Source organism: Streptomyces echinatus (assembly GCF_014203595.1).
In the GTDB taxonomy this organism is placed as follows: Bacteria; Actinomycetota; Actinomycetes; order Streptomycetales; family Streptomycetaceae; genus Streptomyces; species Streptomyces echinatus.
Genome location: NZ_JACHJK010000020.1, coordinates 1 through 115,343 on the forward strand (window position 1 = coordinate 1; position 115,343 = coordinate 115,343).

Genomic DNA, 115,343 nt, shown 5'->3' on the forward strand with positions numbered 1-115,343 from the left:
AGCCCGTGGGGCTTGCTTGAGCCGGATGCCGGGATGACTGGCACGTCCGGTTCTGAGGGGGCCGGGTCACGGCGACGTGACCCGGCTACCCGACTGCGCATTTCCCGATCCCAGCTGTGCAGGAAAGAGGTCAGGGCCTTGGCCACTGAACTCTTTTCTCTCCTCCGACAGCAGGCGAGTGATCGTGTCGCCGATGTCGTCGACGGTGAAGATGACCCGGTGCGGGCCCAGAGTGTTCGGTGGCGGGCCGAGTGGTCCGGCAGTGATCGCCGCGGGCCACTTGAGCCGCGCTGAGTCGGACGACGGAGACCTGCTGCCCGAGCGGACAACGGTCTCTGTGCCGGGCACCGCCTACGAGCCTCGGTGAGCCGTGTCCCTGGGCGTGGCCGAGCAGGTGAGGGGGGCCGCTGTGCGTAGGGCTCAGGGCTTGGCCGCTGTGCGTACGGCAGCATGCACGGCCCGTGCCAGTCGGGCGCCCCACAGGGAGCGGGGCCCGGCGAACTCCTGGACCTCCTCGCCGGGACACGGGATACGCGCGGCTACGCAGACGGCGTCGGTGGGGGTGCCGGAGCAGTCGTAGCCCTCGTCGAGGAGGGCTTGCACCTTGGCTTCGGTGGCCGTGGCGACCGCGTTGACCAGCGCTGCGTCGGACAGCGCCACCGGGAGCGCGGCAATGATGTTGATCGTCCCCGGCGCTGCCGGCGAGGTCGTGCCCCTGGCCGGGGAGGCGGCCCAACCGCGCACGCCGAGTCCGACAGTGGCGACCGCTTCGGCGCCGCCATCGTGCGCGCGGCCGTGCGCCTGGACGTCGGCCGCGGTCATCAGGCCGACTCCCGCGCCGTGCGCGCCGGCGTCATGGGCGAGGGCGGCCAGGTGGCGAGCGGGGTCGGTGCGGCGGTAGCCGTGGGAGACCTGGGCGTTGAGGACCCAGGCCCGCTTCCCGATTCCGCCGCCGAGGACGGCGCTGCTGATCATCTGCCAGCCGGTACCCGCCCGCCACAGCAGGGCGTGCAGTTGCTCGCCGTCCTCGACACGGGTCACCAGCTGGAGCGGCAGCACGCCGGTCATGGTGCGCGGCGGCGGGATCACGGTCACAGGACGGGACTCCTCAAAGGGCTTGGGGGACCCGGTGATCGTACGCAAAGCCGCCACGGCCGCTACCGTGGCCGTGCCACGTGAAGGAGACCCAGCATGACGCTCCAGCGGATGGACAACGTCCTCATCGTCGTCGACGACCTTGATGCCGTCATCGCGTTCTTCGTCGAACTCGGCATGGAGCTGGAGGGTAGGGGGCCACTCGAATGGCGCGGGGCGGAGCGTGTCATCGGGCTCGACGACGTCCGGCAGGACGTCGCCATGCTGCGGGTCCCGGACGGCCACGGGAGAGTGGAGCTGGCGAAGTTCCACCGGCCGAAGGCCCTCACTCCCGAACCGGAGGACGCGTCGGCGAACACGCTCGGCCTGCGCCGCATCATGTTCGCCGTCGACGACATCGAGGATGTCGTCGCCCGCCTGCGGGACCAGGGTGCCGAACTCGTCGGCGAGATCGTCCAGTACGAGAACATCTACCGACTCTGCTACGTCCGCGGCCCCGAGGGCATCGTCGTCGGACTCGCCGAGCAGCTCAGCTGAAGGCCACCGCAGGCGGCCCGCGTCCTGATTCGTGCACGGCCCTCTGTGCGGGGGCGGCCAGAGGCATGGAGCACCGGGCGTCACGCCGGTCGTGTGGCCTCCCGAAGGCGAGGGAAGAGCGGCTCTGCCGCGGGCAGACGCCCCTCGACCGCTGTCAGCCGTTCGGTGATCCGCGTCGCGGCATCCGGGACAAAGGGAAGAAGTTCATCGGCCAGCACCAGACATGCGGTGACCAGGGTGACGAAGACGGCGTCGAGCCGCTTCGCCGCTTCCTTGTCGCCCTTCCGCTCATCCCGGGCCAGTTCCCATGGCCTGGTCAATGCATCGGTTGGCTTCCTCCACGATGTCCCAGACGGCGCGGATGGCACGCCGGAAGACGTCCAGCAGTGCCGGCCCACTGGACTCGTCAGGTGCGGAAGTGGGGACGATGCCGCCGCGAAAGCGGTGAATCATGGTCACGATGCGGTGGACGAGGTTACCCAGTCCTCCGGCGAAATCCGCGTCCGTGCCATGGCTCGCGGCCAGCGCGACCGGGTCGACGGTGGTTCCCCCCGACTTGCTGATCTTGCGGCCGTCGACGGTGACGCAGTCGTGGACCAGGATGTCGGTGGGCAGCGGGAGCCCGGCCGACAGCAGCATGGCCGGCCAGTACACGGCGTGGAAGCGCACCACTCCCTTGCCGACCAGGTGGACGCGGCGCTCGCTGGTGGTCCACCACTGGTCGTAGGCGGTGTCATCGGTGCCGAAAACGAGGCTGGTGACGTAGTTGCCGAGTGCGTCCCACCACACGTAGACGGTTCACCGGTCGAGACCAGCTGATGGAGGCGGTCGGCGTATCGGGACAGCCGGAAGAACCAGTTCTCTTCCGCGACGAGCTGAGGTTCGGTGCCGTGCTCGCCACACCGTCCGTCGGCCAGTTCGTCAGGGGTGTAGAACTGTTCTGCGGCGAACGCGTCGGCGTTGCGGTCGACGAACGACTGCACGTCGACGCCGGCCGCTTCGGCGGCCAGGACGTTCTTCAGCGAGTTGTCGTCGGTTCCGCTCAGCAGCCGGACCCGCTCGCCCCGCAGGCGATGGTGACGGGCCAAGGTGTCCGCTTGGACGAGCTTTTCGCCCCCCTCACGGCAGCCACGGCAGGGGGCGCCGAGGACAGAGCAGTTGCCGGGCTGGAGCAGGATCAGAACTACGGCGCCCACGCAGTGGGTTGGCCGGGCCGGGCACCGCGGTCCCTTAGGTGGCCGCGGAAGGAGCCGGCGCCATGAGCGCCGGCTCCCTGTTCGTACGAGGGGAAGGTCAGGCGCTGCCGTACTTCGGCAGCGTGCACTTCTTCTCGGAACCCTTCACCAGGCACACCCGGAGGGCCACGGGGGTGTCTTCCTTGAGGTTGCCCGACTCCTTGTCGCAGTACGGGGAGTCGTGGCCGCGCGTGCTGGCGATGCGGTCCGCGCTGAAGTCGTAGGGGCTGAGGGGGTTGGGGTTGATGTCGAGCTCGGCCTGGACACCCCAGCCGTCCTTGTTGCTGTCGCAGGCCATGACGGTGTCACCGGTCAGGTTGCGGTACGGGTCTGCGGTCCAGTAGCCCTCGCTGCCCGCGCCGTAGCTGACGAAGATGTCAGAGGACGCAGAAGCCTGGCCCTGTCCGCCGATCACCAGCACCGCGGCCCCCGCCACGGTCACCAGCGCCTTCTTCATCCGAGGTGTAGGAAAACCCATAGTTCCCCCCAATGTTCAGGGCAGGGCGGAATCAGACCGCCCGCCAGGTCGAATTGATGGCCCGAAAGGCGGCTCGGGCCGCCGGGGCAGCAAGACAGTACGGCACGCGATCACATTCGGACAACTGGCCAGTAACTTACGGGCGGTGAAGCCACCTCTTCACCCTTCCTCCACGCAGGTCATTTTGCATTCCCTTTTGCAACCTTCGATGAGCTGGCTCACGACCTGGGCAAACCCCGTTGGCGCAGGGGACGTTGAGAGTGGTTCAATCCCTGCGACACACACAAGATGCACACAAGGGGCGCACATCGGTGCCCGTGTCATCCCGAGGCAAGGTGCCGGAAGACAGATGAAGCGTGAGACCCCCAGCCACCTGAGTTGACGCCAGATCCTGCAGCGCGTCGGCGGTTTGGCGGCGGCTGCCGTAACCGGGTCCGTGGCCCTCGCCCAGACGGGTACGGCGTCGGCGGCCGTGGCCGCGTCGAAGCGCTTCGACCTCACCGACTCCTCCGACGAATGGTTCCGGGAGATCCTGCTCAACGAGAGGCGGATCCTTCAGTCGTTCGCGTTCGACAACACCAACAAGCACCTGTACACCGCCCAGTTGGTGCAGGGTGGCCGCATGCTGGCCGGCGAGTCACAGGCCTACACCGATGGGGAGCGATCCAAGAACGGCGATCTGTGCGTCACCCGCCTGGACTGGCAGGGCAGCATCATCGGCCGGATGTACCTGAAGGGCTTCGGGCACGGCGTGTCCATCGGCGTGGAGCCCTCCGGCAGCAGCGCCTATCTGTGGAGTGAGAGCGACTCCGTGCCCGACAGCCAGAACAACGGCTACGGCACGAAGATCGCCCGCTTCAAGTTCGCCAACGGCACCGTCATCCGGCCCGACTCGCCCCAGGTCACCCGCTACACCCCGGTAGCCGACTCCGACCACAACAGCGTGGCCATCGACCCCGTCACCAACCGGATCGTCCACCGCTACCGCGCCAACGGCAGCACCTGGAAGTTCAGCCTGTACGACCTGGCCTCGTTCAAGGCCGGCACCTTCACTCCGCTGGCCACCATCACCCAGCCCTCGGTGCTCACCGGCCCGACCTTCCAGGGCTACACGTCCATGGGCCAGTACCTGTACACCCTCGACGGCGACGCCTACAGCTACGACGAGAACGGTGTGCAGACCAGCACCAGCAACACCTATGTCACCTCCATCGACTGGAACGGCACGGTCTACGAGCGGCGGCTGAGCAATGCCGGCAAGAGCCTCTTCTACCGCGAGCCCGAGGGGCTGGCCATCCAGATCCCCGACACCAGCCACCCCACCGCGGCCCGCCTCCACCTGGGCTTCGGATCCGAGGAATCCCTCAGCCTGACCGACAAGAAGGCCAGCTTCTACTACAAGGACCTCCTCGTCTGACCGGCCGGGCGAGTCGGGACGGACCACACGGTGCCACGCGTCCGGCTGGACGTTCCTCCTGTGACCGGATCGGTCCGTACCCGGACTCGATGAGGCCTGTCGCCGCTCCGGCCCCGTCGGTCAGGCTTCGGGGCATGACCCGAGCACTGATCGTCATCGATGTCCAGGAATCCTTCCGCGCCCGCCCGCTGTGGGAGACCATCTCCAACCCGAAGATCGCCGACCAGGTGGACCGACTGGTCCGGCTCGCCCGCGGGGCCGGGGACCTGGTGGTGTGGGTGCTGCATGCCGAGCCCGGCAGCGGCGATGTCTTCGACCCCGCCCTCGGCCATGTCCGGCTGATGGACGAGCTGCGGCGCGAGGACGGGGAACCGCTGATCCACAAGACGTCGCACAACGCCTTCACCACCACCAACCTGCAGCAGCTCCTCACCGAGCGCGGCATCCGCGAGCTCACTGTCTGCGGCATCCGAACCGAGCAGTGCGTCGAGACCACCACCCGTGTCGCGAGCGACCTCGGCTACCTGGTCACCTTCGTCGTCGACGCCACCGCGACCAACCCCATCCCGCACCGTGACGCTCCCGCCGGCCAAAGCGTCGCCGAACTCCTGTCGGACCCCCGCACACTGGGCGCCGACGAGATCATCAGGCGCACCGAGTACGCCCTGGCCGGACGCTTCGCCACCATCACCACCGTCGGACAACTGGAGGACTCGGCCGGTCCTCGGGCATGATGACCGGATCGTGAGCCACATCGTCTTCCTCCTGGTGCCCGGAGTCCATCTGCTGGACCTGGCGGGCCCCGCGCAGGCCTTCTCCACGGCCGCCGACTTCGGGCACCCCTACACACTGGGCTACGTCGCCGAGCAGGCGCTGCTCCCCACCGCTCAGGGCCTGCCCCTGGTGGCCCGGCTCGACTGGCCCGAGCTCGGCCCCGAGGACCTGATCGTGGTGCCCGGCTGGCGGGCGCGCACCCTGGCCGGGAGTCCCGCCATCGGCGCGGCCTTCCTGCGGTCGCTCCGGGACCACCACGACAGGGGCGGGACCGTCGCGAGCGTCTGTGCCGGAGCCGAGGCGCTCGGCCGTGCCGGCCTGCTCGACGGCCGCCGCTGCACCACTCACCACGATGTGCAGGACGAGCTCGCACGCCGCTACCCCAGGGCGACGGTCGTTCGCGATGTCCTGTACACCGCCGACGACCGGGTGGTCACCTCGGCCGGTATCGCCAGCGGCATCGACCTGGCCCTGCATCTGATCGCCACCCGGCACGGGCCCGCGGTCGCCGCCCAGGTGGCCCGCGACATGGTCGTCTACGCGCGGCGCAACGGCCATGAACCGCAGGCCAGCGCGATGCTCCGGTACCGGTCCCACCTCGACGACACCGTGCACCACGCCCAGGACCTGCTCGACGCCCGTTTCGACCAGCCGTTGCCCCTGTCCGCACTGGCCGCGGCCGTGGGGGTGAGCGACCGTACCCTCACCCGCCTCTTCACCCGCGCCACGGGCCTCACCCCACTGCGCTACCAGCAAACTCTCCGTCTCGAACGCGCCGAGCACCTCATCAGTCACGGCACCACGGTCGATGCCGCCGCCGGCGCGGTCGGCTTCGCGGACGCCCGTATGCTGCGCCGCCTGCGAGCACGCGAGCACTGAGCAGGAGCGGCGCACGCCAGGACGGTGCCCGGGCCGGCGGCACAGCCGAGCAGTGGGATCTTCCCCCGGCGGCCGGGGGCCGGCCGCTGTGGCTTGAGCGCCCCGGTCGTCCCGGCGTGGTCGACCGGAGCGGTCGCCGGAGAGGCCGCGGCGCCCCGGCGTCCGGTCAGCTGGTCGCGAGGAGCTGGAGCGTGTCGATCACGCGGTTCGAGAAGCCCCACTCGTTGTCGTACCAGGCGACCACCTTGACGTGGCGGCCGTCGACGCGGGTGAGGGCCGAGTCGAAGATGGAAGAGGCGGGGTTGCCCGTGATGTCGGACGACACGAGCGGGTCGTCCGAGTACTCCAGGACGCCGGCGAGCGGCCCCTCCGCCGCGGCGCGGTACGCCGCCAGCACGTCGTCGCGCGTCACGTCGCGGGCGACGACGGTGTTGAGTTCGACGATCGAGCCCACCGGCACCGGTACGCGGATCGAGTCGCCCGACAGCTTGCCGTCGAGGTTCGGCAGCACCAGGCCGATCGCCTTGGCGGCACCGGTCGTGGTCGGCACGATGTTGACGCCGGCGGCCCGGGCGCGACGGGCGTCGCGGTGCGGACCGTCCTGCAGGTTCTGCTCCTGCGTGTAGGCGTGCACCGTCGTCATGAACCCGTGCTCGATGCCGGCGAGTTCGTCGAGGACGGCGGCCAGCGGCGCGAGCGCGTTGGTGGTGCAGGAGGCGTTCGAGACGATCGTGTGCACGGCCGGGTCGTAGGCATCGGTGTTGACGCCGAACGCGAGCGTGACGTCGGCGCCGTCCGACGGCGCGCTGACGAGCACCTTCTTCGCGCCCGCGTCGAGGTGGGCGCGGGCAGCCTTGGCCGAGGTGAAGCGGCCGGTGGCTTCCAGGACGATGTCGACGCCGAGTTCGGCCCACGGCAGCTGCGCCGGTTCACGCTCGGCCAGCACCCTGATCCGACGGCCGTCGACCACGAGGACGTCCCCGTCGACGGTCACCGGGCGCCCGAGCCGGCCCGCCGTGCTGTCGTAGGCGAGCAGCCGGGCGAGCGTGGCGGGCTCCGTCAGATCGTTGACGGCGACGATCTCGAGGTCGCTGTCGCGCTCGAGCAGTGCGCGCAGCACATTGCGTCCGATGCGGCCGAATCCGTTGATGGCGATGCGAGTCATGAGTGAGGTCCCTTCCCTTCGCCACCAGGCTCGCGCGCGGCTCGCGCCACGGACAGTGGCGGGATCGCCATGGTTCAAAAGGATCCCGCCAAGTGCTACTCGCCCCGGGTGAAAGTGCGCCGGTACTCGCTCGGTGTGGTGCCGAGGATGCGCTGGAAGTGCAGGCGCAGGTTCGCGCCGGTGCCGAGGCCCACGTCGGCGGCGATCTGTTCGACGCTGCGCTGCGAGCGTTCGAGCAGTTCGCGGGCCAGGTCGATGCGCGCGCGCATCACCCACTGCATCGGCGTGTAGCCGGTCTCCTCGACGAAGCGCCGGGAGAAGGTGCGCGGCGAGACCCCGGCCTGCCGCGCCAGTGTGTCGAGGGTGAGGGGCTCGCCGAGCCGGTGCAGCGCCCACTCGCGTGTGGTGCCGAAGCGCTCGCCGTGCGGCTCGGGGACGCTGTGCGGCACGTACTGGGCCTGGCCGCCGCTGCGGTAGGGGGCCGCGACCAGGCGCCGGGCCGCGTGGTTGGACGCGGCCACCCCGAGGTCGCCGCGCAGGATGTGGAGGCACAGGTCGATGCCGGAGGCGGCGCCGGCCGAGGTGAGCACGCTGCCCTCGTCGACGAACAGCACGTTCTCGTCGACCTGGATGAGCGGGTGTCTGGTCACGAGTGCCCGCGTGTAGTGCCAGTGCGTCGTGGCGCGTCTGCCGTCGAGCAGGCCCGTGGCGGCGAGCGCGAAGGCGCCCGTCGAGATGGCGGCGAGCCGGGCGCCCCGTGCGTGGGCGGCGATCAGTGCGTCGAGGACGGTCTGCGGCGGGTCGTCGCGGTCCGGGAAGCGGTAGCCGGGGACGAAGACGAGGTCGGCCCATGCGAGTGCGTCGAGACCGTGGGCGACGTAGTACGACAGGCCGTCGCCACCGGTCACGAGACCGGGTGTCGCCCCGCACACCCTCACCTCGTACGGCATGCTCGCGCGGGTCGTGAAGACCTGCGCGGGAATTCCGACGTCGAGCGGCTTCGCGCCTTCGAGCACGAGGACGGCGACGCGATGCAGGCGAGTGGCTGGCACAAGACGAGGTTACGTGGGGCGTGACTCCGATACGCCCGCTGTGTGGACCGGGCGAGGAGGCCGCACGCGCGGCGTGGCTCTCGCGATGGCCTGACGCCCCGTTCCGCAACGCGTTCTGCGGCGGGGAACACACCCGACAAAGGCGGTGCGGAAACTGTCGGGTGATCGGGACCGGTGCCGCTGCACGCTGGGGGCATGGATGAAACGACCTGGTGTCCCTCTTCCTCCGCGACGGCTTCGTGAAGTTGGAAGGGGCCGTGGCGCCGCGGACTGCGCGCGGCTGCTGTGGCGGGAGACGGGCTGCGACCCGGACGATCCGGCGACGTGGACGCGGCCCGTGCACTGGGTGGCCGGTATGGCCGAGGGGCCGTTCGCCGCCGCACCCAACTCCCGGCCGGGCGTTGCTGATGCTGTTTCCTGTTCAGCGAGGTCGGCCAGGAGGAACGCCCCGAGCCGGATCCGGGTCGGTTCACACCTAGACGTGCCGAAGGTGCTGGAGAAGTACCGGGGGGGACGGGGCGAGCGGGCTGACCCTCGCCCCCGATCTGGTGGCGGCGTCCGACCACGAACTGGAGCGGGCCGACGGCGCGTACTCACCCGTGGAGATCGCGATCCGTCGGGGCCCGGGAGAGGACACGCGGTCACCGGCCTGCGCCGAGAAGCGCTCGGTCGTCACTGCGAGAGGTCATGACCGGCCGGACGGGCCCCGGGCTGACCCTGTGGCACGGCCTGAAGGTGCTGGGCGGCCTCGGCGGCGGTGTAGGAGGAGGCGAAGGTGAACGCGCGGGGGGACGGCCCGTTGGCCCGCAGGTCCGCCAGCCGTTCCAGGGCCTCGTCGACGGTCGGGAGGTGACCCGCGGGGACCCACCAGAGCACCAGGTGTGCCTCGACGTGCCGTTCGAACCATTCGCGGCGCCGCCGCATCACCTCCAGGTGCCCGCTGCGGTACGTGAAGTCCCACAGCGCCTCCGACGTCTCCCACACCGTCAGGTTGACGATGACGTTCTCGCCCGCCGGCCGCAGGGCGGTGGCGTCGCCCGTGCCTTCCTCCACGAGACGCCACACGAAGCCGGGCGTGCCGTCGGCGGCGGTGTTGACCGGGTCGAGCATCTCGACGAACGGCGCTGTGCGCGGGTCGTCGAGGGGGTGCAGCAGCGTGGCGACGTTGAGTTGGGCGAGGTGGGCGTCATGCACGGATGCGGTCATGGCCACATCTCAGCACCCGGCCACTTTCTATGTCAATCAATATTGTTTTTAGAGCTCTCGACCACCACACAGCACTCCCCCGGCCGGGCGTCCATCCGGGCGCGGACGGCACCGTCCGCGCCGAACAGCCCTTCCAGGAGCGCGAGGTTCATGCCGCAGACGAGCGGCGGGAAGCGTTCGGCGACGGCATGGAAGGGGCAGTTGCGCATACGCACGACGGCCGCGGCCTCTCCGGTCGTCGCCTCGGCGCCCTCGGCGCCCTCGGCGTCCTGAACACCCGCGGCGCGTTCCAGGTGTGGTTCGTAGCCGCGGGCGGCCAGCATCGCCATGGCGTCTTCGAGGCCGCCGCAGGGCGCCGCCGAGCCACGCAGGGCCTCGCCCCGACGATGTGCGGCCGCGCAGAGCCCGGCGTCGAGCCCGGCCTGCTCCGCGGCCTCGGCGAGCAGTTCGGCGGCGGTGCGGTAGTCGCGGGCGGGCAACGACACCGCCCGTTCACCCCGCGCCCGTGTGTACACCTTGGCGGGACGGCCCGCACCCGGCCCCGAGCGACCCGTCAGGCGGCGACTGCCGCTCTCCAGCAGCCCGACCTCGGTCAGCCTGTCCAGGTGGTGCGCGGCGAGTGTACGCGCCACCCCGGCCCCCTCGGCAGCCTCGTTGCGGCCGACTTCACGGCCCTGTGCCACCACGTACTCGTACAGACGGCGCCGGACCGGATCCTGCAACGCCGCGATCGCCTCGATGTCCTCCATCCGGCCATTCTAGGAACAACGCAGGTTCGCGATAGAAGGACGAGACGCGGCCTCGCCTGACGGTACTCGCCTTCGGGTCCGTCCCTTCGGTGCCTGGTACGAGAAGGGGGAACCCGCAGGAGGGCGGGTGAGGGTACGGGGCAGAATCGGAGTCGCCGGGAGCGCTTCGATCCGCAACGCCGTCGTCGTGACCGCTTCCGCCCGCAATGAGTTCCACGGCGCCCGTGCCACCAGCGAGTTCGGAGTTCCGGCAGTGCTTTTCGACGTCACCCGCAGCGAACTCGCCGACATCTTCGGCGAGGACCGGCTCGCGACCATCCCCGCGACCGCCTTCCCGTCCTCCACCGCGGACACCGAGGGCGCCCGCCTCCTCCAGACCGTCGGCGTCCCCGATGGGACGCTGCTGCTGCGTCAGCCCGACGGGGACGACGGCTCCCTGCCCCGCGTCCAGGACGTCGTCCACATCGAGGACTTCGAGGACGCCGCCGAAGGCGCGGGGGACTGGCCCGTCATCGGCTGGCTGCTCAACGCGCACCTCGCCCTCGACCCCGGTAGCGGCAAGGTGCACGCCTTCGACGCCGACGGGGAGACCGTGCAGGAACTCCACACGGACGTCTCATCCCTGGTCCAGGTCACCCTCCGGTTCCAGCGCCTGCTCGAGGAGTTCACCTTCGGCGACGACGGCGACGAGGAAGCCGGCTTCGAACGCCTGGAGCGCGAGGTGGAGCGTATCCGGGAGGCGACGAGCAGCATGGATCCGCTCCCCTTCCAGGACGACGAGACCGCCTGGTCGGTGGTCGGCGAGGAGATCGCCGCGGGCCAGCGCTTCAAGGGCGACAGCCCGGGAGCCCGCTCGCTCTACGGGTGAGCGGGCCGGCCGAACCGCGCGGTGCACGCGGTGCGCAGGGGGTGTGAGGCGAGGGGGTGTGAGGCGCGCGAACGCGTCCGGAAGGCCTTCCCCTGCCGCGGCCCAGGGGGCGGGCCGGCCTGGGCGGCCATGCCCGGCAGCGGCCGGCAGCGGGGGCGAACATCCGCTACCGGCCCGGGGCCGGCGCGTTCCGCTCGGGTTCGCCGGTGCTCCAGTCCCAGCCGGTGATGGTGGTGCGCATCAGCCGGGCGGCGGCCGACAGGTGGCCGCCGGCACCCCAGCACAGGGTTACCGTGCGACGGCAGTCGGGGCTGTCGACGGGGATCCAGGCGACGGGGACGGCCGCGGCCTTGCGCCGGGCGAAGGAAGGGACGAGACCGATGCCGAGCCCGGCGCTGATCAGGTCCGCGATAGCGCTGTGCTCGTCGCTTTCGCAGACGATTTTCGGGGTGAGACCTCGCGCGGCGAAGAGCCGGTCGAGCAGCCGGCGCAGCCAGTGCCCCTCGCGGGCGGTGATGAGGGGCTGGTCGGCGAGTTCGCGGATGCTCACGGACGTACGGCTCGCGAGCGGATGGTCAAGTGGCATGCCCACTCCGACCGCCTCGTCGAACAGGTGCGCTGTCGTCAGGCCCTCGCCGTGGACCGGCTGCGAAGCGACGCACAGGTCGACTTGCCGGGCCCGCAGGAGGCGGGCCATGTCCTCGGCCGGCGACCAGTGGAGTTCGAGCTCGACGCCGGGATGGGCGCGCTTGAAGGCGGCCAGCGGGCCGGTGAGGGTGAGGAAGGTCTCCGACGCCAGTCTCACGGTGCCAAGGCCCTCGGCCGTGGCCTCGGCGACGGCGCGTTGTCCGGCCTGGAGCTCCCCGAGGGCTCGTTCGACGTGATCACGGAAGAGCCTGCCCGCGTCGTTCAGCCGAAGTCGGCTGCTCCGGTCGAACAGGGGCGCGCCGAGTTCGTTCTCCAGGCGGGCGATGGTCCGGCTCAGCGACGGCTGTGCGACGTGCAGTTCGTCGGCCGCTCGGCTGAGGTGCTCCAGTCGCGCCACGACCAGGAACTGCCTGAGCGAGTTCAGCTCCATCATGCCTCCACGAACATGACTCCATAGCGATATTGATCTTAGACAGCATGACGTTCTGGTCATAGCGTCGAGGTGTTCGCACAGGGAGATCACAGTCAGGAGGATCCGCCATGGCCACCGACAGTCCGGGATCTGCTGCCGGGCAGCGCAAGGTCCGGGGAAACAGCACCACCCGAGCGACACTCAAGAGGCTCCTCGCCGTATCGCTGGTCGCCGCCGTGGCCGGCGTGGGCGCCGTCGGCAGCGCGGATGCCGACACCGCGGAGCGAGGGCACGTCGAGGTCCTCGAACTCAGCATCCACAACGATCAGTACGCGGCCAACGATCTCGGCCCGGCAGGACCGAGCCTGGGCGACATGGACGTCTACTCGGGCACCGCGATGAAGGACGGCCGCAGGGCCGGGCGTGGGGGCGGGTCGTGCCAGGTCGTCCACATCGACGGCGAAGAACGGACGACGCAGTGCCTGATCACCATAGAACTCGAGCGTGGTTCGCTGACGATGCAGTCGCTCTGGGCGAGCGGAACGGACGTGCTCGACATGGCCATCACCGGCGGTACCGGCATCTACGGCGACGCGCGGGGCACTGCCCGCTACTGGGACATCGCGACGCCGAACGAGCGGATGCGGGCCGAGATCCTGCACTGACGGGTGACGTGAACCCGAATCCTGGTGTCAGGGCGCCCGGCGTCAGTCGGCGCCCGTCAGACGGCGGCGAGCAGCCGGTTGCCGACCGGGCGGAAACCGACCCCGTCAGGGGCGGGTAGGGGCCGCCGGTGCGGGTGGGGTGGGGGCCGTTGGCGCGGGTGGGAGTGGACCGTCGGCGCGGGCGCGGGTGGGTGCGGGCCTTTTCCAGGCTCGCGCCGTCGTCATTTCGGTGGCGCTGGTCAGGGTGGGGGCGCGGTGGGTGATCCGGGGGCCGCCCGCGGAGGGGTGCGTGTCTCGCCGAGGACGGCGGCGATCGCGGCGAGGAGTTCGATCACGGGGCCGTCCTCGCGGATCGCGGCACGCGACCGGGTCTCGCCCGTGCACCCGGCGGCCAGTTCCCGGTGGCGGCGGGTGTGGAGGTCGTCGAGGTAGAGGGACATCTCGTCCAGGTCGTCGGTGAGGGCGTCGAGGTGGCGGGCCGTCTGTCCGGCGTGCCTGCCGGACAGGGCCGCTGTCGCGTGGCCGGTGTAGGAAGCGAGCGCGGGGATGCGAGCCGTGCGCGGGGTGACGTGCGTGGTCAGGGCGGCGGTCAGCACGACGAGTCTGTCCAGCGTCCACAGGAGCCGGGCTGCGTCGTCGAGCGCGGTCGGGTCGTGGCCGGGTTCGCGGTGCGCGTTCTGGCATGTGGTGTGGGCCTGGGCGAGTGCCTTCTCCGCGGCGCCGCGCGTCGTTGCCGCGTCCGGCCGGCGGGTGGGGCGGCCCAGGGAGCCGAGGACGGTGTCCAGGTAGGCGGCGGTGGCCGTGGCCGCGTGGGCGGTGTGCGCGGCAAGGCGTGGGTGTTCCCAACTGGGCCACAGCAAGCGGCTGCCGAGCAGGGCCGCACTCGTTCCCAGGAGGGTCATGGCGATCCGCACGGCCGCGTCCAGCCAGTCCCCGGGGTGGGACACATCGCCGATCAGCAGCACCAACGGGGTGCCGAAGACGACCCAGAAGGCGTAGTTGACCGGCCGCAGCGTGAATCCCGCGCTGATCAGCACGAACAGGATCAGACACAGAGCGGCCGGCTCGTGCACCACGGCGATCAGCACCGCGGCGCACCCACCGCCGACGACGTTGCCGATCACCCGTTGGGCTACACGTTCGCGGGTGACGGCGTACTGGGGACGCAGCACCCGCAGTACGGCCAGGGTCGCCCACTCCCCGTGCGACAGCGCGGCCGCCTGGGTCAGGAGGAACACCACACCGGCGACCGTGGTGGTGCGCAAGGCGTGCCGCGAGGTGCTCGCGGGAAGGGCCGGCGCACCGCGCATCCAGCGGAGGCCACGCAAGCGGGCCGACCGGCGGAACGCCGACGCGGCGGCGGGGACGGAGGCGGGCGTGACGGTGTGAGCGGGGGCCTGTGTGGAGGGTGGCGCGGCCGGTGTGGACGGTGGCGCGGCCTCCGTGGTGGGCGGCACGGCGGAGGGTGCGGAGGCCTCCGCGGCGGGCGGCGCTGCGGGTGTGACGGGGAGTGCGGTGGCCCGGGTGGTGGGCGGTGCGGCCTCCACGGTGGGCGGGCGGTGGGGGGTGGGGGAAGCCGGGTCGTCGCCAGGGCGAGCAGGGCGCGGGCGTCCTGTTGGGCGGCGGTGATGGCGGTGGTGATACGGATCAGCAGGTGGCGCTGCCGGCCGGCGCGGGCCGAGTCGGCGTACGGCAGGGCGCCGGCGGCGACCTGGGCACGCATGCGGTCGCAAGCGGCCTCGAGCGCGGCCAGAGCGGCCCGGGTGCTCTGCGCGGTCTGGGCCGTGTCCGGGTCGTTCTCCGCACCCGTCGAGGGGCGACGGGTAAGGGTGTCCACCAGGCGCTGGAGTTGCTGCTCTGCGCCACGGATGACCGCGGTGCAAGGCATGCGGACGGCGGCGGGGGGCGGACCGGTCGCGGCCAGCGCGACCGTCAGGTCTGCCAGAGCGGCGGCACGGCCCACGAGCGGGTCGGCCAGATCCGCGAGGCGCTCACTGCCACGCGGGCCGCGAAGTTCGCGCGCCGCCCCCTCCGCCCTGCGCAGCGCGGCAGCGGGATGCGGGCGGGCCGTATCCGCCGGAAACACAGCCGACGGACAGGCGGCAAGACTGCCCAAGGACCGGCCGATGAGACGGTAGGGCTGAGCGAGCGGGCCGAGCACGTCCCGCATCCGGGCGGGCGGCGTCAGTACCGCGGTCGCCGCCGCGTACCACAGGCCTCCGAGCAGGACCAGCACACTCGCTCCGGACATGGGCGCCCCGGTGGCGGCGCTGCCCGCGGCGACGAGCAGCGCGGTGGCCGGCATCGTACCCAGCCGCTCCAGCACCGGATGTATGCGCGAGCCCGCCGCGGCGAGGAAGACCAGCACGGCGAGCAGAACCAGCGTGACGGGGAACCACGCGGCGGTGGCCGCACCCGCGGCGAACACGGCACCGTCCACGACGGCAGCGACCAGCAGACCCCAGGTACGCGGCCGGCGGGCACCGCCCTTGTTGGTGAACGCCGCCAGATACGCTCCCATCGCCGCCCACGCCCCTGCCGCCGCGTCCCCCGCAGCGACCCCGGCCAGCAGCAGCACACCGATCGCGACCCCATTGGCCAGCCCCGCCACCACAGCCGGCCGGCTGCCCGACACAGGGGCGAACAACGCCGGCAACCCCGCCCCGCGCCCACGCCCGAACCGCCCGGTCACACGCCCTCAAGGCGGCCCCTACCCACCGCCCGCCCCTTCACCACGGCCCACCGCCGGGGGTCCCGTCCCCGGGGCCTCAATGACCCGACCTCCCGCCGCGCGGACGGAATCCCGGTTCCCATACCGTCATCGTCCCGCACACCGGCCGAACAGGCCGACCTCGCCGGAACCGATTTCACCGGGTGACTCCGCCAGGACCGGATTACTCCGCAGGCACCGCCACTCGGCCTCTCCCTCCCCCGTGCCACCTACGTCGTAATCCCCCACGCACTCCCCCGGTCGGCCGATCAGCCCGGCCCGGGGGTCGTGTCCAGACTGTGAGCAGGTCCACCGGCGGACTCCTCTCCGCCCCTCCCCCCACGGCACGGAACACAGGGATCACCATCATGACCACTCAGTACGCTCCCGCCCCCGGCCGAGACGGCTTCAGGATTCAGCAGATAGCCGACCGTTTCGAGGTCTACAGCCCCCGTGGTGAGTTCCTCGGGGAGTACCTGGTGCGGGCCGCGGCAGAGAACCGGGTAGCCCTCCTCGTCGAGCATGCCCGGCAGAGCAGCCGAACCGTCCGCTGAGCGAGCCCCGCGTCCCTGCCTGAAGAATCCGTGGATCACCGGGATCACCGGGGGGGCGCTCCGACGCACGGAGAACGACGTATCGGTCATCGTGCATCACAGGACGCACCCCGCCTAGCTTCCTGATCAGCCCTGGTGCGGCCCCTAGCAGCCAGGCAAGCCGTCGCCGAGCGGCTTCCGGGCATCCTGCCCTGCCACCTCACCGAAGCACAGCCCGGTTTCCCCCTCGCCCTGTCGGGCCAACGTGCGTGATGACGTGGGCTGTTCTAGCGTCAGAGACAGGAGGGGCCGCCCTGCCGAGCCGATGAACGCCCAGGGCCTTGGCCCTCGGTGGTGCACCGGCCGCCTCTACAGCCCGGCGCGCGAATCCCGCGACAACCCACCCCCGCAGAGCAGGTGCTTTCCATGCGCATGCCAGCCTGTATCCCCGCTGTCCTCACCGGTGTCACCCTCGCGATCGGCGGCATCGGCCTTACCGCCCCCGTAGCCCAAGCAGACATCCCCGCCTGCACGAACATGGTTCAGCAGACGGGTGTGTCCGTATCCGACGCCGTCACGGCCGCGTGCACCAGAGGTGTCCACAATGACCTCCAGGCCTGCGTGAGCGCCCTGACCACAGCCGGCGTTCCGGGCGGCGCCGCCACCGGTGCCTGCCGCATGGCGGCCAACCCCCCGTGACCAGCCTCAGCTCGACCGAAATGCTGGTCAGCCACGCCTGAAGCGTGACAAAGCCGGTACCCCGCACAGGCTGCCCTGTGCGGGGTACCGGCTCTCCTTCGCCCCTTAGCCCTGGGTACCGCCCTGGGTGTTCCCGCTCCCGCCACCCTGAGTGCCGCCCTGGGTGTTCCCGCTCCCGCCACCCTGGGTACCGCCCTGGGTGTTCCCGCTCCCGCCACCCTGAGTACCGCCCTGGGTGTTCCCACTCCCGCCACCCTGAGTGCCACCCTGGGTGTTCCCACTCCCGCCACCCTGAGTACCGCCCTGGGTGTTCCCACTCCCGCCACCCTGAGTGCCACCCTGGGTGTTCCCACTCCCGCCACCCTGAGTGCCACCCTGGGTGTTCCCACTCCCGCCACCCTGGGTACCGCCCTGGGTGTTCCCGCCCTTCACCGGGTTCTTCGACCAGTTGCTGTTCTTGTACTGTCGTGCCGCGAGTTGCTGTGCTCTGAGCTGTCGTACCTGCCGGAACCGCTGCGGTGCGAGCTGTCGTACCGCGAGCCGTGCTGGTGGTGGCTGGTGTAATGCGTCGCCCCGTGGTGGTGCACCATCGGCGCCGCCTCGGCACTGGCCACACCGAAGCCTCCGGCGGCCAGAGCAGCGATGCAGGAAATACCAGCGATACGGGCGGCGTGACGTCGGGCGTTGAACATGAGAAACCTCGTGATTTTCCGAGCTTCAGGGGAATTGCAGTTCCGGTTGAACGAACCTGCGTAATTCATTTCAGCCTCCGCGCCAGCCCCCGGGTGTCCCCCAGCCGGGGGACCAGCTGGTGGACACTCCCCCTCACCTTCCCGACCGAGGCACAAGACCGACCGGCCCCCCGGAAGACCGACGGGGGCCGAGAGGGCCCGGCTCCCATCCCCGATGCCGTCACCTTGCCGGCGCCCGGATACGGGCACCTGCACGCACGCCCCGTCATCCGTTCGGACCGCCCGGCACGGCACACGAGTGCCTGCGCGTGCGGGCACACAAGAGCACGCGAACGCTGGAACTCGCGAACTTCGGGACGAACGGCGAGGGCGATGATCGTAACGGTGGTGTCGATGCCAGAGGTGATTGTCACCCGGACGGATGCCGCGGAAGCACGCACCCGGCTGGACAGAGACCCCTTCGTACTCGTCGACATCGAACTGCCCGAGGAAACGCCCGCAGAAGCACCAGAGCAGCCACAGCCACCAGCACATGGGCAGGCCCAGCAGCAAGGAGAGCCGGAAGCGGAGTCACTCGCCGAGCAGCTCGGCCTGGACGCCGAGAGACTGGACTGGTTCGGCAGGGCAGGTGAGCCCGCGCGGGCCGAATACCGCAAAGAAGGCACAGGCCTCGTCGTACCCGTGGTCCACGAGGAACAGATCATCCACATCCACGCAGTGGTCACCGAACGCTTCCTGGTCACCGCACACAGAGGCCAGGCCGACCTGGCCAGGACCATCACCGACGCGCTGCAGCACGAACGGCCCCCTGACCCCGTGGCCGTGCTCTTCCTCCTGCTCGGAGAGGCTCTGGGCACCTTCCGCCAAGCCGCCGTACAGGCTCTGCTGGAGACCGAGGAACTCGAAGACGAAATGTTTGAGCAACGCAATCCCGCACAGGTTTTCCGCCTGGCCCAGCTACGACGTCATTCCGCCCTCCTGCATCATTCCCTGCGCCCCTTCCTCGAAGTCACCGACCAGATCCTCACCCGGCGGATGACAAGCCCCAACTTCCCCGAAGAACGACAGCGCTATGCCAGAGAATTCCAGACCAGCGGGCGACTGGTGCTGGCAGACATCGAGTCCCTTCAGGAAGCCACTCGCCGCGCCTTCGCCAGTTACTCCTCACTTGTCGCCGACGAACAGAACGGCGTGATCAACCGCCTGGCCATCGTCTCGGTTGTCTTCCTCCCCCTGTCATTCCTCACCGGCTTTTTCGGCATGAACTTCACCTTCCTCACCGACAGACTGGAAAGCAGGGACGAATTCTGGCTGCTCGCCGTAGGTCTGCAGGTACTGGTACTTTTCGTCTCCCTCTACATGCTCCATCGCACCCGAATCTGGCGCAGACTCCGCGAAAACGACTAGCAAGACGGCTGGTTCTTCCTGTTCAGCCGCTTACCAGCCGCCTTGGCCACTGCCGGCGCCTAAAATGGTCATTCCGACCAGCGCAGCCACCTCGGCGGCCATCACCCCGGCGATGCCCGGCACACACGCCCGCTCGCACACCCCTGGCCCTCGCGAACTTCGGCAGACCGCAGCGGACCCTGGCGGACCCGTTTTCCCCACGCAGCCACGGCCGGGAAGAGGACGACATGACACCTCCGGACGCGTTTCCACCCGCCGATGCCCCCGCGCCCACCCCGGGGAACGCCCCCGACATGCCGGCGTTGCACCTGCAGCGGTCCTTCAAGTGGCAGGCCCTGCTCCGCCTCGCCATCGTCCTCGCGTGCGTCACCGACCTCGCGGTGTTCCCGCCCGACGAACAGCTCCCCCTCTCCATCGCACTGGCCGCCGCCTACACCCTGTGGACCCTGGCAACCCTGTACACGGCCTTCACCGCACACCGCCCACTACCCAGCTGGGTCTACCCACTGACCGACCTGACCCTGCTCACCGCGCTGATGGCAGTCTCCGGGAACTTCTCCGACCCGAACTGGAGCTCACCGCTGTCAGCCGACATCTTCCTTTTCATCCCCGTTCTCGCCTCCTTCCAGATGCGCCCGGCCCTCACAGCCGCCTCGGGAATCCTCGCCGCCGCCAGCTACGCCCTGGGGACGGGCATCGGCCACCTTGCACAGCCCTACTGGCACTACACCATCATCCACACTCTTTTCATCCTGGTCGTCTGTGCAGGCTGCGTTCTTCTTTCCGACGTCCAGCAACACCGCGTGCAATCCATACGCGAACTCGCCGAACACCGCCTCCGTCTCCTCGACCGCATCATGGCGGCAGAAGAAACAGAACAGCGAAAGATCGCCGAAACCCTCCACGACGGAGCCCTGCAAAACGTCCTCGCCGCCCGTCATTTCATCGACGAAGCCGCCACCAACCCCGAGACAACCGACACCGCCCTCGACCGAGCCGACGAAGCCCTCACCGAAGCCAGCAGACAACTCCGCTCCTCGGTCCACACCCTCCACCCGGAGGTCCTCGTCACCGGAGGACTGGTGCCCGCCCTCACCCACCTCACCCGGCAGGCATCCGAACGAGGAAAGTTTCATATGGAAATCCACACCACCATCACCACCGCCGGCACCGCCGACCGGCCCCTTTTCTGGCTCGCCCGAGAACTCCTCGAGAACGTCGTCAAACACGCCCACGCGAGAAACGTCACCCTGACCCTCACCGAAAATGATCACGACCCCGCAAGCGTGCGACTGACCATCACCGACGACGGCATCGGAATAACGCAGGACGCCCTTACCAAAAGCCTTTCCCAAGGGCACATCGGCATCGCTTCCCACCGCGCACGTATCGAAAGCATCGGCGGCACCCTCACCATAAGGAACAATGCCACCGGCGGCACGACCACCGAAGCCGTCATACCCCGTACATAAGCGGGCCGGCGATGCACGATCGGCCACTCCGGCGGCACCTTGCCCTGCCCAGTCGCCGGTCCCCGACCCGCCGTCACGCCCCACGCCCCGCACACGGCAGGAAAAGCTCACCTACGCTGAAGCCAGAGCCAGCCAAAGCCGCCGACGACCACACACAGCAGCACTCCGCAGACGAAAGGCCGGACTGCCGTGGCAACGCCGAACCCCCGCATCACCGTGGTCATCGCCGACGACCACCCCCTCTTCCGGGAAGGCATCTCACGCGCACTGCAACTCAGCGGAACCATCGACGTCATCGCCGAGGCGGAAAACGGCCGCGACGCCCTCGACATCATCCGCAGGGAACAGCCTGACATCGCCATTCTCGATCTCCGCATGCCCGAACTCGACGGCATCGCCGTTCTCCACGCCGTCACCAGAGATGACATCCCCACTCGCGTCCTCCTCCTCTCCGCCTTCACCGACAGCACCTCCGTCTACCACGCCATCGAAGAGGGAGCCGCCGGCTACCTCACCAAGGACAGCAAACGCACCGACATCATCGATGCGGTCCGAGCCATCCACCACGGCCAGACCATCGTCCCACCCGAACTCACCACCAGCCTGGCCAAGGAGATCCGCACCAGGCGCGCCCAGAACGCCCCCACCCTCACCCAACGCGAACAACAAGTTCTCAGTGCGATGGCCCGCGGCCTCACCACCCCCCAAATTGCCCAGGAACTCTTCCTCGGGGCCAGCACCGTCAAGACCCACACCCAACACCTCTACGAAAAGCTCAACGTCAACGACCGTGCCCAGGCCGTCGCCGAAGCAATGCGACGCGGACTGCTCGAATAAGTAGCTTTGATTTCAGGACATAAATCCCGGCGATCCCAGCAAACGCAGAGCATCGGGGGAACCCCGCATGGGCAAGACCGCACTGATCATCATCGACATGATCAATACCTACGATCATCCGGACGCCGAGCTGCTGCTTCCGTCAGCGCGGAGGGTCGTGCCGGTACTGACAGATCTGCTGCGGCGTGCGCGGCGCCACGGGGCCCCCGTGATCTACGTCAACGACAACTTCGGCCAGTGGCGCTCACATCATGGCGAGCTACTGGACCATGCCCTGAGCAGTCCCCATGCGGCCCTCGTCGAGCCGCTGCGACCCGACCCCGACTCCCTTTTCGTGCTCAAGGCCCGGCACTCCATCTTCTACGAGACGCCCCTGAGGTATCTGCTGCACCAGGAGGGAATCGGGCAGCTGGTGCTCTGCGGACAGGTGACCGAGCAGTGCGTCCTCTACTCCGCCCTCGACGCCCACATCCGCCACCTCGAGGTGATCATCCCCCGGGACGCAGTGGCACACATCCACGAAGACCTCGCGGATGCGGCACTGCGTATGACGGAGAGGAACATGGGCGCACGCGTGTGCACGAGCCAGGAACTCTGGACGTGACTCGGGCACCTGGTGTTCACCGGTGACGGTGCGAGGCGCCGGTGCCCGGTGATCCGCAGGGTCAGGCGCCGGTCAGCGCTGCTGGTGCGCCGTCCGTCTCCCGGAGGGAGGCCGACAGCGCGCGGGCCTCATGCTCGGTCATCCGGGAGGTGTCGTACGGAACGGCGTTGACCCAACGCTGCGTCAACCCGGCGATCCGCTCGCCGTACCGCCGCGCGGTGATCCGGTCACCGCGCGAGCCGGCGTGCTCCGGCCCCTGATCGGCGTGGCTCTGGCTCATCAGCCCCAGCCACGAGCCCAGCCGGTTCACATCGTCCCGGGAGCCGCCGCTCCAGTTGTTGCCCGGCATGTCGCCCACACCGATCCACTGCATGCCCATCTGCGCGCCGAAGACCGCCAACTGCTCCAGAACCGCCAGCTTGTCGCCGCTCTGCGAGGCGGACATCGTGAACCCGCCGGCCAGCTTGTCCTTCCACGCCTGCGTCGTGAACGGCGTGAACGCCGCTTCCATGAAGGCCTTGAACACGGCCGACACGCTGCCCATCAGTGTCGGGCAGCCGAAGACGATCGCGTCGGAGCGTTCGAGCAGCGCCAGCACCTCGGCGTCGTGCCAGCGGCCCGCGGTGACGTCCTCGGCCCGGATCTCGGCGAGGTGCACCCGGGCGCCCGGCACCAGCCGCGCCCCATCGGCGAGGTGTTCGGCCAGAATCCGGGTGTGCCCGTGCACCGAGTGGTAGACCACGGTCACTGTGATCATCGGTGCCTCGTGCTCACGGTCAACGTCATTGACTGTCATGTGCTCTTCTCTGCTTACGGTCGTAGGAAGGCCCTGCTCGCCCCTCCATCACAACCTGCGCACGGCACGGCATCAACGCCGGACTCCGGCGCGCAGCGATCGGTCACGCCGATCGATCGGGTTAGCCTGGGCGGCGTGGACAGGATGGAACTGGAAGCATTCGTCACGGTCGCGGAAGAGCTCCACTTCGGCCGCGCCGCCGCCCGACTGCACCGGGGGCAGCCCACCGTCAGCGACGCCATCAGGCGGCTGGAAAGCAGCCTGGGCGGGCGGCTGTTCCACCGCACCAGCCGCCGGGTGTCACTGACCGGCCTCGGTGAAGCGCTGCTGCCCGACGCCCGCGCCACCCTCGCCCAGCTGCGCCGCTTCCAGCAGCGCGGGCGATCCCTGGCCGCCGGTGAGCAGGCCCGCACCACCCTCGTCGTCGCCCACGCCGAATACACCGGCCAGCAGTTGCTGTTGCGTTGCCTGCCTCAACTGCGCGACCTCTTCCCCGACATGACGATCGTGCCGGAGAGCATGCCGACCACAGCCCAGCTCACCGCCTTGCGGGCGGAGACCATCGGGCTCGGCATCGGCTGGGCGACCGGGGACGTCACCGGCGTACGCGCGCGGGTGCTCTCCACCGAGAGGTTCATGGCGCTCGTGCCCGCGGCCCACCCCCTCGCCGGTCACGCCGAGTTGAGCGCGTCCGAACTGTCCACCAGCGACCTGCTGACCTGGCCCCACCAGATCAACAGCGGCCTCTGCGACCGCCTCCTCGCCGCCTTCCACATCGGCGGAGCCGACCTGCGCATCATCAGAACCGCCGACAGTGTGAACGCCATCGCCGCTCATGTCGCCGCGGGAACGGGCATCGGCATCGCCGTCGAGTCCGCACTCGACCACCAGCCTCCTGGCCTGCGAATCATCCCCCTCACCGGCCCCTCGACCAGCGTCGACCAGGTCGTCCTCACCCCCGCCGAGCCGTCGGACGCCGCCACTGCACTGCGCGACCTGCTGCTGCACGCCTCGGCAGGGCCGTCCTCTTTCGGTTCACCGTCGCCGGCCGAGGAGACCCTGCCGATCCGCCGATGAGTGTCCGGCACCGGCTGATCGTAGGCGGCATGGAGTGAGGAGGCACGCGCTCAGCCACCCGTCCCCCCGACCACCCGCGAAAAACTCCGATGAATGGCAAGCACATTCATGAGAGTGTCGGTCTTCGCGTGACAGGAGAGGCGGAGATGGCGACGTTCATTCTGGTTCCCGGTGGCTGGCATGGCGGTTGGCACTACTCGGGCTTGGCCGACAGGCTCAGGGCCGCGGGACACCGGGCTCTGCCCGTCACGCTCACCGGCCTCGGGGACCGCGCGCATCTCAGTGGTCCGGCGGTGAACCTGGAGACCCACATAGAGGACGTGCTTGCCGTACTGGCGTCCGAGCAGGTCTCCGATGCCGTCCTCGTCGGGCACAGCTACGCGGGCATGGTGATCACCGGCGTCGCCGACCGCGCCGCTCCCGGCCTCGTCCGCCGCCTCGTGTACAGCGATGCCTACGTCCCCGAGAACGGCCAGTCCTGCTGGGAGCTCACCACGGAGGCGTTCCGGCAGATCTTCCTCAGCGGCGCCGCCGCCGACGGTTTCTCGGTTCAGCCCCCACCCGGCCTGGACCCTCGCACGACAGCACACCCCCTTGCGTCCTTCCTCCAGCGTCTGCGCCTCACCGGTGACGGGCTGGGGCGGATCGCGACGCGCGACTACGTCTACTTGTCCGGTTGGACCGGCACTCCGTTCACCGAGCTCCACGAGCGTCTCGCCAAGGATCCCGAGTGGCGCACACACGTCCTGGACTGCAGCCACAACGTCGTCCGCGACGCCCTGGACGACTTCCAGCGGATCCTCCTGCTCGACGAGTGAGCCTCGTCCGGGTGCCCCCGGCTCATCGGCGAACCGTATCCAGCCGTAGCCTGGGATCATGACTGACGCCGCCCCTGCCACCCCGCGCGAAGCCTTCGATCTGCTCCTGGCGGGCAACCACCGCTTCGCCGACGGCACACCCCGACACCCGAACCAGGACGCCGCCCGCCGCGCCGGCCTGGCCTCCGCCCAGCGTCCGTTCGCCGTGCTGTTCGGATGCTCCGACTCCCGGCTCGCCGCCGAGATCATCTTCGACCAGGGGCTGGGAGACCTGTTCGTCGTGCGTACCGCGGGGCACGTGGCGGGGCCGGAGGTGCTGGGCAGCATCGAGTACGGAGTGAGCGTGCTGGGCTGTCCGCTGGTCGTGGTCCTCGGCCACGACTCCTGCGGTGCTGTCGCGGCGACCCGTTCCGCCGTGCAGGACGGTACGACCGCCCCCGGGTACCTCCGCGACGTGATAGAGCGGGTGACGCCCAGCGTGCTGGCCACTCAGGCCGCGGGGCTGAGTCAGGACGACGACTTCATCGCCACGCATGTCCGGCACACCGTCGACTTCATCTCGGAGCGCTCCCGGGTACTGGCGGACCAGGTCGCCTCCGGACGTACGGCAGTCGTGGGCCTGTCCTATCGTCTGACCGAGGGCAGCGCTCGGGTGGTCGCTTCCCGGGGTCTGGATCTGCCCTCTGAGCAGGGCCTCCGCTCCGACGCCACGCCGGCCCCGAACAGCTGATGGGTCAGTCGCACCCGTCTGAAGAGCACCCGCCCCCGTCCACCGCGGCCGACCTGACCGTCGATGGCACAGGCCTGCTCTGCGTCACCCTCCTGCTCCGCCTGCGCAAGCGGATCGACGGTGCGCCGCCGGGCACTCTCGTCCACGTCATGGCCACAGACCCCGCCGCCCCGCTCGACCTCCCCGCCTGGTGCCACATGACCGGCCACACCTACCTCGGTCCCGTCCCCGGCGAGCAGCCGGTCTACGCCCTCCGCCTCGCCGCCGGCGCCCGCTCCACCCGCTCCGACGCGCCGTGGCATCCGGTGGACGAGCACAGTGAGATCTACGCCGGGCATGGTGAGTAATCGAACAAACCAGTGGGAGAGGGCGGTGGTCCTCTGCGATTCTGCTCCCATGTCCGCACGAGATCGAAAACTGCCCCGGCACCGTGCCTGGCCCCTGACCACCACCGACATCACCGAGTGCCTGGGCCCTTACATGAGCCGTGTCACGGACCTGCGGTTCCTCACGGGGCATGACAGCGGATCCATCGCCCTGGGAGCGGCATGGGTCGCCCCGAACGCCCGTAACTACGGTCGCGGCATCCATCCGGACACGGTCGGCTTCCGCATAGACGTTCACCCGGTCGATGCCAGTGAGCGTGCTACCACCCGCGCTGTTCTACGAGCGCATGCTCTCCCTCAACTCCACGAGTGGATCACGGAGGCGATCACGGCTGACGAAACCTGGCGATTGACCGGGCACCAGCGCTACTGGCGGCTCACCGAGGGCCGCCTCATCCACCACGACGAAGCGTGACACCGCGTTCGGACGGTACGCACGCCCCACATCAGCGGGATCACCCGCGCGGGCACAGCGACCGGATCGGATGTAAGAGATGATCTGTCGAGACGGCGTCAGTCGGTCCGTTCACGCGTCGCCTCGTGCAGGATCGCGGCCAGTTCGACCGGGGCGGACAGCATCGGCCAGTGCCCGGTAGCCAGGTCGAACCGGCGCCACGGCGACATGTTCAGGCTGGCAAGCAGCGGCTGGCCGGCGTCCAGCATCGCGGTGAAGTCATGGCAGGCGACGACCACTCGGTCCACCTCGGGGCCGGGCGTGACCGCGCTGATCAACGGCTGTTCGAAGGTGCGGAAGGGTTGCGGCGCTCCCTGGGCCCGCAGCAGCCGGCGCTGTGTGGCGCCGAGCCCGTCGAGGGTGCGCTCGGATCCCAGTTCCTCGAACGGAGGCAACGGCAGCCGCCAGCCGTCCCCGTCCTCCGCGACCTGTCGGCGGATCCTCGCCACCCGCTCCGGCGGCATCAGCCCGAGCATGCTCATGCCCTCGCCGAACGGTGCGCTGTCGACGTAGACCAGCCGCCGCAGCCGTCGGCCGAGCCGGCCGGCGGCGCCGCTCACCGGCGCTGCCGCGTAGCTGTGCGCCACGAGCGTCACATCGGACAGGTTCCGCGTCTCGACAAAGTCAGTGATGTCTTGGACATGGGTGTCCAGGTCGGTGTCGGGCGCGCCGAGCTGCGCTCGTTCGCCCAGCCCGGTCAGGCTGAGCGGCAGTGCCCGGTGACCCAGCTTCGTCAGTGCGTGGGCTGTGTCCTGCCAGACCCAGGCGCCCAGCCAAGCGCCGGGAACCAGAACGTACGTCGCCATGTCGTTCACCTTCCAGTCGGGTGTTGCACGGACAGCGCCGCCCAACAAGGTCGAACGAAAGGTAGGCCCGATCTAGGACAAGCGTCGTCCTAAACAGGGGCCCCGGGAGGGACGGCAGGGAGTTGGATGCCGTCGAGCGGCTACATCGCGAAGTAGCTCTTGTTCGCGGCGAAGGTGCCGCTTGCCGCCTGGATGAGCGTCGGGTCCGAGGCTCTCTCCCTCTCGCACCAGTGCTTGACCTTCGCCTCGAACTCCGTGATTCTCTCGGCGGATGCGGCCTTGGCCTCCATCTCGCCGCTGGAGTCCTGGTAGTTGTTGCGCTCTACCTGTAGCAGGGAGCGCACCGCCTCTCGGCGCATCGGTTCGTCGTCACTGGCCAACCACTCGGAGCACGGCATCGATCCGTAGTAAGGGGCTTCGGTGGCGGTGTCGTTGCCCTTGGAATTGAGGCGGATGGCGAGGCCCACTGCTAACGCAACCACCACTGCGGTCGCGGCGGTGGCTAGGAGCCTGGCTCTGGTCACTGGGTTCCCTCCCCCGAAGGCGCCAGTCCCCAGATGGCGCCGTGTTGTTTCATCGTAGGCTGTCCTGCCGCGTTGTCGCCCTTCGGTCCTTCTCCGGTCGCCGAGCCACGCTGGGAGAGGTCGAGGGGGTCCGCGGCCGGAAGATCGACGGCCGTGTCCGAGCGGGGTGGAGCGATCAGGCCCACCAGTCGTCGCCGGTGTGCCAGTGCCGCACCCACTCCTCGAAGCCCCATGCCTGATCGCCGGGCGCCGGGACGGCGCCGACGTCGGCGACCCATTCCGGTGCGGAACCGGGGCTCAGCCTTGCCGAACTTCGCCTGGCACGCCCGGACATCCCTGGTGACGACGGCCCTGCGCCGGGCCCCGCTCGCTTTCGGCCCCTTCGGCCCACTGTCGATGTACATCGCAGGTGCGTCAATCGGTCCCACTCCGGTGTTGGCGCTGGACTCCGCCTCCCTGGCAGTCTGCAGGCTGTGTTCGATGAACTGCTGGAGCGGTCGGCGCTCCGGGCAGCCGACTGCGATCCGTCTGGTGGAGGAAGCCTGTGGACATCCGCGAAACGAAAGACGGTTCGGTTCGGGGCATTCGGCCGGCCTCCGACATCGTGGCGTTCCTCGGTATTCCCTATGCTGCCGCGCCCTTCGGGATCAACCGCTTCAGGGAGCCGCGTCCGGTTCAGGCGTGGGAGGGCGTCCGTGAGTGCCGGGACTTTGGACCGGTGGCCCCGCAGTCGGCGCGGCTTCCGGGGGCGCCGTCCTGGTCGCCCGGCGACGAGGACATCCTCACGCTCAACATCTGGGCTCCGGCCTCCGCCGGCGGTCCGTTGCCGGTCCTGGTCTGGATCCACGGTGGTGCCTATACCTTCGGCTCTTCGGCGCAGCCCGACTTCGACGGCAGCGCCCTGGCCCGTGCCGGTCTCGTGGTGGTGACCTTCAACTACCGGCTTGGCTTCGAGGGCTTCGGTCACATCCCGCCCGGTACCGAGCCGCCGTACCCGGAGAACCGGGGCCTGCTCGACCAGATCGCCGCGTTGCGGTGGGTGCGCGACAACATCGCCTCCTTCGGCGGCGACCCGGCCGATGTCACCGTGGCGGGGCAGTCCTCCGGAGCGTCCTCGGCTGCCTGCCTGATGGTGATGGACCAGGCACGCGGGCTGTTCCGCCGGGTCATCGCCCACAGCGTCGTCGGCCCTTGCTATGCGAAGGAACTCGCAGCCGAGACCACCCGGAGGGTCGCCGCGGCGGCCGGCATCCCCGCCACCTCCACGCATCTGATGTCCGCGACCCCGCACGCACTGGTCGCGGCCTCCGATCGTGTCGTCGACAGCTACCGCCGAGATCCGGGTTCCGGGCCCCGCCACTACAACCCCGTCATCTACGGTCCGGTCGTCGACGGAGACATCCTGCCCAGCGACCCTCTGACGGCGCCGGCGGCCAGTGCCCCGGAAGCGGTGGACCTTCTGGTGTCCCACACCACCGAGGAGTACTGGCTGATGGACGCCGTCGGCAGCAGCGCGAAAGTCACCACCGACGAGCAACTGGCCGACTTCGCCCGAGACTTCCGCCTCCCCGACAATCTGGTGCGGGGCTACCGGGAGCTGATGCCCGGTGCCCCCGTCAGCGACATCTACCTTGCGATCTTCGGCGACCTGCTGTTCAGCGAGTACACCAGCCGGCTGGCGGAGCGGCACGCCGAAGCCGGTGGCCGAGCATTCACGTCCAGCTTCGCCCGTCACCGACAGGGCCCCGAGGGCGTGGTTCGTGCTTGGCACTCCTCCGACATCCCCTTCGCGTTCGGCAACCACACCCTGGAAAGCGTGGAGTTCCTCATCGGAGGTCCGCCCAATGCGGCGGATCACGAGCTGTCCCAGCGCATGATGCGAGCGTGGGTCAGCTTCGCCACCACTGGTGACCCTGGCTGGTCCCCCCTCAACGGCCGGACGACAACCCACCATGTCTGGACCACTGCGGACAGCACCGCCGGGATGCGGCACAGCGCGATCCGCGCCCTGTGGCGCCAGGCGGACTATTCGCCTCTTCGCCCCTGAACCGCAGCTCGCGCCCCCTCCTGCGTACTCGACGGCGATGGGGACGCCGTTCGGGGGTGCCGGGTCGGGGGCCAGGTGTCAGCCGGTGGCCGGGGCGGCGGCGTACTCGCGGCCGGCGTGGGGGGTCAGGGCTTGAGGAGGGCCGTGATGGCGCGGCGCTCGTCCATCGCCTTGCAGCCTCGACGACGCGCTCCCGGGCAGGGTGAGGTCGAAGAACCGAGGGCGTACAGGAGCAGCAGCGGCTTGTGCGGAGCGCGGGCCCCGTTGCTGGTCCACTGCCTCGGCTTCGCGGCGCGTGCCGGCCAGTCCATGGCCGGTGATCATAGTGGGGCCCGGCCCAGAGGGGTCACGTCACCGCGGTCAGCGTCGCGTAGACCACGACGTTGCCCAGGTAGCCGGTGCTCTTGGTGTAGCCGCCGCCGCAGGTGATCAACCGGAGTTCGGGCCGGCCGGAACTGCCGTAGACCTTCTTGCTGGGGAACTCCTGCCTGTCGTAGAGCTCGACGGCGCGCACGACGAACACCGCTGTCCGCCGGTCCGCCCGGCTGATCTCGATGGTGGCGCCCTCGGTCAGGGCGCCCAGGTCGTAAAAGACCCCGGGGCTGCCGGTGGGTGTGTCCACGTGCCCGGCGGCGATGGCGGTTCCTGCCGAACCGGGGGTCGGGCCGTCGCCGTACCAGCCGGCGAAGCCGGGTTTGTCACTTGGTGGAGTCCGTAGCGCCCCTGTCGCGTCAAGGCCCACCCGTGTCATCGGGGCGTTCACGCCGATGGCGTCGATCCGGAGCCGGACCGGATCCGCGGGAGGCAGTGAACGGACCTCGGGGCGGGTGGGGACCGCGGACGTCGAGAGGGCCCGGGACGGCGGTGGCTGCGGTGGCCGCTCGTCGCGCCCGCCGCCGATGAGCAGCACCGCCCCTGCCGTCATGGCGCAGGCCAGGAGGGGCACCGCGCGGATGAACGGATCTTCGGAGGCGCTGGTGTGGTGTCTGGGTACCATCGCGTTCGAGCCTTTGCTCCACAGGGACGGGGCTGTGCAGCGGGGGGGGGACGGCCTTCGCCACCGGATCGACTTCGTCGCGGAAGCCGGTTCCGGCCGGAGTGGACGTATCCGGTCGGTGGAGTCGGTCGGTCAGGTTCGGTTGCCGTTCGGGCGGCGGCACATCCAGAGCACACCCCCGGCGGCGGCCATGGCGAGCAGCGCACCGCCCAGTGCGCGCCCCACACCCGTGTCTTCGGCCGGTCCGAAGCCGGCGTTGACCGAGCCGTTCGGGGCGTGGCCGGTGACCTGGTACGTCCCCGTGACCTTGGTCAGGGGCGGACACTTCAGGGTGACCGTGTCGCTTCCCGGCTCGGTGCCCTCCGGGATCTGGAACTGGCCGGTGAGCACCCCCTCCTCGTCGCCTTGGAAGAGGTGGAACTCTCCTGCCGCCTCCGACCAGCCCTTGCCGTAGTCCGCGTCGGAGTCACAGACGCTGGTACTGACCGTGACGGTCGAGCCCGGGGACGCGTTCCACGGCTCGATGCTGACGTCTGAGTCCTCGGCCGCGGCAGCTGCCGGGATCTGCAGTCCGAGGGCACCGAGAGCCAGGCCGATACTCGCACCCATGTGTGTGTAACGCATGCGAATCCTCCAACGGAACAGTGACCGGCCTGTCTGCGCGGCGCCTCTCCTGTGTTTCCGTTCACGAGGCAACCGACAGTCCATCAGTTCCGCAACCTGACGAGACGCCACATGTGTCACCCAGTCAGGTGCGTCGGCCTCTCCACTTGATCGCTTGCCGCAGGTCACCGACGCGAGGATCAGCGAATCAATCACCCGGCGCCCCGTCCCCATAACGGTGAAAGCCGCCCCTCCTGCGACCGTGGCCGACGCCCCCTCCACCCAGGGCTGAAACCCGGCCTCAGGCCGGCTTGCGCCACACGGAGATGTGCTTCGCGGAGTCCTGGGTGAACGGCGTCCCGTCCCAGTCCGCGACGCGGCGTTCCAGGTCGAGCCCGGCGATCCGCGCCATCAGGTCGAGCTCGGCCGGCCAGGCGTACCGGTGCCGGGAGAGGTCGCGGCGGTAGCGGCCGTCGTCTCCGTCGCGGGTGAAGTGGTGCGAGACGAGGATCTGCTCGACCAGGTCGAAGGTGTCGAAGCCGAGGTGCTGCTCGGAGACGTCGAACGGCACCGCGACCTGGCCGGGCGGCAGGGACCGCAGCGGCGGCACGCCCAGCTCGATGACGAATCGGCCGCCGGGCGCCAGATGACGTGCGGCGTTGCGGAAGCACTCGACCTGCTCGTCCTGCGAGAGCAGGTTCGAGATGGTGTTGTAGACCAGATAGACCAGGGTGAACTCGCCGGGGACGACGGTGGTGGCCATGTCCCCGACGACCACCGGGAGCGTGTCCTCGTCGGCCTTGCGCCGCAGGACCGCTGCCATGTGCTCGGACAGTTCGATGCCCGCCACCGGCACGCCGCGTTCCCGGAGCGGGACGCCCACTCGTCCGGTTCCGATGGCGAACTCCAGGGCCCGGCCGTCTCCGGCGAGCTCGGCGAGGAAGGTGAGAGTCGGTTCGAGAACGGCCGCCGAGGACATCTCGCTCTCCTCGGCGTCGTAGCGGTCGGCGGTCGCACGGGTCCACAGCTCACTGCTCGTCACGGGCGGCCACGATGGCAGGTACCGGGGGGCGCTGTCACCGCATTTAACTTCCCCGGTTCCGGTTCCTCGGCCCTAGGAGGCGATTTCGGCGGGGGTTCTCAGTCCGGGGGTTCGCACAGGCGCACGGCAAGGGCGGCGATGTCGTCGTCGAGGTGTCCTCTGGTGTAGTGCAGGAGGTCTCGGTGAAGTGCCGTGAGCAGTTCATGGGGCGGCGTCTGGGGCTGTCGGCGCATCCAGGCCGCCAGCGGGAAGAACTCGCCGTCGTGGGCGCGGGCCTCGGCGACCCCGTCGGTGTAGAGAAGCAGCAGGTCGCCGGGGGCGAAGTCGAAGGTGTCGACGTTGTAGTGATCGCCGATCAGCTCCGCGAGGTTGAGCAGTGGCGAGGGGGCCGTGGGCTCGAGGGCACGCAGTTCACCGCCGTTCAGGAGCAGCGGCGGGGGATGTCCGCAGTTGAGGATCTCGATGCGCCTGCCCCCGTGCGGGATCTCGACGAGAAGCGCGGTGGCGAAGCGCTCCATCCGCCCGTCGGGAGGAAACGCGGCGTTGTAGCGGGTACTGCTGGCGTCCAGCCGGCGCGCGACACTGACCATGTCGGCCTCGCTGTAGGCCGCCTCACGGAAGGCGTTGACGATCGCCGCGGCCGCCCCCACCGCGGGCAGGCCCTTGCCCCGCACGTCACCGATGAGCAGCCTGACCCCGTAGCGCGTGTCGACCACTTCGTAGAAATCACCTCCGATGCGGGCCTCCGCCGCGGCCGCGAGATACAGCGACTCGATCTCGACGCTGCCGAAGCGGCGCGGCATGGGACTCAGTACGACCTGCTGCGCGGCGTCGGCGACGAGCCTCACCTGGAAGAGGGTCCGCTCCCGCTGGAGCCGGACATGACTTCCGTAGGCGGCCGCCACGGTGACCGCGATGATCCCCGCGGCCGTCCACCACGTCCCCAGTCCGGGGAACACGATGCTGAGGCCGATCATCAGAAAGAGGCAGACCGTCCCCAGCAGCACGGTGGGGAGCACCGGCCACATGGCGGCGGCGAGGGCCGGCGCCGCGGGCAGGAGGCGGCTGAAGGCCATGTCCGGGGGCGTGGAGTACGCCAGGCTGGCGATGACGACGGTCAGGATGACCGGCGACAGCCGCACGAAACTCCCCCGGCCGTAGCTGCGACGGAGCCGCGGCCGTCCAGACTCGATCACACTCCACAGAATATCTACGCAATGAGGGCATAGCGCTTTGACGGATCGGAGCCGGGCACCCGTCCGGGACCCTTCGCCGTCAGGGCCGGGGGACGTGGCGGAGAAAATCGAACACATGCTTGAATTCAGCCATGAGTCCGATTCCCGACGACCTCGCTCACGCACAGGACGAGTGGCACGCCACCTACCGGCACCTCGCGGCACGCCCGCGTACCGCGCTCCGGAGGCGACTGATCTCCCTGTCGTCGCAGGTGCTGTTCCACCCGTACTGGCAGGGCCGGCCGTCAGCGGGCTGGGCCGCGCTGCACGGCGCGCGCCATGCCCGGACCACCCCCTGAGCTGCCGCTTCGCTCGTCAGTGACCGACCGGACCCTGGCCCGTCGGCCGGCCGACGGCTGCCCGACGACTTCCGCAGGGTCACCGAGCGAGCCTCTGGCCCCCGGCTCATGCTGGAGGTGAGGGGGCTGGGACAACGGAGGAAGTGGTGACGATGCGGACCGTTGTCGATCTCACCCGGTGCCAGGGCTATGCGCAGTGCGTGTTCCACGCGCCCGAGGTGTTCAAGCTGCACGGGGAGGAGGGGCTGCTGTACGCCACGGCCGTCCCCGACGACCAGGTCTCGCGCGTTCGCGAGGCCGCGGCGGCCTGTCCGGTGCAGGCCATCCTGCTCGGAGAAGAGGTGAGCGGCGGTGCCCGATGACCTGAAGGACGGCCGTATCGTCATCGTCGGCGCGTCCCTGGCCGGACTGCGGGCCGCGGAGACGCTGCGCGAGGAGGGCTTCACCGGTTCACTGACCCTGGTCGGGGACGAGCCGCACGCGCCGTACGACCGGCCACCGCTGTCCAAGCAGGTGCTCCTGGGCCAGGCGACGGCGGACACCACGGAACTGCCCATGCGCCGGGACCCGGAGGCCGAGTGGCGCCTCGGCGTACGCGCCACGGGTGTGGACCGGCTGGCGAAACGGGTGCTGCTGGAGGACGGGGAGTCGCTGCCGTACGACCGGCTGCTGATCGCCACGGGAACCCGTGCGCGGCCCTGGGGAAACCCGGACGAGGCCGCCATGGACGGAGTGTTCACCCTGCGCACCCGTGAGGACGGCGCGGGTCTCGCCGAACGCCTGGCCGCCGGACCGGAGCGGGTGCTGGTCATCGGCGCCGGCTTCACCGGCTCGGAGATCGCCTCGGCCTGCAGGGAAATGGGGCTCCAGGTGACGGTCGCCGAACGCGGCCCCGCGCCCCTGGTGGGCGCGCTCGGTGCCACCCTGTCGAAACTCGCGGCCGTCATGCAGCGCAACCACGGCGTGGACCTGCGCACCGGGGTGACGGTGACCGCCCTGACCGGGAACGGCGCCTTCACCGGCGCACAGCTGTCGGACGGCAGCCGCGTCCCTGCCGACGTGTGCGTCGTGGCGCTGGGCGCCGTCCGCAACGTCGAGTGGCTGGCTGACTCCGGGCTGGCGGTGGGCCCCCGCGGGATCGCCTGCGACGCCGGGTGCCGCGCCTTCGACATGTACGGGATCGTCACCGACGACATCTACGTGGCCGGCGACGTCTCCCGCTTCCCCCACCCGCTGTTCGGCTACCAGATGCTCTCCCTGGAGCACTGGGGCAACGCGGTGGAACAGGCCGAGGTGGCGGCCCACAACATGGTCAGCCCGGGAGCGCTGCGGCGCCCGCACCTGGCCGTGCCGACGTTCTGGTCGACCCAGTTCGGGCTCAACATCAAGTCGGTCGGCGTACCCACCTACTCCGACTACATCGTCATCGCCCAGGGCTCACTCGAGGCGCGCCGGCTGGCGATGGTCTACGGCTACAAGGGCCGGGTCACCGCCGCGGTCACCGTCGACATGTCCAGATCGCTCGACTACTACAAGCACCTGATCGAGACGGCCGCACCGTTCCCGCCCCCGCCCGGCGCGGCGGACCGCGCGATCGCAGCCGACATCACGATCCCCTCCGCCGTACCCGATCCCTCGGTGCTGTCGCACGGTCCGACCGTCGCGCTCACCGGTCACCTTCCCGACCGCCGGCTGACGGTGGTGTGACCACCGGCCGACCCATCTCCTGCCCCACCGCGAGGAGCCGTCATGGACTCGGAGACCCTGCTGGCCCGGATCAGCGACTACGCCAGCCGCCCCAACCCCTACCCGCTGTACGCCGAACTCCGCGAGGCCGGTCCCGTGGTGTGGCAGGCGGGCGGCAACTGCCTGATCGGCGGCTACCACCACATCGCCGCCCTGCTCCATGACCCACGCATGAGTGCCGACCCCCGCACCCGGGGCGAGGAGACCCAAAAGCCTCCGTTCCTGCGGCTCGACGACCCCGAGCACCACCGGCTGCGCACGCTGGCCATGCGGCCCTTCGGGCCGCCGCACACGCCCGGCAGGGTCGACAGCATGCGCGGCGAGATCGACCGGATCACCAAGGAATTGCTGGAGCCCTTCGAGACGGGCGGGCAGATCGACATCGTCGACGACTTCGCCTACCCGCTTCCCGTCACCGTGATCTGCCGCCTGCTCGGTGTGCCGCGCGAGGACGAGCCGCTGTTCCGGGGATGGTCCGACGCGCTCGTCGCAGCCGCTGACCTCAAGCCCGACCAGGACTCGACGGACACCCGCAAGGCGGGCGACCAGGCGCGGATCGAGATGGGCGGCTATCTGGTGAACCTGGCCGAACAGCGCCGCGGCCAGCCGAGCGGCGACCTGCTCTCCGCCCTCGTCAACGAGCCCGATCCCGCCCTGCGGCTCACCCGGGAGGAACTCGCCGAGACGGCCGTGCTGCTCCTCATCGCCGGACACGAGACCACGGTCAACCTCATCACCAACGGCGTGCTCACCCTCCTGCGCCAGCCCGAGCAGCAGGACCTCCTGCGGCGGGAACCCGAACTGCTGCCGCGGGCCGTGGAGGAGCTGCTGCGCTACGAACCACCGGTTCACATGCGCGAGCGCATCCCGCACTCCGACATCGACGTCGCCGGCACGCGCATCCCCGCGGGCACCTCCGTCATCCTGGTGCTCGGCGCGGGCAACCGTGACCCCAGGCGGTTCCAGGACCCCGACCGGTTCGACCCCACCCGCACTGACACCCAGCACTTGGGATTCGGCAGCGGTATCCACTTCTGCTACGGGGCGCCGCTCGCCCGCCTCGAGGCCTACACCGCCCTCGGTGCGCTGCTCCCCCGCCTCGCCGAGGCCCGCCTGGTCCAGGACCCGCCCCCCTACCGGCAGAACGCCATGCTCCGCGGCCCCCGCCACCTGCCCGTCCAGCTCTGAAATCCCGGCCGGGGCGGAGACGCCGGGCGAGGGGGCTGGAAGGGCGTGCGCGGGTCGGGGCCATCCGCTTCGGCCCGCACCGGCACCGGCGTCGCAAAGACAGGACCTGCCAAACGCGCTGCGCAGCCGGAAGAGAGCCGCTCCGGCGCCGGGTTGACCCTCGACCTGGTGCAGGGCCCAGAGTGCTGGGTGTGGAGAACGACATGCGCAGCATCGGGGAGATGGCCCGCGACAGCCGCCTGGGCGTGAGCGCCCTGCGGTTCTACGACCGGGCCGGTGTGCTGGTCCCGGCCTGGGTGGATCCGGTGACCGGTTATCGCTGGTACGAACCCGAGCAGCTCGAAGAGGCGCGGCTGCTGTTCCGCCTGCGCCGGGCCGGGATGCCGCTGGCGGACATCCGGCTGGTGCTGGCCAGCTGGTCCGGCGCGGACACCGATCTGGTCCGGAAGCTGCTCAAGGCGCACCTGGGCCGCCTCGAACAGGGACTGTCCGACGCCCGCAGCGAGTTCTCCGCGCTCCGAGCACTACTCGATCAACGGGAGAACGTCATGACCTCGCTCCGCATCGCCACCGTCCGGCTGTCCAGCCCCGCGCCCGAGCTGGCCGCCGCGCTGGACACGGTCCGCTTCGCGGTGAGCACCGACCCCGAGCTGCCAATGCTCGGCGGGGTCCTGTTCGACATCGAGGGCGCCAGCCTGCACGCCGTGGCCACCGACCGGTACCGCATGGCTGTCGCGCAGGCCGGTATCGAAGGGCACGACGGGGACCGAGTGCAGGTCATCGTGCCCACCGCGCTCGCCGACGCGATGCGGGCGCTCCTGGACGGCGAGGGACCCGTGCGGCTCTCCGTCGACGGTGACCGGGTGACACTCGAGGCCGCGGACAGGCAGGCCGCCGGCCGGTGCCTCGACCACGACTTCCCCGACTACCGCCGTCTCCTCCCCCAGGCCGGGGGGCGCCGCGCCGTCGTCGAGGTGGCGGCCCTCCGGAAGGCTCTGGAGTCCGGTCCTGTCCGTGCCGGGGAGGCCGGAGCGCCCGACCTCAGCGTGCTCAGGGTGGAGGACGGCGACACCGTGACCGTCTGCGCCGACGGTGACGAAGACCCCAACCGCATCGCCGTCAACCGTGAGTTCCTGCTGGACGCGCTGGCAGCCGGGGCCCGGGACCGACTCATTCTGGAGCTCGGCAACCCCACAGCGCCGATCGGGATCCGCCGGCTCGACGACGAGGACGCCTTCTCGATCCTGATGCCGTTCAAGCTGGAGGACTGACCACGCATTCACCCTGATCCGGCCCGCCCAGACCCGTCGCACGCGGCCGGATCGGGGTGCTGGGGCACTCATCGACGGCGGCGGATGTGCTCGGGGTGGGCACGGCGCCGTCGCCCATGCATGCCTGGTTGGGCCCCCACTCGCGGCGCGGCGTGAGGACGGCTGCACTTCTGGCAGCTCGCTGCGGCGGACAGCGGTCCCGGCGGGCGACACGGTACGCATCTCACGGTCCACGCGCGTACGGTCCTCTCCTCCTCATCGGCGCGATGTGCGACCTCTCCGACGCCCTCGGCCGAAGGTGTCACCGGCACCACCCTCGATCCGGTGTCCAGGCCCAGGGACGCCGGCCCGGGCCGGCGGCAGGATTCATGACGTCGGCGCACGGACCGACGCGGAACCCACCCACGGACTCGGGGGAACTCCCATGAACGAAAGCTTCGCCAGGCGCCTGACGGGCGTCGCCGGCATCGTCACCGCTGTCGCCCTCATCGTCGAAGTCCCGTTGTACTTCGTCTACTCGGGCCCGCCGCCGGACGCCAACGTCCTGAGCAGGCTGCTGCTGGGCATCGTCGGCCTCACCGGCCTGGCCGTGTTCGTGACCGCGTTCCGGGAACTGGTCAGGCGCACACGTCCCGACTACGAGTGGGCCGGCTCGCTGGCCTTCGCCGTCGGCCTGGTCTACTCGGCGATCGCCCTGGTCTCCACCGGGCTGGAGGCCGGTACGGTGATCGCCGTCGACCGCCCGATCGATCCGACGATCACGGTCAGCGGCACCTACATCCTCTACGGCTCGATCTCCCGGCTGCTGCTGGCGCTGTTCCTGGCCACACTGGGCCACGTCGTCTCGCGCACGGACCTGCTGCCCCGCTGGGTCGGCCGGTCCGCGTACATCCTGGCCGGCTGCAATCTGGCGTTCGTGCCGTCCTTGTTCTTCGGCAACACCCCGAGCCATTTCTACGCGGCCAACGGCTGGGGCACCACCGCGCTCATGGGGGCCCTGCTCAGCTACTGGCTGCTGGCCGTCGGCATCTCCACGTACCGCAGCTCCTCCCGCCACCATCTCTCGATGGACGCGTAGCGATCGGGATCCCGACGCGCAGTGGGCATACGAGCGTATCGGAACCCTGGAGGCCCCACCGACGCCGATCGCCCTCGTCGCAGAACCACACCTGAGGCCAGATGCGGTGACCCCATTCGAACGCAGCGGCGCGCGCTACGAACGACTGTGCAGGTGATCTGTATCGTCCCGGCGTAAGGCACCTGGTAGTTCACCTGACCTGCAGCGCACTGGCCCGAGCGGAGGAGAATGCGATGGCCGATCCCAGGCACGGAGCCACGCCGGGCAGTGGACTGGGATCGGGGGCGCCGGAAGGTCATGGCCCGAGCGCACACGACACGGTGCGTCTCGCGCTGGTCATCGGCGCTCTCGGCGTGGTCTTCGGCGACATCGGCACCAGCCCGATCTACACCCTCCAGACCGTGTTCGACCCGAGCGACCCGCACCCCGTCCCGGTCGGCACCCAGAACGTGTACGGCGTGGTGTCGCTCGTGTTCTGGTCAGTGATGATCATCGTGACGGTCACCTATGTGCTGCTGGCGATGCGCGCCGACAACGACGGCGAAGGCGGCATCATGGCGCTGATCACCCTCGTACGGCGGTGGGGCTCGCAGCGGAGCCGGCGGACCACGGCCGTACTGACCGCGCTGGGCGTCTTCGGCGCTTCGCTGTTCTTCGGCGACAGCATGATCACCCCGGCGATCTCGGTGCTCTCCGCCGTCGAGGGGCTCAAGGTCGTCCAGCCCTCTCTGGAGAGCGCGGTCGTCCCCATCACCGCGGTGATCATCGTCCTGCTGTTCCTCGTGCAGCGCAGAGGAACCGCGGCGGTGGGCCGGTTGTTCGGGCCGGTCATGGTCGCCTGGTTCGTGGCCATCGGAGCGTGCGGCGTGGCCGGCATCGTCGGCCATCCGGCGATCCTCAGGGCGCTGTCGCCCACGTACGCCCTGGGTTTCCTGACCGGTCATTTCGGCACCGCCTTCTTCGCCCTGGCCGCGGTCGTGCTCTCGGTCACCGGCGCGGAAGCGCTGTACGCGGACATGGGGCACTTCGGCCGCAGGGCCATCACGCGCGGCTGGATGCTCCTCGTCCTGCCGGCGTGCGTTCTGAGCTACTTCGGTCAGGGCGCGCTGATCCTCGGCGACCCGCACCACATCAGCAGCCCCTTCTTCCTGCTCGTCCCCCACTGGGGCAGATGGCCGATGGTCCTGCTGGCCACGGCGGCCACGGTGATCGCCTCCCAGGCCGTGATCACCGGCGCCTACTCGGTCACCTCCCAGGCCGCCCAGCTCGGATATCTGCCGAGACTGCGGATCGCGCACACCTCCGAATCCACCATCGGCCAGATCTACGTCCCCTGGATCAACTGGCTGCTGATGGTCTCGGTCCTCACCCTGGTCTTCGCCTTCCGCAGCTCCACGGCTCTGGCCTTCGCGTTCGGCATGGCGGTCACCGGCACCATCACCATCACCACCTTGCTGTTCTTCTATGTCGCCCGTGCGAAATGGGGCACCCCCAAGTGGCTGATCGTCATCGGCGCGACCGTGCTGCTCTTCGTGGACCTGCTCTTCGTGGCGGCCAACCTCACGAAATTCGTCCACGGCGCGTGGCTGCCGCTGCTGATCGGCCTGACCGCGTTCACCGTCATGACCACCTGGCAGCGCGGCCGCGAACTCGTCACCGCCGAACGAGTACGCCAGGAGGGCCCGCTGCCCGAGTTCATCGATCGTCTGCGCAGTGGCGAGGTGTCGACGCTGCGGGCCCCCGGGACAGCCGTCTTCCTCAACCGCGGCAAGCAGACCACGCCCCTGGCGATGCGGGCCAATGTCGAGCACAACCATGTGCGTCACGACCAGGTCGTGATCCTCGCCCTCAAGACCGAGCCGGTGCCCCGCGTCCCGGCCGACCGGCGGATCGTCGTCGACGACCTCGGCTACGCCGACGACGGGATCATTCACGTCACCGCCCGGTTCGGCTACATGGAGACTCCGGACGTACCCAGCACCCTGGCCATGCTCGAACCGGCCCGGGCCGAGGGGCCCTTGCGGCTCGACCAGGCGTCCTACTTCCTGTCGAAGATCGAACTACGGCGGGGAAAGGCACCGACGATGGCGCCCTGGCGCAAACGACTGTTCATCGCCACCTCGTACATCACCGCGGACGCCGCCGAGTACTTCGGTCTCCCTCGTGACCGCACGGTCATCATGGGCTCGCACATCGAGGTGTAGCGGCCCCTACCAGCACCTCGCCGAAGCGGATGGACAGTGACCCGCTGCGGCGAGGACGCGAGGAACTCCCCTCGGATGGGAGCGTTGATGGGCAGCGGCACGACCAGCACTGCCTCTCCCGCGGACAGGGAATCCTCCCCAGCCCGGGGCGGCGTCGCCGGCTGGTCAGCGGGTGGCGTTCCCGGTGACCGGCTTCGTTTCGGCGGCCGGACGTCGTGCCGTGGCGGGCGAGCGCAGCAGGGTGGCGGCGAGGAGGAGAGCGGCGCCGACGATGCACGAGCCGATGCGGAAGGCGAACTGGTAGCCGCCCGTGAGTGCCGAGGTGGCGTCGGCCCCGTCGTCCAGCAGGGCATTGGTGTGCGAGGCGGCGAGGGTACTGAGGGCTGCCAGGCCGAAGGCGCTGCCGACCTGCTGCATGGTGTTGAACATGCCGGAGGCGACCCCCGAGTCCCGGGGCGTGGCCGCTGACATAGCGAGTGTGGCCAGCGACGGCATCGCGAGACCGAAGCCGACCCCGAGCGGCAGCAGTGCGGGCAGGACGTCCACGAGGTAACTCCCGCCTGCCGGTACGCGGCCGAGGACGGCCAGACCCGCCGTGATCAGCAAGAGCCCTGGAAGGAGTACGGCACGGGGGCCGAAGCGGGAGATCAGCCTGGGTGAGAAGCCGAGCGACAGCGCGCCGATCGCGACCGAGACCGGGAAGATGCCGAGGCCGGTGTGGACCTCGTCGAAGCCGAGCACCTTCTGCAGGTAGAGCACGCACAGGAACTGGAAGCTGAACATCCCCGCCACCATGAGGGCCTGGATGACCATCGCTCCTGAGACGTTGCGCGAGCGGAACACGCGCAGCGGCAGGAGCGGGTGACCGGCCTTCGCCTGGCGGGTGACGAATGCGAGGAGCAGGGCGAGTGCCGCGGCGCCGAAGCCCAGCGTGTGCGCGGACGCCCAGCCGTGGCTGGTGGTCTCGACGATCGTGTAGACACCGAGCATCAGTGCGCTGGTGACCAGGATCGCGCCCGCCGCATCGACCCCCTTGCCGAGGCCGACACCGCGCTCGGACGCGAGCACGCGCCCGGCCAGCAGCGCGGCCACGAGGCCGATCGGGACGTTGACGAAGAAGATCCAGTGCCAGCTGATGCTCTGCGTCAGGACACCGCCGGCGAGGAGGCCCAACGAGCCACCGGCGGACTGGACGAAGCTGTAGACGCCGATGGCCTTGGCCCGCTCCTTCGGCTGCGGGAACAGCGCGACGACCATGCCGAGGGTGACGGCGGAGGTCACCGCGCCGCCGACGCCCTGGACGAACCGGGAGGCGAGCAGCATCGCCGAACCCTGCGACACACCGCACAGCAGCGAGGCGGTCGTGAAGATGCTCAAGCCGGTGATGAAGACGCGCTTGCGCCCGATCAGGTCGCCGAGCCGACCGGAGAGCAGCAGCAGACCACCGAAGGGGACCAGATAGATGTTGACCACCCAGGCCAGGCTCGACGAGGAGAAGCCGAGGTCCTGCTGGACGGCGGGCAGGGCCACGTTCACGATGGTCCCGTCGAGGATGACCATCAGCTGCCCGGCGCAGAGCACGGCCATTGCCGCCCAACGGGATGTCTGTGCTGATGAGACGGTTCTGGGCACGAGGCCCCCTTCCAATGGTGCACGACTTGTTACAGCCGTCATCTTCTGTAACCATGACGCGCGACGGAAGGAGGCACTTTCGTGTCACGCAGTCACACCGATGTGTCCGACCAGGTCAGCAACGAGGCGTGCCCGCTCACCGAGGTCCTCGACCGTGTCGCGGGAAAGTGGAGCATCGGAATCCTTGTCGCCGCCGCGCACGGGCCGGTCCGGTTCACCGAGTTGGAACGCGCCATCACGGGCATCAGCCGACGCATGCTCACCCTGAACCTGCGCAAGCTGGAACGCGACGGCCTGCTCATCCGGACCGTCTACCCCACGGTGCCGCCCAAGGTGGAATACAGCCTCACGCCCATGGCCCGCGAACTCCACGCGACCCTCGCCGGGCTCGTCGGCTGGGCGGAACGCCACCGAGCCGACATCACCGCTGCCCGCGCCACCTACGACGCCGCCACCACATCGGCTCCCTGACGCCTGGAACTCCGGCGACCGCTGGAGTCCAGCCGACTGTCGTGCGGCGACACACATGCTGTCCGCTGCGAGGCGATCGGCACGGGATCACGTCTCAAGCCCACACCGCTTTGACCACGGCGAGGCCCGCCGAAGCCGCACGCCCGTAGAACCCCTGGAGGCCCCTGTGCTGATCGAGGAGTTGCTCCCTGACCTGTGCCTCGTCCTGGCCGTGGCCGCCCAACTTGGCACCGGCAACGTTCCACAACTCGTCGAAAGAGACAGTCCCGAGGAAGTCTGCGGCCTGTGACACCCCGGGCGGCTCAAGAAGCATCAGGGGTGGGTGGGAGGGGTCGGCGTCAGCGCTGTGTGCCACAGGGCGGCCGCCGTAGACCGGCAGAGTCCAGGGCTCATCGGCGTCGGCTTCAAGGACACCGGCTGCGGCGTAGAGGTCATTGACGGAGTCCCAGATCTTGTCGATCGAGTCGGCGATACCCGCCGCGTACTCCTCAGGGTGGTTGTCCCAGGCTTGGGACATGAACGCCGCAAGGAAAGTGTGGTCGTCCCGGATCTCGGACTCCGCGACGGCGCGTAGGTGCAGGTGGATGCTCACCGCGACAAGTCCCCCCAGCTCGGCAGCCCGTCTGTCGGGCCGAACGAGCAGAACGTACGCGACGGCACTGACAGCACGACGGCCGCCCGCGCCGTGGCACGCCGGCCTCATGGAGAAGGAGAGCGTCGATGCGGCTTGAGCGCGGAGCGACTGGGTTTCGGGGCCCCGGTGACGCACGGGTTCCGGAGACGGACGCGACGCTCTTTCGCAGTGCCTGCTGGAACGCCGCGAGAGGGATCGGTGGCCGTGTCAGCGAGCCGGCCCGCGCCGAGGCGTCCAGCTTCCACTGGGTCATCGTCACCAGCCGTGCGGCACCCTACGTCGTTCTGTGTCACGCGCATCTGCCGATCGTCGCCTTCGCCGCCGCATCTCCTGTGCCGGGACAGCCACTGTCAGCCTTCGTGGACCCGCCGCCGTGGGGGGCCGGCTTCGAGGTCGCCGGTTTCCGCTGCCTGCTCGCTGACCACCTGAATACGCCGATGTCGCGGTTGGATGTGACCGGACTGGCGGAAGCGGAGCTCATGCAGATCCGCTACTGGCGTCCGGAAAAGCTGAGCGACCTGTTGTTCAACTGGTGGGACTGAAGGGGCGGCGAGCGCTGTCGCCCTGTCGTGTCGAGCGTCGGCGCATACACTCGGGCACCTAACGGATCGCAGACGGGGTGTTGACGGCCGTGCCGACTGAAGCCAGAGGGAAAACTGCCACGTGGGCGAAGGTTTTCGTCCCTTGGTGACATGTCGCTGTCCATCCTGAGGAAGCGCGGCACCGTGTGATGCCGAAGTCGTGCCTCGATCAGAGCGGACCGTCACCGGTCGGCCGGAGTCGGTCTCGTCAGGGCCCGCGTCGGCCGGGTGGGGGCCCGGGTGACGCGGGGTGAGTCGGCTCGTCGGATCGTCATGCAGAGGGCGCAGGGCAGGCAGCACCGCTCGCACCGCGGCCCGGTCGTCGCATGCCACCTTGCCGATCAGAGCCGGCACCGCGTGCGGACCATGGCCGGAACGAGAAGAGTTGACCGGCGATCGAACGCGTGCCACGCGGCCGCAGGGGGGCCGCCGGCCGCCCTACTGGATCAGGCTGTGCGTGAGCCTCATCAGGCGCTCGCGGGCCTCGGTGTCGTACGCCTGCTCATGGGCCCGGGTGTCGGTGAACTGGTCGAAGTAGCGGCCCGTGGTGGTGGCGAGTTCGGGGGCGAGGAGGAGGCGCACCGTCGGGCGGACGCCCTCCTGTGTGCTGGTGACGGGGGTGAGGCCGTACTCGCGGACGCCGTTGGTGTCCATGAGGTGAGCCGGGTGCAGGGTGTTCACCGTGACTCCGGTGCCGCGCAGTTCGGCGGCCAGGTCGAAAGTCGCCATGATCATGGCGAGCTTGCTTCTGCAGTAGGCGCGCAGGCCCTCGTAGTCCCGCTCCAGCATGACGTTGTCGAAGTCGATGGCCTCCTGCCCGATGGAGGCGATGTTGATCACTCGGGCGGGGGCTGAATCGGTGAGCAGGGGCAGCAGGTCGCGGGTGAGCGCGTAGGGGGCGAGATGGTTCACGGCGAAGCGGAGTTCATGGCCCTGCCGGCTGAGTTCGCGTGTGAGCGGTTCGGCGCCGCCGCCCGCCACCGCGTTGTGGATCAGGCCGTCGAGGTGCGGTTCGGCCGTGCGGATCCGGCCGGCCATCGCGTGCACCTGTTCCAGGTCGGACAGATCGGCCAGATAGGTGCGGACAGTGGTGTCCGGGGCGGCGGCGCGTGTTTCCTCGGCCACAGCCTCCAAACGGGTGCGGTCCCGGCCGTGCAGCAGGACGGTGCCGCCGCGCGAAGCCAGGTCGAGCGCGAGAGCGCGGCCCAGCCCCTGGGTGGCGCCGGTGATCAAAGTGGTGTGCTGTGTCATGACATCCACAATGGCTATGTGGCGCGATGACACGGGAGAGTGTGCCGCACCTGGTGTTCTCGCCACCAGGCTGGCTGCGCCGACGTCAGTCGCCGTCACGTTTGCCGGTCAGCATGCGTTCGATGCGGTCGAAGCGCTCGTGCAAGGCCGCGGTCTCCTCGCGCAGATGGTGCCACGTTCCGCCCCTGCGCTGTTCCCGGCCCACGAACCAGGTCGCCAGCGCGGCTGTGACCATGCCGTACGTCGTGATGCCGACGACCATCACGATCGCGGCGACGACCCTGCCCCAGACCGTCACGGGGTAGAAGTCGCCGTAGCCGACGGTGGTCGCCGTCTCGATCGACCACCACAGCGCCCGTGGATACGAGGTCAGGTTCGCGCGGTGGGCGCCCTCCTCCACGGCCACGACGGCCCAGGATCCGCAGAGCATCACGACCACGAGGACGATCGTCGCGCCACCCGCGGCTCTCAGGTGGAGCGACCGCCCTTCCCTGCCGAACAGCACGGCGATCATTCTGGTGAACAGTGCGGGAAGCATGGTCACTCCTTCCGGTCCGCGGCCAGTGTCCGTGCCGCCGGACGTTCCGGCACACGGGACAGCCCGTTCGGGTGGCTGCCGCGGGCCGTCCGGGGGGTGGGCCGGGCTGGAACGGCCGCACAAGTTTGCGTGGGCCCGCTGTCAGGGGCCTTCCGGAACCAGCCCCCCACTGCCCGCATCTAGTTACGTGGTGAGACAGGAGCGGTGGCGCCGGGTCCCGCAGGGTGTCTTCCCCAGGGAGTTCTCATGGCACGGCGGACACGGGCGGTCTCCGCTCTCGGCCTCGTCTTACTGCTGGGCACCGCAGCCTGCGACACCGATCACGGTTCTTCCGACGCTCGTCCCGTCGCATGCCGAGCGTCCCAGCTCGGCTGGAAGATGACCCGTCTGCCCGGCAAGCGGCAGGACACGCCGGCAGCCACGCTCAGCGCCGAGAACAAGGGAACGAAGTCCTGCACCTTCGACGGCTACCCGGACATCGACGTGTACATCGGCAAGGGACCGTCGGCCGGCGGGAGGCCGAAGAAGGGGGCCGGGCCGGTACGCCTGCGTCTGAGCCCCCGCCACACCGTCGAGTTCCCCCTCTTCTACGAGGCGACGGCCGCTCCGGGTGACGGTTGCGAGGTCTCGGCCGAGTACGACCCCAGCATCACCGTCGCACCCCCGCACGCCAAGGCCGGCTCCCTCGTCAGAATGACGGATGCGAGGGGGAAACATGTCCGGGCGCAGGTGTGTGACATCGACATCGAACTGGGCTCGCCTCAACTGCGCTGAAGCGCAAGCGCGTTGCGCGCGCTCGAACAACCTTTCCAGAAGGTGCCGAAAGTCACATGAGGTCTTCAACTGCCGTCCTTTTTAGCTCGGTTCGTACTGTGGACGGCATCGCGAGACTGGAGGTGGCATGGACGGGATCAAGCGGGAGTCCGGATTACGCAGACCGGCCGCCCCGCGTTGGCTGTTGCGGACGAGGCGCCGGGCTACGCGGTCGAGGACTTCGCCCTGTTCAACGGCCAGTCCGGAGGACAGCTCGCCGCCCAGAGGCCCATGTTCGGGGGTACCAGCTGGTCCAGCTTCCTGCTGCTCACCTGACAGGTACGCCGGAGGATCCAGCGGGTCCGTCAGGGTCTTTCATTCGGATCAGGCCGGATCAGGCCGGATCAGGCCGGAACCTGGCTCGGCCCGAACGAGAGGCCCTGGCCACGCCGAGGAAATTGCCGGGTGGCCACGGACGTTGATCGAGTCATGACTCAAGGACCAGCGCCTCGCCCACTGTCCGAGCAAGCCCTCTCGGACCTGCTCGGCACGCAGCAGTTCGGCACCCTCGCCACCGTCAAACGCAGTGGCCACCCCCATCTGACCACCATGCTGTACAGCTGGGAACCCGCGACCCGCACGGTGCGGTTCTCGACGACGGCGGAGCGCGTCAAGGTCAAGCATCTGCGGCGCAACCCACGTGTGGCGCTGCATGTGCAGGGCGGCGATGTGTGGTCGTTCGCCGTCGCCGAGGGCGAGGCCGAGGTCTCCGAGATCACGACGGTTCCCGGCGACGCGGTCGGTCGCGAACTGCTCGGGATGATCCCGGTGGCGATGCGGCCCGGGGACGAAGACGCCTTCCTGACGCAGCTTGTCGCCGAGCGCCGGGTGGTCATCCGGTTGAGGGTGGACCGGCTGTACGGCACCGCGCTCGACGTCGACGGCTAGGACGCAGCAGGTCCGTGCTGGTCACACCCCCCATCGAGGCCCGCGAAGAACGCGACGAGCAGGGCGAGCGCGACGAGGAGTCCGCTTGCCCACAGCGGTCCGAGATCCCCGGCCGGGGTGCCCAGGGTGGTCGCGGCGACGAGCGGGCCGGCCGCGGCGCCGATGTTGAGTGCGGCGGTCGCGTAGGAGCCGGCCATGGTGGGCGCCCCCGCCGCCTCGTAGAGGACGCGTGTGATCAGCGTGCTGCCCAGCGCGAACGACAGCGCGCCCTGCACGAAGACGAGGGCGAGCAGAGCGACCGGCTTGTCGGCCAGCACGGCCAGGGCCGGCCAGCCGACGAGCAGTGCCGGACCGCCGAGCGCGAGGACCGTGCCGGGACGCCGGTCGGACAGCCGTCCGGCGACGGTGACGCCGGCGAACGAACCGACGCCGAAGAGGACCAGAGCCGCGGAGATCCACAGCTCGCCGAGCCCGGCGGTGCCGGTCACCACGGGGGCGAGGAAGGTGAGGCTTGCGAAGGTCGCCGCGTTCACCAGCGCGCCGAGCAGCATCACCATGAGCAGCCGCGGACGCTTGAGCTGCCCGAGTTCCGCTCGCAGGGTCGGCCCGCCGGGCTCGTCCGTCTCGACGGGACGTGCTGGGATTCCCGTGAGGACGCCGATGGCCGCGGGCAGACAGAGAGCGGCGACTGCCCAGAACGTGGCCCGCCAGCCGAGCAGTGTGCCGAGCACCGATCCTCCGGGGACGCCGGCGATCGTCGCCACCGTGGTGCCCGACAGCAGCACGGCCAGCGCGCGTCCCTTCTTGTCGGGCGGGACCAGTGCGGCGGCGGTCGTGAGGGCTACGGCGAGGAAGCCGGCGTTCGCGAGCGCCGCGACGACCCGGGTCGCGACCAGGATCGGGAAGCTCGAGGTGGCGGCGCCCACGGCGTGGGCCGTCAGGAACGCGAGGACGAACCCGAGCAGGCTCGACCGTGCGGGCCGATCACGGGCGAGTACCGCCATGAGTGGGGCCCCGACGGTCATGCCGATCGCGAAGGCCGATGTGAGCGTGCCGGCTGTCCCGACCGTGACGTCGAGGTCCGAGGCGAGGTCCGGCAAGAGGCCGGCGAGCATGAACTCCGAGGTGCCCATGGCGAAGACCGCCATGGCAAGCAGATACAGCGGGAGAGGCATCGAGTGGCTCCGAGGTGAGGAGAAGCGCGAGAAGGTCATCTCGTCACCGCGGCCAGCCCCGGGGGCACGCTCGTACGGCCGCAGAGTGCGGCGCTGCGGCAGGCTAGGAGCTCACTGGTTCAGGGGGCTGACGGCGTGACCGAAAGCCCCCACCCTGTCCGACTCAGGACTCGACATACCCCGCACGCTATCCGACCGACGCCCGCCGAGGCACCTGGATTGCCCTGCTGTCGGCTGCGAACCGGCGGCAGGGAGGCCGAGCCCGATGTCATGGGCGGTCAGCTGTCGCGCCGGGCCCTTCGGAGGGCCCCGGACGGGCCATGCCGTCACACCTGAGTGGGCATATTGTGCCTATATGAGTGACGCGCGGTGCGGCTGGTGCGGTCCGGCACTGCCGGAACCGACCGGTCGTGCCCGCCGGTACTGCGCTCCGGTACTCCGGCAGGCCGCCTGGCGGGCCCGGCATCGGTGGTCGGCGGCCTCTCACGAGCCGCTGGCGACGGCGGTGGCCGGGCGGGAGCCGCTCACCCGCGGCCAAGCTGTGGCCCGCACTCACCGAGTGGGGTGAAACATGTGCCCCTCCGCCACCGGAGCCCCCTCCCCGGGCTGCACCTCGGAGGAGCTGGATCGTGTCCTGACCCGGCTTTCGCAGGAGACCGGCGCCTACGCCAGCGCCCTGTACCTGCTCTCCCCCGACCGGCGGGTGCTCCAGCTCGCGGTGCTGAGCGGAGTGTCGCGGCGGATCGCCACGCCCTGGGCGCGAGTGGCGCTCGCGGCCGCGAGCCCGGTGAGCGACGCCGTCCGGGAACACGGGCTGGTGTGGATCGGCAGTCAGGAGGAGCTGGCACGCCGCTATCCGCAACTGGCTCTCGCCCTGCCCCATCCCTTCACCGTGGCCGCTGCCGCGATCACCACTGGCCGGCGGGTGTGGGGCGGCCTGGTGCTGCACTGGTCCAGCGGGCACATGCCCGCGCTCAGCGCCGCTGAGCGGGAGGCGGTCGCCGACGCCTGCCACCGGCTGGGGCTGATCCTGCGGCAGGCCGCGGACAGCGGTCACGCCGTGCGGGCCGGACCAGAGCCGCACATCCCGCCCGCGCTACGCAGGCGCACCGCCACTCCCGCCGAAGCCCAGGCGGCGGTCGACTTCGCCGAGCGCCTGCCCAGCGGCTGCTGCGCACTCGATGTGGACGGCCGGATCGCCTTCCTCACCACCACCGCGGCCGACCTCCTGGGTGCGGACATGGCCGACCTGCTGGGCGCCCGTCCGTGGCAGGCGATTCCGTGGCTGGACGACCCCGTCGCCGAGGACCGCTACTGGGCCGCGGTCCTCAGCCGCCGGCCCACCTCCTTCACCGTCCGACGCCCACCCGACCAGTGGCTGTCGTTCCACCTCTACCCGGACGCCTCCGGCACCAGCGTGCGCATCGTGCCCACCACCTCGGCCGATGACGTGCCGCCTCCCCATCTGGTGCATCCCGCGCCCGCCGCCGGACCCGGCCGGGCCACGGCCCTGTACCACCTGACGCATCTGGCCGCCACCCTCACCGAGGCCATCGGCGTCCACGACGTGGTCGAAAGAGTCTCCGACCAGATCCTGCCCGCCTTCGGCGCCCAGGCCCTCGCCCTGATGGCCGCGGAGGAGGGCCGTCTGCGGATCATCGGCCACCGCGGCTACCCGACCGAGCTCATGCACCGCTTCGACGCGGCCCCGCTCACCTCGGACACCCCGGCCGTACACGTTCTGACGACCGGCATTCCCAGCTTCTTCGACACCTTCGCCGATCTCAAACGGGCCTATCCCCCTGCCGTGCTGCAGGACGGCATGGCCGCTTGGGCGTTCCTCCCGCTGATCACCTCGGGGCGCCCGGTCGGCTCGCTGGTCCTCGCCTACAGCCGGCCTCGCGCCTTTCCCCCCGAGGAGCGCTCCTTCCTCACCTCGACCGCCGGGCTGATCGCGCAGGCACTGGACCGCGCCCGTCTCTACGACGCCAAACACGAGCTCGCGCACCGTCTCCAGGCCGGCCTGCTGCCCACCACGCTGCCGACGGTGTCGGGTCTGGACGTGGCCGCCCGCTATCTCCCCGCCAGCCACGGCATGGACATCGGAGGCGACTTCTACGACCTCATCCGCCTCGGCGAGACGACGGCTGCCGCGGCCATCGGCGACGTCCAGGGCCACAACGTCGAGGCCGCCACCCTGATGGGCCAGGTCCGCACCGCCGTACACGCCACCGCCGGCGCGTCTCCCGGTGAGGTCCTCGCCCGCACCAACCGCCTGCTCACCGACCTCAACCCCGGCCTGTTCACCAGCTGCCTCTACGTCAGTCTCGACCTCTCCCGTCACCAGGCCTGCCTGGCCACCGCGGGACACCCGCCGCCCATCCTGCGCCACCCCGACGGACACACCGAGATCCTCCCCCTCTCCCCCGGGCTCCTGCTCGGCATCGACCCCGCCGCCGACTACCCCACCACCCATATCGCCCTGCCGGCCGGATCCGTACTGGCCCTGTACACCGACGGACTCGTCGAAGCCCCCGGCATCGACATCGAGGAGGCGATCACCACCCTCGCCGACCGACTCGCGCGCGCACGGCACCAGACCATGGACGCCCTCGCCGACACCCTCGTCAGCCACGCCCAAAGCTCCGCGTCCCGCAGCGACGACACCGCCCTGCTGCTCATCAGCCCCCGTCGAACGGAACCCCACACCGGCACATAGGTGTGAGGACGGTCAGCCGACCGTGGGAGCCCGGCGTTCGGGCCCCCGTGGTGTTTCGGCCGGGCTGCCGTCCGGGAGCGACCGCAGGTCGATTCAGCGCACTGTCCGGCTGTTACTTCCCTTCGATGCCCTTCTCCCCGATGTGGAAGATCTTGTGGCTCCCGCGGGTCATGTCGACGATCAGCTTGGTCGAGCTGGACTTGCTCCAGGTGAGGGTGATCACGGCCTCCGTGTAGTCGGCGGTGCCGTTGTCGGTGACCTTCCAGGCGAGGGGCACGTTCTGGGCGCGCAGGACGCCGTTGGCGTGGTTCTTCTTCTCCCAGGCGTTCAGTTCCTTCTGGAAGGCGGGGGTGAGGTAGTGGCCGCGCAGGGCCTGCTGGAGGCCGCCGCTGCCCTCGTCGGTCACCGCGTCGATGTAGGCGCCGTAGAAGTCGGCGATCCGGGTGATGTTGTCGGACGGCTTGCCGCTGACGCTGCGCGGGGTCCCGGCGGAGGCCTGGACGGTGGCGCCGATGCCGAGGGCGACGGTGAGGACGCCGGCGGTGAGGGCCATACGGGTCTTGCTGTTCATTTCCGTTCTCCGTTTTCGAGTGACCCAGTGGTCGACAGGTCGAGTGGTCAGTGGTCGAGTGGTCGCGCTGTGCTGCCGTCGGCGGCGCCGGGCCGCCCTCCCGACCCCCGTGACGGGAGGGCGGCAGTCCTGGACGGCCCCGTCAGCGGAGCTTGTTCACGGCCTTGGTGGTCGTCTTCTTGAAGGCCTTCACCGGAGCGCCTTCGAAGCCGCCGAGCCGGCCCCAGTTCACAACCGTGACGGTGCGTCCGTCCCGGCCGACCGACAGCAGGCGGACGTCGCTAGCGCCCCAGGAGGTCTCGGTGTGGACGCCGTAGACGTGGGCGCCGTCCTCGACGGACAGCTTCCCGTAGTCCTTGCCGGTGGCCTCGGTGCCCGGGTCCAGCCGCTCGATGCGGGCCGCGCAGGACTTCATGTCCTTGTTCAGCCGCGTGGTCAGCTGCGTCGCCGAGCGGGTGTCGGGCAGGACCACGGTGATCTGACGGGCGTTCGTGTCGAGGTCGGTGCGGAAGTCGCGGTGCCAGGCGGACCCTCGGCCCGGCAGCGCCCGCAGGCAGGTGTCCCAGGCCGTCTCCCCCGGTACACCGGCGGTGACCTTGCCGGCCGTCCAGGAAGAGGTGGGGTGCGGTGGCAGGTCCGCGGCCGCGAGGAAGCCGGGCGCCTTCGGAGCGGCGGTGGCCGGTCCGGCGAGCGCCACGGCCAGACCCGTGACGGCGAGTGCGAGGAGCGCGCCTGCTCGGGTGCGCTTGGGCATGGGTGTCCCCCGTGAATGAGTGCGGTGAGTGCATGCGTGCGGTGCATGCGAGTCGTACGTCGCCCGACGCCGGTTGGCCGGTCAGGCGCTGGTCGGTGCGACACCAAGAGGATTGCCGGTCACCGGAGTCCGGTGCAACGACTGCCGCCGTTTTGGCGACGGTGGAACCATCCCAGCCCATCTGACGTGCAGGTATATGTGTGCCTGGGATACGGGATCGCGGGCGGACGACGGGGGAGCAGTGTCGACTCGGGACGATGTCGGGGAGTTCGCGGCGCTCTTGCGCCGGCTGAAGGACCGGACGGACCGGAGCTACGGCTCCCTGGCCCGCCGCCTCAACATGAACACCTCCACGCTGCACCGCTACTGCGCGGGCGAGGCGGTGCCGCAGGACTTCGCGCCCGTGGAGCGGCTCGCGGCCTTCTGCGAGGCGACGCCCGACGAGCGGCTCGAACTGCACCGGCTGTGGCTGTCGGCGGTGGCGGCTCGGCAGCGGGTGCGTACGGCCGGTGCGGCGGAGGCCGCGGTTCCGGCGCCGGAGCCGGGCGCGGACGAGGCACTCGTCGAGGAGAGCGGGCCCGCGGGACAGCCGGGGGACGATGTCGATCCGGACGGGGCGGCCCCCGCGCCCGCTCCTCGCCCCTGGTACCGCCGCCGACGGTCTCTGGTGTCGACCGCCGTCGTCAGCGCGCTGCTCGCCACCCTGGGCATCACGTCCGTCCTGCCGGACGACCGCTCCTCCCAGGCGAACACCTCCCGCTCCGCGGGCCCACGCTCTACCGCCCCGGGCGCGCCCCACCGCTCGGCGGAGCCGTCGGCCGGCGCCTCCCCCTCTCCTTCAGCTTCTCCGTCCGCTTCCGCTTCCGCTTCCCGGGACTTGGCGTCAGCCGGCGCCCGGGAGAAGACCCCCGCTGCGTCCGCCACCGGCGGCGGTCCCACCTCGGTCGCGCAGCCGGCCGGCGGGCTGCCCCTCACCTGGAGCGCCGACTCCCAGGTCTGGAACATGGGCTGCGGTCACGACTACGTCATCGACAAGCCGCCCCCGCGGGTGCCCCCGCCGCCGGTGGAGCAGGACGCCGGGGCGTGGGCGGCGACGCAGGGCGCGGTGCACGGGCGACAGACGATGGTGCAGATCTCGGTGCAGGGGCGGTCGTCCACGGCCGTGGTCCTGGAGGCGCTGCGCGTCCGCGTCGTCAGCCGTGGCGACCCGCTCGGCGGGAACGCGTACGCCATGGACAATGGCTGCGGCGGCGAGCTCACGCCCCGCCGCTTCACCGTGAACCTCGACGTCGACCGCCCCATCGCCCGCCCGAAGGACGGCGCCGACAGCGAACACACCATCCCGGCCGTGCACTTCCCGTACCGCGTCTCCGCCGAGGACCCGCAGGTGCTGCTGGTCGACGCGACCACCCAGGCCTACGACGCCCGCTGGTACCTCGAACTCGACTGGTCCTCCCAGGGCCGGACCGGCACGATCCGCATCGACGACCACGGCCGCCCGTTCCACACCACCAGCATCAAGGGAATGCCGCGCTACTGGTACGGCACGAACGAGGCGAACGGGCGCGCCTGGGTCCCGTACAACAGCTAGGGGCCGTCGTACCGGGTCGTGGCGAAGCCTCGCCGCTGCCCGAGGCGGCCGGCGGAGGCCTCGGTGCAGGCCGCCATTCGTCCGGGTCCGCCAGGCGCGCCACGGCCCGCGCGGGTCAGCGGAGCTTGGTGGGGTCGAGGATCCGGCCGGGCGGCGGCGGGGTGGTGGCGACGGGCTCGCCCTGGTCGGTGAAGGTGCCGGCCACGGTGGCATCGGCTTCGCGAGTGATGTCCTCGTCGGACGCGAGGCTCGACTTCATGCGGTCCGGCCATGTCCCGTGCCCGGTGGGCTGCGCCGGGCGGGTGGGAGGGGTGCTCGTGCGGCCCACCCGGGCTGCGGCATATGCCGCGGGTGGCTGATGCTGGCCGGGATCCCTGACGGACACGCGCGTACCGAAGGAGGAGTCGTGACCGTCCTGACCCGGATTCCGCTGGAGGGCGGGGGCTTCGTCCTGGTCGAGTCGCCGACCGGAGTGGAGGGGCCGGTGAAGGCCGGGCGCCTGGGCGACTTCGTCCGGGAGGCGCCGGCCACGCTGCAGGATGCTCTGGAGCCGGTCACGAAGGCGGCACAGGCGGCCCTCGACCAACTGCGGAAGGCTCGGCCCGACGCGATCACGGTCGAGTTCGGCGTGGACCTCTCGGTCGCGGCGGGCGCGGTGCTCACCAAGGGGACGGCCGGCTGTCATCTGCAGGTGACGGTGTCGTGGAAGGGCGACGGTGGCTAGCGCCGCGCGCTGGCTGGACGGCGCGACCCCGTCGGACCTGCCCATGGCGGTGGCCCAGATCCTCGGGCCGGACGGAAGGGTCGCGGGAGCCGGTTTCCTGGTGGCCGAGAACCTCCTCGTCACCTGCGCGCACGTGATCCGGGCGGCCGGTGCCGGACCCCAGGGCCGGGTGCCGGTGGCCTTCCTCCGTGTGACGGGTGCCGACCTGCTGGAGGGGCACGTCGAGCAGTGGCGGGAGTCCGGGGGAGAGGACGTCGCCTTCGTCCGGCTGCCCGAAACGCCGACCGGCACCTGGGTGTTGCCGCTGGGCTCGGCCGAGGGGTGCGGCGGCCACAAGGTCCGGTCGTTCGGCTTCGCGGCCCAGGCGATGCCGGGCGGACATCTCGGAAAGGCCGAGGTGGCCGGACTGCTGAAAGCCTCGCGGGTCGGGCCCGAGCGTCTTCAGCTGACCAAGGCCAACGACCTCACCACCGGGTTCAGCGGTGCGCCGGTGCTGGACGAGACGACCAGCCTGGTCATCGGAATGCTCACCGAGATCACGGCACCCGACGAGTACGAACGGGGGCAGGGCATCGCGTACGCCACGCCCACGCGGGTCCTGCGCGAGATCATGCCCGCCCTGGCCGAGCACCAGGTGTGCCCGTACCGGGGGCTGGAGCCGTTCACCGCCGCACACGCGCGCTGGTTCAAGGGGCGGGACAAGGCGGTGGAGCAGGTCCTCGCGAACCTGGCCGGAGAGCGCCGTCTCACCCTGCTGCTCGGCCCGTCCGGCTCGGGCAAGTCGTCCCTGATCCAGGCGGGCGTGCTGCCGGCCTTGGCGCAGGGGGATCTGCGGGGCAGTGAGAGCTGGCTGCCCGTGCTGGCGCGGCCCCGGCAGGACCTGCTGACGGAGATCGAGCGCGCCGGGCTGCCGGGGGCGCGCCACGGCGGGCTCATGGCGGCGGCGGACCGCCGGCTGGCGAGCGAGCCCGACCGCCGGCGTGTGCTGCTGGTCATCGATCAGTTCGAGGAGCTGCTGGTCCAGGGCGCTGACGGGCGGCTGCGGGAATTCCCCGCCGTCATCGACGAGATCACCACGGTCGCCGATTCGGACGGCGACCTCAGCGTCATCCTCGTCATGCGGGACGACTTCTATCCTCAACTCGCCGCAACCGCCGGAAGGTTGCTGGAAGCGGCGATGCCCGGTCTGCTCAATGTGCCCGGCACGCTGGGCCGGAAGGACCTGTACGACATCATCGTCGAGCCCGCCCGGAGCGTGGGGCTCGACTTCCAGCAGGGGCTGCCCGAGCAGATCATCAGCGACGTCCTGGAGACCAACCCGGAGCCGGCGATGGGCCGTCAGGCGCCCGTGACCGTGCTGCCGCTGCTGGAGATGACCCTCACGGAGCTGTGGCGGCAGCGGAAGGACGGCTACCTCACCCACGAGGCGTACCAGCGCATCGGAGCGGTCGGCGGGAGTCTGACCGCATGGTGCGAGAAGGCGCTGAGGGAACTGTCGCCCGATCAGCAGGGCATCGCGAAGAACGTCCTCACCTGCCTGGTGCGCCCCGCGGACACCCAACGCCGTATCCCGCCCGTCCGCGCACAAGTACCCCTCGACGAGCTGCGCGGTCTCGCGGCCGGCGCCGACAGTGCGCCCGGTGACGACGTGGACGCCGTCATCGCCACTCTGGCCCGTCGTCGCATCATCACCACCACGCAGACTCTCCGCGGCCCTGAGCGCCCTGAGGCCCCACGTGAGCCGGTCGCGGAACTGATCCATGACGCGCTCATCCGCGACTGGGGCAGGCTGCGGAAGTGGGTGAGGGAGGAACACGAGTTCCACGAGTGGCTCGAGCGGACGCGCGAACGGCAGCTGCGCTGGGCGGAGGAGCAGGATCCGGGGGACCTGCTCGCCGGTACGGCCCTTGCGGACAGCAACAGACTGTCGCGGGGTCGTGGCCTGCCGAAGGAACTCGCGGACTTCCTCACCGCGAGCCGGCAGCGTCAGGAGACGATCGCCCGGCGGCGCAGACGGCTGATCACCGTTCTGGCCGCGTTGCTGGTGCTCGCGCTGCTCGCCGGCGCGGGGGCGCTCTGGCAGTGGCGTGCGGCGCTGGCCGAACGGGAGGCGGCCCTGTCCCGGCAGCTGGCCGTCGAGTCCGGCACGCTCATCGACGTGAACCCCGAACTCTCCTCGCTGCTGGCCGTCCAGGCGTACCGCACGAGTCACACGAGCGAGGCCCTGTCGAGTCTGCGCACCGACGCGTACCTTCCCCTGGGCCGGCGTCTGCTCGGGCACACCAAGGCGGTGAACGCGGTGGCGTTCCACGGCCGCACCCTCGCCACCGGAAGTTCCGACGGCACCGTGCGCGTCTGGGACACCGCCACCGGCAGGACCCGCGGCAAACTCACCGGTCTCTACGGTGAGGTGAACGCGGTGGCGTTCAGCCCGGACGGCCGCACGATCGCCACCGGCAGTTCCTACAGCGCCTGGTTGTGGGACGCCGCCACCGGCAGGGCCCGTACCCCTCTGACCGGGCACACCGACACGGTGTTCTCCGTCGCGTTCAGCCCCGACGGCCGAACCGTCGCCACGGCCGGCGCGGATGGTAGCGCTCGGCTGTGGGACGCCACCACCGGCAAGCAGCGGACCAAGCTCACCGGACACGCCAACACCGTGTACTCCGCCGTGTTCAGCCCCGACGGCCGAACCGTCGCCACGGCCGGCGCGGACGGCAGCGCTCGGCTGTGGGACGCCACCACCGGCAAGCAGCGGACCAAGCTCACCGGACACACGGCCCAGGTGGTCTCGGTCGCGTTCAGCCCCGACGGCCGCACCGTCGCCACGGGAAGTGGCGACGGCACCATGCGGCTGTGGAACGCCGTCGACGGCAAGCCCGGCCCCGAGGTGGACGTGCTCACCGGCACGGTGCTCTCCGTGGCGTTCAGTCCCGACGGCCGCACCATCGCGATCGCCGGCACCAACCGTCTGACGCGGCTGTGGGACGTGGCCACCCATGCGATGAGCAAGTCACTGATCGGTCATACCGACTCCGTGAACGCGGTGGCGTTCGGCCCCGACGGCCGGACGCTCGCCACCGGAAGCGGTGATACGACCGCACGCCTGTGGAAGGTCACCGCGACCGGCGACACGTCCCTGGTCGGGCACACCGACATCGTCTACTCGGTGGCGTTCGGCCCCGACGGCGGCACCGTCGCCAGCGCCGGTGCCGACAGGACCGCGATCCTGTGGGACGTCGCCACCGGCAGGAAGCGCCTCAGCCTCGACGGGCACGAGGGCGCGGTACTGGGAGTCACGTTCAGCCCCGACGGACGTACGGTAGCCACCGCCGGCGCGGACGGCACCGCGCGGTTGTGGGACGTCACCACGGGCAGACCCCGCCTGACGCCCCTGAGCGACACCGCCCCGCTGCATTCGGTGGCGTTCAGTCCCGAGGGCCACACCCTCGTCACCGGCGGACGCGACGGCACCGTGCGGTTGTGGGACGCCGACACCGGCAAGCCCGGCAAATCCCTGGAGGGGCACACCGACGCCGTCTTCTCCGCGGCGTTCAGTCCCGACGGACGCACCCTCGCCACCGGGAGCGCCGACAAGACCGTGCGCCTGTGGAACGTCACCACCGGCAAGGCCCACACCATCACCACCCCCGACCAAGTACACGATGTGACGTTCAGCCCGGATGGTCGCACCCTGGCCACCGCCGTCGGTGACTACACCGTACGGTTGTGGGACGTCTCCACCCGCACGACCCGCACCACCCTCGCCGGACGTGCCGACGTCGCGGCGTCGGTGGCCTTCAGTCCCGACGGCCGTACCCTCGCCACCGGCGACGCCGGCTGGACCACGGGGCTGTGGGACGCCACCACCGGCAAGAGCCGCATGACCCTGATCGGGCAGCACGCCGACGAGGTGACGTCGGTGGCGTTCAGCCCGGACGGCCGGGTCCTCGCCTCGGGCAGCGTCGACAAGACCGTGCACCTGTGGCGTGTCGCCCTCCCGGAACCCGCCGAGGCGATCCGGACCATCTGCCGCGCCGTCGGCCGGGACCTCACCAAGCAGGAACGGACCGCCTACCTCCCGGGCCGGTCAGGGGACCCCGTCTGTCCCTCTCAGCTCTAGCGGCTCCGATCCGGCTGGAGTGCTAGCGCGCCGTCCGGGTGATCAGGCGGGCGAGTTCGGTGACGTACGGTGGCTCGAAGAGGGTCAGGTGGTCTCCTTCCAGGACGTGGCGGGTGAGTTGTCCGGGGGCGCAGACGCGGGACCAGGTGCGGGTCGCCGCGTCCAGGAGGTCCGGGTTCTGTTTGTCGGCCTGGACGAGGGTCACCGGGCCCGCGTACGGTGCCGGGCGGTAGGCGCGGGCTGCTCGCAGATGGGCACGGTTGGTGTGCCGACGCAGTTCCACGCGGAGACGTTCCGCCGCGCTCGCTCCGTCGTGCGGGATGTACAGGCCGGGTTCCTCCTGGTCGTCGGTGTCGTTGCTGTCGTCGGTCCGCGGGAGCCGGTCCGCCGGATAGCTCTCGACGAGGAAGAGCATTCCCGGCCGTTCGCCCCGCTGTTCCAGCAACCGGGCCATTTCGAAGGCCACGAGACCGCCCATGGACCAGCCCAGCAGAAGGTACGGCCCGGTCGGTGAGACGGTGCGGACGGCCGCCAGATAGCGGGCGGCCAGCGCCTCGACGGTGTGCGGTGCGGCCTCCTCCCGGCCCTGCTCACCCGGCGCGGCGGGCGGGCTCTGGAGGGCGAAGAGCGGGCGGTGCAGTTCCGTGCAGGCGGCCAGATGGCGGAAGCCGGTGATCTCGCCGCCCGCCGGATGGACGCAGAAAAGCGGGGTTCCCTCGCCCCGGGACCGCAACGCGACGACGTCGTCCGCGGCGCCGGGGTGAGCGGCAGTGCCCTCCGTCAGCAGGCGGGCCAGGTGCCGCACGGTCGCCGCCCTGCCGGACTCCTCCCGTTCCGGATCCGGCTCGGAGAACAGGACGGGTACCTGCAGTGCGGTGCCGAACTCAGCGTTCAGCCGTGCGATCAGCCGTACGGCGAGCAGGGAGTGGCCGCCGAGGGCGAAGAAGTCGTCCTCCGCCCCTACCGCGTCGGTGTCGAGCAGTTCCCCGAAGATGCGGGCCACGGCGGCCTCCACCGGGTCATCCGGCGCTGTCCCGGTACGGCCCGCCGCGGGGAGGGCCGCACCGGTGCCGTCCGTCCGCGCGAGGACCGAGCGCACAGCGGCCGTGTCGACCTTGCCGTTCGGGGTGAGGGGCAGCGCCGCGACCTCGGCGAAGGTCCGCGGTACCAGGGGAGCGGGCAACCGCTCGGCGGTGAAGGCCCGCAGGTCCTGCGGCGCCGGTCCGGCGGAGTCGGTGACGACACACGCGGCGAGATGGTCGCCGCGCGCCCCGTCCGCCACCAGGACCACCGTCGCGTCACGCACACCGGGGTGGCGCACCAGCACGGAGCGGACCTCCTCGGGCTCGACGCGGATCCCGTTCACCTTGATCTGGTCGTCCACTCGGCCCAGGTACCGGATCAGACCGTCCGGGCCGACACAGCCCAGGTCTCCGGTGCGGTAGAGCCGGCTGCCGGGCTCCGTTCCGAAGGGGTGGGGCACGAACCGTTCCGCGGTGAGGCCGGGGGCGCCCAAGTACCCCCGGGCGAGGCTCGTTCCGCCGATGTAGATCTCCCCCGGTACGCCCACGGGCACCGGTTCGAGGGAGTCGTCCAGCACCAGCACCTCGGCGTGGTCCATGGGCCGGCCGATCGGGACCGGGCCCTGGACGTCCGCGGGGCCCACCTCGTGGACGCAGACGCCCACGGCGGTCTCGGTGGGGCCGTACTCGTTGAAGATCCTCGTGTCCGGAGCGTGGGTCCGCCAGGCGGCCACGGCCTCGGCCTCCAGTGCCTCACCGCCGACGACGAGCGATCTCGTCGTGCCGGCGAGGTGTTCCGCGGCCAGGCCGTGGTTCACCACCTTCAGGTGTGACGGGGTCAGTTTGAGCATGTCGAGGCCGGACCGGCCGGCCAGGTCCGCCGAGAGGGCGAGAGCGTCGCGGCAGGCGGGGTCGAGATGGACGGGACGGCCTGTGATCAGCGGCAGGAACAGACTGGTCACGGTGAGATCGAAGCCGATGGAGGAGTGCGCCATCGCTCCCCCGGCCGCGTCACCGCCGCCACGACCACGGCCGTCGCCCTCGCCGTCGGCGTACGTGCGGGCGCTCCACAGCAGGTAGTCGCACACGGCGCGGTGCGGGAGCATCACGCCCTTCGGCTCGCCGGTGGAGCCGGAGGTGAACATGATGTACGCGAGGTGGTCGGGCTCCGGCTCGCGCGGCGTGGCGGACTTCGGCTCGCGCGGCGGGGCGGGGTCGGCCGCCGGGTCCGTGTCCTCGGCCGGCAGTGCGCCCAGCTCGACGTACTCGATCTGCCCGGCGACGGGCGGCTTCGGTGGCCGGTCGGTGAGCAGCAGCCGGCAGCCGCCTCGCTCCAGCAGTTCCCCGGTCCGCAGGGCCGGGAGTTCCGGATCGAGCGGCACGTAGGTCCCGCCGGCCTTGAGCACGGCGAGCAGCGCCACGACCAGCGAGGCCGAGTGTGTGGCGCTCACCGCCACCGGTGTCTCGAGGCCGACGCCCCGTGCGCGCAGCGCCCGGCTCCACCGGTTCGCCCGCGCGTCGAGTTCCCGGAAGGTCAGCCTCTCGTTCCCCGCCACGACGGCGAGGGCGTCCGGAGTCCGGCGCGTCTGCTCCTCGACGAGCCGGTGCAGCACATGTCCGGCGGACGGCGTGCGCGGTCGGTCCCTCATCGGGGGCCGGTCCGTGAGCGGGTGTCGGTCCTGGAGTGCGCCGGGGACGGTCGTGGGCTCCAGGCGCGCCTGGTCCACGGGGGCGGCGGGCGCGGCGAGGAGCCCGGCGAGCAGCGTCGCGTACTGGCCGGCCAGGACGCGGACATAGGCCTCGTCGAACTGCTCGCCGTCGTAGTACCAGGTCGTCGTGGCCCGCCGGTCGCCCAGCGCGCAGGTCAGCCGCAGCGCGTGCTGCTCGGTCTCGACGTCCTGCCACAGCACGCCGAAGGTCACGCCGTGTCCCGGGCGGTCCACCGTGCGGACGGCCCCGGCGGTGTCGTCGCAGACGAAGCCGATGCCGTGGCCCGCCGGGGCGGCAAGACCGGTCGAGGGAGAGTCCTGGAGGTGTTCCTCGGCTTCGGCGAGGGCGCGTTCGGCCCGTGCGGCGAGGGCGTCGAGGACGGGCACGGGGGCGAGCCGGGCCGTCACCTCGGCCCACTGGGCGAAGTGGCCGAGACCGTTCGTCGTCTCTTCGAAATCGCGGCCGGTGAACTGCGCGGCGACGGTGATGTCGTCCTCGCCTCCGATCCGCCACAGCAGTGTCTGCCAGCAGGCCAGCAGCACAGCGCCCGGCCGCACGCGCCGTCGGCCGGCATAGGCGTGGACGGTGGCCACGAGACCGTCCGGCAGGGGCGCGGTGACGGTGCGGTGATCCGGCCGACCGGCGCCGTGGTGCCGGCGCAGCGGCATGGCCACCCGCCGGGCGGTGGTGTCGTGCGGTGCCGTGAGCGGGGGCGGCGCCCCGAACTCCTGGTGCTGCCATTCGGCGAACTGGCTGTACTGGAGGACCTCTTCGGCGGGTGGGCGGCCCGCGTACCGTGCGGCGAGCTCGTCGGCGAGCAGGCGGAGCGTACGGGCGTCGGCGGCCAGGGGGGTGGTGGTGAGCAGCAGGGAGTGCTGCCGTGGGCCGAGGGTGAAGAGGGTGGCACGCAGGACCGGATCGTCCGGTCCGCCGTACGGCAGGTCTCGCAGAGTGCGGGCCTCAGCGTCGATTCGGCGCTCCCGGGCGGCCTCGTCGAGGTGGTGGAGGTTAACCACCGACCACTCGGGGCGCAGCCGGTCCGTGTCCCGGACGACGAGCAGGGCGGTACGGACGCCGGGTACCCGCTGATAGGCCGCGCGGAGGATCTCGTGCCGGTTCACCGTCTCCCGCAGCGCGGCCGTCAGGCGGTCACCGTCGAGGTCGCCGCCGATGGCGAGGCGCAACTGCGCCCAGCCCGGCGCGGCGTGGAGTTCGGCGAGCCGCCACAGCCGCTGTTGCTGGTACGACAGGCGGTACCCCTCGACGGGTCGTTCCTGGCCTCCGTACTCGTCCTGGCGGGTCTGCGTCGTCACTGGAACCTCACCATGCCGCCCATGGCGACGAGGAGTTCGCGTTCGCCCCGGAAGGGATTGCGGGCGTGGGCGGTGAGGATGTTGTCCAGCAGCATCACGTCCCCGCGTTCCCAGGGGAAGCTGATCTCCAGTTCGCGGTAGACACGAAGGATCTCGTGCATGGCCTCGTCGGGTATCGGGGTGCCGTCGCCGAACCGGCAGGTTCGCGGGAGTTCCTCCGGTGACATGGTGGCCAGCAGGGACTCGCGGACGTTCGCGCTCAGGCAGGCGGTGTGCCAGTGCTGTGCCTGGTTGAACCAGGACCATTCACCGGTGCGCGGGTGACGCAGCACGGCGGGGCGTACGGCGGTGGTGCGCAGCCGGTCACCGTGCCACTCGTAGCGCAGTCCCTGCCGGGCGCACCGGGCCTCGGCCTCGGCTCGGTCGCCGGTGCGGAACACACTGCGCCAGTCGAGTCCGAGTCCGGTGCCGTAGGTGCGGACGTACATGACTCCCTTGGCGGTGAACTCCTCGCGCAGTGCCGGGTCCAGCCGTCGGTGGACGGCGCGGCTGTCGACCACGGGGGTCTCGCCGCCGGATTCGGCCGGGCGGGCGCAGCAGAACCAGATGCGGGTCGGTCCCTCGTCGTTGAAGGAGTTCTCGTTGTGCCAGAGCAGCTTCTCCTCCGGCGGGAAGAACACCGGGGTGTAGACCTTGCCGCCGAGTGCGGCGCGCGGGTGTTCGCCGTTCTCGCCGAAGAGGTCGTCGACGAAGACCGAGGCGAATCGCTCCAGTGCGTCGGGGTGCGTGATCCCGAAGCCGCGGAAGAGGAGGGCGCCGTGCCGTTCGAGGTCGGCGTCGAGGCGGGCGCGGTGGGCGCGTGCCCAGGTCGCCGGATCGACGTCGGGGTGGGCGGGCCGCAGGACGACCGGCAGGTCGGCGCCTTCCCGCAGGGCCTCCCGTACGACGACGTCGTCCGAGGCCATGGCCACCCGGGTGGGCGTGATGCCGCGCAGGGTGCCGGGACCGCGCCGCCTGCCGCGGCCCGGTGCGGTCCCTCCGCTGTGGTCGGTGGGTGCGGTCGTGGGCAGGGGTGCGTCGGCGATCGAGGCGTCGGGGCGGGCTGCCATGTCGGCGACCAGCGCGAGGTACTGCTCCCGCAGTTCCGTCATGGTGGACGCGTCGAAGAGGTCGGGGTCGTAGTTGAGGAATCCGGCGATCCCCTCGTCGTCCTCTTCCAGGACCAGGGTGATGTCGAACCGGCTGGTGTCGATGAGGGCCACGGGGAACGGGCCGAGTTCCAGCCCGGCCATGGTGTCGGCGGGTCGCCGGTTGCTGTTCAGCACGAACTTGATCTGGAACAGCGGGCTCTGGTTGCGGGTGCGGGGCGGGCTGAGGGCCTTGACGACCTCCTCGAAGGGGAGGTCCTGGTGGGCGTAGGCGTCCAGGGCCAGGTCTTTGGTGCGCCCGAGCAGTTCGCGCCAGGTGGGGGCGCCGGTGAGGTCGGCGCGCAGCACGATCTGGTTGACGAAGAAGCCGATCAGCGGTTCGGCCTTGGTGTCGGAGCGGCCCGCGACGTCCGAGCCGACCACGAGGTCGGTTTCCCCGGTCCGCCGGTTGACCGTCGCGTACAGGGCGGCGAGCAGCGCCATGAACAGGGTGCTGTCCTCGCGGCGGCACAGGGTGCGCACGGCGTCCGCGGTCGAGGCGGGGATGCGGAACCGGACGCCCTCCCCGCAGTGCCGGGGATCGGCGGGTCGGGGCCGGTCCAGTGGCAGTCCGGGCAGGTCGAGGATTCCCTGGAGGCGCTGGGTCCAGTGCTCCACCAGCCGGTCGAAGTGGCCGGCTTCGGCGAGCCGGCGCTGCCAGATCGCGTAGTCGGCGTACTGCACGGGCAGTCGGGGCAGCCGGTGCGGCCGTCCTTCGCGGGCCGCCGTGTACAGCTCGGCCAGTTCGTCCCGCAGCACCGCGGCGGACCAGCCGTCCACCGACACATGATGGGCCGTCATCAGCAGGACGTGGTCGGTGGGTCCGAGCCGGAGCAGACCGGTTCGCAGCACGGGGCCGACGGCCAGGTCGAAGGGCTGCCCGTAGTGTTGCCGGGCCAGCCGCCGGGCCTCCTCCTCACGCTGCCCGGGCGGGTGTGCGGTCAGGTCCGTGACCGGCAGCACGACCGGTTCGCTGGGCAGTACGGTCTGGTACGCCTGCCCGTCGCGGGAGGTGATCACGGTCCTGAGCACCTCGTGCCGCCGTACGATCTCCGTGACCGACCGCCGCAGCACGTCGACGTCGAGCTCACCGGTCAGCCGCAGGAAGACGGGGAAGTTGTACTGGGCGGTGTCCGGCTCCAGTTGGTGGAGGAACCACAGGCGCTCCTGCGCGAAGGAGGCCGGCGTGCTCTCCTCCCGCTCGACGGGCGCCAGCACGGGCAGTGCGGGGCGCTGTGCCTCCGCGATCAGGTCGTCGACGAGGGCGGACAGCGCGCCGAGGGTGGACGCGTCGAAGGGGCCGCGGACCGGCACCTCCACCTCGAACTCCTCGCGCAGCCGGAAGACCAGGCGGAAGGTGAGCAGGGAGTGGCCGCCGAGGTCGAAGAAGTCGTCCTGGGCGCGGATGCCGTCGCGGCCGAGCAGTTCGCTCCAGATGGCGGCCATCCGTCGCTCGGTCGGGCTGAGTTCCCGCCCGGGCTCCGCTCCCGGGCCGGTTCCGGTGCCGTCCTCGGCCAGTGTCCCCGAGACGGTCAGGAGATCCGTGAGTGCGGCACGGTCGACCTTGCCGTTGGCGGTGAGCGGTATCCGGCGCAGCACCACGTACCGCGACGGAAGCAGGGGTTCGGGCAGCCGGTCGCGGAGCCTTGCCTCGACGGCGGGCAGCGCGGCGAGTGCGGCGGGGCGCCACAGCGGTTCGGTTGCGAACCGGTCGGTGGGCGCGGCGGTGCCGAGCGGTGGCAGGGGTTCGGGGGCCAGGTCCGCGCGGTGCAGCAGGACGTCGAAGGAGCCGTCGGGGCGTCCCGCGGCCCAGCTCGGTTCGGCCCGGTAACCGTGGCGCTCGGCGAGCAGGCACAGCTCTTCCGGGTCCACGCCCGGGGCGACGGCCTCGGGGGCGGCACCGGAGAGCCGGGCCAGCAGGCGAAGGTCGTTGTCCAGGCGGGCGTTGGGGACGGCGTGCAGCGCGAGCCGGTCCGGCCGGTCGGCGTCGAGCAGGGCCGCCAGCGCGCCGAGGTCCAGCGCCTCCGCCCGCCAGTCCCGCCACTCGGACGGCGCAGGGGGTGCGGCGGCTGCGGTGCGCTCGCCGGCGACGGTGATCACGACGTCGTAGCGGTACCGGTTCAGTTCGTGGCCGGCCGTCCCGCGTTTCAGCAGGACGCGTACGGACTCCACGCGCGGCAGGCGAGCCGGCAGTGCGGCGAAGAGCCGGGGGTCCAGGCAGAGTTCGTTCTCCGCCTCCATGCGCCAGGCGGTCGCGGCGCGCAGCACGGTGTCGGGGGTTCCCGGCCTCGTCCGGTGTGCGGCCACCGAGGCGTGGAACGCCTCCAGCAGGACGAGGCTGCGCAGGTCGCCGAGGAACACGTGGCCGCCGTCGGGCATCGCCTCGAAGGCCTGGTGGAGAACGTCGAACAGGTAGTCCACGGACGGGAAGTACTGCACGACGGAGTTCAGGATCACCGTGTCGTAGGTCTCGCCGGGGCGGACCGCTCGGTGCGCGGGGCCGGTCCGCAGTCCGATCCGTTCGCCGCCGTCCGGCCGGGCGTCGAGCACCGCCCGCAGGTTGCCGACGACCCGCTCGGACAGGTCGACGCCCTGGTAGTGGGCGCAGCCGGGGGCGACCCTGGAGAGGATCAGACCGGTGCCGCAGCCGATCTCCAGGACCCGGCCGGGCCGCAGCGACCGGATGCGGTCGACCGTGGCGTCCAGCCACTCCCCCATCCCGGCGGTGTCGATGGGCTCGCCGGTGTAGCTGCTGTTCCAGCCCGCCAGGTCGAACGACGGATCGGCGGGACGCTCGGCCGCACCGTAGGTGTCCTCGTACAGCGTCTGCCAGCGGTCCACCCAGTCGGACGCGGCGGCCGGGTCCGAGACGCCCGCCTCGCCGGAACGGGGGCTGACGAAGGCGACCAGTTGCCGGGACTCCGGTGTGGCGCCGTACGCGATCACGGCGGCGTCGCGGACGGCGGGGTCCTGGGCCAACGCGGCCGCCACCTCGTCCGGTTCCACGCGATGGCCCCGGATCTTGACCTGGTCGTCGAGCCGGCCAAGGTATTCGAGGTCTCCGGAGGCGAGCCTGCGCACCCGGTCGCCGGTCCGGTACAGGCGCGCGCCCGGCTCGTCGCCGAAGGGGTCGGGCACGAAGCGTTCCGCCGTCTGGCCCGGACGGTTCCAGTAGCCGTGGCAGACGCCGGCCCCGCCCACGTACAGTTCGCCGGGCGCGCCCTGCGGAACCGGGTTCATCCACTCGTCGAGGACGTACAGCCGCGTGTTGTGCACGGGCGTGCCGATGGGGATCCGGCCGAAGCCGCCCACGGGTTGCGCGCTGTCGTAGGCGGCGCAGGCCACGGCCGTCTCCGTGGGCCCGTACTCGTTCACGAGGCGCGGGCCGCCCGACGCCGTGCGCCAGGCCGCGAGCCGCTCCTCGTCGAGTTCCTCGCCGCCGACGACCATGGTCCGGGTCCAGGCCGCCGCGCGGGCCGGTGCCGCCGAGTCCTCGAGCATCCTCAGGTGCGAGGGGGTGAGTTTGACGAAGGCGAGGTCCGTGTCGGATGCCGCCGACGCGCGCAGGGCCTCGCCCGGGGTGCCGGAGTCGTCGGCGAACAGCAGCCGCCTGCCGGCCAGCAGGGGTGCGAACAGGCTCGTCACGGTCAGGTCGAAGGAGAGCGACGAGTGCACCGAGACGGCGCCGTCGGCCGCCGGCGGCAGATAGGTCTCGACGGCCCACAGCAGGTAGTTGGCGACCTGGCGGTGGGAGAGCATGGCGCCCTTGGGTCCGCCGGTCGAGCCGGAGGTGTACATCAGGTACATCAGGTCGTCGGGGGTGCCGTCGGCCTCGGGTGGCGTCCCGGCCGCCTCCCTCTCCACGGCCTCCGGGTCGACGGTGACCATCCGGACGTCCGGGCCCTCCGCCAGGTCCCGCAGCCGCGCGTCGGCGAGGACGAGCGTGGCGCCGCTGTCCCGCAGCATGTGGGCGAGCCGGACCTTGGGGTACGCCGCGTCGAGGGCCACGTACGCGGCGCCGCTCTTCAGCACGGCGAGCAGCGCGATGACCGCCTCGGGGGTGCGCGGCAGCAGGACGGCGACGACGGTGCCCGGGCCCGCGCCGAGCGCGCGCAGCCGGTGGGCGAGTCCGTTGGCCCGACGGTCCAGGTCCCCGTATGTAAGGTCGGGGCGCCCCGGGGCCGTGGCGGCGACCGCGTCCGCGCCGGCCCGTGCGCGTGCGGCGATGAGCCGCTCCACGCGTACGTCTTCGGGCCGGGCCGCGCGGGTGCCGTGCCCGGTGCGCAGCGTCCGTTCCGTCTCCTGCGGGGTCATCAGGGGAAGTTCGCCGATGCGCGCGGCCGGATCGGCGGCCGCGGCGGCGAGCAGGAGGGTCAGGGAGCGGGCCAGCCGCTCGCCGGTGACCGCGTCGAACAGGTCGGTGGCGTGGATGAGCCGGCACTCCAGGCCGGCGTCGGTCTCCCAGATGTTCAGGTCGAGGTCGAAGCGGGCCCCGTCGTGGTCGAGATGGTCCAGTTCGCTGACGCCGACCCCGCCCGGCAGGGTGCGGACCGGGCGCGGCGGCGTGTTGTGCAGGGTGAAGTTGACCTGGTAGACGGGGTTGCGGCCGGGAGCGCGTTCGGGGTTCAGCCGCTGGGCGATCAGGTCGAGGGGGACGTCCTGGTTCTCGTACGCCTCCAGACAGGTGGCGCGGACCTCGGCGAGGAAGTCCTCGAAGGACGCCTCGCGGCGGATCCGGGAGCGCAGCGGGACCGAGTTGGCGAAGAATCCGACGAGATCGTGGAAACCACGGTAGCGGCGGTTGGCGACCGGGGTGCCGACGACGACGTCGTCCTGTCCGCCGTAGCGGGCCAGCACGATCTGGAACGCGGCCAGCAGCACCATGAACAGTGTCGTGCCGGTGCGCGCCGACGTCTGCTTCAGGGCGTCGCGGACGTCGACGGGAAGCGTGAACACGGTCGACCCGGCCCGGCCCTCCGGCTTCGGCGGCCGGGGACGGTCGGCGGGCAGCGGCATGGGGTCCGGGGCGCCCGCCAGCCGGCGCTCCCAGTAGTCCAGCTGGTTCGCCGCCTCGGCGCTGTCGGCCCACTCGTGCTGCCAGCGGGCGTACTCGGCGAAGTCGACGGTGAGAGCGGGCAGTTCGGGCGTCCGCCCGTCGAGGCGCGCGCCGTAGGCCTGTTCCAGGTCGCTCAGCAGGACGCCGAGCGACCAGCCGTCCACGACGGCGTGGTGCAGGACGAGCACGAGCAACGCGTCGTCCACCGCGAGCCGCAGCAGCCGGAACCGCGCCGGCTCGTCGACGGCCAGGTCGAACGGTTCGGCGGCGTCGGCCAGCGCGATCCGTTCGGCCCGCGCCAGGCGCTCGGGCTCGGGAAGGCCGGTGAGATCGACGACCTCCAGGGTCCGGTGCCGGTGCGGCAGCACTCGCTGGACGGTGCGGCCTTCCCGCACCGGCAGGACCGTGCGCAGTACGGCGTGGCGCACCAGCAGGTCGTTGAGGGCGCCTTCGAGGGCGGTGACGTCCAGCGGTCCGGTGAGCCGGTGGACGACGGGACTGTTGTAGGCGGGGCTGTCCGGATCCAGCCCGGCCAGGAGCACCATGCGGCGCTGGGTGAACGACGCCGGGGCCTCACCGGCGTCATCCGTGCCGGGCAGTCCGGTGGCGGCGCCCTTCTCCCACATCCGCTGGCGCAGCAGGGCCCGCTGCTCGGCGGGGAGCCTTGCTATTCGCTCCCGCAGGTCGTCGTCGACCGCGGCGGCCCGCTTCGTCGTGTGCGTCATGTGGCTCCCCCGTTCATCCCTCGGCACGCCGGGTCTCGGCGTGCCGCTCCAGTTCGGCCAGCAGGCCTTCCAGTGCGTGCGCGGTGTCGTCGGGCGGTGTGCCGGGCGTCCCGTCGGCGGGCGTCCCGCCGCCGGCGCGTTCGATCTCGACGGCGAGTCCGGCGATGGTGGGAAGGTCGAAGAAGGTCCGCAGCGGCAGGGGGACGCCGAGCCGTTCGCGGACCGCGGTGCGCACCACCGAGGCGAGCAGGGAGTGGCCGCCGATGACGAAGAAGCTGTCGTGCACGCCGAAGGCCCGCACTCGCAGCGCGTTCGCCCAGATCTCCCACAGCGTCCGCTCCGTGGCGGTCCTGGGCGGCACGGCGGACGTGTCCCGTGGATCGGCGTCCTGGGCGCCGATGCCGGGCAGCGCCCGTGCGTCGATCTTGCCGCTCGGTGTCGTCGGCAGCGTCTCCAGCAGGATCAGGTGGCCGGGCACCATGTGGGACGGCAGCCGGTCCCGTAGGCCGCCCAGCACCTCGGACGGCGTGGGCGAGCATCCGGCGCGCGGGACCACGTAGGCGATGAGACGCCGGTCGCCCGCGACGTCGGTCGCCCGCACGATGCACTCACGTACGTCGTCGCGGTCCAGCAGCGCCGCCTCGATCTCGCCCGGCTCGATCCGGTAGCCGCGGATCTTGACCTGCTCGTCCGCCCGGCCCAGGAAGTCCAGCGCGCCCTCCGGGAGCCATCGCACCAGGTCGCCGGTGCGGTACATGACGGCCCCCGGGCGGGCGGCGAAGGGGTCGGGCAGGAAGCGCTGCGCCGTGAGGTCCGGGCGGCTCAGGTAGCCGCGGGCGACGCCCTGTCCGCCGACGTACAGCTCGCCGGCCACGCCGATCGGTACGGGACGCAGTTCCGGGTCCAGCACGTGCAGGGTGGTGTTGGTGAGGGCGCGGCCGATCGGCACGCCGGTGGCGTCGTCGGGCAGCCGGTCCACCCGGTGGGTCGTGGAGAACGTGGCGTTCTCGCTGGGGCCGTAGCCGTTGTGGAGGTGTCCGGGCGGGGCGCCGCCGCGCAGCACCGCGCGGGTGCGGCGGGCGTCCATCACCTCTCCGACGACGAACAGGTGCCGCAGTCCGCCGAAGGCCCGCGGGTCGATGTCGGCCACCCGGTTGAAGAGGGTGCCGGTCAGGGAGACGACGGTGGGCCGCAGTTCGCGGAGTGCGGCCAGCACCTCGTCGGGGCCGAGTGGTTCGTCGCCGGGCAGGACGCAGACCCGGGCGCCGTTGCACAGCGCCCCCCACACCTCGAAGGCGGTGATGTCGAAGGCCGGGTCGCCGAGGTGCAGCAGCACGTCGCCGGGGCCGATGTCCACGTAGTCGGTGGCGGTGATCAGCCGGACGACCGCGCGGTGCGGGATGCCGACGCCCTTGGGACGGCCGGTCGAGCCGGAGGTGTGGACCACGGCGGCGAGGCTGTCGGGACGGCTGCGGTACGGCGGCGGCACGTCGGGCGCCCCTTGGCCGTGACTGCGGGACGGCGGCGGCGCGTCGGGTACCTCGGGGGTGTCTTCCGGTACTCCGGTGGATCGGGGCGGCTCTCCGGTGTCCCGTTCGGCGTCGGTGAGCCGGAGCAGGGGGACGCCCAGGTGGTGCAGCCAGGCCGGTGGTGCGTCCCGGCTCAGTACGGCCGAGATCCGCGCGTCGTCGGCCATGAGGCGCAGGCGTTCCTCGGGGTGGCCGGGGTCGAGCACCAGATGGGCGCCGCCGGCGAGGAGGACGCCGAGCATGCCCGCGACGAGGTCGGCGGAGCGCTCCAGGTGCAGGGCGACGGGAGAGTCGGGGGTGACGCCCGCCTCGGTGAGCGACCTCGCGATGCGGACTGCCCGCAGCCGCAGTTCCGCGTAGGTCCAGGTTCCGGTGCGGTCGGTGAGGGCGACGGCGTGCGGGGTCCGGGTCGCCCAGGTCCGGAAGAGGCCGTCGACGGTGGCCGGTTGCGGCAGGGGGCGGTCGGTGGCGTTCCAGGTGTCGATCCGGGCCCGGTCCTCTGCCGGCAGTACGGGAACGTCGCCGATCCGGGAGTCGGGGTGCTCGGCGAGGGCGAGGAGCAGCGTACGGAGGACGGCCGTCATACGATCCGCGGACTCCGGCAGGAACAGGTCGGACGCGAGCCGCAGTTCGACGGCCGGGCCGCCGCTCGCGCCGTCCTGCTCGGTGACGGTGCACAGCAGGTCGTAAGGGGTCAGGTCGTCGTCTTCGGGGGTGAGCGGGGAGGTGGTGAGCCCCGGTACGGTGAAGCCGGTGCCGACCGGCGGTGTGGTGGCGAAGACCGCCTGGCAGAGCGGGTGACGGCTCAGGTCGCGCTCGGTGTCCAGGAGGGAGACGAGCCGGCCGAAGGGTACGCCGGCGTGCGCCGCCGCCTCCTCCCGCGTCGCCGCGAGTCTGCGGACCACCTCCCGGAAGGTGGGTCGTCCCGTCAGGTCGGTCCGCAGGACCAGCAGGTCCTCGTAGGGACCGAACGCCCCGTGCGCGTCATGGGGTGGGCGGTGGTCGACGGGGCGGCCGAACACCACGTCGTACCGGCCGGTCCAGCGGGCCAGCAGCACGGCGAAGGCCGCCGCCGGCACGGTCCAGGCGGGAACGCCCTCCTCGCGGGCCAGCCGCCCCAGCCGGTCGGCGTGCCCGCTCCCGAGACGAAGCCGTCGGCTCGTACCCCGGTGGCTGCGAGTCCTGGGCCGGGGCCGGTCGAGCGGCAGATCGAGCGGCTGGAGCCCGTCCAGCCGCCCCTTCCAGTACGCCAGGCCTTCGTCCGGTGCCTCCCCCGCCGGGGTCGCCCGGCCCGCGTACGGGACTGGGCGGGCCGGCTCCGTCCGGCCGTACTCCGTGTAGCACTGGGCGAGTTCGCGTTCCAGGAGGGTGAGCGATGCCCGGTCGGCGATGATGCGGTGGGCGGTGAGCAGCAGGACGTGCCGGTCCTGTCCGGTGCGCACCAGGGTGGCGCGGAGCAAGGGTGCGGAGTCCAGGGCGAACGGGCGGGCGCGCTCGTCGGCGAGGAGTTCGCGCAGCTTCGTGTCCGGCACGGTCTCGCCGCTCAGGTCCACCTGGCGCAGCGGGAGGTCGGCCGCCGGGCGGACGGTGCGGCGGGGGCCGTCGCCCCGGTCGGCGACGGCGCTGCGCAGCAGGTCGTGGCGGGAGGCGCAGATCCGCAGGGCCAGGGCCAGGCGGCCGGGGTCCAGCGGGCCTTCGACACGGGTGGCGGAGGAGAGGTGGTGGACGGGATGACCTGGGGTGAGCTGCTCCAGGTACCACAGTCGTTCCTGGCCGTGGGTGAGCGGCTGCCGGACCGCTGGGCCCGAGCCGGCGATCGGTCGTGTTTCCGGGACGTCGTGCACGGTTGCCTTCCCTGGGTCGCGGTGCGGCGGTGCGGTGACGGACCGGGAGTCAGCCCGCCCGGCCGGCGCCCTCGGCCGCCGGCCCGGTCGGCGCGGCCGGCCGCGGACGGCCGCGCAGGCTCAACGGGCGCATGTCGGTCCATACGTCCTTGATGTGCTTCAGGCAGTCGCTCTTCGGGCCGGACCGGCCCGCGTCGGACCAGCCGGCGGGGTTCTCCCGGTCGGCGGGCCAGATGGAGTACTGCTCCTCGTGGTTGGCCACGACCTTGTACAGCCGGTCGTCATCGTCGGGCGTCCGTGTCATCGCCATGGCTCCCTTCTTTCGCCGCCGGGGGTTCGGTTGGTGGTCGCGCCGTTCCTGCGGCGATCCGCTCGGGGTGGCGCCGGCGGATCGGGGTGAAGGCCGCGACGGCGGTCACGCCCAGGAAGACGACGGCCACGCCGGTCAGCGGTCCGCGTGCCCCCTGTCGTCCGACCAGGGCGGTGAGCAGGGCCGCGCCGAGGGGCGCGAGGCTGCCGTGGATCGTCCAGAACGCGGAGGTCACGCGGCCCAGCAGGTGGTCGGGCGTCACTTCCTGGCGCAGTGACATCGAGCAGATGCCGGCCAGCGCCATGCCGAAGGAGTACAGGAAGATCGTCACGGCCGCGACCGGCACCTGGCCGGCGCTGCCGAGTACCAGCACCGAGACCGAGCACAGCGCCATAGAGCCGAGCCAGCAGCGGCCGAAGCCCCAGGACCGGCGCAGCCGCGCGGTGGCGGCGGCCGCCACGCAGGTGCCGACTCCGCCCAGCGCGATCACGTAGCCGACCGTTCGCTCGTCCTGCCCGAGCCCGTGCCGCAGGTGGTAGATGAACACGTCCGTCATGCCCAGGCTGAGGAAGGTGGTGACGGTCAGCAGCCCGGTCAGTGCCCGCAGCACGGGCAACCGCCACAGGAAGGCCGCGCCGGTGAGGAAGCCGGTGCGCAGGTCGTGCGCGGTGGTGGTGCCGCTCACCGGAGCCGCGGCGTCCGGGTCCGGGGCGGTGCGCCGGAGCCGGATGAACGCCAGGCCCAGCAGGGAGATCCCGAAGCTCGCCGCGTTGATCGCGACGGCGGCCGTGGGCCCGAACAGCCCGGACACCAGACCGGCCAGGGCGGGCCCGGCGATGTAGGCGACCGCGTTGGTCGCTTCGAGACGGCCGTTCGCCGCGACGATCTGGTCCTTGTCGACGAGGTTGGCCACGGCGGTGACGTACGTGATGTTGAACAGCATCTCGAAGACCGCCGCCAGGCCCATGACCGCGTACAGCAGCCAGACCTGTGGGCCGAGCACCGTCCAGCAGACCGGGACGGCGCCGTAGAGCACCAGGCGCGCCGCGTCGCAGAGCATCAGCAGACGTCGCCGGTCGAACCGGTCGGCCCAGGCGCCCCCCACCAGACCGGTCAGCAGTGAGACGGCGCCGGCGACGGCGGTGAGCAGCCCCATCTGCGCGGCCGATCCGGTGGTGTGCAGCACCAGCAGCGGCACGGCCACCAGCGAGAAGGCGTTGCCGGCCTCGGACAGCGCCTGAACGGCCCAGAACACGCAGAAATCGCGGTTGGACCAGAGCGAACGCGCGGCCATGCGAGAACGGACTTCCCTTCCTTACGCCGGTCGGTCACCGGTGTGCGGCTCGGCCATGGCGACCGAGATCCGGCGGGGGCCGGTGAACGGCTCACGGCCGTGCGCGACCAGCATGTTGTCGATCACCAGGATGTCGTCGGCGCGGTAGTCGAAGCGGGTCGAGGCGCCTCGGTAGCAGGCCCGGAGATGGTCCAGCACGTCGTCCGGGATGGGCGCGCCGTCGCCGTAGTACGTCTGGCTCGGCAGGTTCTCCTCGCCCAGCATCTCCAGCAGCCCCAGCCGTACGCTCTTCGGCAGTGTGGTGGCGTGGAAGACGGTCGCGTGGTTGAACCACACCGGCTCCCCGGTGACAGGGTGCCGGTGCACGGCCGCGCGCACCGCGCTGGTGCGCAGTCCTCCGCCGGGCAGCCATTGCGCCGCGATGTCCCGCTCCCGGCAGTACCGCTCGACGTGTGCGCGGTCGTCGCTGCCGAAAGCCTCCTGCCAGGGCAGTCCGACCAGATCGCCGTAGTTGCGTACGACCGTCCAGCCGCGCCTGGTGAACTCCTCGCGGACGTCGTCGTCGACGGCCGCGAGCACGCGCCGGGTGTCGGCCAGCGGGGTGGCGCCCTGGGTCAGTGGGGGCCGGACACAGTGGAAGTACAGCGTGAGCGGCCAACTCGCCTGGTACGAGTTCTCGTTGTGCAGGAAGATCTCTTCGCCGGGCGGATAGTCCGTGGAGGTGTAGACGTGTCCCTTGACGACGCTGCGTGGTGAGGAGCGTTCGGTGTAGGGCAGTGGCTCACCGGACAGGGCGCGCACCGCGTCCGCGAAGCCGTCCGGGCCGCGGACGTCGAAGCCGCGCAGCAGCAGCGCGCCCCGTTGCCGCAGGGCGGCCCGCAGTGCCTCCCGGTCGGCGTGCAGCCGCTCGGCGGGCGGGCCGCCGTCTCCCTCCACGACGACCGGCAGTACCGGTGTTCCACCGGTCATCGTGACGCCTCCGACAGCAGCGGCAGCAGGCGCCTGACACCGGTCCCCACGGCCCCCTCGTCGGACGGCTCCTCGGATCCGTCGTCCGACTCGGTCAGCACCAGGCTCAGTACCCGGCCGTTCTCCGTGAAGAGGAAGCGGTGGCCGGCGAGATCGGCGAGGCGTTCGCTGAGGTCGTCGGGGCCCTCCGGCCAGTCCCGGGCCAGCTGGTCGGGCTTGGCCGGCGAGGACAGCCGGCGCAGCAGCCGGCCGGTCGCCGCGTCGACCGGATGCACCCGCAGGACACCGGAGCGGGAGTCCCGGACGGCGAGGCCGCCGTCGTCGTCGGCGACCAGGCGCAGTTCCGCTCCCCGCTCGCCGTCCCAGGCCGCACGCCACTCGGCCACCAGCCGGCTCAGCTCGTCATGCCGCTCGACCGCGTTGAGCATGTACTCCGCGAGGTTCTGGTCGGCGAAGAAGTAGGCGAGGTCGGACAGGGCCGCCTCGTCGAAGGGGTAGGTGAGCGCGTAGTAGTCCACCGGCTTGAGCGAGAGTCCGTACTCGTCGCTCCGCTTGAAGTAGGGGCTGAAGCGGTCGAAGCGGACCATGTAGACGCCGTGCGGGGGTATGAGGTGGGCGAAGTCCCTCAGCTCCTCGGCGTACTTGCGGTAGACCGCGGGGTCCTCGCCGGGGAAGCCGATCAGCAGGTTCCACTCCGGTCGGATGCCGAACTCCGCGCAGTTCTTGAGGAACTGCAGGTTCTGGAAGGCGGTGGTCCCCTTCCCCATGAGCTTCAGCGTGGACGACGCCAGCGCTTCGATGCCGGGCTGTACGACGGTGACGCCGGCGTCCGTCATGGCCCGCAGGTCCTGACGGCTCAGGGGGAGCTTCACCTCGTAGAAGATCTCCGTGCCCGGCGGCGGGTCCAGCCGTGGAAAGACCTCGCGCGGGTAATTGCGCGGCATCACGTTGTCGGTACAGAAGAAAGACGTGTACTCCGGCGCGAAACCGAAAAGCCAGGTGAACTGCTCGACGGCCAGATCGGGCGCCATGGCACGAAAGGCCATGCTCTCACCGTTCAGCCCGCAGAATGTGCAGTGCGAACGCTGTCCCCACCAGCAACCGCGGGACGTCTCGAAGAAGAGAATCGGTTCGCTGGTCCCGGTGCGCCGCAGCTCCGCATGGTCGTCGAGCGCGTCGAAAAAGCTGGCGTAGTCGGGCAGGAAGAAGTCGTCGATGTCCCGTTCCGCGCCGATGGCCGCGCGAAAGCGGGGGTTTCCGCAGTTTCGGCTGGAGAGGATACCGGGAACCGCGTCGGCCCGTTCCACGTCGTCGTCCAGCACGCACTGCACGAATTCCCCGAAGGTGGTCAGCGCCGGACCGGAGAACACGAAGTCGACCGCCGGGACGTGCTCGGCGACCACCGCCCCCATGGGTGCCTCGCAGTTGGCGCCGCCCAGGACCACGAGGCCGCGCGGGTTGCGCTCCTTGATCAGCCGGGCCAGGGCCATGCTCGGGACATGCTGGGCGAACATGGAGCTGAAGCCCACGATGTCGGCCTCGTCGAGCCGGTACCGGTCGATCAGTTCCTCGCAGAACGAGAGCAGCCCGTCCCGGGCCCGCAGGATCTGCGCGCGGAAAACCTCCCACCGGGCGCCCCGGTAGTACCGCTGGAAGTACTCAGCGGTGGTGTCGGGCACACCGGGAAAGGCGATGTGCCGGAACAGCCAGTCCCCGATACCGGTGTCGACATGGTCGTGACTCACCGACAGGGACTCGTACAGACGTGCCCCGAAAAACTCGGCCATGTCCTGGTTGAGATAGCACACGCGCGCTCGCGCCCGGCCGTCGAATTCCCGTTGGACGAGAGTCGACAACTGCCCCAAGGCAAAGGAAGGGCGATTCCAGTCGGCAAAAGGCATGTTGACCAGAGCGATCTGCAACAACAGAGACCTCCGTGGCGATTGCTCCGAAGTCTAGGTTGCGCCTTGATCCGTCCACAGGGGAGTTTCAGGCCAACGGGAAAATTTGTCACCCGCACGTGCCGGACGCTGCGCGACCGCGCTGCCGGCGCGTACGTACGCCCTGGTCCCCGGGCCGTCGCGGAGAATACCGATCTTGGAAAGGAGCGGCCGGCGGCTCCCGTTCAGCCGCCGGCAAGTGCACGGTCCCGGCCAACCGGTCCGGGCGGCGGCAGTGCGGACCGCGGCGGCCCGGACCGGTGGGGGGGCTTGGGGTCAGCCGGTGCGGCGCACCTCGTAGCCGTACCCCTTGTCGGAGTTGGTGTCGAAATAGAGCGACGGATGGTCGCCGCCCTTCGCCACCTGCAGGAGGGTGGATTCCGAGTCGTCGCGGAAGGAGCCCCCGGCCGCGAAGCGCAGCTCGATGCTGTCGCTGCGCCGGGTGTCGCCCTCCAGTTCCCAGTTGCCCCGCCCGGACAGCCGGCCGTTGCCCGGCGGGGGTTTGCTGAAGCCGAACTCGATGGCACCGCGTGGAATGCCCGACATCCGGAAGCTGCCGTCGCTCTGGAACTCGACGCGCCCGCCGCCGGAGCCCTCCCAGACTCCGGCGACCTGTCGCGGTGCGAGCTTGTCCCGGCCGTCGCCGGCACAGCCCCCCAGCAGGAGGGCCGTGCCGAGGACGGCGAAGACGGTGACGGCGGTCGCGCCCCCACGAACCACCTTCATGTTCCGCCTACTTGTAGATCGTCTCTTGCCACTTGATCTCGACGCGGTACCCGGCGAAATAGCCGCCGGTGTACTGGGGCGTCTTGTTGAAGATCTGCTGCCACTTGCCGTGGCCCGGGATGAACGACTCGTTGTCGATGTCGGTCCAAGCCCTGTACTGGACGGTCAGTGTATCTCCCTTGGTCTTGGTGACGTGGTACTCCAGCGAGTAGGAGCCGAGCACGCCCTGGGCCTTGCGGTCGTCCTTGCCGACGGCGAGTCCGCCCAGGTCGGAGACGTAGACGCCGGCCATCTGCAGGGCATTGAGGTCCTCGCCCTCGCGGTTCTTCGTGACGCTGTAGTCGGCCCTGCCGCTCTTCTTGCCCTTCAGGTCGTACTCCACGGCGACGGCCGCCCGGGCGTCGGCCATGCTGGTGCTCTTGATCAGGTACTGCGTCATCTCGTCGTCCCCGTCGAAGTTCACCTGCTTGGTGGTGTTCTTCAGCTCGGGGCTGCCCCACAGCCAGCGCAGGGCGAGACTCCAGGGACCGCCGCTCTTCACCTTTCCGTCGCCGCCGTGGTTGTCGTTGGCGAGGTGACCGATCGGGCGGTTGGCCATCTGGCTCTCGATCATCATCCTGAGGAACTTGGCCGTCGCGCCCTTCTCCTTGTACTCCACCGGCAGCGGGTCCGGTCCCATGAGCAGGACCACCGTCTGGTACGGCTGGAGCAGCGCCGGGGGCATGCCACCGCTGGGAATCACCGACGGCGATCCCGCCGTCCCGGAGGTTCCGCCGCCGCCCGAGTTGCCGCCGGGGAACGGCGAGGCCGCGTTCTCCTCGGTTTCCTCCCAGCCGTCGGGGCAGTCCACGCCCATGGTGCACGTGATCGAGCCCTGACCACTGGGGTCGGAGAAGGTGACCGGGTTGTTCTCGGCGTAGCCGTAGCCGTTCAGGGACTGGTGCTTGGCCGTCTCCAGCAGCGGGTCCACGCTGATGAACTGCCCGAGGCCGGCGTCGTACTCACGGGCGCCGATGTGGGTGAGGCCGGTGTCCTTGTCCAGTGTCTTGCCGAGGAAGCCGCGGTCGGTCACCCAACTGCCCGTGCGTTCCTCGCCGAAGGCGTTGAGCAGACGCCGGGTGACGGCCTGGCTGCCGGACTCGACGGCCAGGCTCGCCGTGCCGTGGTGGTCGGCGGCGATGAAGTAGAGCTTGTTGGCTCCGCTCTGGTTGGTGCGTACGGCGACGGTCAGTTCCTGGGTGCCGTAGTGGCGCTGCGCCCAGGTCGTGCCGTCCTTGCGGAGATGGATCTCGGTCGAGCCGGCGTACAGGACCCGCTCGCCGCCGCTCGCCGAGCGCACCAGCAGGTTGCCGTCCGCGTCGTAGACGTAGTCGGTCGACCTGGTGCCCTCGGTGAGCTTGCCGAGCCTGCCCTCCGCCGACCAGGTCAGCTCCTGCTTGCCCGAGGCGCCGGGACGGTGCCAGGTGTTGCCGGCCTTGTCGTAGTCGTAGAGGCGTTCGGGGCTGGTGCAGTCGCCCTTGGTGGTGGTGCCCGTCACGGCGTGCTTCGCGGTGCCGGTGAAGCACGCGGTGGTCGTGGTGTCACCGGTGGTGGTGTGCTCGGTCTCGGTCTTGCGCTGGCCGGCGTCGGTGTAGGTGTAGCTGCTCCAGTACGGAGCGGGGCCGCCGAGCGAGCCGGCCGCGCGGGTGTCGGAGCACTTGCCCGCGGCCGGGGTCCAGGCGTCGGTGAGCCGGCGGAAGCCGTCGTAGGCGAAGCACTGGGTGTCCGGCTTGGCGCCGGCGGCGGTGCTCGGGTCGCTGACCGAGGTGATGTTGCCGGCGTCGTCGAAGGTGTAGTTGAGGTCCTGGATCAGTCCCCGCGAGATGTCGGTGACATAGCTGCGCAGCAGCCGTCCCGTTCCTTCCTCGAAGGTGTTGTTGACGTAGGTCTTCTTCGCGTCCTCGGTGTTGGTGGTGCCCAGGACCAGCTGCTGCGGCTGGCCGAGCATCGAGTAGTCGGTGTCCAGCAGGTAGCCGGTGGAGCCGCTCACCGACTTCACCTGGGCGAGTTCGGTGTAGCCGAACGACACGGTTTCGGCGGGCAGTCCGCCGAGGGCCGGCTCCTTGGTGTTCTGCAGCGTGCCGTCGAGGTTGTAGTAGCTGCTGAAGTCCAGGGTCGGCGGGACGCCCGCCTTCACCAGGGCGTCGTCGGCGGGCAGGACCAGCTGGGTGGCCACCGCCCGGTCGAGGCTGTCGTACTGGGTGACCTTGCGGGTGTACGCCTTGCCGGCCACTCCGCCGACGTAGCGCACCGACTCCGACGGCTTGCCCTTGGAGACCTCGTCGTAGGTCTGCTTGGTGAGCCGGTTCGCGTCGGTCTTGGAACCCTCCCAGGTGCCCGTGATGCGGCCGATCTCGTCGTACTCGGTGAGCACGGACTTGTTGTTGGCGTCCGTGACCTTCACGACCTGGTCAAGGGCGTTGTAGTCGGTGTGCGCCGCGCCCTTGTCCGGGTCGGTGGTGTCGGTGCGGCGGCCGAACAGGTCGTAGCCGTAGGACCACTTGGCGCCGTCCGGGCCGGTGACGTCCAGTTCCTTGTCGTCCAGCGTGTATCCGGTGTGCACGGCGGTGAACTCGGCGGCGACGGTGGCACCGTAGTCCCGGTCCGCGGGGCTCTGGGCCGCGTAGTCACGGGTTTCGACGGTCCGCCCCCGGGCGTCCACGATGGTGCGGCGGGCGGTGCCCCCCTTCAGGGCGGAGGTGGCGGTGGAGTCACCGGTGTACTCGGTGCTGCTGGTCCACCGCTGCTCTCCGTAGAAGGAGACGGCACGGCTGATCTCCCGTTCGGCGCCGTCGTACGTGGTGCGCGTCTGGGTGGGCGACTGGCCGTACTCGGTACGGGTGTAGGTGCCCGTGGGGGTGCTGGTGTTGTCGAAGATGTCCGCGTACGTCTCGTAGGGCAGGCCGCGCGAGTCGTAGCGGGTGTCGGTCAGGATGCGGCCGGTGCCGCTCGGGGTGGGCGACTGGCTCTGCAGCTTGCGCAGCAGCGCGTCATACAGGTCGTAGGTGGTGGTGTAGGTCTTGCCGTCCGCCTTCAGCTTCGAGGTGGCGACCCAGGACGGCTTGGAGGCGCTGACCTTGTACGCGAAGGTGCTGCTGGCGGCGTCCCCGCCGGTGCGGCTGCGGTTGGGCAGCCAGACCGCGGTGAGCCTGCCCATCGCGTCGTAGGCGAGTTCGGTCTTCCTCAGGTTCGCGTCGTAGGTCCGGTCGGGCTGGCCGCGGCGCGGGTCGATGAAGGTGGTCGTCTTGTGCTGCTTGGCGTTGATGACCACGGTCTTGGTCAGCGGACCGGCCGCGGGCGGGGTGTACTCGGTGCGGGTGGTCTGGTGGTCGGCGTCGGTGACGGCCGTGGTGCGGCCGAGCGTGTCGTAGGCGGTGGTGTTGACGGTCTGCCAGCCGCTGGGCCGGCGCAGGCCCTGCGCGTCGGCCGTGGCGGGGTAGCCGGTGGCCCGGCCCGTCCAGGTGACCAGGCCCTTGGTCGGCGCCTGGTCCTCCTTCCAGCCGGTCGCCTGCGGGTCGTCGAACACCGAGGCGGTGTCGGACAGGACGTCGCCGCGCTTGTCGCTGCCGGCGGGCAGCGCCAGCGAGCCGTCGCCGACCGAGCAGTTCTTCCCGACGGTACGGACGCGTGAGGCCAGGCCGGTGATGCCGGCGCTGTCGTTGCGTGCGTACCAGGTGCGGGTGCAGGTCTCGTCACCGCTCTTGGCGGCGTCACCGCTGTCCTCGGCCGAGACGATCATGCCGTAGTCGTCGTAGCTGTTGGAGACGGTGCGGGCGCGCCAGCTCTTCGGTGCGGTGAGATAGGTGTACGTGGTGTTCTTGGCGGGGCGCACATAGCGGGCCCGGTGGTCGGCGGCGCCGGGCACCGACTGGTGCGCGGTCTCCTTGGACCAGGCTTCGCTCGCGGTGGCCGTCACGGGCGCCGAGCCCGCGTAGACGACCCGCTCGCGCAGCTGGCCGGCGAACTCGGGGCTGTCGGCCAGGGTGGCGAGGCCCAGTCCGGGAGCGGTCAGCGGTGCGACGTCCACCGAGCGGCTGGTGCCGTCCGCCTTCTTGTCACCGTCCATGCCCTGCAGGTAGAGGGAGACGGTCTTGGAGCGGGTCGTGCCGGTCGCGCCCTTGTAGACGGTGACCTGGCGGTATCCGCGCCAGTCGGACCAGGTGCGCTCGTCGGCGGGGACGAACGGGTCGTCGTTGTGGTGCCAGGCGGCGCCGGAGTAGTCGTAGGAGTTCTCCACCGCCACGTTGTTCGCGGCCGGGTCGGCCGTGGTCACGGCCAGCACCCGGTACTTGTGGAACCAGTCCACGGAGGCCTTCTCGGCTCCGTTGATGTTCCAGAACTGCGGGTAGCAGGAACGGGTGTTGGTGTCCTGCGGGGCGTTGAGGACGGCGCTGCGCACGCACTCCTCGGGGGACAGCGTGACCGTGGTCACGGCGCCGGTCTCGGAGGTGACGGTGGCGATGCGCGGCCGGTGCATGGGCAGGATGTCGTCGGTGCCGTCGACCCGGTTGGGGCGCATCTGGTAGGTGAAGCCGATGGGGTCGGAGGCGATCTCCGTGGTGCCCGCCTTGGCCGTCCGGCGCAGCTCGGTCAGTGTGAGCGTCTGGTCGCTGCTGTCGCCGATGTCGCCGCCGTCGAGGTACTTCTGCACGAACTCCCAGGTGTCCACCGGCTTGTAGGTGCTCTCGGCGGCCGACCAGGAGAAGGTGCTGATGCCGGTCAGACGCTTACGGGTGAAGAACGCGGGGCCGGCGGAGTTGCACTCCTTGTCACCGTCGGAGCAGATCGCGTCGAAGGGGACGTCCGGCCAGTTCTTGGCGGTGTCCTTGGTCAGCGAGGAGCAGTCGGTGGCGGTGCAGCGCTCGGCGTGCGTGAAGGTGACCTTGGCGTCGGCGTCGTCGGTGAACAGTGCGTCCTTGCGCAGGCCGTACTTGATCTCCTTGAGGTAACCGCCGCGCGTGTAGGCGGTGTCGGCGGTCTCCGCCTTGTTCTTCCGGTAGTGGTTGGTCTCCTCGGCGTACCAGTAGGTGGCGGCGTTGCCCCTGGGGTTCTCCACGTAGTCGAGGTTCCACCGCCAGGCCTGGGTCAGTGCGCGGTCGGCGAAGGCGTCGCCCTTGTCGTAGCCGGGCTCCTTGTCGTCGTCGCCGAAGACGGGCACGGTCCAGGTGGAGTTGGTGCGCTGGTCGGTGGCGCCGTCGAGCTTGTCCAGGCCGAAGACGTACTTGGTGCCGTCGCCGGTGGTCACGGTCCAGAACTCGCCGTTGTCGTCGCCGTTGTCGGCGCCGGTGCCCCGGGTGACCTTGGAGGCGTCGTCGTCCTCCAGGTGCCAGCGGCCGTTGTCGTCGTCCTTGATCAGCCGGGTGGACTTGCCGTTCAGGACGAGGCGGGCGTTGTCGTACTTCCAGCAGCGGTCGAAGACGTCGGTGTGGCCGTCGTCGTCGCAGCTGCCGTACGTCCGCTCGATGTAGGAGTCGGTCAGGCCGAAGCCCTCGCCGACCGCGGTGCCCTGGTTGTTGGTCGTGGCGGTACGGCCGTCCACGCTTCCGGAGTCGTAGCCGAGGGTCAGCGTCGGGCTCGGGTCGGCCGCGGCGGGCGGCAGCGGGAACTTGTGCGTCCAGGTGAAGGAGCCGGAACTGCCGCCCGCCTCCCAGGTGGAGGCCGGGGACAGGGCGGTCGCGGAGTAGTCGCCGGTGCCGGCCGGTGACTGACCGGCGCCGGCCGCGGCGGCGGTGACGGCGAGCACGGCGGGCGCGCCGGCCGTGGCGCCCTTGCCGGTCGCGCTCGGGTGCGCGGAGGTCGCGGGCCGCGGGATCTCGGTGGAGACCGTGCGGGCGCTGACGTCGTTCGCGGACTTCAGCGGGGTCTGCCGGCGGCACTCCGCCTTGTCCGGCGTGGTCAGGGCGCAGGCCGGCAGCTGAACCAGGCGCAGCCGCTGCGCCCAGCCGCCTCCGATGGCGCCGGCGAAGGAGTCGTAGCCGACGGTGACGCGGACGCGCTCGGAGGTGGCGGTACCGGCGGTGAGCAGGACACCGGTGACGCCGGCCCGGCGGGCCGCCTTCTGGTCCAGCACCCGGACCTGGGCACGACCGCTCTGAGCACGCGCACCGGCCTTCGAGCCCAGCTCGGCCTTCGAGCCCGGCTTGGACCGCAAGCCCTGCTCGGCCTTCGTGCCCGGCGTCGGCTTCGTGCCCGGCGTCGGCTTCGTGCCGGTCGCGGACCTCGCCGTGCCGACGGGGCGGAGCGTGACCGGGATGTCGGCCGGCTCGGCCGTGGCGGCCCGGTCGCCGTCGAGGGTGACGTCGGCGCGGCCGGCCTTGGGCCAGGCCGCCTCGCGGTCCTGGGCGCCGCGCCGGATCTGCTCGGCGTTGGCCGCGCGGAACTCGGCCGCTTTCCGCCGGGCCGCTTGCGCGCCCGGGCCGGTGATCGCCCTGACCTTGCTGACGCGCTGGTCGGGCACGCCGGGCCGGCCATGGGTGCCGGTCGCCGCCTCTGCCGTCGGGGCGAGGCCGAGAGGTGCCACCAACAGCAGTGACACCGTCACGGTCAAGAGCCGCGCGTCACGCCGTATGCGTGACGCGCCCCTGCCAAATCTCATCGTTCGACCCACCGTTCTCCCCGGCTCCCGGCCGGACTGCTGTTTCGTCAGGTCCGGGCGCGCCGCGCGCGCCCGGTCACGGTGGGGCGGCGCCGGTCGGGACGCCGCCCCTGCCCCGCACGCCCTCAGTCGCCCACGCGCGCGTCGATCTGGTCCGGGCTCGCCATGGCACCGGCCCACAGCCGGACCTCCGCGATCCGTCCGGGCAGGTAGTGCTTCCAGGCGCCGCCCGTGAAGCCCTTGCCCACCGCGAACTCGCCGCTTCCCGCCTGCGCGGTGAACACCAGGTCGTCACCGTTCTGGTTGTGGCCCAGGTAGAGGCTCAACGTGCCGTCCTGCGCGTTGAAGACGCCGGTGAGACGCACGACGCTGTCGGTGGCGGCGGCCTCGTCGGAGACGACGGAGTCGAAGCCGCCGTCGGCGCGCAGCCGGCCGAAGTGCCACTTCCCGGACGAGACGGTGCGCTCCTCGCCGGTCTCCTCGTCCAGCACCGTGTCCTTGCCGGTCAGCTCGTACCACAGCCCCCAGCCGGAGCCGTCGGCCGTGCGCTGGCCCAGCACCTGTCCGGTGTAGCCGACGCTCTTGCCGGCCAGTTTGCCCCCGTCCAGCTCCACGGCCGTGGTCACGGTGAAAGAACCGGTGTCGTCGACGATCGGTCCGCTCGCGGTGGCGGCGTCGTCCACGCCGTCCAGGACGATGGCTTCGCCGTCCAGCGAGGCTCCGCCGGTCAGGCCGAGCTGCTTGCCGTAACCGGAGGTGGTGTCCGCCACGGTGGTGCCGGAGCCGCGGTCGGCACTCCAGTCGGCGACCAGTTCGGCGCCCGCGAAGCCCTGCGAGGTCAGCAGCCGGGCCTCGTCGGCGATCTCCGTGTCGCCCAGGGCTCGCTGCCAGACGGCCACTTCGTCGACGGAGCCGTTGAAGTAGTCGGTGTTCTCACCGAGCCACCTGGCCCGGCCGATCTGCAGTGCACCGCTCGCGGCCCACGGAGTGCCGGCGTCCGTCTCGGCCTGGAGCACCCCGTTGAGGTAGAGCCCCACCTTGTTGGTCTCACCGTCGTAGACGGCGGCGACGTGTGTCCACACGCCCCTCGGGGTGGGCTGCTTGGCGCGCACCGTGCTCCAGGAGCGGGTGGTGCCGTTCAACGTGAGCGTCCGCATGCTCCACGCCCCGGAACCGTCCAGGTTGTAGGACAGGTAGAAGGGGGTGTAGGTGCCGCCGTCCTGGCTGAGCACCGTGGCCGTGCCCGTCTGGCCGGGGTTCACCCTCGTCCAGGCGGAGAGCGTGTACGACGACCTGGTCTCCAGCACCGGGCCACCGGTGGCCGCGTAGCCGGTGCTGCCGTCGAGGGACAGGCCCCGGTCGGTCACGGGCTCGTCGAGCGGTACGCCGGAGGCGTCATGGGTGATCAGTCCGCGTCGGCCCCGGTCGTCCCGGGTCGCGCCGCCGGCGAGGGTGGCGTCGTGCCGGGTGGTGCCGGGCGCGTCGGCCGAGTCGACGGCCGCGCCGCTGCTCTCGCCGAACTGCCAGCGTCCGACGGCCCGCTGGCCCGCGTCCACCAGGACGTCGACCACGTTCTGGGCGCCGGGCCGGCCGCTGCCGACGTTGTCGACGGCTCTGGCGTAGACGCGCAGGGTGCCGGAGTGGTTGGGGAGGACCGTCACGTTCGGCTTGCTCGCGGGCAGCGTCGACGACCAGGGCGCGGACGTGCTCAGCTTGTACTGATAGCCGGCGATGTTGGTGTCACCGGCCGCACCCTTGGCGAAGGTGAAGGTCATCTTCTGGCCGGGGCCGCCGTGCGCGGTGCAGTCGCTGGTCGTGCACAGGGTGTACGGCGAGGAGACGCTGATCTGCGGCGCCTTGGGGGCCGTCGGGTCGACCTTGAAGTAGCACCATCCGGTCGTGGACGCGTTCGACGGTCCGGCCAGGTAGCTGTCGCCCTTGTTGTAGTAGGACCGCACCCACGCCCGGTACCGGTAGAGGGTGCCCTCCGTCAGCTTCGGCCAGGTCAGCGACACGGCGGCGTTGTCCGTGGCGTAGGCGGGCGCCGAGGGCCGGATGTCGCCGTTCGTCGCGATGGGAGCGTCCGTCCAGGTGTCGCCGCTCTTGGCGTCGACGTCGAAGGCCACTCGCAGCTGGGCGTCCTTCTCACCGCCGGACGCGGTCTGGGCGGTGGCCCGGAGCAGGGGTTCGGGGCTGGAGACGATGGCCGGGTCCGACTCCTTGGTCTCACACACGGTGCCGGTGCCGGTGACGACGCCGATCGAGGTGGGCTTGGCGGGCAGTCCGACGAAGTCCACGGAGAGCACGCCGTCGTTCTTGAACCGCTTCCAGGCGCCGGTGTCGCCCTCGTCGTGCGCGCGGATCTCCAGGGTCAGCCGGGAGAACTTGCCGGCCGCGAAGTCCCGCACGGTGGGGGTGAGGTTCTCGTTCGACTCTTCCGGGTTGTCGTTGAACTCGATCGGTGCGTCCGGCGAGTCCGGGTCGCACAGCGAGCCGCGGCCGGCCGAGACATGCCGGTCGACCATCCAGTCCTGCTCCTTGGGGCGACCCGACCAGGTGGTGGACGAGGAGATGTTGTCCGTGCGCACGAGGTCGACCCAGCGGGGGTCGCACTGGAACGCCCAGGGTTCGGTCACCCGGAAGGTGGCGTCGAGGACCCGCTTGCCCTTGAGGCTGGCCGGCGAGAACTCGAAGTACAGGCGCTGCACATAGCCCGGACCGCAGTAGTACGAGTTCCAGGTGCCGCACTTGCCGACGCCCTTGCCCAGGCCGTCGTCACCGTTGCCCCAGCCGTAGGACTCGTAGCCGTCGCTGCGCAGCAGGGTGCGCTCGGACTCGCTCCAGGTCACGTTCGGGTCGATGAACAGCGGGTAGTGCTCGGCGGCCGTCTTGCCGAGCATGGTCGCGTCCGGGGTGACGGACAGCGAGTCCTTGGTGATCTCGACGTCCATCTTGGCGACCTTGTCGCCGGCGCCGGGCTCGGTGGACTCGGCGGCGGCCGCGGCGGCGAGGTCGGTGGAACCGGCGGCGGAGGGCGGCGTGGAACCCGCGGCGGCGGACGGCGTGGAACCGGCCGGGGTGGCGTTCTTCGCCGGCGACGTGGCGGTCCGCGCGGCCGCACCACGGCCGGGAGCGGCCGACCCGGTCGCGGTCCGGGAGACGGGCGCGGCCGTGTCACCCGCGGAGTCCCACATCTGGGCCGGGGGCGCACGGAAGACGGTCTGGCCGTCGCCGTCGACGGCCATGAGGTTGCCGGCCTTGCCCTCGTGCAGGTCCAGACCCGAGGCCTTCAGACCGTAGGTGACCTGCTTCAGCCGGGGGCTGGCCGCGGCCTTGGGCGACTTGACGATGAGGACGTGCTGGAAGCCCTCGGTGGACGCCGTCACCTTGAGGTCGACGTCGGGCAGGACGTCGGGGTAGAGGGCGCTGGGTCCGTCGAGCTCCGGCTTCGGCAGCCCGCCCGGCCAGGCGAGGGCCAGCGACCGCCCCTCCCCGGCGATCCTGACCAGCGGGTCGTCCTTACCGCCGCCGGAGAACTCCATGTCCACCGCTGCGGCCTTGGGGGCGATCGTGCCGTCCGCCCGGACCTCCAGGGTCGGGTCCGGGGTCTGCCAGCCGCCGTTCTCGTTCCGCACCCGTACCGGAACGGACGACTCCTCCAGATGGAAGGAGCTGCCGTCCGGGTTGGCGAACACCGTGGTGTGTTCGGTTCGCCGGCCGGGGAGTTCGACCCGCTCGCCGGTCTCCTGCGCCTTGGAGAGCGCCTGCTGTTCGGCCGTCAGCCGTGGCTCGTCCTCGGCCCGGGCCGTCGTCGCGGGCACGAGCAGTGCCGACGACAGGACGATTCCCAGCCCAAGAGCCACTGAGCGTGGCCGTCTTCTTCTCATTCTCGGTCCGCCGTCGGCACGGCGCCCCCGCTGATCGCTCACAACTCCACCCCGGAAAGTCACAGCTGACACACAAAGCCCACAGAGGTAATAAGAAATTCAAAGGAACCTCAAGTGTGCGCTGCATCACATCGGGCCAACTGGCCGATTCTCAACGCCCGGACGGGTTGCGGAAGAGATCACTCCATGTACCCGTATCCCCTCCTCGGCCCTGCCTGGGCAGCCGCTCATCGCCGTGCGTGATCTCCCTGCGGGGGTGCGGTCGGCCATGAGGCAGCACTCAACTCGCAAGGATGGCCGAATCGTTCGCCCCGAAACGGCGACACGAGAGGGGGAGCCGAGGAGGCCGGGCCGGACGGAGCGGGAACGAAGGGTGACGCAGGGGGCGGGGACGCAGGGCGGGCGGGAGGCGGCGAACGTGGGCAGGCCCGGGCATCGGTCGTCCGCGACGCCCTACGGGGGTGGCGGTGAAGTTGCCCTCGCGGCCACCTCGTTCGCGTCGGAAGACGACGGTGATCTCGCCTGTCAGTCCGCCCACGGCACCGGCGGTTGTTGGCCGCTGAGCCCAACCGCGTTGCCGGTCACGGGAGTTCCGGGAGCGGCGGAGCATCCGCTCCGCCGGCCGCACGCGCCGCCCACGCCCTCTCAGCCCTCGTGAAGGATCCGGAAGCGATCGGGGTGTACCGGGTCCCGGTCGACGACTTGGACCGGCGCCCACGCCCACTGCCATACACCGATTCCTGGCGTGCGGGTGAACTGGATCCGGCCGCGGGTGCCTTCGACCGCGACGTGCGGCCAGGATCCGGCGGTGCGCGCCCGGTCCGTGCCGTGAGTGCGCAGCGCCTCGGCGAGGACGGTGACCGTGTCGTAGCCCTCGAAGGCGACGAACGAGGGCGCCTCGGCCAGCCGTTCACGGAGGGCCGTCTCGACTCGGACACCGAGGGGGCCGAGGCGCTCGGGGAGGTAGCGCAGGAACGGGATCGCGGCGCTGTCGCCGCCCAGCAGTGTCGCCCATTCGGGGAACTCCGGTTGTCCGGCCGGAGCACCGATCGTGATACCGGCGAGGCGCTGGTCGCGGCGGACGCACCTGACGATCGACACTGCCGGCTCGGGGTGGCCGACCAGCAGCAGGAGGGCCGACGCGCGGCTTTCGGCGAGTTCGTCGCACACGGCCGCGGGGGTGAGTGCGCACAGGTCGAGTTCGCTGACGGTGCCGCCGCGCGGGGCGAGGTGGTCCCGCAGGATACGGGTCCCGGACGCCCACCATGCTGCTCCTGAGCCGCGTCCACCACCAGCAGGTGCAAGGACATCAACCTGAAGCTGGACGGGATCCGCAGTGTGAGGACCTGCTTCAAGACAACGGGCTGCAACGGCTGGCGGACGCTGAGGGCCGGCAACTGGGGGGTGGCCGCCACCGACGTGCTCGACGGCACCAAGTTCTACCTGCAGTTCGCGGGAACGAGCCGTGCCACGGGCCTGATCGACTACTGAGGTCCTGAGGCACGCCGGACGACGGAAGCCACCTGACCACGGGCGGCCCTTCGCAGACCCCTCCCACGGGCGTGCGGAACGAGAGCCGTAGCGTGCCCGATCGCCACGCCTGGGCCGGAGCGCCGTCCTCGGTCCCGTCACGATGACCGAAGACGCGGTGGCGTTCGGCGTGGTGTCACCTCGCCCAGCCCGGCGTCCAGCTCCCGGCGGCGCCGGTGCCGCTCGCGCCGTGGCCGGCGGCCGTGGTGGCGAGGTGGGCGCGCAGGGTGGCCAGCGCCGGGTGGGGGTTGTCGCGGTGCCAGAGGAGCGAGTGCGGGTAGACGGGTGTCGGGTCGGTCACCGGGATGAGGCGCAGACCGTGGCCGGCGGGCCAGATCAGGCGGGTGTCACCGCCCATGAAGGTGGCCAGGGCCGGGGTGTCGGCGACGGTGTCCAAAAGCGCGTCGGAGCCGAAGTTGGGGCCGGTCGCCTCGATGGTGAGACCGAACTCGGCGACGAGGTCGTCGTAGTAGGCGGTCCACTCGGCACCGGGGACGAGGCCGGGCATCCAGATCCGGTGCCCGGCGAGCTGAGCGACCGTCACCGACCGGGCGCCCGCCAGCGCGTGGCCGGGGCCGGTGAGCAGCTGGAGCGGCTCGTCGAGCACCCGGACGGACTCGATGTCCTCGGGAAGGGGGCAGCCGGGCGCGGCGACGGCACGGAAGGACGCGTCGATCGCACCGGACCGGATGGCGGCGACGGCCGCCTCGATTTCGAGCAGCATGAGCACGTCGAGGTCGATATCGGGGTGCGAGCGGTGGAAGCCGCGCATCAGGCCCGACGCCGCGCCGCGCGAAGCGATCACGTCGACGCGCAGCGGCCGGCGTCCGGTGCGCACGGACGCGACCGCGCGCTCGGCGACGCGCACCATCTCGCGCGCGTGGGGCAGGAAGGCCTGACCGTCGATGGTGAGCGCGACGCCGCGCGCGGTGCGGCTGAACAGCCGCACACCGAGCTTGCGCTCCAGCGCGGCGATCCGCTTGGAGACGGCCTGCTGGGTGACCGCCAGCTCGGCGGCGGCCTCCTGGAACTGTCCCGCGTCGGCGGCGGCGACGAAGGTGCGGACGGTGTCGAGGTCCATGACTGACACTCTACGTCCACAACCATTGGTTGTGGCTGGGCGGCCCTGTGGTTGTTTGACCCCCGCATACGGTGCTCGCTTTGATGCTTCCGATCGCGGATCGGTTGTACGGGTGAGTGGCGGGGAGTGTCGGGCATGGCGAGCGGGCACCGGCTGGGGCGGCGGTTCGGGTGGTTGTGGGCAGCGTACGGGACCAGCGCGCTCGGCACCTGGCTCGCCTTCGGCGCGTTCCCGCTGATCGCCGTCCGGGTGCTGCACGCCGGACCGGCCGAGGTCGCGGCGCTGGCCTCCGTGGGCGCCGCGGTGGGAGCGGCCGTGGCGGTACCGCTCGGACCGTGGGTGGAGTTCCGCCGCAAGCGGCACGTGCTGATCGCGATGGACCTGGTGCGGTTCGGGGCGCTGGTGACGATCCCCGCCGCGTACGCGCTCGGGGCGCTCACCTTCCTTCAGCTCCTGCTGGTCTCCGTCGTCGTAGCGGCGGCCGACATCGGCTTTCGCTCAGCCTCCGGCGCATTCCTGAAGGCGCTGCTGCCGGCCGAGGACCTGCTGGCCGCCAACGCCCGCTTCGAGTCCACGGCCTGGACGACGACGATCATCGGACCGCCGCTGGGCGGCGCGGTGATCGGGGTCCTCGGTCCGGTGGCGACGGTGGTGGCCGACGCGGTCAGCTACCTGCTCTCGGCCCTGGGTATCCGCGCGATGGGCGAGGAGGAGCCGCGGCCCGAGCGCCCGGAGGCCGCGCGCATGCGGGCCGGGGACCTGTTCGGCGGTTGGCGGTACATCCTCGCCGACGCCGCGCTGCGTCGGCTGTTCTTCAACACCGCCCTGTTCAATGGCCTGGTGATGGCCACCCAGCCGCTGCTGGCCGTCCTGATGTTCGACCGACTCGGCTTCCCCGCGTGGCAGTACGGCCTCGCCTTCGCGGCGCCGTCCATCGGAGGGCTGCTCGGCTCGCGGCTGGCGCGACCGCTCGTCACCCGGTTCGGGCAGCACCGGGTCCTGGTGGCGGCCGGGGCGCTGCGTGCGCTCTGGCCCGTCGCCCTGGCCTTCATCGGGTCGGGCAGCGGAGGGCTGCTGCTGGTGATGGGCGTCGAACTCGGGCTCATCTTCTGCTGCGGGGTGTTCAATCCCGTCTCCGCCACCTACCGCCTCGCACGCACCGCGTCCGACCGGGTAGCCCGCACGCTGACCGCCTGGGCGGTGACGACCAAGGCCTCGACCGCACTCCTGACGGCCGCGTGGGGCGTGCTGGGCAGCCTGTTCGGCCCGCGTACGGCCATCGGACTGGCCGGCGTGCTCCTGCTGGCGACCCCGCTGCTGCTCCCCCGCCGCGCGGCGGCACTTCCCATCGAACGGGAGCCGGCAGCGAGCCGTGTCTGAGGGGCCGCGACGGTCGCCGGCGTGATCGGCAGGGGTGCCGTGGAGATGCTGGGGACGGTACCGGTCGAAGTCAGGCGGCGACGCGTTCGATCTCGATGGCCAGGACGCCGAGAGCCTCCTTCTCGGGGCCGTAGATGCCGCGGATGCTGCTCAGCTGTTCCTCGCGCGAGGCGTCGGGATCGACCCTCGCGGGCCCCTCGGCGTCGAGCATCTCCTCGAACGAGGTGTAGCGGGCGACCCGGACGACGCGGACGAGACATTCGTCCTGACCACAGGCGAAGCGGAGGTACCGGCCGGCTGCGAGGTCGCGGAGGCTGGGGTACTGGACCCGGACCTCGACGGTCTTGCGGCCGGCGGCGACCAGGTCGAAGTAGCGGCGGTACAGGTTCATGGGCCGGGCCCCGCATCCCTGTTCCGGGCGATGGCTAGGATGAGTCATGGAATCGAACTCCGTGCATCAGGGAAAGAGTTGGGCCCGCAGGCGCACAGCGGTGCTGGCTTCCCTGCTGAGTGCGGCCGCCCTCGTATGGACCGCGGTCGCGCTGAGCGTGCGCTCGACCGGCTCGACCGCACTGGACCCCGACAGTGTGACCGATGCCGACCTGGCCAGGCTGGGTGCTGCCGTGATGGCCGGCATCGCCGCGGTCGCCGCCGGACTGTGGTGGCGCCACTGGGCGACCGTGCGCCGGCCGGTGATCGGCGGGCGCTGGGCGCGGGGGGCGTTCGCCGTCTCCGCCGTCCATTCGATGTTCGTCATACCAGTGATCTTGTTCGCCTCCTGGGACTGGAAGGCCCCTGTGATCGCGTTCACGTGCGCGGTGCTCGCTGCCGGCGTACGGGAGGCCGCAGGGCTGACCGTACGGGGGCTCGCGGAGACGGTATGAGCGACGCGCTCCTCGTCATGGACGTGCAGCGGTCCATCGTGGACATCGTCGACGACGGCTCCGGATACCTCCCGCGTCTGCGCCGGGCGATCGACGGGGCCCGGGCGGCGGGCATCCCCGTGATCTACGTGGTCATCGCGTTCCGTCCCGGCTTCCCGGAGGTCGGCACGCGCAACCGGGCTCTCGCCGCCATCGCCCGGGCCGGCCTCTACGTCGAGGGCGCCCCGGGCACCGAGATCCATCCGGGGATCGCGCCCCGGCCGGGTGACGTGGTGGTCTCCAAGAGGCGGGCGAGCGCGTTCTCGGGCAGCGATCTCGACGTGGTGCTGAGGGCGCGGGGTATCGACAGCCTGGTGCTCACCGGCATCGCCACCAGCGCTGTGGTGCTGTCCACGCTGTGCCACGCGAACGACATGGACTTCGGCCTCACCGTGCTGTCCGACGGGTGTCTGGACCTCGACCCGGAGGTGCACCGGGTCCTCGTCGAGCGGCTGTTTCCACAGTGGGCGGATGTCGTCACCGTCGACGAATGGCTCGGCGCGATCGCACCCGGATAGCGGCGAGGCGGCCGGACACGCACGTCCCCGGCCGGCCGTCAGCACGGGGAGGCACCGAACGCGGGCCAGGAGCCGGGGCGGTCCCGGACCGGCTCAGGCCCTGCCTGGCCGCGGTGCCGGTCAGGGACGTGGTCCCGTACGAATTCCGGTGATCCCGCGGTCGCCACCCGGTTATCCTGCCTCGTCCCGAACAGGCCAGAGAGGGTCCCCGCCATGAGCAGCGCCACGTCGTCCTTTCCCGAGCGGATCGAGCTCTCGGGGGAGGGTCTCGTCCTCCGCGACTGGACGGAGGCGGACCTGGCCGCGATGCCGGAGCTGTTCGACCACCCCGACATCGCGTACTGGACCCCGATCGTCTCCCCCTTCGACGCGGCGGCCGCCCGCGCGCGGCTGGACCGGGACCGGCAGCTGCGGGCGGAGGGTACGGCCGTCCTGCTCGCCATCACCGTCGACGGTGGCGCACCGCTCGGTGAGGTGATGCTGCGGCGTGCCCCCGAGGGCACTGAGCTCGGCTACGCGGTCGGCCCGGCGCACCGCGGTCAGGGGCTGGCGGCGCGGGCGGTGCGGGTCATCGCCGCGTACGCCTTCGAGGAGCTGGGCGCGGAGCAGGTGATCCTGGAGCTGGAGGCGGAGAACGCCGCCAGCGTCGCCGTGGCCACGAAGGCGGGCTTCCGGCTGCTCGACGTGCCGCTGATCAGTGGTGAGGAGAAGGGCCGGCCCTACGCCCTGCAGACGTGGGGTCTGGCCCGTTCCTGACGTCACCGGGTGCTTCGCGCGGTCTCCGGCGAGGCGCTGTCGCGCACGCGCACCGCGAGGGCGGCGACGTCGTCGTTGAGTCCACCGCCGCTGTGGTGGAGCAGATCCTTGTGCAGCGTGTCGAGCAGAGCCCTGGGTTCGGTCGAGGTCTGGCGGCTCATCCAGTCCTGCAGGGCGAAGAACTCACCTTCGCCGTTGCGGCTCTCGATGACGCCGTCCGTGTAGAAGAGCAGCTGGTCACCGGGGGTACAGACGATCGTGTCGGTGCGGTAGTCGGCGCCGAGGAGAGCCGCGAGGTTCAGCATCGGCGAGGCGGTGGTGGGGTCCAGGACCTGAAGCTTGCCGCGGTGCAGGAGCAGAGGGGGAGGATGCCCGCAGTTGAGCAGCCGGATGCGGTCGCCCTGGTGCGGGAACTCGGCCAGCACGACGGTGGTGAACTGCTCCAGCAGGTCCCCGAGGGGAAGCGTGCAGCTGTGCCGGGTGCTGCTGGCGTCCAGGCGGCGGACGATTCCCTCCAGGGTCGACTCGTCGTACGCGGCCTCCCGGAAGCAGTTGACCACCGCCGCGGCCGCTCCTACCGCGGGCAGGCCCTTGCCCCGTACATCCCCGATGATCAGTCTCACGCCGAATGGCGTGGCGACGGCTTCGTAGAAGTCGCCGCCGATCCGGGCCTGAGCCGCGGCCGCGAGGTACATCGACTCGATGTCGACGTGCCCGACCCGGCGGGGCAGGGGACGCAAGAGCACTTTCTGAGCGGCGTCGGCGACGAGGCGGAGCTGTAGAAACGCCTGTTCCCGCTGGATGCGGACACGGCACGTGTATGCGGCGGTCACCGTGACCGCGGCGATGGCGCCCACGGTGAACCAGGTGCCCAGATCGGGATAGACAAGGCTCAGCGCAACCATGATCGCTACGCAGACCGCGCCCAGCAGAAGGGTCGGCAGCACGGGCCAGACAGACGCTGCAAGGGCCGGGACGGCGGTCAGAAGGCGGCTGAAAGCAATCTTTCTCGGAGTGGAGAACGCCAGGCTCGTGATGACCACAGTCAAGATCAATGGTGAGAGCAGGGCGAGACTCCACCGCCTACGGAACGGACCACGAGGCCACAACCACCCAGTCCAGAGCACGGAAGACAGCATAACGGCATATACCCGGCATAGTGACTCGGAACGCAAGCGCTGCCGTCACTTGGCGTACGGCGGAGCGCCCGCCGGGGGCCTCATCGTTCGAGCGCACCGCCACGACCGTTGATGCGGAAGTACTTTTGTATCGCGAAAGTACATGCAACAATGAGGCGCAAGCGCCACAGCACGGAGAAACGGGGAGTTCATGTCGAGCAGCGAGTACTACGCCTCAGCCAGGGCCCGGGGCGATCTGCGGGCCGCGGAGCGGGCCCGGCTGGCCGCCAACACTCCGCCTCCCCTGCCCGCGTGGTGGGCGCCGGTGGCGGGCATCACCCACGGCCTCGGGATGGCCCTGGCCGCGGGTCCTCTCTTGTACGAGGCGGACGGCACGGCCCGCGGGCTCGTGCTGCTGCTCGTCATGGTCGCGGCGCTTGCCGCCTTCCCGGTCATGTGCGTGGTCCGGGTCCTCCGCATGCGGGTCCGCTCCTGGCCACCGCGTGGCGCCGGGAGGCAGCGCATGCTCCTCGAAAGCCTTCCGGTGGCTGCCTACGGGATCGCCGGCCTCGCGTTCCTCACGTTCGGACAAGGCGTGGGCGCCGTCGTCCTGGGAGTACTCGGCGGAGGTTCCCTCTGGTGGCGGGAGACCCGCAAGAACGCCCTGGCCGCCGAGGCGCGGGCGACACCGGGCACCTCGGGGAGCGCGGAGTGAACCCGGCCGAACCACCGGCGCTGGACCAGGTCATCCACCATCCGACGCGACTGACCATGATGGCCTTCCTCGCCGGATGCGCCGAGGCCGAGTTCGCCGCTGTCCGCGCTTACTGCCAGGTCTCCGACGCGAGCGTCAGCCGCATCGCGACGGCCCTGGAGGAGGCCGGGTACCTCAAGATCCGCAAGGGAGCGGTCGGCCGCCGTCCGCGCACATGGCTGTCGCTGACCCAGGCCGGCCGCAAGGCGCTCAAGCAGCACCTCGCCGCGCTCCAGACCATCGCCGACGCCGCGGAGGCGGCGGGCGCGGAGGCGGCGGGCGCGGACGCGGCGGGCGCGGACGCGGCGGGCGCGGACGCGGCCGAGGCACACGAGCCGGGCGGCTGAGCCGTGCTCGGCGGGGCGGTCGGGCCGTCGGCTCCTCGCCGCGTCGGGCACATCGCCGCGGCGGGCGGGGTGCCGCCCCGCGCCCCGCCGAGCCGTAGACTGCGACGGCGGCCGCGGCCGCCTTGCCGATCGATCCTGCCGCCGTCGCTCGGACAGGCTCAGGCTTCAGCTCCCCGGCGCTTCCGCCGTCGAACTGGGAGCCGGTCTTCGTCCTCGAAGGCCGGCAGATGATCTGGCCCGGCAGCGGACTGCCCGATCAGCCTCCTGCCGGGCCCGAGACCGGTGTGGTCGAGCTGGGCGCGGAGAGTGTGCCCAAGAGGCTCGGCCTCATCGCCCGGACCCAACCGGGGCCGTTCCGGCCGCGCACCCATGAGCTCGGTACCTATCTCGGCATTCGCGACAACGGCACCCTGGTGGCGATGGCGGGCGAACGCCTCCGTCCGCCGGGCTGGACCGAGATCAGCGCGCCCTGCACCGCCCCCGAGGCACGCGGGCGAGGCCACGCGGCCCTCCTGGTGAGCGCCCTCCTCGCGCGCATCGCCGCTCGGAACGACCCGCAAGAGCGTGACCTTTCGCGGATTCCGTACTCCGTGACGGCCTCCCGCCCACCGTCTTCAGCGTGGGGCGCGCGTAGCCCCGGCTCGTCGGCGAGACGTCGGCCAGGGTCCGGTCAGCCGGAGGGCAGCGGTCGGCTCCCGTCCGGGTACAGGCGGTCGGTGAGGAAGGCCAGGATCTCGTCGCGGGCCCGGACCGTGGGGTGCCCGGCCTCGTCGACGAGATGGGCGGTGACGACGCTGTGCGGGGTGCCGACCAGGTCGGCGAAGAAGGGCGGCGGGGCCGGGTTGGCGGCGCTGTCCGGGAGGACGCGCCCGTCGAAGGCGTCGCCGAGCAGCGCGCGGTAGGCCGCGAAGCGCTGCCCCGTGCACCAGCGGTCGCCCTCGAAGCGGTAGGCGAGGACGGTGAGCCCGTCCCGGTCGAGCCGCTCGCGCACCGCGCGCGCGTCCGCCGCGTCGAGTTCCAGTCCACCGGGGTCGTCGAGCGGCAGCGACGGATGGTTGACCACCGGTGCGATCACCGCCGGCTCCAGGGCCATGGTGAGGGCGAAGTTGCCGGTGAAGCACAGGCCGATCGCGCCCACCCCCGGCCCGCCGCACGTCGCGTGGACCTGGCGTGCCAGGCCGCGCAGCCAGACCGTCACCGGGCTGGTGCCGCCCCCGGCGAAGGCGCGGAACTCCGCGCTGACACAGGCGCGGCGTACGACCTCCCGGCCGCCCTCGGCCGTGGGGAAGGCACCGTCCGTCCCGAACAGGGAGGGCACATGGACGGTGAAACCCGCGTCCCGCACCCAGCGCGCGAGCCGCAGGACGTCGGGGCTGATGCCCGGCATCTCGGGCAGCACCACGACGGCCGGCCCGGCCCCGGCCACGTACACCGTCTTCTCCACCCCCTCCACGGCCATGCTCCGGCGGGTGAAGTCACTGATCGGATCGTCGTCGCTCATGGGGGCCAGCCTGGTCCCCGGACCGGCCGCCGGGTGAGGGGCGGGATCGCCAAGGCCAGGGGTAATCTCGCCACGGCACGAGAGGCGAGCGGTACCCGGCCGTCGGCGCCGGGCCGGGGACACCAGGGGGTGCGGGAGCGGTGGCGGAGGCGGCACGTCAGGCGGAGGACGGTACGGGTCCGGGCGCCGGGCCGGGGGCGCTGCGGGTCGGGGTGCTGGCGTACCCGGGCTGCTTCGCGTCCGAAGTGTTCGGCGTCCCCGACCTGTTGACGATGGCCGGGCATGTCGCCGGGGACGCGCCCGCCTACCGGGTGTCGGTCGTCTCGCCCCGACGCCGGGTCACCGCCTCGGGTGGCGCCATCCTGGACGTACGTCCCCTGCGCGAGGTCGACGTCCTCGTGGTCCCCGGCTTCGAACTGCGCCCGGACACGGACCTGGACGCGCGGCTCGCCCGACTCGCCCCCGAGGTCGCGGCGATCCGCGCGCAGGCCGCCGCCGGCACCGCCGTCGTCTCCCTCTGCGTCGGCGCGTTCCTGCTCGCCGAGGCCGGACTCCTCGACCGGCGCCGGGCCACCACCTCCTGGCTGCACGCCGGTGAGCTGGCCAGGCGCTGCCCGGACGCCGATGTGCGGCCCGAGCACCTGGTCGTCACCGACACGGGGGTGACGACCACGGCCGCCTTCAGCGCCATGTACGACTTCGCGCTGGACCTGATCCGCCGGCACCACGGCGAGCGGGTGGCCCGCGCCACCGCCCGGCTGACCCTCGTCGACGACGCACGGACCTCCCAGACCCCGTACGTCGACCCGCGGCTCCTCCCGCAGCCCGGCCGCGAGTTCTCCCATCAGGTCATGCGGCGGCTCGATCAGAACCTCGCCGAGCGGTACGACCTCGCGGCCCTCGCGGACGCCTTCCGGGTCAGCACCCGCACGCTGCTGCGCCGCTTCGCCGAGGAGACCGGACGCAGCCCGCTGGCGCATCTGCAGGCTTCCCGGATCCGCCGCGCCCGCCATCTCCTGGAGACCACCGACCGCACGGTCGCCGCCGTCGCAGCGGCCGTCGGCTACCAGGACCCCGGCACCTTCGCCACCCTCTTCGCCCGCCACACCGGCCGGCGCCCGAGCGCCTACCGGTCCGCCTTCCGCCGCACGGCCCGGGCGACCGCCGCGGACGACGGCGTCCGGAACCGGCTCGGAAGGCGCCCGTAGAGCGGTCCGCTCTCACCTTCGCGGGGTGGTACCCGACGGCCGAAAGGTCAGGCCGCGCAGTGGGCGGCAGCAGCCCGCCGCCGAGGAGGGAGTCGGCGACGCCCGGCCCGCTCAGCCCTGTCGCAGCTCGTCGAGCATGTCGCTCGCGAGTTCGATGTGACGGTGTCCGGGTTCCAGCACACGCCGCGCGTCGCGGAGGACCTGAGCGAGGTCCTCCCCGGCCTCGGTGGTGCGGCCTTGCGACAGCAGCGCCTGGCACCTTTGCAGGCGGGTATGTATCACGTGTGGATGCTCGGTGCCGAGGACACGGCTCCGGTCGGTCACGAGCCGGCCGAATGCCGCCGCCGCCTCGGCGGCGTGACCCGCTCGGGCAGTGAACACCGCCTGGGTGCTGACGATCGCGAGTGTGTGCGGGGAGTCCGGCCCCAGGCATCGCCGCGCGTCCCGCAGAAGCAGGCGCAACTCCTCCTGGGCGTCAGCGAGAGTGCCCGTGAGGCTGGAGAACCAGATGAGGCTGCGGCGCGTGGCGAGAACCTGAGGGTGATCGGGGCCCTCCTCGCGTAATCGGTCGGCCAGGAGAGTCCTCAACTGCAGGACCGCCGTGCGCGAGTCGCCCGCCTCTCCGGTGAAGTAGGCGCGCTGATGCCTGGCGGCCAGCGTATCGGCATGGTTCGGCCCGAGCGCCGCCGTCGTGTCGACCACCAGTTCACCGAACGCCGCCGCGGCCACGGCCGTGTCACCGGCCTCCCCTCTGAAGAAGGCCAGCTGATGTCGCGCGGCGAGCGTGTCGGGATGGCACCAGCCGAGTTCGGCGCGTCGGCGCCGCACGACGTCCTCGAGATCGCCGACTGCCTGGCGGGGCCAGCCACGGTCCCCGACGGCGATCGCCAGCAGGTAGTCCGCGCCGGCCGCTCCCCCGCTCCGGGCCAGTTCCAGGGCGGCGACCGCACGCGACAACTGGTTCGCCTGATGGGCGACCAGCCCCATGTCGTAGGCGTCGGTGGGATCCACTCGGGTCAGCAGCGCCTCCCACAGGTGATCCGGCACGGGTGACAGCCCCGGCTTGTTCAGCAGGTAGTCGAATGCCAGGTAGCCCTGACTGTAGTTGCCGACCAGCAGACCGCTCGTGGCGTAGGCGGCCTTACAGGCCCACTGCATCGCCTCCTCGAAGGGCTCGGGCTGCAGGTCGGGCCCACCGCGCTCGACGAGGTACGGCGGATGGAGTTCCTGCAGCCACTGCCTGCTCACCGGACGCAGCAGCCCCGCCCGCCGGCAGTCGACGGCGGTGGCCACGACGGCCGCGCCACGGGGGTTGGCCCCGGGCGCCCAGGCGTTCTCCCACGCGGCCAGCAACTCCGGCCCCGCGGCCACCACTTCGGCGACACCGAAGCGGTCGCAGCTCTTCAGAGCGAGCCTGATCCGTGGGTCGGCCTGATACCGCGTGGCACGCTGCTGCTCGGCCGGTGACCAGTGGCGAGCGAGGCGAATCTTCCTCGCCCGGTCCAGTACCTCCCGCTCGACCCGCCACGCGTCCCGGTCGGAACCGGTGAGCCTGCTCTCCTCCCGGGCGTCGTAGCGGCGGTACTCCTCGGACCGCATCGTCGCCAGGACCACGGCACGATCGGTCCGGCCCTGGAGCAGACCCGCCAGCATGGAGGAGGTCAGTCCGTCGGCGCCCAGGTAGTTCTCCAGGTCGTCCAGCCACAGGACGGCACGCTTGCTGCGCCGGGTCTCCTCGATGGCGGCGGCGAGAGCGGATCTGTTCAGGGGGCGTACGAAGGCGTGCCGGGGAAAGAGCGCCCGCGTGACCTCGTACGCCAGGCGCGTCTTGCCGGCGGTCGACTCCCCCAGGATGAGGACGAAGTCCTCCCGCGCCAATGCCGCGCGCAGCACGGGCTCCGCATCGCGTTCCACGTACGGGGGCGCCGACCGGTCGAGTTGGCCGTCCGCCGGGTGCACGCCGGCCAGTTCCGGGCGGACCAGCTGACCGCATCTGGGGATGCCTCCCGACGTGGTCCGCAGCAGGGCTCCGGCGTGCGAACGAGACCGCTGCGGCCGCATGTTGTCCGCGACGAGGGTGTACACGGCCGTGACCGCCGCACCGATTCCGGTGGCGAGCGGACCGGTGGTCCAGGTGGCGGCGAGCCCCAACGCACCGGCACCGAGGCCTACCGCCGTCAGGTATCTCAGCCACCCTCGGCCGCGGCCCTCGCGAAGATTTGGCAACACGCCGACCCCCATCGCGCGATGTGGGTACCCATTCTCCTCACCGCATCGGCCCTGTCGACCGACCGCGTCGACACCACATGGTGCACGGGGCGAGTCGCACGGCCGGTGTGCCTGCCGAGGCCCGTTCCACCGATCGCCGGGCGCCCGGAACGGCGACGGCCGCGAGGCGGAGCCCGAGGGCCGCGCCCTCGCGCGGGCGCCGCGAACCTGTCAGTTCAGGTCAGTCCTCGGGTCCACGGACCAGTGGTTGGTCCTGAAGACCCGCCCGGCGAAGGTCACGTCGGTCTCCGAGACGAAGCGGAAGCCGACCGAGCGGCAGATGCCGTTCGAGGCGGTGTTGCTCGTCGCCGGGAAGGCGTGCACGACTCCCCAGCGGTTCTCGTCCCGGGCCTGCTCCAGGAGGGCGCGGACGGCGCGCTTGCCCAGTCCCCGCCCTTGGAACCGGGGCAGAACCATCCAGCCGATCTCGGAGATCGGTCCGTCATCGGTGTGGTGGGACCAGAGGGTCACCGTCCCCGCCACCACCTCGGGGACGGCCGGATCGGGGACGATCATCTTGATCCAGGCAAGGCCGGCAGCCGCCTGCTCGGCATCCCGGCGAACCTTGGCCGCCATCTCCTCGCGCGGCTGGGGGCCGCCGAGGTCGGCCATCATGACGGGATCACATCGCATCCGGACATAGGCATCGACATCGTCCGGCGATACGTCGCGCAACCTCACTGGACCCTCCTCGTGTTCGACGAGGATCGTCGCACAGCCTCGGTCACGCGCCCCGGAGCGTGCGCCCGGTTCAGTCCTCGGCCGGCGCTGGCCGGGGCGCGGTCACGAGTGCGGTGGACACCGTGCGGATCGAGGCGTTCTCGAACATCCGCGCAAGGGGCAGCTCGTGGCCGAACTCCTCGGACAGCCGCTGCCGGACGGCGATGAGCTGCACGGAGTCGGCCCCGAGGGCGAACAGGTTCTCCGTGACGCTGACGCGGTCACGCCCGAGCGTCTCGGCGACGATCGCCGCGACCCGCGCCTCTGTCTCGGTTGCCGGCTCGACCGTCTCGACGCCGGTCTCGGGCCGGCCGGCCAGTTCCTCCAGCCGACGGCGGTCCACTTTGCCCTGGCCGGTCAGCGGTAGCTCGTCGATCACCCGGATCCTGCTCGGCACCATGTGCGCGGGCAGCGCGTTCATCGCGAGCTCGCGTACCCGGCCGACCAGGCCTTCCGGCCCGATCGGCCCCGCCTCCCGAGGCGACGGGACGTCGGCGGCCATGGCTTCGCCCGGTTCCTCGAGTCCCACTCCGCCGAGCAGGCTGTGCAGCAGCACTTCGTCCTCGCCCAGGGCGAAGAGCGTCCGTAGCGGATTCTCGTCCCGCAGCAGACCGATCTGGCACAGCCCGAGCGGGCCCTCGGTGGCCGACTCGGCCAGCAGCTGACTCATCGCGCCCGCCTCGATGAGGCAGAAGTCGTGGGCGCGCCGGCCGTACATCGGCTCGACCTCGGCCATCGGACCGACGAGGAGCAGGAGGAACGCGGCCGAGGAGAAGGCGTCCTGGTTCATCGAGAGGTGTATGGAGGCGGGCAGCTCGACACCACCGCGTACGGTGCACAACCGGTGTGCCAGTGGGTCGTAGTAGTAGCAGCCGCCGGGCAGCCCGGCAACGCGCCCGGGGTGGACGTAGACGTATGTCCGCACCGGGTACAGCGCTCCGGCCGAACCGTACCGGTACTTCGGCACCGCGCGGTGTCCGGCGCCGACCGCCCGCAGACAGGCCAGCAGCCGGGCGAGTTCGGCCAGCGGAACCTCGGTCGCCGCGAACCGCCGATGGCTGCGCCGCCCGTTCCACCGGCGTTCGGTCCGCTCCGGGCCGAGGAGGTCGGGCAGTGCGGTTGCCGGCGAGGTCAGGTCGGCACGCCGGCCACGCTGGGCCATGGTGACGCTCGCGCGGTGGGCGGGATCGGTGATCACGGCGCCGAGCAGGCTCTCGTACTCGGCACCGTCACCGACGGCTTCCAGGGCCGGGGCCGGCCGTTGCGCACGGTCCGGAACGACGAACGTGGTGAGGTACGGGTGGTGGCGGGTCCCGGTGGCGGTGGTGACCGCCCTCGCGATCGCCGGGTGCTGGGCGAGCGTGGCGTCGATCTCGCCGAGCTCGATCCGGAAGCCACCGAGCTTGACCTGGCCGTCCGTCCGTCCCAGGAACTCGATCGTGCCGTCCGGCCGCCACCGGCCCAGATCCCCGGTGCGATAGAGCCGCTCTCCGGACACGGGGTGGGTGATGAACCGCTCCGCGGTGCGCACGGGGTCACCCCAGTACCCCTCGGCCAGCCCCAGGCCGCCGATGTACAGCTCGCCCACCACCCAGATCGGGCAGTACTCCAGCCGGTCGTCGAGGACATGGACACGCTGGTTCGTCAGCGGCCTGCCGTACGGGATGGAGTCCCACTCGGGGTCGACCTCGCCGATTTCGTAACAGATGGACCAGATGGCGGCCTCGGTGGCCCCGCCCAGCGAGACCAGCCGGCACCGGGGGGACCACTCGCGCCAGCGGTCGGGCAGGCCGACGGGGATCCAGTCACCGGACCACAAGGCCACCCGGACACCGGCCAACGCAGCGCCCTGCCGGCCGCCGGAACCGGTGCCGGCACCGGCACCGGCACCCAGATGAGAGACGACCATTTCCGCGACCGCGGGCACGCTGTTCCACACCGTCACCCCGTGCTCGGCGACCAATTCCAGCCAGTGTTCCGGATCCCGCTGCGAACCGGGACGCGGCAACACCAGCCGGCCGCCCGCCCCCAGCACCCCGAACACATCGAACACGCTCAGGTCGAAACTCAGCGACGACAGACCCAGCACCGCGTCGTCGGCCCCGATCCCGAACCGGTCGCAGACGTCCGTGCAGGTGCCCAGCGCCGCCTGATGCGAGACCGTCACCCCCTTGGGCGCGCCGGTGGAGCCGGAGGTGAAGAGCACGTAGGCGACGTCCGTGGCCTTCGCCGGCGATTCGGCGAGCCGTCGGGCCCGGTCCCGGCAGTCCTCCACGGCCACGACCCGAACCGTGTCGGGCCACTGCCGGTGGTCGTCGCCGGCGCGGACGAGGACCACCGAACAGCCCGCGGCCGCGAGCAGTTCGGCACGCCGCCGCGGCGGCAGCTCCACGTCCACCGGCAGATAGGCCCGGCCGGCCAGATGGACGCCCAGCGCGGCCACCACCTGCTCCGCCGACTTCGACATCCCCACCGCGATCAAGGCGCCCGGGTCGGTGTCCGAGCCCAGGAGGGTTTCCGCGACCCCGGACGCCCACCACCCCAGATCCCCGTACCGCAGCACGCCGCCGTCGGCCGTCACCACCGCCACCCGGTCCGGCTCACGCGCGGCCCAGCCCATCACGCCGTCGGCCAACGACGCCGACGGCACCGCACCGTCCGTGGCGTCCACCCGGGCCACGAACTCGTTCAGGCCGGCAGGGCAGACGTCCACGCCGCCCGACCAGGCCCCGGCGTCGACCAGGCCGTCGAGCAAGCGGCAGTAGGCGTCGAACATCTCGTCCCGCACGCCGGGCAGGAGCGCGTCCGCCGGCGAGTCCCAGTTGAACTCCAGCGCCCCGGCGTTCTCGTACACCTGGTGGTCCAGCAGGACCTGCGGGGTCTGCGAGATGCTCCATGTGGTCCGGCCGAGCCAGTTCTGGCCCAGCGTTCCGGTGTCCTGACCGTGCTGGTCCCAGCCCTGGTCGCGGGCGCTGGCGAAGACCACCGGACAGTGCGGGACGCCCGTGGCCGGGCGTGCCTTGGCCAGCTCGCGCTGCACCGCCACCCCGTCGAACGCGCCGTGTTCCAGGTCGCGCCACAGCTGCCGGTGGAGCCGCTCGGCCAGTTCGGCGATGCCGGGGCGGCCGCGGAGGTCCACTTCGAGCAGGACCACGCTGGTGAAGTCGCCGATGAGAGCGTCGACGTCCGGATGCACCCGGCGCCGGCTGAACAGCGGCAGGTTCAGCAGGAACCGGTCGGTCGTGGACCAACGCCCGAGCACCGTGGCGAAGGCCGCGAGCAGTACCGACGTCGGCGTGAGCTCGTGCTGGAGCGCCAGTTGCCTGATGCGTGACCAGGACGAGGCCGGCAGCCGGTGAGCCCTTCTGCTCCACCGTGCGGGCGCGGTCGCGCCCCGCCGCCAGGGCAGCTGCGGCCCCTCGGGGAGGCCGGGCACCCGTCGCAGCCAGTAGTCACGCGCGGCGGCGTATTCCGGATCTCCCGGATCGACGGCGTGGGCGTTGACGCAGTCACGAAAGGTGGTCCGCAGCGGTGGCAGCCGCTCGCCGGCGTAGAGCCGCCGCCAGTCGTCGAAGAACAGTCTGATGCTGGCCACGTCGGCGATCAGCAGGTCGATGCTGATGTGCAGACGGATGCGGTCGCCCGGCAGGATCAGCGCCCGTACCTCCCACATCGGCCACCGGCCGATCGGCCTGATCTCGTGGGACAGTTCCTCGCGTACGGCGGCGGCGGTCCGCGGGCCGGACGCCGCGGAGCAGTCGGTGACCGAGAACGGGACCGGTGTGGCGTCCGATTCCGGAAGCACCCGCTGGGTGCCGTCCTCCGCCACCACCGCGCGCAGCATGTCGTGCCGGGAGACCAGCGCGGTCAGCGCCGTCTCCAGCCGGCGCAGGTCCAGCTCGCCGGCCTCGATCTCCAGGTACAGGTGGGTCGCGACATCGCCGCGTCGGTCGCCGGCGCGCCTGCCGACGAGGTAGGCCTGCTGGAGACCGGTGAGGCGGAAGGGCTCGAACCGGTGCTCCGGGTCGGCGTGGAACGGCTCGGGCGTCTCGGCCGCAGCCGACGCGTGCCGGCCGTCGAGCCGGTGGACCATCAGCTCGGTGAGCTCAGCCACGGAAGAGCGCAGGAAGGTGGCCAGCGGTAGATCCACCTGAACGTCCCGCTCCAGCAAGGCCCGCAGTTCCATGGCGCGTATCGATTCCAGGCCCAGGGCGACCAGCGGCACGGCGGTGGGAACGTCGTCGGTGGGAACGTCGAGCAGTTCGCCGAGGCGTCGCCGCAGTTCGGCCGAGATCACGCCGGCCCGCAGGGACGGGTCCAGGGCCGCGAGCAGGCCGGGCAGGGTGACACTCCCGCCGGTGGATCGGGCGTTCACCGGCCGAACCGGTGCGGACCCGGACGGCGGGCCGGCCCGGAGCGGTTCGAGCAGTGTCTCGAGCTCGCCGGCGAGATAGCGGCGTCGGCACTCGCCGCGTTGGATCTTGCCACTGATCGTCTTGGGTATTTGAGCAGGCTCCACCAGCACCAGGTGGTGCACATCCACCTCGTGCGCCGCGGTCACCGCGGCGCGGATGCGCCGGGCCAGCTCCGACAGCGAGATCGGGAGCGCGTCCGCGTCCGGCACGGACTGGACGAGCACCAGTTCCTCGCCGGTGTCGCGGTTCACGGAGAACGCCGCCGTCGGCGCTCCGCGCAGCGCGGGGTGTGCCCGCTCACCGGACGACTCGATGTCGTGGGGGTAGAGGTTGCGCCCCCGCACGATGATCATCTCCTTGCGCCGGCCACACAGCACCAGCTCACCGTCGTGCAGGAAGCCCATGTCGCCGGAACGGAGGTAGGGTCCCTCACCGTCGGACAGGCGCGCGCCGAACGTCTCCTCGGTCAGCCCCGCACGGTTCCAGTAGCCCTGGCACACCACGGGGCCGCGGATCCACACCTCGCCGACCTCGTGTTCGCCGAGCCGCCGCCCGCGCTCCGGATCCACCACGATCACCTCGGAGTACGGACCCGGCTGGCCGACGCCGACCAGACGCAGCGTGCGTTCGCCCCCGGCGGCGGCTCCGTCCGGGGCCGCGTCCGGCTCGCCGAGTACCACCGCTCTGCCCCGTTCCAGCTCGGCCGCGTCCACGTCCAGTACGAGCGGCCGGCCCCGGCGCTGCCCGGTCAGCACCATGGCCTCGGTCATCCCGAAGCCGGGGCACATGGCGGCCGTCCGGAAGCCGTACGGCTGGTAGGCCTCGATGAACCGGGCCATGCTGTGCGCCTGGACGCGCTCGGCGGTGTTGAGCGTGGTGCGCCAGCCGGACAGGTCGAGCCCCGTGCGCTCCTGCTCGCTGATGTGGTCGGTGCAGAGACCGAAGGCGAAGTTCGGCGCGCAGGACAGCACGGGTCCCGGCGTGTCGGAGATGGCGCGCAACCAGCGCAGCGGGTGTCCGACGAAGTCCTCCGGCGCCAGGAACACCGCCTGGCCGCCGAGGTACTGCGACAGCATGAGGTGCACGACGATGCCGAGCGCGTGGTAGGGCGATATCCAGCTGACCACGTTGCTGCCGGGCGGGAGCTGGAAGATCGTCGCCGCCTGCGGCAACTGGTGCACCAGGTTGTCGTGGCTGATCATCACGCCCTTCGGCCCGCCGGTGGCCCCGGAGGTGTACTGCAGCAGGGCCAGATCGCTCCGGTCGGTGGCGGGGACCGCGAAATGCCCGCTCCCCGCGGGTTCCACGTCGTCCACCGCGATCCATGGCACGTCGCCGAACCGGCGGCGCAGCTCGCCGAGCCGGTCCCGGACCTCACGGGTCGTCACCACCGCCGACACCTGCGCGTCGGACGCGATCTGGACCGCCCGCTCGGTGCGTGGATCGCTTTCGTCGCTCAGGGGCGGCGGGCAGGTCACGGCGACCGCGCCGGCGTAGAGCGTGCCGAACAGAGCGACAATGAAGTCCAGGCCCGACGGCGCGAGGATCAGCACGCGGTGGCGCGCGAGTTCGTGCGCGGCCAGCGCGTCGGCCAGCGCGCAGCACCGGGTGTCCAGCTCGGCCCGGCTGAGCGAGACGCGCCGCCCGTGCTCGGGGCCGCCGGCCGGGAACGTCAGGTGGCTGAAGGCGACCGCGTCCGGATCGCGCACCGCGTTGGCCCGCAGCATGTCGACGACGGTGCCACTGTGGACCGTAGCGGGGACATCGGTCACTGGACGCTCCTGTCGGTGGTCGGCCCTGCGACCGCCGGACACGTGCCACAGTGGTCCGTGCCGCGAGGCGAGCGACAGGGGTCGGAGTCTCCTCACCGTGTCAGTCGGCCGCCACGTCCTGGCCACGGGGGAAAGATCTCGGCAAGACATCGGCCCGCGCGGGGCACGGCACGGCGACGATGCGGGTGACGAGGGTCCGGGGCGGGACCGCCGACCGGTCCCGGCGACGAGGGAAGTGATCATGATCGATGGCTTCGTCCCGTGGCCCGACGGACTCGCCCAGGAGTACCGCCGGGCCGGCTACTGGCTCGGTCGTCCACTCGGCGATCTGTTCCAGGAGTCCTGCGCGCGGCACGCCGATCGCGTGGCCGTCGTCAGCGGTGAACGCGAACTGACCTACGCCGAGCTGTGGGACGACGCGCAGCGGCTGGCGTACGGGCTCCTGGAGCTGGGCGTCGGACCGTCGGACCGGGTCGTGGTGCAGATGCCGAACGTCCCGGAGTTCGTCGTGCTGGTCCTGGCGCTGCTGCGCACCGGTGCCATTCCCGTCCTGGCCCTGCCCGGGTACCGGCGCGTCGAGATGGAGCATGTCTGCGCGCACAGCGGCGCCGTCGCGTACGTGGTCAAGGACGCGTTCGGCGGCTTCGACTTCCGGCAGCTCGCCCGCGAGGTCTCCTTCGCCGGGCCTGTGCTCGTCAGCGGCGACGCCCAGGAGTTCGTCGCTCTCGACGCGCTCGCCGGTGCCCCGCGGGAGCTGCCGTCGGTCGATCCGTCCGCCCCGGCGCTGTTCCTGTCGTCCAGCGGGACGACCGGGCCGCCCAAGCTGATCCCCCGGACCCATGACGAACTCGCCTACCTCATGCGGGCGACCGCCCGGGCGATGGGGGCGGGCTCGGACCTGGTCTACCTGGCGGTGAACCCGGTGTCGCACGCGGCGGCCCTCGCCTGTCCGGGGGTGCTGGGGAGCCTGCTGCTCGGCGGCAAGGCCGTGCTCACCTCGAGTGTGCGGCCCGATGAGGTGTTTCCGCTGATCGAGCGGGAGAAGGTCACCGTCACCTCGCTCGTGCCCGCGGTGCTGCGGCTGTGGGCCGACACCGGCCGGCCTCACCACGACCTCTCCCGGCTGGTGCTGCAGATCGGCAGCGCCCCGCTCGACTCCGCCCTGGCGACACGGGCCCGCAAGGTACTGGAGTGCGGGCTGACCCGCTGGTTCGGCACGACCGAGGGGTTCCTCGCCCACACCAGGGTGGACGACCCCGAGGAGGTGATCGAGAACACCGAGGGCCGGCCGCTTTCCGAGGCCGACGAGCTGCTGGTGGTGGGGCCGTCCGGGGAGCCGCTGCCCGACGGGGAGGCCGGCGAGCTGCTGGTGCGCGGGCCGTCCACGATCCGCGGGTACTACCGGGCGCCGGAACAGAACGCGCGATCGTTCACTCCCGACGGGTTCTACCGCACCGGCGACCTGGCCTGCCGGCGTCCCGACGGAAACCTCGTGATCCTCGGAAGGATCAAGGACGTCATCAACCGGGCGGGCGAGAAGATCTCTCCGGAGGAGGTGGAGCGGCATCTGTGCACGCATCCCGCGGTGCGGGACGCGGCCGTGGTCGGCGTGCCGGACCGCACCCTGGGTGAGCGGACGTACGCCTTCCTCCTGCTGCGGACCGACATCCCGCCTGCCGCCGTCAAGACCCACCTGCGCGAGCGCGGCCTCGCCACCTACAAGATCCCTGATCGGATCGTCACGCTGGCCGACCTGCCGAAGACCGCGATGGGCAAGCCCGACAAGGAAGCGCTGCGCGCTCGGGCGCGCAGCTCGTGAGGCGTGCCGACACCCGTCGAACGTCGAGAGACCCGGAAGGGGTGGACGTGTTCGTCCCCGCTGCCTACCGTCAGCCGGATCAGAGCTGGACCCTGGACATGATCCGATCGAATCCGCTGGCGCTGCTGGTCACCGCGGACCCCCTGGGGCGGGGTGTGCACGCCACCCACATACCCGTCATCCTCGATCCGGCGGCGGGCGATCCGGCAGTCGACGATCCTACGGCGGGCGATCCAGCGGCCGGCAATCCGACTGCCGACGATCCGACGGCCGGCGATCCGGCGGAGATCGTCCTGCTGGGCCACATGAACCGCGCGAATCCCCACTGGGCGGCGGTGGACGCGGGCGAGGCGCTCCTGGTGTTCACCGGTCCGCACTCCTACGTCTCCCCGACCATCTACGGGACCACGCCCGCGGCGCCGACCTGGAACTTCACCTCCGTGCACGTGCGCGGCCCGGTGCAGCGCATCGGCGAGAGCGAGCCCACGCTGGCCGTCGTGCAGGAGACCGTGCGCGCCTACGAGGCCGAGTTCGGCACGGGCTGGGACATGTCCGAGTCGGTGGACTACTTCCGCAAGATCCTGCCCGCGGTCGGGGCCTTCCGCATCCACGGCCGACGCACGGAGGCGATGTTCAAGCTCAGCCAGGACCAGCCATCCGAGCTCAGGGAACGCGTCCGGGAGTCCTTCGGCGGCGACCCGGCCGGCCGCCGCGGCGAGGTCGCCGACCTGATGTGCCGCTGGCAGCGGGAATCGGGGCCGGCCGCGCGGTGACGGACTGCTCGCCGCCTCAGCGCCGCGCTCGTTTCGCCGCCGCGACCGAGTCCGCGATCTCGCCGCTGCGGATCGCGATGTTCGACAGCAGCGACGAACTGAGGCCGTGTGTGTGCTCAGTGCCGCCTTGCAGGTAGACGCCGCAGGTCAGATCCGAGGCGGTGACCAGCCGGTGGTCGCGACTGACGCGGTACCGGCCCTCCTCGTCGCGGGCGAAGCAGCCGTCCATCCCGCCGAGCAGTTTCGAGGGGTCCATGGGGTCGTAGCCGGTGGCACAGACCAGGACGTCGAGGTCGAGGTCGTAGGAGCTGTCCGACACCATCGAGTAGACGGTGACGCGGGTGTCGTCCGCCACCCGCTTCGCGCTCTCCACCCTCGTCATCGTGCGGAAGTGCAGGCGGTTGCGCCCGGACGTCTCGTCGTCGTAGGCACGCTGGTGCAGATCCCGGATGAGGGCGTCGTCGGCCACCGAGTAGTTCGTGTTCTTGTGGTACTGCCAGATGGCCGACTTGGTCTGTGCCGGTGCGAAGTAGAAGTCGTCCATCGCCTTCGGGTCGAACACCCGGTTGGCGAACGGCGTGCTGTCCGCCACCGAGTACCCGTACGACGGTACGAACGCGAAGACCTCGGCGTCGGGCAGCTCGTCGTAGAGGTACCGCACGAGTTCGGCCGCGCTCTGCCCGGCACCGGCCACACCGACCCGGCGCAGCGGTCCTCGTGCCGCACGGTAGTTGTCCAGGAATCGCGAGCTGTGCCAGACGTACTGGTCCTCCGCGATGCCGGGCGGCATCCTCGGCACCAGCCCGGTCGAGATGACGACGTTGCGCGCGTACACCGCGGCGGCACCGGGCGGCTCCCCGGTCAGCACCCGCATGACGTCGCCGTTCCCGGTCGGTTCGATGCCGGTCACGGTCACTCCGCGCCGCACCTGGTCGGCGAGACCGGCTTCGGCCCAGTCGAGGTAGGCGTGGAAGTCACGGCGCGTGGTGAAGAAATCCCGGTTGTTGACGAACTGCGCCAGCCGTCCGGTGTGATGCAGGTACGCCACGAAGCTGAACCGGGAGACCGGATTACGGAACGTGGCGAGGTCCTTGAGGAACGCGACCTGCATCTTCGCGCCCGGCAACAGCATTCCGCCATGCCATCTCATCGACGGTGCCCGGTCGAGGAAAAGGTACGTCAGATCGTCGGCATGCTCGGTCAGCGCGACGGCGAGCGACAGGTTGGCCGGTCCGAAGCCGACGCCGACGACGTCGTGCACCACGCTCTCTGACACCCGTCCTCCTCGTCACCGAGATCTCTGCGTGGAAGGCTACGCACCCGGTTCGTCACCGGGACGGTTGGCGGAAAGAAGCTGGAAAGAGTGATCCTGTGACCGGCCGGTACGTGGTGAACTCCGGCTATGGGAACGCGACGCCCGTACCGCCGCTCGGCCTTTCGGCCCTCATCCCGATTGCGACCACCCGCCGAGCGCTGACGGAATCAGGCGGCCGGCCTCGGCGTCCTCCGCCGGCACGTGATGTCGTGCTGTCTGACACTCCATAAGCACACATCGAGGTGAATGGAAATGCCCTCGCTCGCCCTTTCGGCCGCGCAAGAACGTATGTGGTTCGCTCACGCCATATCGCCCGACGTGCCGAACAACGGTATGGCTTTGTGGCAGATCGACGGCGAGGTGTCCCGCACGGACCTCACGTCCGCGATGCGCAGGGCCGTGGCGGAAGCACGCACGCTGCTGGTCAACTTCCGCGAAGACGACGGCGGCCTCCGGCAAGTGCTCCGGGAACTCGGCGACTGGCAGCCGTTCTCGATCGACGTCTCCGGACGCGCCGATCCGCACGCCGCCGCGGAAGAGATCGTGTCCGATCTGGTGGGACGACCGTTCGATTTCGGGTCGGACCTCCTGATCCGCGCGGGTGTGATCGCCCTCGCCGACGACCGGCTGCAGCTGGTGGTGGTGTGCCCGCACCTGATCTCCGACGGCTTCGGGATCTTGAACCTCCTGTTCCAGCGAATCGCCGCTGTCTACGCGGCCCTGCGCAAGGACCTGCCGGTCCCACCGAGTACCTTCGCCGCACCCGAAGCCTTCCACCGGGCCGATCGGCGGTACCGCGACTCGCCCCGCTCCACGGCCGACGCGGCGTTCTGGCGCGATTACACAGCGGACGCCGATGAAGTGGTCCGGCTGCCGAACGGCGTCTCGAAGACCGACGTCACGGAACGGGAACCGCCCCGTCTCTCGACAGCCGCGCGGCTCGGGATGCGTGAATTCGAAGCATGCGTTCCCGCAGCGGAGTACGCGAAATGGCAGGAGGTCGCAGCATCCCTGGGCGTCGCCGTGACATCGCTGACCACCGCCGCTGTAGCGGTGTTCTTCCGCCGGATGTGCCGGCAGTCCGAACCGCTGTTCTCGC

At 71.0% G+C, this 115,343-nt stretch carries 87 protein-coding genes and 3 pseudogenes (1 of these 90 running past the window's edge); 44 read left to right on the forward strand and 46 right to left on the reverse strand.

Annotated features, from left to right (window positions below; translation table 11 throughout):
• Positions 1–420: 420 nt before the first annotated feature.
• The gene (locus FHS34_RS36840) at positions 421–1,068 is read right to left on the reverse strand and encodes an adenosylcobinamide amidohydrolase (RefSeq protein WP_184974003.1); all 648 of its coding nucleotides are present in this window, start codon (positions 1,066–1,068) and stop codon (positions 421–423) included.
• Positions 1,069–1,191: 123 nt separating this feature from the next.
• Between FHS34_RS36840 and FHS34_RS36845 the strand changes: the two genes are divergently transcribed.
• Complete coding sequence (locus FHS34_RS36845) at positions 1,192–1,632, forward strand: VOC family protein (RefSeq protein ID WP_184973848.1); 441 nt, start codon at positions 1,192–1,194, stop codon at positions 1,630–1,632.
• Between the two features lie 80 nt (positions 1,633–1,712).
• On the opposite strand, the gene FHS34_RS42955 is transcribed toward FHS34_RS36845, so the two are convergent.
• The 4 genes and pseudogenes from FHS34_RS42955 to FHS34_RS36855 all read right to left on the reverse strand — a co-directional run bounded on the left by FHS34_RS42955 (position 1,713) and on the right by FHS34_RS36855 (position 3,324).
• A complete protein-coding gene (locus tag FHS34_RS42955; RefSeq protein ID WP_225817782.1) occupies positions 1,713–1,952 on the reverse strand; it encodes a hypothetical protein in 240 nt (79 codons plus the stop codon).
• Positions 1,921–2,421, reverse strand: coding sequence for a class I tRNA ligase family protein (locus tag FHS34_RS42960; protein ID WP_225817781.1), 501 nt, complete (start codon positions 2,419–2,421; stop codon positions 1,921–1,923). Before FHS34_RS42960 ends, FHS34_RS42955 begins: the two co-directional genes overlap by 32 nt.
• A gap of 167 nt (positions 2,422–2,588) precedes the next feature.
• Positions 2,589–2,828 (reverse strand): annotated as a pseudogene (locus tag FHS34_RS43585) (class I tRNA ligase family protein); the annotation flags it as partial.
• A gap of 97 nt (positions 2,829–2,925) precedes the next feature.
• A complete protein-coding gene (locus FHS34_RS36855) occupies positions 2,926–3,324 on the reverse strand; it encodes a hypothetical protein (RefSeq protein ID WP_221509964.1) in 399 nt (132 codons plus the stop codon).
• A 457-nt stretch (positions 3,325–3,781) separates the two neighbouring features.
• Between FHS34_RS36855 and FHS34_RS42035 the strand changes: the two genes are divergently transcribed.
• The 3 genes from FHS34_RS42035 (at position 3,782) to FHS34_RS36870 (ending at position 6,415) form a co-directional block, all read left to right on the forward strand.
• The gene (locus tag FHS34_RS42035) at positions 3,782–4,762 is read left to right on the forward strand and encodes a phage baseplate protein (protein ID WP_225817780.1); all 981 of its coding nucleotides are present in this window, start codon (positions 3,782–3,784) and stop codon (positions 4,760–4,762) included.
• Positions 4,763–4,896: 134 nt separating this feature from the next.
• Positions 4,897–5,496 carry a cysteine hydrolase family protein gene (locus tag FHS34_RS36865; protein ID WP_184973852.1) on the forward strand — a complete coding sequence of 200 codons (600 nt, stop codon included), beginning with the start codon at positions 4,897–4,899 and terminating at the stop codon, positions 5,494–5,496.
• Between the two features lie 10 nt (positions 5,497–5,506).
• Positions 5,507–6,415, forward strand: coding sequence for a GlxA family transcriptional regulator (locus FHS34_RS36870; protein ID WP_184973854.1), 909 nt, complete (start codon positions 5,507–5,509; stop codon positions 6,413–6,415).
• A gap of 166 nt (positions 6,416–6,581) precedes the next feature.
• On the opposite strand, the gene gap is transcribed toward FHS34_RS36870, so the two are convergent.
• The 4 genes from gap to FHS34_RS36890 all read right to left on the reverse strand — a co-directional run bounded on the left by gap (position 6,582) and on the right by FHS34_RS36890 (position 10,587).
• Positions 6,582–7,580, reverse strand: coding sequence for a type I glyceraldehyde-3-phosphate dehydrogenase (gene gap, locus FHS34_RS36875; protein ID WP_184973857.1), 999 nt, complete (start codon positions 7,578–7,580; stop codon positions 6,582–6,584).
• A gap of 95 nt (positions 7,581–7,675) precedes the next feature.
• The gene (locus FHS34_RS36880; protein ID WP_184973859.1) at positions 7,676–8,632 is read right to left on the reverse strand and encodes a GlxA family transcriptional regulator; all 957 of its coding nucleotides are present in this window, start codon (positions 8,630–8,632) and stop codon (positions 7,676–7,678) included.
• A gap of 672 nt (positions 8,633–9,304) precedes the next feature.
• Positions 9,305–9,838, reverse strand: coding sequence for a DUF3291 domain-containing protein (locus tag FHS34_RS36885; protein ID WP_184973861.1), 534 nt, complete (start codon positions 9,836–9,838; stop codon positions 9,305–9,307).
• Positions 9,839–9,870: 32 nt separating this feature from the next.
• Positions 9,871–10,587: a helix-turn-helix transcriptional regulator gene (locus tag FHS34_RS36890; protein WP_184973863.1), complete on the reverse strand. Its 717-nt coding sequence runs from the start codon at positions 10,585–10,587 to the stop codon at positions 9,871–9,873.
• 253 nt (positions 10,588–10,840) lie between these two features.
• Here FHS34_RS36890 and FHS34_RS36895 point away from each other — a divergent pair, with 253 nt between their 5' ends.
• Positions 10,841–11,455 carry an SUKH-4 family immunity protein gene (locus FHS34_RS36895; RefSeq protein WP_184974007.1) on the forward strand — a complete coding sequence of 205 codons (615 nt, stop codon included), beginning with the start codon at positions 10,841–10,843 and terminating at the stop codon, positions 11,453–11,455.
• A 166-nt stretch (positions 11,456–11,621) separates the two neighbouring features.
• Here the strand turns inward: FHS34_RS36895 and FHS34_RS36900 are convergent, their stop codons facing one another.
• Positions 11,622–12,536, reverse strand: a complete 915-nt coding sequence (locus tag FHS34_RS36900; protein ID WP_225817779.1) for a LysR substrate-binding domain-containing protein — start codon at positions 12,534–12,536, stop codon at positions 11,622–11,624.
• 107 nt (positions 12,537–12,643) lie between these two features.
• Between FHS34_RS36900 and FHS34_RS36905 the strand changes: the two genes are divergently transcribed.
• The gene (locus FHS34_RS36905) at positions 12,644–13,180 is read left to right on the forward strand and encodes an allene oxide cyclase barrel-like domain-containing protein (protein WP_184973865.1); all 537 of its coding nucleotides are present in this window, start codon (positions 12,644–12,646) and stop codon (positions 13,178–13,180) included.
• Positions 13,181–13,419: 239 nt separating this feature from the next.
• On the opposite strand, the gene FHS34_RS36910 is transcribed toward FHS34_RS36905, so the two are convergent.
• The gene (locus FHS34_RS36910) at positions 13,420–14,490 is read right to left on the reverse strand and encodes an FUSC family protein (RefSeq protein WP_184973867.1); all 1,071 of its coding nucleotides are present in this window, start codon (positions 14,488–14,490) and stop codon (positions 13,420–13,422) included.
• A 1,768-nt stretch (positions 14,491–16,258) separates the two neighbouring features.
• On the opposite strand from FHS34_RS36910, the gene FHS34_RS36915 reads away from it, so the two are divergent.
• From FHS34_RS36915 to FHS34_RS36935, 5 genes are all read left to right on the forward strand, one after another.
• The gene (locus tag FHS34_RS36915; protein ID WP_184973869.1) at positions 16,259–16,444 is read left to right on the forward strand and encodes a hypothetical protein; all 186 of its coding nucleotides are present in this window, start codon (positions 16,259–16,261) and stop codon (positions 16,442–16,444) included.
• Positions 16,445–18,186: 1,742 nt separating this feature from the next.
• Complete coding sequence (locus FHS34_RS36920; protein ID WP_225817778.1) at positions 18,187–19,221, forward strand: magnesium transporter CorA family protein; 1,035 nt, start codon at positions 18,187–18,189, stop codon at positions 19,219–19,221.
• A 227-nt stretch (positions 19,222–19,448) separates the two neighbouring features.
• Positions 19,449–20,693 carry a sensor histidine kinase gene (locus tag FHS34_RS36925; RefSeq protein ID WP_184973871.1) on the forward strand — a complete coding sequence of 415 codons (1,245 nt, stop codon included), beginning with the start codon at positions 19,449–19,451 and terminating at the stop codon, positions 20,691–20,693.
• Positions 20,694–20,882: 189 nt separating this feature from the next.
• Positions 20,883–21,530 (forward strand): response regulator transcription factor, encoded by a 648-nt coding sequence (locus FHS34_RS43905; RefSeq protein ID WP_184973873.1) that lies wholly within the window; start codon positions 20,883–20,885, stop codon positions 21,528–21,530.
• Positions 21,531–21,597: 67 nt separating this feature from the next.
• On the forward strand, positions 21,598–22,134 hold the full coding sequence (locus FHS34_RS36935) for a cysteine hydrolase family protein (RefSeq protein ID WP_184973875.1): 537 nt from the start codon (positions 21,598–21,600) through the stop codon (positions 22,132–22,134).
• Between the two features lie 61 nt (positions 22,135–22,195).
• Here FHS34_RS36935 and FHS34_RS36940 read toward each other — a convergent pair whose 3' ends face one another.
• Positions 22,196–22,930: a flavodoxin family protein gene (locus tag FHS34_RS36940; protein WP_225817777.1), complete on the reverse strand. Its 735-nt coding sequence runs from the start codon at positions 22,928–22,930 to the stop codon at positions 22,196–22,198.
• A 144-nt stretch (positions 22,931–23,074) separates the two neighbouring features.
• On the opposite strand from FHS34_RS36940, the gene FHS34_RS36945 reads away from it, so the two are divergent.
• From FHS34_RS36945 to FHS34_RS36965, 5 genes are all read left to right on the forward strand, one after another.
• Positions 23,075–24,007, forward strand: a complete 933-nt coding sequence (locus FHS34_RS36945) for a LysR family transcriptional regulator (protein ID WP_225817786.1) — start codon at positions 23,075–23,077, stop codon at positions 24,005–24,007.
• A gap of 146 nt (positions 24,008–24,153) precedes the next feature.
• On the forward strand, positions 24,154–24,825 hold the full coding sequence (locus FHS34_RS36950) for an alpha/beta fold hydrolase (protein ID WP_184973879.1): 672 nt from the start codon (positions 24,154–24,156) through the stop codon (positions 24,823–24,825).
• Positions 24,826–24,883: 58 nt separating this feature from the next.
• The gene (locus FHS34_RS36955; RefSeq protein WP_184973881.1) at positions 24,884–25,555 is read left to right on the forward strand and encodes a carbonic anhydrase; all 672 of its coding nucleotides are present in this window, start codon (positions 24,884–24,886) and stop codon (positions 25,553–25,555) included.
• Entirely contained in the window at positions 25,555–25,902 is a 348-nt protein-coding gene (locus FHS34_RS36960; protein WP_184973884.1) for a sulfurtransferase TusA family protein, read from the forward strand. The genes FHS34_RS36955 and FHS34_RS36960 overlap by 1 nt, the downstream gene beginning before the upstream one ends.
• A gap of 49 nt (positions 25,903–25,951) precedes the next feature.
• On the forward strand, positions 25,952–26,356 hold the full coding sequence (locus FHS34_RS36965) for a hypothetical protein (protein WP_184973886.1): 405 nt from the start codon (positions 25,952–25,954) through the stop codon (positions 26,354–26,356).
• Between the two features lie 98 nt (positions 26,357–26,454).
• Here the strand turns inward: FHS34_RS36965 and FHS34_RS36970 are convergent, their stop codons facing one another.
• The gene (locus FHS34_RS36970; RefSeq protein WP_184973888.1) at positions 26,455–27,201 is read right to left on the reverse strand and encodes an alpha/beta fold hydrolase; all 747 of its coding nucleotides are present in this window, start codon (positions 27,199–27,201) and stop codon (positions 26,455–26,457) included.
• A gap of 140 nt (positions 27,202–27,341) precedes the next feature.
• Positions 27,342–27,725 (reverse strand): hypothetical protein, encoded by a 384-nt coding sequence (locus FHS34_RS36975; protein ID WP_184973890.1) that lies wholly within the window; start codon positions 27,723–27,725, stop codon positions 27,342–27,344.
• 544 nt (positions 27,726–28,269) lie between these two features.
• Between FHS34_RS36975 and FHS34_RS36980 the strand changes: the two genes are divergently transcribed.
• Positions 28,270–29,772 carry a carboxylesterase/lipase family protein gene (locus tag FHS34_RS36980; RefSeq protein ID WP_184973892.1) on the forward strand — a complete coding sequence of 501 codons (1,503 nt, stop codon included), beginning with the start codon at positions 28,270–28,272 and terminating at the stop codon, positions 29,770–29,772.
• A gap of 211 nt (positions 29,773–29,983) precedes the next feature.
• Here the strand turns inward: FHS34_RS36980 and FHS34_RS36985 are convergent.
• The 5 genes and pseudogenes from FHS34_RS36985 to FHS34_RS37005 form a co-directional block, all read right to left on the reverse strand.
• Positions 29,984–30,083: pseudogene (locus FHS34_RS36985) on the reverse strand (phosphorothioated DNA-binding restriction endonuclease); the annotation flags it as partial.
• A 35-nt stretch (positions 30,084–30,118) separates the two neighbouring features.
• A complete protein-coding gene (locus FHS34_RS36990) occupies positions 30,119–30,769 on the reverse strand; it encodes a class F sortase (protein WP_372478635.1) in 651 nt (216 codons plus the stop codon).
• A gap of 132 nt (positions 30,770–30,901) precedes the next feature.
• Positions 30,902–31,393, reverse strand: a complete 492-nt coding sequence (locus tag FHS34_RS36995; protein ID WP_184973894.1) for a sortase — start codon at positions 31,391–31,393, stop codon at positions 30,902–30,904.
• 280 nt (positions 31,394–31,673) lie between these two features.
• Positions 31,674–32,414: a class I SAM-dependent DNA methyltransferase gene (locus FHS34_RS37000; protein WP_184973896.1), complete on the reverse strand. Its 741-nt coding sequence runs from the start codon at positions 32,412–32,414 to the stop codon at positions 31,674–31,676.
• Between the two features lie 98 nt (positions 32,415–32,512).
• A complete protein-coding gene (locus tag FHS34_RS37005; RefSeq protein WP_184973898.1) occupies positions 32,513–33,610 on the reverse strand; it encodes a PP2C family protein-serine/threonine phosphatase in 1,098 nt (365 codons plus the stop codon).
• A 131-nt stretch (positions 33,611–33,741) separates the two neighbouring features.
• On the opposite strand from FHS34_RS37005, the gene FHS34_RS37010 reads away from it, so the two are divergent.
• From FHS34_RS37010 to FHS34_RS37040, 7 genes are all read left to right on the forward strand, one after another.
• Positions 33,742–33,948, forward strand: a complete 207-nt coding sequence (locus tag FHS34_RS37010; protein WP_184973900.1) for a DUF8825 domain-containing protein — start codon at positions 33,742–33,744, stop codon at positions 33,946–33,948.
• 152 nt (positions 33,949–34,100) lie between these two features.
• Positions 34,101–34,310, forward strand: coding sequence for a ferredoxin (locus FHS34_RS37015; protein ID WP_184973902.1), 210 nt, complete (start codon positions 34,101–34,103; stop codon positions 34,308–34,310).
• Positions 34,300–35,655: an NAD(P)/FAD-dependent oxidoreductase gene (locus tag FHS34_RS37020; RefSeq protein ID WP_184973904.1), complete on the forward strand. Its 1,356-nt coding sequence runs from the start codon at positions 34,300–34,302 to the stop codon at positions 35,653–35,655. The genes FHS34_RS37015 and FHS34_RS37020 overlap by 11 nt, the downstream gene beginning before the upstream one ends.
• A 42-nt stretch (positions 35,656–35,697) precedes the next feature.
• Positions 35,698–36,882, forward strand: a complete 1,185-nt coding sequence (locus tag FHS34_RS37025) for a cytochrome P450 (protein WP_184973906.1) — start codon at positions 35,698–35,700, stop codon at positions 36,880–36,882.
• A 203-nt stretch (positions 36,883–37,085) separates the two neighbouring features.
• On the forward strand, positions 37,086–38,153 hold the full coding sequence (locus tag FHS34_RS37030; protein WP_184973908.1) for a DNA polymerase III subunit beta family protein: 1,068 nt from the start codon (positions 37,086–37,088) through the stop codon (positions 38,151–38,153).
• A 424-nt stretch (positions 38,154–38,577) separates the two neighbouring features.
• The gene (locus FHS34_RS37035) at positions 38,578–39,231 is read left to right on the forward strand and encodes a hypothetical protein (protein ID WP_184973910.1); all 654 of its coding nucleotides are present in this window, start codon (positions 38,578–38,580) and stop codon (positions 39,229–39,231) included.
• A 233-nt stretch (positions 39,232–39,464) separates the two neighbouring features.
• Complete coding sequence (locus tag FHS34_RS37040; RefSeq protein WP_184973912.1) at positions 39,465–41,435, forward strand: potassium transporter Kup; 1,971 nt, start codon at positions 39,465–39,467, stop codon at positions 41,433–41,435.
• Positions 41,436–41,600: 165 nt separating this feature from the next.
• On the opposite strand, the gene FHS34_RS37045 is transcribed toward FHS34_RS37040, so the two are convergent.
• Positions 41,601–43,022, reverse strand: coding sequence for an MFS transporter (locus FHS34_RS37045; protein WP_225817776.1), 1,422 nt, complete (start codon positions 43,020–43,022; stop codon positions 41,601–41,603).
• 126 nt (positions 43,023–43,148) lie between these two features.
• Here FHS34_RS37045 and FHS34_RS37050 point away from each other — a divergent pair, with 126 nt between their 5' ends.
• Positions 43,149–43,538 carry a winged helix-turn-helix transcriptional regulator gene (locus FHS34_RS37050; protein WP_184973916.1) on the forward strand — a complete coding sequence of 130 codons (390 nt, stop codon included), beginning with the start codon at positions 43,149–43,151 and terminating at the stop codon, positions 43,536–43,538.
• Between the two features lie 94 nt (positions 43,539–43,632).
• On the opposite strand, the gene FHS34_RS37055 is transcribed toward FHS34_RS37050, so the two are convergent.
• The gene (locus tag FHS34_RS37055; RefSeq protein ID WP_184973918.1) at positions 43,633–44,130 is read right to left on the reverse strand and encodes a DUF1877 family protein; all 498 of its coding nucleotides are present in this window, start codon (positions 44,128–44,130) and stop codon (positions 43,633–43,635) included.
• A 128-nt stretch (positions 44,131–44,258) separates the two neighbouring features.
• Here FHS34_RS37055 and FHS34_RS37060 point away from each other — a divergent pair, with 128 nt between their 5' ends.
• Positions 44,259–44,714 (forward strand): hypothetical protein, encoded by a 456-nt coding sequence (locus tag FHS34_RS37060; protein ID WP_184973920.1) that lies wholly within the window; start codon positions 44,259–44,261, stop codon positions 44,712–44,714.
• Positions 44,715–45,191: 477 nt separating this feature from the next.
• Here the strand turns inward: FHS34_RS37060 and FHS34_RS37065 are convergent, their stop codons facing one another.
• Together FHS34_RS37065 and FHS34_RS37070 are read right to left on the reverse strand one after the other, a co-directional pair.
• The gene (locus tag FHS34_RS37065) at positions 45,192–46,004 is read right to left on the reverse strand and encodes an SDR family NAD(P)-dependent oxidoreductase (RefSeq protein WP_184973922.1); all 813 of its coding nucleotides are present in this window, start codon (positions 46,002–46,004) and stop codon (positions 45,192–45,194) included.
• Positions 46,005–46,089: 85 nt separating this feature from the next.
• Entirely contained in the window at positions 46,090–46,542 is a 453-nt protein-coding gene (locus FHS34_RS37070) for a potassium channel family protein (RefSeq protein ID WP_184973925.1), read from the reverse strand.
• A gap of 246 nt (positions 46,543–46,788) precedes the next feature.
• On the opposite strand from FHS34_RS37070, the gene FHS34_RS37075 reads away from it, so the two are divergent.
• From FHS34_RS37075 to FHS34_RS37085, 3 genes are all read left to right on the forward strand, one after another.
• Entirely contained in the window at positions 46,789–47,316 is a 528-nt protein-coding gene (locus tag FHS34_RS37075) for a DUF4232 domain-containing protein (protein ID WP_184973927.1), read from the forward strand.
• A gap of 177 nt (positions 47,317–47,493) precedes the next feature.
• The gene (locus tag FHS34_RS37080) at positions 47,494–47,631 is read left to right on the forward strand and encodes a hypothetical protein (protein WP_184973929.1); all 138 of its coding nucleotides are present in this window, start codon (positions 47,494–47,496) and stop codon (positions 47,629–47,631) included.
• Positions 47,632–47,784: 153 nt separating this feature from the next.
• On the forward strand, positions 47,785–48,243 hold the full coding sequence (locus FHS34_RS37085) for a pyridoxamine 5'-phosphate oxidase family protein (protein WP_184973931.1): 459 nt from the start codon (positions 47,785–47,787) through the stop codon (positions 48,241–48,243).
• Here the strand turns inward: FHS34_RS37085 and FHS34_RS37090 are convergent.
• Positions 48,240–49,418 (reverse strand): Cmx/CmrA family chloramphenicol efflux MFS transporter, encoded by a 1,179-nt coding sequence (locus FHS34_RS37090; protein WP_184973933.1) that lies wholly within the window; start codon positions 49,416–49,418, stop codon positions 48,240–48,242. The genes FHS34_RS37085 and FHS34_RS37090 overlap by 4 nt on opposite strands.
• 571 nt (positions 49,419–49,989) lie before the next feature.
• Here FHS34_RS37090 and FHS34_RS37095 point away from each other — a divergent pair.
• Positions 49,990–52,137: a SpoIIE family protein phosphatase gene (locus FHS34_RS37095; protein ID WP_184973936.1), complete on the forward strand. Its 2,148-nt coding sequence runs from the start codon at positions 49,990–49,992 to the stop codon at positions 52,135–52,137.
• A gap of 112 nt (positions 52,138–52,249) precedes the next feature.
• Here FHS34_RS37095 and FHS34_RS37100 read toward each other — a convergent pair whose 3' ends face one another.
• The gene (locus FHS34_RS37100) at positions 52,250–52,708 is read right to left on the reverse strand and encodes a hypothetical protein (protein ID WP_184973938.1); all 459 of its coding nucleotides are present in this window, start codon (positions 52,706–52,708) and stop codon (positions 52,250–52,252) included.
• A 142-nt stretch (positions 52,709–52,850) separates the two neighbouring features.
• On the reverse strand, positions 52,851–53,462 hold the full coding sequence (locus FHS34_RS37105; RefSeq protein ID WP_184973940.1) for a hypothetical protein: 612 nt from the start codon (positions 53,460–53,462) through the stop codon (positions 52,851–52,853).
• 241 nt (positions 53,463–53,703) lie between these two features.
• On the opposite strand from FHS34_RS37105, the gene FHS34_RS37110 reads away from it, so the two are divergent.
• On the forward strand, positions 53,704–55,053 hold the full coding sequence (locus FHS34_RS37110; protein WP_372478634.1) for a helix-turn-helix domain-containing protein: 1,350 nt from the start codon (positions 53,704–53,706) through the stop codon (positions 55,051–55,053).
• 115 nt (positions 55,054–55,168) lie between these two features.
• Here the strand turns inward: FHS34_RS37110 and FHS34_RS37115 are convergent, their stop codons facing one another.
• Positions 55,169–55,312, reverse strand: coding sequence for a hypothetical protein (locus FHS34_RS37115; protein WP_184973945.1), 144 nt, complete (start codon positions 55,310–55,312; stop codon positions 55,169–55,171).
• A 147-nt stretch (positions 55,313–55,459) separates the two neighbouring features.
• Here FHS34_RS37115 and FHS34_RS37120 point away from each other — a divergent pair, with 147 nt between their 5' ends.
• Entirely contained in the window at positions 55,460–55,777 is a 318-nt protein-coding gene (locus FHS34_RS37120) for a CU044_2847 family protein (protein ID WP_184973947.1), read from the forward strand.
• Positions 55,770–59,900: an nSTAND1 domain-containing NTPase gene (locus FHS34_RS43600; RefSeq protein WP_308288334.1), complete on the forward strand. Its 4,131-nt coding sequence runs from the start codon at positions 55,770–55,772 to the stop codon at positions 59,898–59,900. The genes FHS34_RS37120 and FHS34_RS43600 overlap by 8 nt, the downstream gene beginning before the upstream one ends.
• A 22-nt stretch (positions 59,901–59,922) precedes the next feature.
• Here FHS34_RS43600 and FHS34_RS37130 read toward each other — a convergent pair whose 3' ends face one another.
• From FHS34_RS37130 to FHS34_RS37190, 12 genes are all read right to left on the reverse strand, one after another.
• Positions 59,923–63,945: a non-ribosomal peptide synthetase gene (locus FHS34_RS37130; RefSeq protein WP_184973949.1), complete on the reverse strand. Its 4,023-nt coding sequence runs from the start codon at positions 63,943–63,945 to the stop codon at positions 59,923–59,925.
• Positions 63,942–70,913: a non-ribosomal peptide synthetase gene (locus FHS34_RS37135; RefSeq protein WP_184973951.1), complete on the reverse strand. Its 6,972-nt coding sequence runs from the start codon at positions 70,911–70,913 to the stop codon at positions 63,942–63,944. Before FHS34_RS37135 ends, FHS34_RS37130 begins: the two co-directional genes overlap by 4 nt.
• A 13-nt stretch (positions 70,914–70,926) precedes the next feature.
• Positions 70,927–74,286 carry a non-ribosomal peptide synthetase gene (locus FHS34_RS43910; RefSeq protein WP_184973953.1) on the reverse strand — a complete coding sequence of 1,120 codons (3,360 nt, stop codon included), beginning with the start codon at positions 74,284–74,286 and terminating at the stop codon, positions 70,927–70,929.
• Between the two features lie 49 nt (positions 74,287–74,335).
• Positions 74,336–74,590 (reverse strand): MbtH family protein, encoded by a 255-nt coding sequence (locus FHS34_RS37145; RefSeq protein ID WP_184973955.1) that lies wholly within the window; start codon positions 74,588–74,590, stop codon positions 74,336–74,338.
• Positions 74,568–75,890 (reverse strand): MFS transporter, encoded by a 1,323-nt coding sequence (locus tag FHS34_RS37150; RefSeq protein WP_184973957.1) that lies wholly within the window; start codon positions 75,888–75,890, stop codon positions 74,568–74,570. The genes FHS34_RS37145 and FHS34_RS37150 overlap by 23 nt, the downstream gene beginning before the upstream one ends.
• A gap of 21 nt (positions 75,891–75,911) precedes the next feature.
• Positions 75,912–76,859 carry a TauD/TfdA family dioxygenase gene (locus FHS34_RS37155; RefSeq protein WP_184973959.1) on the reverse strand — a complete coding sequence of 316 codons (948 nt, stop codon included), beginning with the start codon at positions 76,857–76,859 and terminating at the stop codon, positions 75,912–75,914.
• Positions 76,856–78,784: a RiPP maturation radical SAM C-methyltransferase gene (locus FHS34_RS37160; protein ID WP_184973962.1), complete on the reverse strand. Its 1,929-nt coding sequence runs from the start codon at positions 78,782–78,784 to the stop codon at positions 76,856–76,858. The genes FHS34_RS37155 and FHS34_RS37160 overlap by 4 nt, the downstream gene beginning before the upstream one ends.
• A gap of 291 nt (positions 78,785–79,075) precedes the next feature.
• On the reverse strand, positions 79,076–79,525 hold the full coding sequence (locus FHS34_RS37165) for a hypothetical protein (protein ID WP_225817775.1): 450 nt from the start codon (positions 79,523–79,525) through the stop codon (positions 79,076–79,078).
• Between the two features lie 7 nt (positions 79,526–79,532).
• Entirely contained in the window at positions 79,533–86,084 is a 6,552-nt protein-coding gene (locus FHS34_RS37170) for an RHS repeat domain-containing protein (RefSeq protein WP_372478633.1), read from the reverse strand.
• Positions 86,085–86,284: 200 nt separating this feature from the next.
• The gene (locus tag FHS34_RS37175) at positions 86,285–90,046 is read right to left on the reverse strand and encodes a LamG-like jellyroll fold domain-containing protein (RefSeq protein WP_184973966.1); all 3,762 of its coding nucleotides are present in this window, start codon (positions 90,044–90,046) and stop codon (positions 86,285–86,287) included.
• Positions 90,047–90,691: 645 nt separating this feature from the next.
• Positions 90,692–91,678: an ABC transporter substrate-binding protein gene (locus tag FHS34_RS44245; protein ID WP_225817774.1), complete on the reverse strand. Its 987-nt coding sequence runs from the start codon at positions 91,676–91,678 to the stop codon at positions 90,692–90,694.
• A gap of 34 nt (positions 91,679–91,712) precedes the next feature.
• Entirely contained in the window at positions 91,713–92,657 is a 945-nt protein-coding gene (locus FHS34_RS37190) for a LysR family transcriptional regulator (RefSeq protein ID WP_184973969.1), read from the reverse strand.
• 135 nt (positions 92,658–92,792) lie between these two features.
• On the opposite strand from FHS34_RS37190, the gene FHS34_RS37195 reads away from it, so the two are divergent.
• Positions 92,793–94,037, forward strand: a complete 1,245-nt coding sequence (locus FHS34_RS37195) for an MFS transporter (RefSeq protein WP_184973971.1) — start codon at positions 92,793–92,795, stop codon at positions 94,035–94,037.
• 70 nt (positions 94,038–94,107) lie between these two features.
• On the opposite strand, the gene FHS34_RS37200 is transcribed toward FHS34_RS37195, so the two are convergent.
• Complete coding sequence (locus FHS34_RS37200) at positions 94,108–94,428, reverse strand: ASCH domain-containing protein (RefSeq protein ID WP_225817773.1); 321 nt, start codon at positions 94,426–94,428, stop codon at positions 94,108–94,110.
• A gap of 46 nt (positions 94,429–94,474) precedes the next feature.
• Here FHS34_RS37200 and FHS34_RS37205 point away from each other — a divergent pair, with 46 nt between their 5' ends.
• From FHS34_RS37205 to FHS34_RS37215, 3 genes are all read left to right on the forward strand, one after another.
• Positions 94,475–94,921: a hypothetical protein gene (locus FHS34_RS37205; RefSeq protein WP_184973975.1), complete on the forward strand. Its 447-nt coding sequence runs from the start codon at positions 94,475–94,477 to the stop codon at positions 94,919–94,921.
• Complete coding sequence (locus FHS34_RS37210) at positions 94,918–95,478, forward strand: cysteine hydrolase family protein (protein WP_184973978.1); 561 nt, start codon at positions 94,918–94,920, stop codon at positions 95,476–95,478. The genes FHS34_RS37205 and FHS34_RS37210 overlap by 4 nt, the downstream gene beginning before the upstream one ends.
• A gap of 213 nt (positions 95,479–95,691) precedes the next feature.
• Positions 95,692–96,234, forward strand: coding sequence for a GNAT family N-acetyltransferase (locus FHS34_RS37215; RefSeq protein WP_184973980.1), 543 nt, complete (start codon positions 95,692–95,694; stop codon positions 96,232–96,234).
• 2 nt (positions 96,235–96,236) lie between these two features.
• On the opposite strand, the gene FHS34_RS37220 is transcribed toward FHS34_RS37215, so the two are convergent.
• On the reverse strand, positions 96,237–97,181 hold the full coding sequence (locus tag FHS34_RS37220; protein WP_225817772.1) for a PP2C family protein-serine/threonine phosphatase: 945 nt from the start codon (positions 97,179–97,181) through the stop codon (positions 96,237–96,239).
• 382 nt (positions 97,182–97,563) lie between these two features.
• Between FHS34_RS37220 and FHS34_RS37225 the strand changes: the two genes are divergently transcribed.
• The 3 genes and pseudogenes from FHS34_RS37225 to FHS34_RS37235 all read left to right on the forward strand — a co-directional run.
• Complete coding sequence (locus FHS34_RS37225; protein WP_184973984.1) at positions 97,564–98,067, forward strand: hypothetical protein; 504 nt, start codon at positions 97,564–97,566, stop codon at positions 98,065–98,067.
• Positions 98,064–98,453: a transcriptional regulator gene (locus FHS34_RS37230; RefSeq protein ID WP_225817771.1), complete on the forward strand. Its 390-nt coding sequence runs from the start codon at positions 98,064–98,066 to the stop codon at positions 98,451–98,453. Before FHS34_RS37225 ends, FHS34_RS37230 begins: the two co-directional genes overlap by 4 nt.
• A 164-nt stretch (positions 98,454–98,617) precedes the next feature.
• A pseudogene (locus FHS34_RS37235) lies at positions 98,618–99,047 on the forward strand (GNAT family N-acetyltransferase); the annotation flags it as partial.
• Between the two features lie 76 nt (positions 99,048–99,123).
• On the opposite strand, the gene FHS34_RS37240 reads toward FHS34_RS37235, so the two are convergent.
• Entirely contained in the window at positions 99,124–99,954 is an 831-nt protein-coding gene (locus FHS34_RS37240; RefSeq protein ID WP_184973986.1) for a dienelactone hydrolase family protein, read from the reverse strand.
• Positions 99,955–100,094: 140 nt separating this feature from the next.
• Between FHS34_RS37240 and FHS34_RS37245 the strand changes: the two genes are divergently transcribed.
• A complete protein-coding gene (locus FHS34_RS37245; RefSeq protein WP_225817770.1) occupies positions 100,095–101,162 on the forward strand; it encodes a GlxA family transcriptional regulator in 1,068 nt (355 codons plus the stop codon).
• Positions 101,163–101,273: 111 nt separating this feature from the next.
• On the opposite strand, the gene FHS34_RS37250 is transcribed toward FHS34_RS37245, so the two are convergent.
• From FHS34_RS37250 to FHS34_RS37260, 3 genes are all read right to left on the reverse strand, one after another.
• On the reverse strand, positions 101,274–103,313 hold the full coding sequence (locus FHS34_RS37250; RefSeq protein ID WP_184973988.1) for a tetratricopeptide repeat protein: 2,040 nt from the start codon (positions 103,311–103,313) through the stop codon (positions 101,274–101,276).
• 288 nt (positions 103,314–103,601) lie between these two features.
• The gene (locus FHS34_RS37255) at positions 103,602–104,111 is read right to left on the reverse strand and encodes a GNAT family N-acetyltransferase (RefSeq protein WP_184973990.1); all 510 of its coding nucleotides are present in this window, start codon (positions 104,109–104,111) and stop codon (positions 103,602–103,604) included.
• Positions 104,112–104,181: 70 nt separating this feature from the next.
• On the reverse strand, positions 104,182–110,337 hold the full coding sequence (locus FHS34_RS37260) for a non-ribosomal peptide synthetase (RefSeq protein WP_184973992.1): 6,156 nt from the start codon (positions 110,335–110,337) through the stop codon (positions 104,182–104,184).
• 241 nt (positions 110,338–110,578) lie between these two features.
• Here FHS34_RS37260 and FHS34_RS37265 point away from each other — a divergent pair, with 241 nt between their 5' ends.
• Positions 110,579–112,156 carry a (2,3-dihydroxybenzoyl)adenylate synthase gene (locus tag FHS34_RS37265; protein WP_184973994.1) on the forward strand — a complete coding sequence of 526 codons (1,578 nt, stop codon included), beginning with the start codon at positions 110,579–110,581 and terminating at the stop codon, positions 112,154–112,156.
• A 47-nt stretch (positions 112,157–112,203) separates the two neighbouring features.
• Positions 112,204–112,929, forward strand: coding sequence for an FMN-binding negative transcriptional regulator (locus tag FHS34_RS37270; protein ID WP_184973996.1), 726 nt, complete (start codon positions 112,204–112,206; stop codon positions 112,927–112,929).
• A 16-nt stretch (positions 112,930–112,945) separates the two neighbouring features.
• On the opposite strand, the gene FHS34_RS37275 is transcribed toward FHS34_RS37270, so the two are convergent.
• Entirely contained in the window at positions 112,946–114,205 is a 1,260-nt protein-coding gene (locus FHS34_RS37275) for a lysine N(6)-hydroxylase/L-ornithine N(5)-oxygenase family protein (RefSeq protein ID WP_184973998.1), read from the reverse strand.
• Positions 114,206–114,562: 357 nt separating this feature from the next.
• On the opposite strand from FHS34_RS37275, the gene FHS34_RS37280 reads away from it, so the two are divergent.
• Positions 114,563–115,343: part of a non-ribosomal peptide synthetase coding region (locus FHS34_RS37280; RefSeq protein WP_313149757.1), annotated on the forward strand (this coding region is incomplete at its 3' end). The annotated region continues 1,603 nt past the right edge of the window; the window shows 781 of its 2,384 annotated nt.

Excerpts from the sequence above, each read along its gene's own strand:
- FHS34_RS36840 (WP_184974003.1), bottom strand. The coding sequence starts at position 1,068 with ATGACCGGCGTGCTGCCGCTCCAGCTGGTGACCCGTGTCGAGGACGGC.
- FHS34_RS36845 (WP_184973848.1), top strand. The coding sequence starts at position 1,192 with ATGACGCTCCAGCGGATGGACAACGTCCTCATCGTCGTCGACGACCTT.
- FHS34_RS36855 (WP_221509964.1), bottom strand. The coding sequence starts at position 3,324 with ATGAAGAAGGCGCTGGTGACCGTGGCGGGGGCCGCGGTGCTGGTGATC.
- FHS34_RS36865 (WP_184973852.1), top strand. The coding sequence starts at position 4,897 with ATGACCCGAGCACTGATCGTCATCGATGTCCAGGAATCCTTCCGCGCC.
- gap (WP_184973857.1), bottom strand. The coding sequence starts at position 7,580 with ATGACTCGCATCGCCATCAACGGATTCGGCCGCATCGGACGCAATGTG.
- FHS34_RS36885 (WP_184973861.1), bottom strand. The coding sequence starts at position 9,838 with ATGACCGCATCCGTGCATGACGCCCACCTCGCCCAACTCAACGTCGCC.
- FHS34_RS36890 (WP_184973863.1), bottom strand. The coding sequence starts at position 10,587 with ATGGAGGACATCGAGGCGATCGCGGCGTTGCAGGATCCGGTCCGGCGC.
- FHS34_RS36900 (WP_225817779.1), bottom strand. The coding sequence starts at position 12,536 with ATGATGGAGCTGAACTCGCTCAGGCAGTTCCTGGTCGTGGCGCGACTG.
- FHS34_RS36905 (WP_184973865.1), top strand. The coding sequence starts at position 12,644 with ATGGCCACCGACAGTCCGGGATCTGCTGCCGGGCAGCGCAAGGTCCGG.
- FHS34_RS36910 (WP_184973867.1), bottom strand. The coding sequence starts at position 14,490 with ATGCGCGGTGCGCCGGCCCTTCCCGCGAGCACCTCGCGGCACGCCTTG.
- FHS34_RS36915 (WP_184973869.1), top strand. The coding sequence starts at position 16,259 with ATGACCACTCAGTACGCTCCCGCCCCCGGCCGAGACGGCTTCAGGATT.
- FHS34_RS36920 (WP_225817778.1), top strand. The coding sequence starts at position 18,187 with ATGATCGTAACGGTGGTGTCGATGCCAGAGGTGATTGTCACCCGGACG.
- FHS34_RS36925 (WP_184973871.1), top strand. The coding sequence starts at position 19,449 with ATGACACCTCCGGACGCGTTTCCACCCGCCGATGCCCCCGCGCCCACC.
- FHS34_RS36935 (WP_184973875.1), top strand. The coding sequence starts at position 21,598 with ATGGGCAAGACCGCACTGATCATCATCGACATGATCAATACCTACGAT.
- FHS34_RS36940 (WP_225817777.1), bottom strand. The coding sequence starts at position 22,930 with ATGACAGTCAATGACGTTGACCGTGAGCACGAGGCACCGATGATCACA.
- FHS34_RS36945 (WP_225817786.1), top strand. The coding sequence starts at position 23,075 with ATGGAACTGGAAGCATTCGTCACGGTCGCGGAAGAGCTCCACTTCGGC.
- FHS34_RS36950 (WP_184973879.1), top strand. The coding sequence starts at position 24,154 with ATGGCGACGTTCATTCTGGTTCCCGGTGGCTGGCATGGCGGTTGGCAC.
- FHS34_RS36955 (WP_184973881.1), top strand. The coding sequence starts at position 24,884 with ATGACTGACGCCGCCCCTGCCACCCCGCGCGAAGCCTTCGATCTGCTC.
- FHS34_RS36960 (WP_184973884.1), top strand. The coding sequence starts at position 25,555 with ATGGGTCAGTCGCACCCGTCTGAAGAGCACCCGCCCCCGTCCACCGCG.
- FHS34_RS36965 (WP_184973886.1), top strand. The coding sequence starts at position 25,952 with ATGTCCGCACGAGATCGAAAACTGCCCCGGCACCGTGCCTGGCCCCTG.
- FHS34_RS36970 (WP_184973888.1), bottom strand. The coding sequence starts at position 27,201 with ATGGCGACGTACGTTCTGGTTCCCGGCGCTTGGCTGGGCGCCTGGGTC.
- FHS34_RS36990 (WP_372478635.1), bottom strand. The coding sequence starts at position 30,769 with ATGGTACCCAGACACCACACCAGCGCCTCCGAAGATCCGTTCATCCGC.
- FHS34_RS36995 (WP_184973894.1), bottom strand. The coding sequence starts at position 31,393 with ATGCGTTACACACACATGGGTGCGAGTATCGGCCTGGCTCTCGGTGCC.
- FHS34_RS37010 (WP_184973900.1), top strand. The coding sequence starts at position 33,742 with ATGAGTCCGATTCCCGACGACCTCGCTCACGCACAGGACGAGTGGCAC.
- FHS34_RS37015 (WP_184973902.1), top strand. The coding sequence starts at position 34,101 with ATGCGGACCGTTGTCGATCTCACCCGGTGCCAGGGCTATGCGCAGTGC.
- FHS34_RS37025 (WP_184973906.1), top strand. The coding sequence starts at position 35,698 with ATGGACTCGGAGACCCTGCTGGCCCGGATCAGCGACTACGCCAGCCGC.
- FHS34_RS37030 (WP_184973908.1), top strand. The coding sequence starts at position 37,086 with ATGCGCAGCATCGGGGAGATGGCCCGCGACAGCCGCCTGGGCGTGAGC.
- FHS34_RS37035 (WP_184973910.1), top strand. The coding sequence starts at position 38,578 with ATGAACGAAAGCTTCGCCAGGCGCCTGACGGGCGTCGCCGGCATCGTC.
- FHS34_RS37040 (WP_184973912.1), top strand. The coding sequence starts at position 39,465 with ATGGCCGATCCCAGGCACGGAGCCACGCCGGGCAGTGGACTGGGATCG.
- FHS34_RS37045 (WP_225817776.1), bottom strand. The coding sequence starts at position 43,022 with ATGGCCGTGCTCTGCGCCGGGCAGCTGATGGTCATCCTCGACGGGACC.
- FHS34_RS37060 (WP_184973920.1), top strand. The coding sequence starts at position 44,259 with ATGCGGCTTGAGCGCGGAGCGACTGGGTTTCGGGGCCCCGGTGACGCA.
- FHS34_RS37065 (WP_184973922.1), bottom strand. The coding sequence starts at position 46,004 with ATGACACAGCACACCACTTTGATCACCGGCGCCACCCAGGGGCTGGGC.
- FHS34_RS37070 (WP_184973925.1), bottom strand. The coding sequence starts at position 46,542 with ATGCTTCCCGCACTGTTCACCAGAATGATCGCCGTGCTGTTCGGCAGG.
- FHS34_RS37075 (WP_184973927.1), top strand. The coding sequence starts at position 46,789 with ATGGCACGGCGGACACGGGCGGTCTCCGCTCTCGGCCTCGTCTTACTG.
- FHS34_RS37085 (WP_184973931.1), top strand. The coding sequence starts at position 47,785 with ATGACTCAAGGACCAGCGCCTCGCCCACTGTCCGAGCAAGCCCTCTCG.
- FHS34_RS37090 (WP_184973933.1), bottom strand. The coding sequence starts at position 49,418 with ATGCCTCTCCCGCTGTATCTGCTTGCCATGGCGGTCTTCGCCATGGGC.
- FHS34_RS37095 (WP_184973936.1), top strand. The coding sequence starts at position 49,990 with ATGTGCCCCTCCGCCACCGGAGCCCCCTCCCCGGGCTGCACCTCGGAG.
- FHS34_RS37100 (WP_184973938.1), bottom strand. The coding sequence starts at position 52,708 with ATGAACAGCAAGACCCGTATGGCCCTCACCGCCGGCGTCCTCACCGTC.
- FHS34_RS37105 (WP_184973940.1), bottom strand. The coding sequence starts at position 53,462 with ATGCCCAAGCGCACCCGAGCAGGCGCGCTCCTCGCACTCGCCGTCACG.
- FHS34_RS37115 (WP_184973945.1), bottom strand. The coding sequence starts at position 55,312 with ATGAAGTCGAGCCTCGCGTCCGACGAGGACATCACTCGCGAAGCCGAT.
- FHS34_RS37135 (WP_184973951.1), bottom strand. The coding sequence starts at position 70,913 with ATGACGCACACGACGAAGCGGGCCGCCGCGGTCGACGACGACCTGCGG.
- FHS34_RS37145 (WP_184973955.1), bottom strand. The coding sequence starts at position 74,590 with ATGACACGGACGCCCGACGATGACGACCGGCTGTACAAGGTCGTGGCC.
- FHS34_RS37150 (WP_184973957.1), bottom strand. The coding sequence starts at position 75,890 with ATGGCCGCGCGTTCGCTCTGGTCCAACCGCGATTTCTGCGTGTTCTGG.
- FHS34_RS37155 (WP_184973959.1), bottom strand. The coding sequence starts at position 76,859 with ATGACCGGTGGAACACCGGTACTGCCGGTCGTCGTGGAGGGAGACGGC.
- FHS34_RS37165 (WP_225817775.1), bottom strand. The coding sequence starts at position 79,525 with ATGAAGGTGGTTCGTGGGGGCGCGACCGCCGTCACCGTCTTCGCCGTC.
- FHS34_RS37175 (WP_184973966.1), bottom strand. The coding sequence starts at position 90,046 with ATGAGAAGAAGACGGCCACGCTCAGTGGCTCTTGGGCTGGGAATCGTC.
- FHS34_RS37190 (WP_184973969.1), bottom strand. The coding sequence starts at position 92,657 with ATGGACCTCGACACCGTCCGCACCTTCGTCGCCGCCGCCGACGCGGGA.
- FHS34_RS37195 (WP_184973971.1), top strand. The coding sequence starts at position 92,793 with ATGGCGAGCGGGCACCGGCTGGGGCGGCGGTTCGGGTGGTTGTGGGCA.
- FHS34_RS37200 (WP_225817773.1), bottom strand. The coding sequence starts at position 94,428 with ATGAACCTGTACCGCCGCTACTTCGACCTGGTCGCCGCCGGCCGCAAG.
- FHS34_RS37205 (WP_184973975.1), top strand. The coding sequence starts at position 94,475 with ATGGAATCGAACTCCGTGCATCAGGGAAAGAGTTGGGCCCGCAGGCGC.
- FHS34_RS37210 (WP_184973978.1), top strand. The coding sequence starts at position 94,918 with ATGAGCGACGCGCTCCTCGTCATGGACGTGCAGCGGTCCATCGTGGAC.
- FHS34_RS37215 (WP_184973980.1), top strand. The coding sequence starts at position 95,692 with ATGAGCAGCGCCACGTCGTCCTTTCCCGAGCGGATCGAGCTCTCGGGG.
- FHS34_RS37225 (WP_184973984.1), top strand. The coding sequence starts at position 97,564 with ATGTCGAGCAGCGAGTACTACGCCTCAGCCAGGGCCCGGGGCGATCTG.
- FHS34_RS37240 (WP_184973986.1), bottom strand. The coding sequence starts at position 99,954 with ATGAGCGACGACGATCCGATCAGTGACTTCACCCGCCGGAGCATGGCC.
- FHS34_RS37265 (WP_184973994.1), top strand. The coding sequence starts at position 110,579 with ATGATCGATGGCTTCGTCCCGTGGCCCGACGGACTCGCCCAGGAGTAC.